This is a genomic window from Paenibacillus sp. 1_12 (assembly GCF_900114475.1).
In the GTDB taxonomy this organism is placed as follows: Bacteria; Bacillota; Bacilli; order Paenibacillales; family NBRC-103111; genus Paenibacillus_S.
In genome coordinates, this window is sequence record NZ_FOTE01000002.1 from 519,043 (window position 1) to 634,385 (window position 115,343).

At 44.7% G+C, this 115,343-nt stretch carries 87 protein-coding genes (2 of these 87 only partly in view); 19 read left to right on the top strand and 68 right to left on the bottom strand.

Going from position 1 to position 115,343, the window contains the following annotated elements; all coding sequences use genetic code 11:
• From BM210_RS06350 to BM210_RS06420, 15 genes are all read right to left on the bottom strand, one after another.
• Window positions 1-387, bottom strand: partial view of an AraC family transcriptional regulator gene (locus BM210_RS06350; protein ID WP_091165734.1) — the 5' end (the start) only. 507 nt of this gene lie to the left of the window's left edge; only the first 387 of its 894 coding nucleotides appear in the window; its start codon is at window positions 385-387; its stop codon lies beyond the left edge, outside the window.
• A 255-nt stretch (window positions 388-642) separates the two neighbouring features.
• Window positions 643-2,211 carry an extracellular solute-binding protein gene (locus tag BM210_RS06355; protein WP_091165737.1) on the bottom strand — a complete coding sequence of 523 codons (1,569 nt, stop codon included), beginning with the start codon at window positions 2,209-2,211 and terminating at the stop codon, window positions 643-645.
• A 31-nt stretch (window positions 2,212-2,242) separates the two neighbouring features.
• A complete protein-coding gene (locus tag BM210_RS06360) occupies window positions 2,243-3,115 on the bottom strand; it encodes a carbohydrate ABC transporter permease (RefSeq protein WP_091165740.1) in 873 nt (290 codons plus the stop codon).
• A gap of 13 nt (window positions 3,116-3,128) precedes the next feature.
• Entirely contained in the window at window positions 3,129-4,103 is a 975-nt protein-coding gene (locus BM210_RS06365; protein WP_091165743.1) for an ABC transporter permease, read from the bottom strand.
• Window positions 4,104-4,281: 178 nt separating this feature from the next.
• Window positions 4,282-6,531 carry a helix-turn-helix domain-containing protein gene (locus BM210_RS06370; RefSeq protein ID WP_091165746.1) on the bottom strand — a complete coding sequence of 750 codons (2,250 nt, stop codon included), beginning with the start codon at window positions 6,529-6,531 and terminating at the stop codon, window positions 4,282-4,284.
• A 162-nt stretch (window positions 6,532-6,693) separates the two neighbouring features.
• Window positions 6,694-7,683, bottom strand: a complete 990-nt coding sequence (locus BM210_RS06375; RefSeq protein ID WP_091165748.1) for a Gfo/Idh/MocA family protein — start codon at window positions 7,681-7,683, stop codon at window positions 6,694-6,696.
• Window positions 7,684-7,882: 199 nt separating this feature from the next.
• Window positions 7,883-9,403 (bottom strand): hypothetical protein, encoded by a 1,521-nt coding sequence (locus tag BM210_RS06380; RefSeq protein ID WP_091165751.1) that lies wholly within the window; start codon window positions 9,401-9,403, stop codon window positions 7,883-7,885.
• 195 nt (window positions 9,404-9,598) lie between these two features.
• On the bottom strand, window positions 9,599-10,648 hold the full coding sequence (locus BM210_RS06385) for a metallophosphoesterase family protein (protein WP_091165754.1): 1,050 nt from the start codon (window positions 10,646-10,648) through the stop codon (window positions 9,599-9,601).
• A 112-nt stretch (window positions 10,649-10,760) separates the two neighbouring features.
• The gene (locus BM210_RS06390) at window positions 10,761-12,962 is read right to left on the bottom strand and encodes a PAS domain S-box protein (protein WP_091165757.1); all 2,202 of its coding nucleotides are present in this window, start codon (window positions 12,960-12,962) and stop codon (window positions 10,761-10,763) included.
• A gap of 124 nt (window positions 12,963-13,086) precedes the next feature.
• Window positions 13,087-15,246 carry an MMPL family transporter gene (locus BM210_RS06395; RefSeq protein ID WP_091165759.1) on the bottom strand — a complete coding sequence of 720 codons (2,160 nt, stop codon included), beginning with the start codon at window positions 15,244-15,246 and terminating at the stop codon, window positions 13,087-13,089.
• Window positions 15,247-15,332: 86 nt separating this feature from the next.
• Window positions 15,333-16,472, bottom strand: a complete 1,140-nt coding sequence (locus BM210_RS06400) for an NAD(P)/FAD-dependent oxidoreductase (RefSeq protein ID WP_091165762.1) — start codon at window positions 16,470-16,472, stop codon at window positions 15,333-15,335.
• Complete coding sequence (locus tag BM210_RS06405; RefSeq protein WP_091165764.1) at window positions 16,469-17,209, bottom strand: methyltransferase domain-containing protein; 741 nt, start codon at window positions 17,207-17,209, stop codon at window positions 16,469-16,471. Before BM210_RS06405 ends, BM210_RS06400 begins: the two co-directional genes overlap by 4 nt.
• Entirely contained in the window at window positions 17,202-18,353 is a 1,152-nt protein-coding gene (locus BM210_RS06410) for a type III polyketide synthase (RefSeq protein WP_091165766.1), read from the bottom strand. The genes BM210_RS06405 and BM210_RS06410 overlap by 8 nt, the downstream gene beginning before the upstream one ends.
• 282 nt (window positions 18,354-18,635) lie before the next feature.
• Window positions 18,636-19,154 carry a GyrI-like domain-containing protein gene (locus BM210_RS06415; RefSeq protein WP_091165768.1) on the bottom strand — a complete coding sequence of 173 codons (519 nt, stop codon included), beginning with the start codon at window positions 19,152-19,154 and terminating at the stop codon, window positions 18,636-18,638.
• Between the two features lie 60 nt (window positions 19,155-19,214).
• On the bottom strand, window positions 19,215-19,724 hold the full coding sequence (locus BM210_RS06420) for a GyrI-like domain-containing protein (protein WP_091165769.1): 510 nt from the start codon (window positions 19,722-19,724) through the stop codon (window positions 19,215-19,217).
• Window positions 19,725-19,993: 269 nt separating this feature from the next.
• On the opposite strand from BM210_RS06420, the gene BM210_RS06425 reads away from it, so the two are divergent.
• Complete coding sequence (locus BM210_RS06425; protein WP_091165772.1) at window positions 19,994-20,239, top strand: hypothetical protein; 246 nt, start codon at window positions 19,994-19,996, stop codon at window positions 20,237-20,239.
• Window positions 20,240-20,399: 160 nt separating this feature from the next.
• Here BM210_RS06425 and BM210_RS06430 read toward each other — a convergent pair whose 3' ends face one another.
• The gene (locus BM210_RS06430; RefSeq protein ID WP_091165773.1) at window positions 20,400-20,639 is read right to left on the bottom strand and encodes a hypothetical protein; all 240 of its coding nucleotides are present in this window, start codon (window positions 20,637-20,639) and stop codon (window positions 20,400-20,402) included.
• Between the two features lie 213 nt (window positions 20,640-20,852).
• Between BM210_RS06430 and BM210_RS06435 the strand changes: the two genes are divergently transcribed.
• The 5 genes from BM210_RS06435 to BM210_RS06455 all read left to right on the top strand — a co-directional run bounded on the left by BM210_RS06435 (window position 20,853) and on the right by BM210_RS06455 (window position 26,988).
• Complete coding sequence (locus tag BM210_RS06435) at window positions 20,853-22,922, top strand: bifunctional aldolase/short-chain dehydrogenase (RefSeq protein WP_091165776.1); 2,070 nt, start codon at window positions 20,853-20,855, stop codon at window positions 22,920-22,922.
• Between the two features lie 117 nt (window positions 22,923-23,039).
• Entirely contained in the window at window positions 23,040-23,417 is a 378-nt protein-coding gene (locus BM210_RS06440) for a sensory rhodopsin transducer (RefSeq protein ID WP_091165778.1), read from the top strand.
• Between the two features lie 18 nt (window positions 23,418-23,435).
• On the top strand, window positions 23,436-24,698 hold the full coding sequence (gene rhaA, locus BM210_RS06445; protein WP_091165780.1) for an L-rhamnose isomerase: 1,263 nt from the start codon (window positions 23,436-23,438) through the stop codon (window positions 24,696-24,698).
• 22 nt (window positions 24,699-24,720) lie between these two features.
• Window positions 24,721-26,196: a rhamnulokinase gene (locus BM210_RS06450; protein ID WP_091165781.1), complete on the top strand. Its 1,476-nt coding sequence runs from the start codon at window positions 24,721-24,723 to the stop codon at window positions 26,194-26,196.
• Between the two features lie 30 nt (window positions 26,197-26,226).
• Window positions 26,227-26,988 carry a DeoR/GlpR family DNA-binding transcription regulator gene (locus BM210_RS06455; protein ID WP_091165784.1) on the top strand — a complete coding sequence of 254 codons (762 nt, stop codon included), beginning with the start codon at window positions 26,227-26,229 and terminating at the stop codon, window positions 26,986-26,988.
• A gap of 997 nt (window positions 26,989-27,985) precedes the next feature.
• Here BM210_RS06455 and BM210_RS06465 read toward each other — a convergent pair.
• The 14 genes from BM210_RS06465 to BM210_RS06535 form a co-directional block, all read right to left on the bottom strand.
• Window positions 27,986-29,353, bottom strand: a complete 1,368-nt coding sequence (locus tag BM210_RS06465) for a hypothetical protein (protein WP_091165787.1) — start codon at window positions 29,351-29,353, stop codon at window positions 27,986-27,988.
• Window positions 29,354-30,082: 729 nt separating this feature from the next.
• The gene (locus BM210_RS06470) at window positions 30,083-31,243 is read right to left on the bottom strand and encodes a replication initiator protein A (RefSeq protein ID WP_091165789.1); all 1,161 of its coding nucleotides are present in this window, start codon (window positions 31,241-31,243) and stop codon (window positions 30,083-30,085) included.
• A gap of 107 nt (window positions 31,244-31,350) precedes the next feature.
• A complete protein-coding gene (locus tag BM210_RS06475; RefSeq protein WP_091165791.1) occupies window positions 31,351-32,193 on the bottom strand; it encodes a sugar phosphate isomerase/epimerase family protein in 843 nt (280 codons plus the stop codon).
• A 1-nt stretch (window position 32,194) separates the two neighbouring features.
• Complete coding sequence (locus BM210_RS06480; RefSeq protein ID WP_091165793.1) at window positions 32,195-33,286, bottom strand: Gfo/Idh/MocA family protein; 1,092 nt, start codon at window positions 33,284-33,286, stop codon at window positions 32,195-32,197.
• Window positions 33,287-33,360: 74 nt separating this feature from the next.
• Complete coding sequence (locus BM210_RS06485) at window positions 33,361-34,404, bottom strand: dienelactone hydrolase family protein (protein ID WP_177237662.1); 1,044 nt, start codon at window positions 34,402-34,404, stop codon at window positions 33,361-33,363.
• Window positions 34,405-34,409: 5 nt separating this feature from the next.
• A complete protein-coding gene (locus tag BM210_RS06490; RefSeq protein ID WP_091165798.1) occupies window positions 34,410-36,701 on the bottom strand; it encodes a helix-turn-helix domain-containing protein in 2,292 nt (763 codons plus the stop codon).
• Between the two features lie 139 nt (window positions 36,702-36,840).
• The gene (locus BM210_RS06495; RefSeq protein ID WP_091165801.1) at window positions 36,841-38,343 is read right to left on the bottom strand and encodes an extracellular solute-binding protein; all 1,503 of its coding nucleotides are present in this window, start codon (window positions 38,341-38,343) and stop codon (window positions 36,841-36,843) included.
• 136 nt (window positions 38,344-38,479) lie between these two features.
• Window positions 38,480-39,358: a carbohydrate ABC transporter permease gene (locus tag BM210_RS06500; protein ID WP_091165803.1), complete on the bottom strand. Its 879-nt coding sequence runs from the start codon at window positions 39,356-39,358 to the stop codon at window positions 38,480-38,482.
• 21 nt (window positions 39,359-39,379) lie between these two features.
• On the bottom strand, window positions 39,380-40,318 hold the full coding sequence (locus BM210_RS06505; RefSeq protein ID WP_256223328.1) for an ABC transporter permease: 939 nt from the start codon (window positions 40,316-40,318) through the stop codon (window positions 39,380-39,382).
• A gap of 46 nt (window positions 40,319-40,364) precedes the next feature.
• Window positions 40,365-41,654: a Gfo/Idh/MocA family protein gene (locus BM210_RS06510; RefSeq protein WP_091165806.1), complete on the bottom strand. Its 1,290-nt coding sequence runs from the start codon at window positions 41,652-41,654 to the stop codon at window positions 40,365-40,367.
• 367 nt (window positions 41,655-42,021) lie between these two features.
• The gene (locus BM210_RS06520) at window positions 42,022-43,203 is read right to left on the bottom strand and encodes a TolB-like translocation protein (RefSeq protein WP_091165810.1); all 1,182 of its coding nucleotides are present in this window, start codon (window positions 43,201-43,203) and stop codon (window positions 42,022-42,024) included.
• Between the two features lie 43 nt (window positions 43,204-43,246).
• Complete coding sequence (locus tag BM210_RS06525; protein ID WP_091165813.1) at window positions 43,247-44,122, bottom strand: carbohydrate ABC transporter permease; 876 nt, start codon at window positions 44,120-44,122, stop codon at window positions 43,247-43,249.
• 30 nt (window positions 44,123-44,152) lie between these two features.
• Window positions 44,153-45,088: an ABC transporter permease gene (locus BM210_RS06530; protein WP_256223273.1), complete on the bottom strand. Its 936-nt coding sequence runs from the start codon at window positions 45,086-45,088 to the stop codon at window positions 44,153-44,155.
• Between the two features lie 91 nt (window positions 45,089-45,179).
• The gene (locus BM210_RS06535; RefSeq protein ID WP_177237663.1) at window positions 45,180-46,829 is read right to left on the bottom strand and encodes an extracellular solute-binding protein; all 1,650 of its coding nucleotides are present in this window, start codon (window positions 46,827-46,829) and stop codon (window positions 45,180-45,182) included.
• A gap of 277 nt (window positions 46,830-47,106) precedes the next feature.
• Here BM210_RS06535 and BM210_RS06540 point away from each other — a divergent pair, with 277 nt between their 5' ends.
• The gene (locus tag BM210_RS06540; RefSeq protein ID WP_091165817.1) at window positions 47,107-47,907 is read left to right on the top strand and encodes a helix-turn-helix domain-containing protein; all 801 of its coding nucleotides are present in this window, start codon (window positions 47,107-47,109) and stop codon (window positions 47,905-47,907) included.
• A gap of 200 nt (window positions 47,908-48,107) precedes the next feature.
• Here BM210_RS06540 and BM210_RS06545 read toward each other — a convergent pair whose 3' ends face one another.
• Entirely contained in the window at window positions 48,108-49,559 is a 1,452-nt protein-coding gene (locus BM210_RS06545) for a sensor histidine kinase (RefSeq protein WP_091165819.1), read from the bottom strand.
• Window positions 49,537-50,271 (bottom strand): response regulator transcription factor, encoded by a 735-nt coding sequence (locus tag BM210_RS06550; protein ID WP_091165820.1) that lies wholly within the window; start codon window positions 50,269-50,271, stop codon window positions 49,537-49,539. Before BM210_RS06550 ends, BM210_RS06545 begins: the two co-directional genes overlap by 23 nt.
• A gap of 157 nt (window positions 50,272-50,428) precedes the next feature.
• Between BM210_RS06550 and BM210_RS06555 the strand changes: the two genes are divergently transcribed.
• Entirely contained in the window at window positions 50,429-51,136 is a 708-nt protein-coding gene (locus tag BM210_RS06555) for a hypothetical protein (protein WP_091165823.1), read from the top strand.
• 148 nt (window positions 51,137-51,284) lie between these two features.
• On the opposite strand, the gene BM210_RS06560 is transcribed toward BM210_RS06555, so the two are convergent.
• Entirely contained in the window at window positions 51,285-53,627 is a 2,343-nt protein-coding gene (locus tag BM210_RS06560) for an S-layer homology domain-containing protein (RefSeq protein ID WP_177237664.1), read from the bottom strand.
• 320 nt (window positions 53,628-53,947) lie between these two features.
• On the opposite strand from BM210_RS06560, the gene BM210_RS06565 reads away from it, so the two are divergent.
• Window positions 53,948-54,967, top strand: a complete 1,020-nt coding sequence (locus BM210_RS06565; RefSeq protein ID WP_091165827.1) for a LysM peptidoglycan-binding domain-containing protein — start codon at window positions 53,948-53,950, stop codon at window positions 54,965-54,967.
• Window positions 54,968-55,160: 193 nt separating this feature from the next.
• Here BM210_RS06565 and BM210_RS34670 read toward each other — a convergent pair whose 3' ends face one another.
• Both BM210_RS34670 and BM210_RS06570 read right to left on the bottom strand, forming a co-directional pair.
• Window positions 55,161-55,331 carry a hypothetical protein gene (locus tag BM210_RS34670; RefSeq protein WP_177237665.1) on the bottom strand — a complete coding sequence of 57 codons (171 nt, stop codon included), beginning with the start codon at window positions 55,329-55,331 and terminating at the stop codon, window positions 55,161-55,163.
• Between the two features lie 128 nt (window positions 55,332-55,459).
• On the bottom strand, window positions 55,460-56,518 hold the full coding sequence (locus tag BM210_RS06570; RefSeq protein WP_091165829.1) for a DctP family TRAP transporter solute-binding subunit: 1,059 nt from the start codon (window positions 56,516-56,518) through the stop codon (window positions 55,460-55,462).
• 216 nt (window positions 56,519-56,734) lie between these two features.
• Between BM210_RS06570 and BM210_RS06575 the strand changes: the two genes are divergently transcribed.
• From BM210_RS06575 to BM210_RS06595, 5 genes are all read left to right on the top strand, one after another.
• Window positions 56,735-58,381, top strand: coding sequence for an ATP-binding protein (locus BM210_RS06575; protein ID WP_091165831.1), 1,647 nt, complete (start codon window positions 56,735-56,737; stop codon window positions 58,379-58,381).
• A gap of 17 nt (window positions 58,382-58,398) precedes the next feature.
• Window positions 58,399-59,127, top strand: a complete 729-nt coding sequence (locus tag BM210_RS06580) for a response regulator (RefSeq protein WP_091165833.1) — start codon at window positions 58,399-58,401, stop codon at window positions 59,125-59,127.
• Between the two features lie 175 nt (window positions 59,128-59,302).
• Window positions 59,303-60,760 (top strand): NAD-dependent malic enzyme, encoded by a 1,458-nt coding sequence (locus BM210_RS06585; protein WP_091165835.1) that lies wholly within the window; start codon window positions 59,303-59,305, stop codon window positions 60,758-60,760.
• Between the two features lie 282 nt (window positions 60,761-61,042).
• Window positions 61,043-62,332 (top strand): dicarboxylate/amino acid:cation symporter, encoded by a 1,290-nt coding sequence (locus tag BM210_RS06590; RefSeq protein ID WP_091166165.1) that lies wholly within the window; start codon window positions 61,043-61,045, stop codon window positions 62,330-62,332.
• 187 nt (window positions 62,333-62,519) lie between these two features.
• On the top strand, window positions 62,520-62,942 hold the full coding sequence (locus tag BM210_RS06595) for a universal stress protein (protein ID WP_091165837.1): 423 nt from the start codon (window positions 62,520-62,522) through the stop codon (window positions 62,940-62,942).
• A gap of 90 nt (window positions 62,943-63,032) precedes the next feature.
• Here the strand turns inward: BM210_RS06595 and BM210_RS06600 are convergent, their stop codons facing one another.
• From BM210_RS06600 to BM210_RS06680, 17 genes are all read right to left on the bottom strand, one after another.
• Window positions 63,033-64,331 (bottom strand): ABC transporter substrate-binding protein, encoded by a 1,299-nt coding sequence (locus tag BM210_RS06600; protein ID WP_177237666.1) that lies wholly within the window; start codon window positions 64,329-64,331, stop codon window positions 63,033-63,035.
• The gene (locus BM210_RS06605; RefSeq protein WP_091165843.1) at window positions 64,318-65,112 is read right to left on the bottom strand and encodes a response regulator transcription factor; all 795 of its coding nucleotides are present in this window, start codon (window positions 65,110-65,112) and stop codon (window positions 64,318-64,320) included. Before BM210_RS06605 ends, BM210_RS06600 begins: the two co-directional genes overlap by 14 nt.
• A complete protein-coding gene (locus tag BM210_RS06610; RefSeq protein WP_091165845.1) occupies window positions 65,105-66,895 on the bottom strand; it encodes a cache domain-containing sensor histidine kinase in 1,791 nt (596 codons plus the stop codon). Before BM210_RS06610 ends, BM210_RS06605 begins: the two co-directional genes overlap by 8 nt.
• A 108-nt stretch (window positions 66,896-67,003) precedes the next feature.
• On the bottom strand, window positions 67,004-67,825 hold the full coding sequence (locus BM210_RS06615) for a carbohydrate ABC transporter permease (RefSeq protein ID WP_091165847.1): 822 nt from the start codon (window positions 67,823-67,825) through the stop codon (window positions 67,004-67,006).
• A 40-nt stretch (window positions 67,826-67,865) separates the two neighbouring features.
• On the bottom strand, window positions 67,866-68,816 hold the full coding sequence (locus BM210_RS06620; RefSeq protein WP_091165850.1) for a carbohydrate ABC transporter permease: 951 nt from the start codon (window positions 68,814-68,816) through the stop codon (window positions 67,866-67,868).
• A 79-nt stretch (window positions 68,817-68,895) separates the two neighbouring features.
• Window positions 68,896-70,227 (bottom strand): extracellular solute-binding protein, encoded by a 1,332-nt coding sequence (locus tag BM210_RS06625; protein ID WP_091165854.1) that lies wholly within the window; start codon window positions 70,225-70,227, stop codon window positions 68,896-68,898.
• A gap of 248 nt (window positions 70,228-70,475) precedes the next feature.
• Complete coding sequence (locus BM210_RS06630) at window positions 70,476-72,014, bottom strand: extracellular solute-binding protein (protein WP_091165856.1); 1,539 nt, start codon at window positions 72,012-72,014, stop codon at window positions 70,476-70,478.
• 33 nt (window positions 72,015-72,047) lie between these two features.
• The gene (yiaK, locus tag BM210_RS06635) at window positions 72,048-73,049 is read right to left on the bottom strand and encodes a 3-dehydro-L-gulonate 2-dehydrogenase (protein ID WP_218184895.1); all 1,002 of its coding nucleotides are present in this window, start codon (window positions 73,047-73,049) and stop codon (window positions 72,048-72,050) included.
• 36 nt (window positions 73,050-73,085) lie between these two features.
• Window positions 73,086-74,840: a glycoside hydrolase family 2 protein gene (locus tag BM210_RS06640; RefSeq protein WP_091165859.1), complete on the bottom strand. Its 1,755-nt coding sequence runs from the start codon at window positions 74,838-74,840 to the stop codon at window positions 73,086-73,088.
• Window positions 74,841-74,982: 142 nt separating this feature from the next.
• Entirely contained in the window at window positions 74,983-77,304 is a 2,322-nt protein-coding gene (locus BM210_RS06645; protein ID WP_091165861.1) for an AraC family transcriptional regulator, read from the bottom strand.
• A gap of 292 nt (window positions 77,305-77,596) precedes the next feature.
• Window positions 77,597-79,162, bottom strand: a complete 1,566-nt coding sequence (locus BM210_RS06650; protein WP_091165863.1) for an extracellular solute-binding protein — start codon at window positions 79,160-79,162, stop codon at window positions 77,597-77,599.
• A gap of 84 nt (window positions 79,163-79,246) precedes the next feature.
• On the bottom strand, window positions 79,247-80,383 hold the full coding sequence (locus BM210_RS06655; protein WP_091165866.1) for an enolase C-terminal domain-like protein: 1,137 nt from the start codon (window positions 80,381-80,383) through the stop codon (window positions 79,247-79,249).
• Window positions 80,384-80,492: 109 nt separating this feature from the next.
• Window positions 80,493-81,374 (bottom strand): carbohydrate ABC transporter permease, encoded by an 882-nt coding sequence (locus tag BM210_RS06660; protein ID WP_091165868.1) that lies wholly within the window; start codon window positions 81,372-81,374, stop codon window positions 80,493-80,495.
• Window positions 81,375-82,155: 781 nt separating this feature from the next.
• Entirely contained in the window at window positions 82,156-83,115 is a 960-nt protein-coding gene (locus tag BM210_RS06665; RefSeq protein WP_091165871.1) for an ABC transporter permease, read from the bottom strand.
• Between the two features lie 396 nt (window positions 83,116-83,511).
• The gene (locus BM210_RS06670) at window positions 83,512-84,384 is read right to left on the bottom strand and encodes a carbohydrate ABC transporter permease (RefSeq protein WP_091165873.1); all 873 of its coding nucleotides are present in this window, start codon (window positions 84,382-84,384) and stop codon (window positions 83,512-83,514) included.
• Window positions 84,385-84,406: 22 nt separating this feature from the next.
• Entirely contained in the window at window positions 84,407-85,306 is a 900-nt protein-coding gene (locus tag BM210_RS06675) for an ABC transporter permease (RefSeq protein WP_091165875.1), read from the bottom strand.
• Window positions 85,307-85,389: 83 nt separating this feature from the next.
• A complete protein-coding gene (locus BM210_RS06680) occupies window positions 85,390-86,928 on the bottom strand; it encodes an extracellular solute-binding protein (protein WP_091165877.1) in 1,539 nt (512 codons plus the stop codon).
• A 300-nt stretch (window positions 86,929-87,228) separates the two neighbouring features.
• Between BM210_RS06680 and BM210_RS06685 the strand changes: the two genes are divergently transcribed.
• Window positions 87,229-89,448, top strand: coding sequence for a helix-turn-helix transcriptional regulator (locus tag BM210_RS06685; RefSeq protein ID WP_091165879.1), 2,220 nt, complete (start codon window positions 87,229-87,231; stop codon window positions 89,446-89,448).
• A gap of 270 nt (window positions 89,449-89,718) precedes the next feature.
• Window positions 89,719-90,681, top strand: a complete 963-nt coding sequence (locus tag BM210_RS06690) for a polysaccharide deacetylase family protein (protein ID WP_091165882.1) — start codon at window positions 89,719-89,721, stop codon at window positions 90,679-90,681.
• Between the two features lie 73 nt (window positions 90,682-90,754).
• Here BM210_RS06690 and BM210_RS06695 read toward each other — a convergent pair whose 3' ends face one another.
• The 9 genes from BM210_RS06695 to BM210_RS06735 all read right to left on the bottom strand — a co-directional run bounded on the left by BM210_RS06695 (window position 90,755) and on the right by BM210_RS06735 (window position 100,338).
• Window positions 90,755-91,039: a ferredoxin family protein gene (locus BM210_RS06695; RefSeq protein WP_076229426.1), complete on the bottom strand. Its 285-nt coding sequence runs from the start codon at window positions 91,037-91,039 to the stop codon at window positions 90,755-90,757.
• The gene (locus tag BM210_RS06700) at window positions 91,036-92,346 is read right to left on the bottom strand and encodes an FAD-dependent oxidoreductase (protein ID WP_091165883.1); all 1,311 of its coding nucleotides are present in this window, start codon (window positions 92,344-92,346) and stop codon (window positions 91,036-91,038) included. Before BM210_RS06700 ends, BM210_RS06695 begins: the two co-directional genes overlap by 4 nt.
• 63 nt (window positions 92,347-92,409) lie before the next feature.
• The gene (locus BM210_RS06705; protein ID WP_091165886.1) at window positions 92,410-93,537 is read right to left on the bottom strand and encodes an electron transfer flavoprotein subunit alpha/FixB family protein; all 1,128 of its coding nucleotides are present in this window, start codon (window positions 93,535-93,537) and stop codon (window positions 92,410-92,412) included.
• A gap of 11 nt (window positions 93,538-93,548) precedes the next feature.
• Entirely contained in the window at window positions 93,549-94,382 is an 834-nt protein-coding gene (locus tag BM210_RS06710; RefSeq protein ID WP_091165889.1) for an electron transfer flavoprotein subunit beta/FixA family protein, read from the bottom strand.
• 378 nt (window positions 94,383-94,760) lie between these two features.
• Window positions 94,761-96,059, bottom strand: a complete 1,299-nt coding sequence (locus BM210_RS06715) for an alpha-glucosidase/alpha-galactosidase (RefSeq protein WP_091165891.1) — start codon at window positions 96,057-96,059, stop codon at window positions 94,761-94,763.
• A 43-nt stretch (window positions 96,060-96,102) separates the two neighbouring features.
• Complete coding sequence (locus tag BM210_RS06720) at window positions 96,103-97,095, bottom strand: PdxA family dehydrogenase (protein WP_091165894.1); 993 nt, start codon at window positions 97,093-97,095, stop codon at window positions 96,103-96,105.
• A 50-nt stretch (window positions 97,096-97,145) separates the two neighbouring features.
• Complete coding sequence (locus tag BM210_RS06725) at window positions 97,146-97,961, bottom strand: carbohydrate ABC transporter permease (RefSeq protein WP_091165897.1); 816 nt, start codon at window positions 97,959-97,961, stop codon at window positions 97,146-97,148.
• Window positions 97,958-98,887, bottom strand: a complete 930-nt coding sequence (locus BM210_RS06730) for a carbohydrate ABC transporter permease (RefSeq protein ID WP_256223278.1) — start codon at window positions 98,885-98,887, stop codon at window positions 97,958-97,960. Before BM210_RS06730 ends, BM210_RS06725 begins: the two co-directional genes overlap by 4 nt.
• 140 nt (window positions 98,888-99,027) lie before the next feature.
• Window positions 99,028-100,338: an ABC transporter substrate-binding protein gene (locus BM210_RS06735; protein WP_091165899.1), complete on the bottom strand. Its 1,311-nt coding sequence runs from the start codon at window positions 100,336-100,338 to the stop codon at window positions 99,028-99,030.
• 173 nt (window positions 100,339-100,511) lie between these two features.
• Between BM210_RS06735 and BM210_RS06740 the strand changes: the two genes are divergently transcribed.
• A complete protein-coding gene (locus BM210_RS06740) occupies window positions 100,512-102,269 on the top strand; it encodes a sensor histidine kinase (protein WP_091165902.1) in 1,758 nt (585 codons plus the stop codon).
• Window positions 102,266-103,777, top strand: coding sequence for a helix-turn-helix domain-containing protein (locus tag BM210_RS06745; protein WP_091165904.1), 1,512 nt, complete (start codon window positions 102,266-102,268; stop codon window positions 103,775-103,777). The genes BM210_RS06740 and BM210_RS06745 overlap by 4 nt, the downstream gene beginning before the upstream one ends.
• Before the next feature lie 142 nt (window positions 103,778-103,919).
• Here the strand turns inward: BM210_RS06745 and BM210_RS06750 are convergent, their stop codons facing one another.
• From BM210_RS06750 to BM210_RS06780, 7 genes are all read right to left on the bottom strand, one after another.
• Window positions 103,920-105,941: an alpha-L-arabinofuranosidase C-terminal domain-containing protein gene (locus tag BM210_RS06750; protein WP_091165906.1), complete on the bottom strand. Its 2,022-nt coding sequence runs from the start codon at window positions 105,939-105,941 to the stop codon at window positions 103,920-103,922.
• A gap of 19 nt (window positions 105,942-105,960) precedes the next feature.
• Entirely contained in the window at window positions 105,961-106,854 is an 894-nt protein-coding gene (locus tag BM210_RS06755; protein WP_091165908.1) for a carbohydrate ABC transporter permease, read from the bottom strand.
• Between the two features lie 19 nt (window positions 106,855-106,873).
• Window positions 106,874-107,839, bottom strand: a complete 966-nt coding sequence (locus BM210_RS06760; protein ID WP_091166171.1) for an ABC transporter permease — start codon at window positions 107,837-107,839, stop codon at window positions 106,874-106,876.
• 77 nt (window positions 107,840-107,916) lie between these two features.
• Window positions 107,917-109,518, bottom strand: coding sequence for an extracellular solute-binding protein (locus BM210_RS06765; protein WP_256223279.1), 1,602 nt, complete (start codon window positions 109,516-109,518; stop codon window positions 107,917-107,919).
• Window positions 109,519-109,727: 209 nt separating this feature from the next.
• Window positions 109,728-111,362, bottom strand: coding sequence for a response regulator transcription factor (locus BM210_RS06770; protein ID WP_091165909.1), 1,635 nt, complete (start codon window positions 111,360-111,362; stop codon window positions 109,728-109,730).
• A complete protein-coding gene (locus BM210_RS06775) occupies window positions 111,334-113,136 on the bottom strand; it encodes a sensor histidine kinase (RefSeq protein ID WP_091165912.1) in 1,803 nt (600 codons plus the stop codon). Before BM210_RS06775 ends, BM210_RS06770 begins: the two co-directional genes overlap by 29 nt.
• A gap of 162 nt (window positions 113,137-113,298) precedes the next feature.
• On the bottom strand, window positions 113,299-114,810 hold the full coding sequence (locus BM210_RS06780; protein WP_091165914.1) for a sulfatase family protein: 1,512 nt from the start codon (window positions 114,808-114,810) through the stop codon (window positions 113,299-113,301).
• Window positions 114,811-115,161: 351 nt separating this feature from the next.
• On the opposite strand from BM210_RS06780, the gene BM210_RS06785 reads away from it, so the two are divergent.
• Window positions 115,162-115,343 carry the 5' end (the start) of an AraC family transcriptional regulator gene (locus BM210_RS06785; RefSeq protein ID WP_177237668.1) on the top strand. Its footprint extends 655 nt past the window's final position, so 182 of the gene's 837 nt are visible here — the first part of the coding sequence; it begins with the start codon at window positions 115,162-115,164; its stop codon lies beyond the right edge, outside the window.

A 115,343-nucleotide genomic window follows, 5' to 3' on the forward strand; every position in this document is an offset into this window, starting at 1 on the left:
CAGACAGCGATGAAACCGTTCTCTTTTGTCCATAAAAGGATGTACATAAAAATAATCCATCGACTGCGAGATTCCAAGATCAAGCAGCCAGTTCCCTTGAATCAAATCCGACAAAAACAGGCAGTTGATAATCTCAAGCTCCTTTCCCGGCTGGATGCTGTAGGTGTGAACCTCACCCGGATTAATTATAAATACGTCACCTGCTCGAATTTCATAAAAATGACCTTCGAACACATGCTGGCCTTCGCCGCGAATCACATAAACCAACTCGACAAAATCGTGGCCGTGCAATGACGGAACATGCTCATGATCGTGATAAAACTTTTTGATCCAAAATGGAAAGGACTGTTCTTTAATATACTGGCTGATGTTCAGCTGGTTCTCCATGCAAATAACCTCCCAGGTCAAACAATGGATAACTCCTAAAGTAAGGTGGTCTTTCAATAAGCAGTTGCAGAGGGCTGGAAGTTCAATTCATTTTATGCTCGCTTTTACCTTTATAATACGGCAGGAACAAACTTCCATCATGGTCAATATAGACATTATTATAGCGTATTTGTACATTTTCTGTACTCAAATAAATAAGCCTATGGGTTCCCATAGGCTTATTCCGTACACAGCTACTACTTTTGGGTCATATGATTACTTTTTCATCTCCTGGAACGCCTTCTTCTGCTCCTCCAACACTTCGTTGCCACCGGTTTTCATGTAATCCACAACCAAATCATCATAGAGCTTGTCAAAATCGGCTGGCTTGGCGGTAACGGTTTTTACATAAATTTCGAGTCCCTTATCATTCAACGTCTGATTGTACTTAATTTGAGCTTCGATCGGTCGATCAAATCGTGCAGGCAATTGTCCGTCCTGGTCTCCAACCTTAATACTGTTCATCGTAAATTCCTTATATTTCGGATCAGCTGCATTGGCTTTTAATGTTTTCTCCGGATCTCCCATATCCTTGCCGTTAATCAACATACTGTAATCGAGATAGTTGTACATCACTTTTTTGGCATCATCTGTATCCATGATAACCGGAATCCCATCGTCACCCTTCTTATAAGTAACACCCTCTGTACCATTTTGAAGATCGAAGATCACCTTATAGTCTGACATCCAGTTTAAGAACTTAATAACCTCAACAGCCCTTTTACTCGATTTGGGAATTGCAATATGGGCAGACAACGGATGATAAATTTGCTTTACATGCTTGCCCTCGTAGTTGGTGAACGGATCGACCGGTAACAGTGTTGCTGTTGGCACATTTTTCTGCAGCGTAGAGTAATAGGCTTGATACACAGGTTCATTCGTGTTCGTGATGGCAAATCCTATGAGACCGTTAACCAGGTCCGCTTGAAATTTCTTGCCATCCTTATCCAGAGCAAAGTCCGGACTGATTAACCCCTCGTTGTACAGTTTGTTCAAAAACCTGTAGCCATCTTTATTACCCGGTTTCACTAAGTCAGGCATGGAGCTGTACTCTTCCTCGGTCATCTTTTTCCAGAAAGATCTCACCAGCGGGTCAAGATTGCCGTTGGACCTAATTCCGTAAGGGATGACCTTGCCTCCAGTACCTCCTGGATCCTTTTCTTTAAACGCTTTCAAAACCGCATAAAACTCGTCCGTTGTTTTGGGAGGCTGCATGCCGAGCTTATCGAGCCAATCCTTTCTGATGATAGGAGTTTGGGCCGCTATAATAATTCTTTTTGCCGGAATCGTGTACTGCTTGCCACTAAAAACTCCATAGTTTAGCAATTGCGGCCCAAGATATTTTTTTAAATTAGGTCCGTATTGGTTTATTAATTCCCCAAGGTCGGTTAATCCCCCCTGCTTAACCCAGTTTTGAACGGCGGGATCGCTGTAGGTAAATATCAGGTCCGGCGCTTCGTTGGCTGACATTAATACGTTAAGCTTCGGTACTTCCTCTGTCCGTGGAACGGTGACAAACTCCAGCTTGATATTATTAGGATCACCAAACTTCTCCTGCATATATTTGACAAAATAGCTTTCGGTAAGCGGTGGAGCTCCAGGCGGTGTGTTGCCGCGGTCAAACAGCTCAATTTTCAAAGTAACGGGAGCACCCTTCTTACCGTTGTCCGACGTTCCACCGCTTGCGCTTTCCCCACCCGAGCAGGCAGCCAACGTCCCGCCCAGCAGCGTAATTGCAAGCGTACTACCAAGTACTCGGTACGCAGATTTCTTCTTCAGTTTCATCGCATTCACTCCCAATTTGGATTATTTACCCTCAACCTTTTACCGCACCAATCATAATTCCGGAAATAAAATAGCGCTGCAGCCATGGATAGACCAACAAGATCGGAACGGTTGCGAACATAATGCTTGCTGCTTTCAAGCTTTCAGGAATAGGAGCCGTTGCACTCATTCCCTCCGTTGCCGTCGAGTCGCTCAGCTGATTGCTAATAACTAATTGATACAGCTTGAGCTGGATCGGATATAAATCCTGATTCGTAATATAGAACAGCGCATCAAAAAATCCATTCCATCTGCCTACGGCATAAAACAAGCTAAGCGTCGCAATAGCAGGCATGGATAAGGGCAGCACGATCCTTACCAGAATTCCAAAATGAGAGCATCCATCCATGCGCGCAGACTCTTCCAGCTCCTCGGGTATCGAGCTAAAAAATGATTTCAGGATAATTAAATAGAAAGCGTTAACCATTCCTGGAAGCACCAGTGCCCAGATGGAGTTGGTCAGCTTTAACGATTTAACAAGCAGGTATTCAGGAATTAACCCACCGCTGAAAAACATCGTAAACAAAATGATCAATAGAAAAAAATCTCTGCCCTTGAGCCTTGTCTTCGTCAGCGGATAGGCGGCGCAGATCGTCGTCACCATGCAAATAGCAGTAAAGAGAACGACCAAGATGATCGTAAACAACAGTGATTTAAACATCTTCACATCCTTGAGCACGGTTTGATAAGCCAAAGTGCTCCATTCCACCGGAAACAACGTAACTTTATTCGATAATATAGCCGCATTGGAGCTGAGCGAAATGGAAACCAAATGCAGGATCGGCACAAGGCACAGGAAGGATGCAATAGTCACGACAATAATGATGAATGTGTTGATAATGCGGTCATTGACGCTAGTTTTCATCAGAATTCCCCCTTTACCATATACCTTGGTCGGTTACTTTTTTGGAAATATAGTTCGATGAGAGCAAGAAAATTAACCCGATCACAGCCTGAAACAATCCGATAGCCGTTGCAATTGAGACTCGTGCCGATTGCACCCCGAGCTTGTAAACAAACGTGCTGATAACGTCCGATACATCGGTAACAAGCGGATTGGCCAAGACGTATGGCCGCTCAAAACCAATGCTGGCCATATGACCGATGTTAATGATTAACAGGATCATAATAGTCGGCTTGATGCCTGGCAGCGTAATATTCCATATTTTTCGCAGCCGTCCAGCCCCGTCCACCTCTGCAGCCTCATACAATTCCTTGTTGATTCCAGTCAGTGCAGCCAAGTAAATAATCGTGCCCCATCCCGCATTTTGCCAAACACCTGAGCCTACATAAGTAATTATCCAATATACGGGGTCTGTCAGAAACGGAATAACACCGATCCCGGACGCTTTCAGCAAATGATTGACCAGACCTGTATTGGTGGACAGAAGCTGGTAAACCATGCCGCCAATAATGACCCAGGAAATGAAATGCGGTAAATAAAGAATCGTTTGCGTACCCTTTTTAAACCATTTGATTTGAATTTCGTTTAACAACAGCGCCAATACAATGGGAGCCGGAAATGAAACAACCAGATCCAACAAATTGAGAAGAAACGTGTTACGCAGCACCTTATAAAAGTCCTTCATCAGGAAAATCTCACGGAAGGCATCCAATCCCACCCACTGGCTGCTCCAAATTCCCTGAAACATATTGTAGTCTTTAAAGGCAATCGTCACTCCATACATAGGAATATATTTAAATATCAAAAAATACAGCATCGGCACGAACAGCAGGGCATAAAGCTGCCAATCCTGGCCAATAGAAAACCTTCTTTTCAGCTTTACTGATGCTTGTGGTAAAGATTCCGAGCTAACTACGGTATCTCCTGCTGCAGATCTTTTGCTGGTCATAAGCGACCTCCTTTTCTGTGAACTGTAAGAACACATTAAAACAACAGTATGAAATGATCAATTTACAAGAATCGCCACTTAACGATTTGTTAGAGAACGCTTTCATTTATCCACTTAACCATTTGTATTCACTTAACAATTTCGAACAGTACAAGCAGCTACCCCTGACAGGCGGCCATTAATGTCCCTCAGCACGCTTTCGATAATCTCCAGGGGGCATTCCGAACAAATTCTTAAATGCTCTGTGAAACGAAATAACATGTACGTAGCCGACCTGCTCGGCAATATCCTGAACAGGCAAGGACGTATTCAGCAGCAGCTTTTGGGCTACCTCCAGCCGTATTCTAAGCATATAATCAATAAATTTTTCACCGAATTCCTCCTTGAACAGCTTGCTCAAATAGCGAGGATTCATTCCAAACCGTTCACTGATCTGGTTCAAGGACAAATTCGGATCAGCATAATGAAGCTCAATATATTCTCTTACCCGCCCAACGAGTATATAATTATTTTTGACAGACCGCAGGGAACATATTTTATTTTCCAGCACGGATAACAGAGCTCCCAACCGTTCACGCCATTCCTCCAGGGTTTCCGCGCCATTAGCTATGGCCTCAAACTCCGAATCATATTCATTATGCAGCAGAAGGTTCACCTCATCCGCCATTTCCAGCAGCTCTTTATGCAGATGATACATCATATAATTGGTAATGGTTTCAATATCCGTCTGTGAAAAACAACCTTTCTTCAGCTCCTGATAGAGCTGGGTTAAATGAAATTGCCATTGACCATCGCTCATCCGAAACGACTTTGCAATCGTTCGTGCCAATTGCAGATGCGGGAAAATTCTGCCTTTTGCTTTGGACTGCAGATCCCAGCTTCCTATCATCGCTCCTACGCCAAATACGGGCTTATACGATACATGCTCCTTTGCCACCGTGTAAGACTCGGTTATGTCACCAGGATGCTGGATCTCCGAACCAATCCCAACAGATACCGTAAAGCCCAGATTGCTTACAGTCCATGCCTGCACCTTTTTCATGACTTCACAAACTGCGGCCTGATTCAACTCCTGATCCATGTTAAGGTAAAAAATAACCGCCATCTGCTGCGGGTCAAACCATTCATTCCAAACGAATAATTGATCGTTGTGGGCAATTTCCTGGAGCACATTGCTAAGAACAAATTTAAGCAAATATTGGTCACTGTTATTATACGTATTTGTAAAATGCGAAAAACGGTCAATCTCCACAATAACAGCCGTCAATCGATGAAATTTCGCAGGCAGCTGTAGGTTCTCCATCTCTTGCTTCCACGACTTGTCAGACCATACCTTGTGACCCTCCAGCCAATCAAAGAGAAGCTGTCTTTTGCGAATGAGCAGATCATCCTTATGCAGCTGCTCATACTGTCCGGCTCTTTCCAATAAACCATCAATAGCATACTCGATATATTTCAATTCATCCTTCTCCGACAGCTTGACCAGTTCTCCGCTTTTACGTTTGGAATAGTTCTGAATACGACCTGCAATGGCTTGAATGGGTTTATAATTCCGGTGCGTCATATAGGTAAAACCAACAAGCCCCAATACAATTGCTATAAAACCAACAATGATCCAAAAATCATTAAACAAGGATAGCAATGAGAACCGTTTGTCACTTTGTGCCTGCACATACCCCCAACCCGTGTAATCTGATTTCGTAGACAACCGTTTTTGCTCTTCATAAACCGTAGTTGCATCCTGATGGTTACGGTTTGGATTAAACGGCTCCAGTTTCGAGGTTAACAGCTCAATCGGGCCTGCATCTTTGCGGACTAAATCCTTAATAAACCCGTTCAATGCCTGTACTCGGACATTAACGACGATGGCACCCTGTTTTTCACCGATATAGGGATAATATTTGATCAGCGATACGACGCGGTCTTCTCCAATGGATTCATGTACAAACTCATTAAAAAATCGGGGATCGCTCCACGTATTGGGATTTACAGCCGAATTATAGGCAGTAAGCAGGAAATCCCTATCACCAAATTGATCAAGGTTAGTTAACCCGCTTCTTGATAAAATCTTGCCGGAGTTGGCATTGTATACATAAATAGAATTGGCGAAGGGGAGGATCGAGGATAGCTCATCCATTTTTTGCGAGATGCGAAAATAGTCATACAGCGCTTTAGATTCCGTGATTGAAAAAAAATCCTTCAGTGTCTGGTTCGCAACGATTTCTTTGATTACGGTCCGTTCCGCGGATTTGAGATTTGCATCGATAGCTTGGGCAACCTTTGTTGTAATAGCCTCGTTCGTCATCACGATCTGCTTTTGGACAGAGTTGTTTAACACAGCAAAAAATGAAAAAATCAAGATCGATATGACGACAAAGAAAATAGGCGTGTAAGAAAGCAGCATACGATAATACAAATTCATCTTCATCACGTTCAGCCCCCTGTGTTTATTAGAACATTGAGACAATCTACGCTAATATTTAACTTATTTTACCATTTACATACATGTCCTACAATTACTCATCGAGTCCAAAGCTTTGAAATGCAAAAAATAACCTTCCCAAAGAGTCGGTTATTTTCATAGGATTCGTTATTTATCAGCTGGATAGGTCAAATTCCATTGCTTTCTGATCGTGTCTAATGTAGTCATCAGAGCGAGGGTTTCGTCCAAAGGCATGATTCTGCTTTCTGGCCGCTCTTCACGCAGGCAGGCCATCGCTTCTTCTGCTTCGAACATAAAACCATGGGCTTTCCGGTCATCTACAAACGTTTCCGGCTCTTCGCCCGTCACCTTCAGCGTGGCTGAGCGGGCCGCCAGAAATAAAGGAATATGAATGTGACCTTTCGTACCAAAAATGTACGCATCATTGACCAGACCGAGCTGAACGGAGCCATTCAGCGCTGCGTTCCGTCCTCCCTCGTATTCGAACAGCAGTGAAAACTGCTCATCCACTCCTGTTTCACCAATCCTTGCGCTGCTCATTATTTTATCCGGCTGTGCGCCGTATACCATGGATACGAAGGAAATAGGATAAATACCGGCATCGAGCAGCGTTCCACCGCCCAAAGCATGGTTCAGCAAGCGACTTTCCGGTTTCCAGCCCAAATTAAATCCAAAGTCGGCCTTAACCAGCCTGACCTCGCCGATTTTTCCCTCCTCCAGCCATTGTCTTACTTTGTTAATAGCGGGCAGGAAGCGTGTCCACATAGCTTCCATCAGGAAAATGCGATTCTCTTTGGCATAGGTGATCATTTCCTCGGCTTCCGCGGCATTCATGGTAAAAGGTTTTTCGCACAGCACTGCTTTACCAGCTCTTAGAAACGTAAGTGTATTATCCTTGTGCGCAGGATGCAGCGTACCCACATAGACAATATCCACATCCGAGTCCTCAGCCAGCTGCTCCAAGCTTCCATAAGCTCGCGGGATGTTGAATTCCTTGGCAAAATTTTCTGCCTTCTCCAGATTCCTACCCGCAACTGCAACCACCTCTGCTCCTGCTGCGAAAGCCAAGTCCTTAACAAATTGCTTGGATATATTGCCCGGACCCGCAATCCCCCATTTAATCGTTGTCGTTGACATTTATACGCTCACTCCTTACGTTCTCTAATGTATTTATTCAATTTTCTCACAAAAAAACGCTTTCATCAAATTAATAATTACTGGCGTTCTATCCACTCAAACAACCCTCTTCCAAAATTCTATGCTCGCTCTAGTTTTTGCCTTGTATCGTTATTGTATCAAACAATCTCGGCTCGAACTCATAATAAAAAGTCACAACCTATTGCAGCAATTCAACATCACTCCAGGTTCTGGAACGATTCTGTGTCCAATTCGTCAACGTATTGCTGTAATTGTTAATCGTATAAATATCGCCAGCGTTGTCTCTGTAATAGGAAAACCCTTCCTCTGGGGCTTTCGAGAATCGTCTCAGCTCCAGTGAAGGAGTCACCTCGTATAAGCCGTCTTTTTCAGTGTCAGAAAGTTCGCTGGTTAGGGGTCTTGAACCTGTTGAAGGATCGATTCCCAATTCGTTTGTGTAGGGCTTGCCGTACAGCCTTACAATCAAACGACCATCCGGTTCAACTGGATTTCTTGTAGGGCTGTTAAATCCGATCGGGGTGATGTCCTGCTCATTCCAGATTTCGTTGGCAAGGCGTATATTCCCCTTTGTGTCCATAAGCGCCAGCAAGCCGGAGCCGCGGAAGTAATAATTCCTAAAAGGCATACGATCTCGTGTAATCCAAACCGAGCCGTCCTTATTTGTGATGACATGCTCTGGCTTATAGGGGTAATTCGTAACCGGACGCAGTTTTCCATCTACAATCGCGAACAACTGATAGCGGCTGTTCGGCGGCGGTCCTATAACAGCTATCGGGAAATACGTGTACACGGCAAGCAGCTTTCGCTTGCTATCGATATCGAACAATGTACCTTCAATCTGAAGCCTTGTATCTCCCAGAATACCCTTTTCTTCATCACGCAGTTCCCCAAGCTGTAAGCCCTCGTAGGTAAGACGATCTCCCACACGTTCGATGATAACCTTCTTCCCCTCACCCGCTCTTGCTTGCGCCTCTTGATTGGCCTTATCACGAATCTGTTGGGCCTGCTCCAACTCAATCCATTCCGGTTTCGTCTGAAGCTTCTTATTGATTTTCAGCATTGCGTAGCTTTTATAATCTTTACCCAAAGCATCGACATACAGTGATTCAGCATCATCGTATACAATTTGCTGGATTACACGGTCCTGTCCACTCCATATAGACAGTCCTTCTTCGCTGCTAAATTGCAAATCCATCATTAGTCTTGTATGAGCGAACGTCCATGTTAGCGGCATATAGGTTACATCCCTGAATTCTAGAAACGGATATTCTTCCTGCTCGTTTTGAATCTGTGCGCCCCATAATTGAATGGGAGAAGTGGCTGCCTTTGCCGTATAAGAGCGGGTCAATGAGTTCGTCACCTTCCCGTTCTGTACGTACTTGATCTTCTCGAGAGCCGGATACATCCAGTAGGGACTCGTACAGCAGGTTCTATAAATCTTTAATCCCTCGGATTCGTTCCAATCGATATCTAACTCTAGCTCCTGCATCAAATCCCAGTTCAACGGTACATAGGTAATATCCTTGTACACCAGGAATGGATAATCCAGCTGCTTGTTGTTGATGATTTGCCCATTTACTTTCACTGGGAAATTTACTATGCTCACTTGAACGGTGCCTGTTTCTGCCTTAGCTGTAACTGACCATAGGCACAATAATAACAGTGCTCCCAGCCAGATCAGCATCGTTTTTTTAAACATGTGCGCTCGCCTCATTTATACATATATTTTTCCAATCGTGAGTTAGACGCAATAAGTGTAACAAAAGTTCTTACGGTCAAGTTTAAAAAGCTAGTGAAACTGATCCAGCTTCAGAATGTGCATGAAGAAGCCTCTAGCTCCACTGTCTGTGGAAAGCCGGAGGCTTCTAATGATAGGATGTTCCATCGGAAGGACTTATGCCTTTGCTTGCAGCGGCACCGTATAGTTGGCTGATTCAATCCAACTGCGGTCGGAAAATTCGCGCCCGCGGACAACAACCTGATTCTCGTATATCTGCACATACATGCCTTGAGCAACATTATCGTTTCCGGCGCTGCGTGTCTTACCAACGGAGGCATTATTAAACCAATGGAACGAGTTATCCGTATTGTAATGATTCTCCGTTGCAAAATTACGGTGTGTATGACCGGACAGAACAAAAACATTGCGATAAGGCTTAAGAATTGCACGGAATTCCTTGGCCCTGACCAACTGGTGGGTGCCACCATCCGTACCTGGAGCTGGCAGCGGCTGATGGATGAACACCATCACGGGTTTCCCGTCCTCATGCTGCTTCATCTGGTTTTCCAGCCAAGCTAGCTGAGCATCCGAATACCAGGCCCCTTCTCCATACTCCGGTTTATCACCGACATAAGCTTCCTGAGACAACAGTATGAAATGAATACCACCCATCCAGAAGTCGCTGTAGGGTTGATCCTTATATCCGAAAAATTTCATAAAACGCTCTTTGGCCATGGCATCGCTCTTGCCATTGGGCATGGTCTCCTTCGCAAACTCGCCTTGTTTATCTAACCAAATATCATAGTAATCATGATTTCCCATATTGGCATAGATAGGAGGCAGTTTGTAACCGTTAAATATTTTGCGCATCAGCTTGTAGTCTGTTTCCCGTCCCATATCCGTCAGATCCCCGCCCAACACGATACATTCCACAGGAGACTCAAAGTTCGTGACGTCTTTCAATGCGGCATGCAGCTTATCTGTCATCATGGAAATTCCATCGGAAATATGCAGATCGCTTAACAAAAAGAAGGACAGCAGCAGCTTATTCGACAAAGGGGTTTCTGTCAATTGGCTTGGTGTAGGTGTAGGTGCAGCAGTGGATTCAGACCCGGCATGCAGCGGCTTTTCCTGATCAAGCACATTTTTCCATATAGCACCGCCTCCCGCAAGAACAGCGATGAAGGCCAGCATTCTTTTTACAAATTGTCTTCTTGACATCATAAACTTCCACCACCTGTTCTCTGATCAGACGATAGCAGAAGTATAGCATATAAAGAATAAATATTTCTCAATTAATTTGAGATTTTTTGAAATTAGACTCCATTCCCCCTCACTAATATGCAATCGGAAGACTGACCTCAACTATTGTCCCCTCGTTTTCTTTACTGAATACTTCTATCCCTCCCTGATGATTTTCAATAATCTTTTTACTAACCATGAAACCAAGTCCGGTTCCTTTTTCTTTGGTTGTGTAAAATGGTTCTCCAAGTCTGGAAAGGATATGTTCGGGAATGCCATACCCTTGATCAATGAATCGAAGCAGCAGATTTTCTTTGTTTTTACTTTTTAATTGAATCACGATAGTGCCGCCTTTGGGCATAGCTTCTATAGCATTTTTCATGAAGTTAATGCAGACTTGCTTCAATTGATTCTCGTCACATAAAATATGAGTCGTCTCCAGTTCGAACTCGGTAACAATTTCCACATTGTTCATGATAGCTTGTGTCCCCAATAAGGTGGTCACTTGTCCGAGAAGCATACGAATATCTTTACGCTCATACTGGACGGATTGCGGCTTGGCAAGAATTAACAGCTCACTCAAAATCATTTCGATCCGTTCGATTTCAGAAGAGATGATGTCAAAATAAATTTGCTTCTGAAGTGATCCCGATTGCATGAACTGCACGAAACCTTTTATAGCCGTAATGGGATTACGGATCTCATGAGCAATACCCGCGGCCAATTGACCTGCAATCGACAATTTCTTGGAGTTGATTACAAGCTCTTCCGCTTGCTTCTGCGCAGTGATGTCTCGCAGGATAACAGCCCAGCCATGGATATGATCATGTTCATCCCGCATACCGAAGCTCGACAGCATCACGGGAATAATCGTACCGTCCTTTCTTCGTCTGACGGTTTCATATCCTTTTAGAGGCTCGTCCGATTTTATTACCTTCAGCTTCAAATCGATCTGCGGCAGTAAATCCAGCGGCATAATGGGCAGATTCAGAATAGAGAGGCCCACTATTTCTGAGGCTGACCATCCAAAAACATGTTCAAACGCATGGTTGATTCTCGATACATTTTCTTCCAGGTCTACAATAAGAATCGGGTCCACGTTATGATCTATAAAAGATTCCAGCTGATTTTTGGCTGCATTCAGTTCCTGAACTGCCCTTTTTCTTTCACTGATATCTCGATACATACTCATGACGCCGACAATGATTCCTTCTTCGTCACGTACAGGAGATAAGGTTCCGCTCACCTCGATGAGCGTTCCATCCTTTCGTTGTCGAATCGTTTCGAAGCCTATAACCGAATCTCCCGATTTAACTTGTTCTATATTCAATTTCATCGAATTTCTAAGAAACTCAGGCACGATAGTGCACACCATGTCTTCATACATAATTTCATCCAGTTTCCATTGAAACATACTCTCAAAGGCGGCATTCGCCTCTAGAATACGACCCTCGAAATCCATGACCAAAATGGGGTCCGCATTACTATGAAACAAGGATTCCAGTCTGGCTTGCGTTTTTCTCAAATCAAGTTCATCTTGCTTGCGCGCTGATATATCCCTTCCAACACTAAATAATTTAGTAATTTCCCCTTCTCTATTCCTAATAATTCTCAAACTCGACTCAATCCAAATATAGTGTCCATCTTTATGCCGTACTCTACAGGTAAAGGTATTGACCTCCGATTTTTGAAGAACGCCACTAAACGACAAGGAAGCAGCATCATGAGGATGCAAGTAAACTTTAGTTGTGGTACCTATTACTTCATCTGGTCGATAACCAAGTATGTTTTGGATAGCGGGAGAAACGTAACGGATAATGCCATCAGGTGTTCTGTAAGAAATGATGTCCGGTGAATTTTCTGAAATGATTTGATACAGCTCCTGACTTTCCTTCTGCTGTAATTCGTTATCAGCCCTCTTATGATCGGTAATATTGACAATCTGGGATATAAAAAATAAGGGTTTGCCTTCTTCATTCCTTACTAAGGACATTGCTAATAGTGCCCTTATAATAGACCCCTCTTTATGAATAAATTGCTTTTCTATCTGATACGATTCCCGTTTGCCTTCGATTAATTGGTTCTTAAGCTCAAGATGAAGTAAAAAATCTTCAGTATATGTAGTTTCCCGAAAACCAATTTGGGTAAGCTCTTCTTCCGAATATCCTAACATGGAGCATGCGGAAGCATTCGCTTTAAGAACAGTTCCATTCATTTCCAGGAGAGCCATACCAATCGGTGCGTGCTGAAATGCCTGAAAGAATAATTCATCCGCAAAACGATAGTCCTTGTTCATAGGTTCCTCCCCTTGTTACAAATCGAATAAGCTTTATGATAGCTTTCTAGCAGAGCGACCTGCTTTCCTGCATCGACAGCATTTTTTTATCGATTTGTGCTGCGGGCTATCACCTTTATACAGCCTATTTGAGCCATCTTGGTGACCACCAGTTCCATCTGCCGAGCAATTTCATCAAAGAAGGAACTACAATCATTCTAATAATGGTTGCATCTATAAAAATGGCTGCCGCGATGCCGATCCCCAGCTGCTGAACTCCCACAACCTCCGCGAATGCAAATGGCCCTGTCACCACAATCATGATTGCGGCTGCTGAAACTATGGTTCTGCTTGTTGACGCTAATCCAATGAGCACTGCTTGATCATTGTCTTGCGTCCTCTGATAGGCTTCATAAATTCGTGATACAAGGAACACTCCGTAATCCATACTGATACCGAAAGTCAGTCCAAATATAAATACGGGAATCATAATGGCGATACGGCTCGGCTCCATTCCCATGTTGCCCTCCTCAAAGATCCATACGAGGATGCCGAATGAGGCTCCCAGACTCAGGAGATTCATCACTAACGTTTTGAGTGGGATGAGCAGAGATCGGAACGCAAAGAATAATACCCAATAATTAGATAATAAAATAAACAGAAGCACATACCCAATATGCTGAAATATGGCATCGAAAACTTCCTGCTGGTACTTAGCCTCTCCACCCAGCACATAAGGTAAATCTGCGGATGTCGCAGCCTGCTCCCAATGTCTGAGCCAATCCATTGTTTGGTCTGACGACGGGCTTCCTCTTAGTGTCACGTAGAGCAGCATGTGGTTTTTATTTATAAATCGCTGCAGCACCGATTCGTATTTGCCCTCTGGCATTGACTGTTGAAGCCAGGCTTCCAACTGCCCGGGCTGCATCCCCAAAGTGGAATAAATGGAATCCACCCGCACTACACCTGGATCGTGTTCCAGCCTTTGGATGAACGCATAAGCCTTCATCCGCTCGGAATTGTTCAAGGCAAGGGATTTCCCTTGAAGGACAATAACAATAGGTGAGGTTGATGGATTCACAAATTGGGTTTGAAATGCTTCTGCTGCCTGACGGGATTTATAAATAGGAGGTAAAGATGAAGCGTCTGGTATAGCCAGCTTCAACCTGCTTAAAGGCAGGAAGCAGCCTATTAACAATAATGAAGCCAATAGGAGCATACGAACAGGTTTGTTCATCACAAAAAGTGACATTCTATACCAAATACTTGTTTTTCTATTTGCAGATAGGGCAGACAGCGGCAGCGTCTTGTGCTCTGATTGAATGGCAGGCCACAGGAACGACAGGATAGCTGGAAGTAACGTGAAGGCCAGACTTACTGAAACCGCTAATACTGTCATCGCTCCTACAGCAACCGAAGTGAAAATAGGAAGCGGAATCAACAAAGTTCCCATTAAACCCAAAAAAACGCTGGACGCTGAAAATAAGACAGCTTTTCCCGCTGTCTTCATGGCTGCGACCAGTGCATGCTCTGCAGCTTGTCTCTTTAATTCTTCCCGAAAGCGGCTGACCAGAATTAAGCTAAAATCAATACTTAGCGCAAGCCCGACCATGGGGATAACATTGAGCACGAAGTTAGAGAGTTCTATCTTTGTCCCTATCCAATACATCATCCCCATCGTACTCGCAACCGCAATCATTCCTATAACAATAGGGATGATTGCAGAAACAATACCTCGAAAAGCAAACCATAGAATCATAAAGGCAATGGGGATTCCAATCAGCTCTACTTGTCGCAAATCACGTTCACTGGCTCGGTTCACATCGGCCTGAACGACGGATTTCCCAGTCATTTTCACACTCATGTCATTATGATTCAGCAAGCGCCTTTGAATGTTATCCAATACAGGCTTCATTTCATGGGGCTTATAGGTAGAAACGAGAAGTGCATAGGCGTAATTGCCCTTCAGCATCCCTTGCGTCTGTAGAGGTGAGACGATTTTAGTTAAACCGTCAATTCCATGCAATTGAAACAAGGACAGTTCTATAAAATGCTGAAACTGCTCCAACGAGACAAGCTCTTTTTTTTCAAAAACAAGTACAATCGGGTCCTCGGGTATATGAAAATCAGCAGACAATAGATGCTGAACCTGTGTGAAGGCGCCGTTCGGGAGCAAACCGTGGTCCTGCAGAACGGTGGGCAGCTTGTTCGCATAAAAACCAAAAAAGAGCAGAACTAAAGTCCAGAACAATAGGATGACTTTCGGGTAGCGGTAAGAAATACGGGCAAGCCTGTGAACTCCCATAGTTACTCTCCTCACCGTTTTGCTTTGGCAAAAATCACTTGAAAGCGTTACTAAGTTTTACCGCAGCCGAACCAGCTAAGCATCGCTCAAGTTTCTTTTAATCGGGTTGCTCGTACCAATTCAAACGCCAATCCCGGCGCCAGGTGCCCTAACCTTGGCAGAAGTTGGGGTACAATCGGTAAGCCGAATAACCATTGAAGCAAGCGACCCCAACGCATGGGACTCTTGAATTCCCTGTGAATAGACCGCGTATATTCATACTGCCACCTTGCAAGCGAAATATCCCTGCGTAAATAGCGGTCCGCAAGGGTTGAGCATAATCGTGCTGAACGCAAGGCAATCGACATCCCATCCCCACATAATGGCGGTATCATGAGCGCGGCATCTCCCACATGCGGAATCACATCCCATGCCAAGGGTCTGCGATGTAAATCTACCGGCGCAACCGCTACTTGTGTACCTGGCACTGGTGTGGCTTGTGCTAATTTTTGATAAAGCTTTGGATTCCTGCGGGCTGCAGCATCGATCATGCCCAGGATCGTTTTTTCTGTTTTCCCAAAAGACTCCTGAGTCAAAAGTGCCGCAACATTCACAAGTCCGCCTTCAATAGGCGATATACCCATATACCCTCCAGGGAACAAATAAAGCTCGACAACAGGCTCTATATCGATTCCTGAATAATGGGATTTCACACCTGTATGTAAATGATTAACAGAACTTATCTGCGTAGAGCCAAGAATTCCTGAACGACGATTAGCTCCCCATGCTGCGATAACCGTGCGTACCTGAACCTGTATTGGCAACCCTTCCTGCTTCATCTCAATCCTATATCCATCCTCGTTCGGATACACGGATGTGACCGTTGTTGCTGTCTGCAGCGATGCGCCTGATCTTATTACCTCACTATGGAGTGTGGAATCCAGTAAATAGCGGCTTACTCCTATAGCGTGTCCGGGCAAAGGAATCTCCAGAATATCACCGCGACTGAAAATAAGTCTTATTTTGCTGATCAAGCTTGGTTGAAGCGACTTAACCGTATTCAATAACCCTAGTGCATTCAGTGTATGTTGTGATTCCGGTGAAAGGAATTCTCCGCAAACTTTGTGCCGGGGGAACAACTGACGATCGATCAGAACCGTATCCCAGCCTTGATCTGCTAATGACTTGGCCAGACTGCTGCCTGCGATTCCAGCGCCCAGCACGGCTGCATCGTATGTGTGATTCATCCCTGTTCAACTCCGATATTGGAATCAGATCTTGGTTTGTTCAAAACGACTACATACCGAAATAACGGTCTCCATGCATAAAACATCTCCGGGGTATTCAGCGCTTTCCCAAGATGCTGCCAATCTGCAGAACGAAAGCCTTTAGCCACAGATAAAGGTCCGTCGTTTAAAATATAACGGTTTTTAGAAAGCACACGTGTCGCAAGCCACACCGCGGCCCAAGGAATCCAATGTCGATGAATATCATTGATCACAACGCCTAATCGTGAAGCCTTCAACATCCTGTCTACTACCCTCGGGAGCTCATTCGCTGCAAAATGGTGCACAAATTGTGTTCCCGTGATGATATCTGCGCAAGCTTCCGGTATGGAAAATAAATCATCTCTTATCACCTTTACACGCGGCTCATGATGAAAGTACTGCCTTGCTTCTTCACACGCTTCTTCCGTAATGTCGATCAAAGTGATGGTGAGATCGATTTGGTTCGAGTCCGCCCAATGCAGAAGATGTCGGTTCACATCCCCCGAGCCTGACCCAATATCAAGGATGGATAACGTTCTCTGCTTTCCCTTTTCCAGCCATAGTCTCTTGACTCCATAGAGAGTGGGCACCGCCGCGCCGAAGATCCGATTAAGAAGCCGAAGATGCTGCAGGGCTTCTCGAAGCTCTGTTCCCCCTATAGAGAAATCATCCATCAATTCGGGTTCTTTGGCCCTCTGCCCTATTTTTTTAAACACGGACACCACCTGCAAGCTGCTCTTGTCTGATCACTGAAGGGAGATATTCGATCTTAATCATCTCCGCGGTCAGACCTGGGCCAAATGCCAAAGCAATACCGTTAGCGGGTCCGGAGCCCTTGCTTCTCAGCTCCTGCTTCATTTCGTTCAAGACAAATAACAGGGTTGCTGAGGATACATTGCCATAATCACGAAGTACGGTTCTGCTGGGCCGGGTCTGCTCATCTGTTAGCTTAAATATATTTTGAAGAGCATCAACGATACCTCGGCCTCCTGGATGAATAGCCCACAGCTCTGGATTCGGCTCTCCGTTTAACAAACGCTCAACCTCTGCGGGTATCCAGCTTGCGATCAGCTTAGGAATACTAGGAGAAAGATATAGATCAAAGCCGAAATTACCAACTTCCCAAACCATCTCATCGGCACAATTCGGCAGGAGTATAGAATGTCCATTTCCTAACTGAAACACATCCTTATGTTCAGGACCGGGGGAGCCTACGATGCAAGCCGATGCCCCATCTCCAAAAAAAGAAGCAGCAAACAGAGCTTCCCGCTCGCTTGAGGGTTGAATATGAAGCGTGCATAATTCAACACAAACAATTAACACTTTGGCTGATGGATTCCCCAAGAGGATCTGCCGTGACATTCCAATCGCCTTCAAGCCTGCTGCGCAGCCCAAAAAGTTAAGCGGCGTCCTATTCACATTAGAGGCCAGTCCCAACTGTTTGACCAAGACTGTATCCAAACCCGGAAGAAATTGCCCTGTGCAGCTGACTGTTACCAGATGTGTAACATCAGAGGCGTTCATGCATCCATCCAATAAAGCTTGTTTGGCAGCATTGAGCGCTAATGGAACCGATTCTCTTTTATAGGTTTTCATCCTATCGCCGGTTGAAGGAGCATCATGTATCGTGCTGCTGGGAAAGTAGCGGCAATCTGCTGCGTCTTCAAGCAGGTTAGGCTCACAGGTATAGCGGGATTCTACCCCGCACTGCTTGAATATTCTTTTTGCCCATCTGGCGGAATCGGAATAATCCTTGAGCGCTTCAGCTAATCTTTGCGCGGTTTCCACTTGATCAATCCGATATTCCGGTACAGCAGTACCTATACCCAGAATCGCAATGATTGGATCTGAGTGTTCCATGGTTACATCCATCCCCTCGCGAAATCTTCAATATCCACATACAATTGGACATGTATTCTGGCTTTAACCAAATGTATGCCTATCTAGCTATCCATATGACAATCGAACCTACTATGGTTTAACCAAAAAAGACCAGGCGGCCACAGCCACCTGATCTTGTATTAACATATACTTTTCTTGTCATTCCATACATCCTGTTAGTTATGATTCATAATTGAAAGTGACTCCTATGAAAGCATCTTCATCTTAGACAATAATTGCACCTGTTTGCTGAAATAATCGTTATAGAGAGCTTTTCTTTATCACCGGGTACAGCATCTTGAAATCGAATGTCTCGACGGTCGCATACGGAATTGTTAAACTGTTCAACGGTTCAAGCGGAACTGTCTCCATTCCCAATATGCCCTCACGCTTATCAAGCTTATAATCAGGTGATTCTTCAAGCCAAGCGAACAAGCTTTCATAAACGCGCCACATCTGCGCCTCATCTCCATGCACGTGGGCACATGCACATAGCCCTCCGCACACTTCCAGCGTCTCAATGCCATCAGGTACTTCACCAAACTCGCTAACTGCCAGTCCCACCCAGAGTGTATCGACTTCCTTGCCCCATTGCTCCTGTGGAATAAATACATATGCTGACGTAGTGGGTGTCAGTCTTGCATCATCCAACGGAACCTGCTCTATCAGCTTACTCCACGCGATCCGTGTCCCGCTATGATCCGGCGACATCCCCGTCCGCACCGCCAATGCTTTGAACGGCGCTACTTCTACCAATTCAACCGTTATCGTCTCCTGCATAATGCTCCCTCTCTCCTGTTTGCTTCAATGAATGGTTTCGTACCGCGTCCTCTAGCAAGATTATTTGTCGCGAATAGGAAAATACACATCTATTTCGGAGTTCGGGTCATCCTGTCGCGTGTATCTTTGATCGTAAAACTCGAATTCATATTTGCCGGTACGTGTACCTCCGTCGTATTCATATACGCTATTCGGCAGCCATTGTCCCCAAAAATGTTTGAACACATCCGTGATACCGTCAAGCGTACCACGATGTGTTATCACAAGATAGCGCGCGGACGGAACTTCGAAGCGCGTCATCCCTTCAGGGATATCACCATCCTGACGGATCTGCACAGCAGCCGTATACTTGAAAGGCGCGTCGGGTCCGTTGTTCGGTTCTTGCAGCATAAGCCCGTAACTGCGCCAGCCAAGCTGATCAGCAATTTCAGGTATCCGCTTGCCGAATCGACCCCATAACTGGGCAATAGTGTTCTCAGAGGGTGGCAAGGACGAGTCTAAAAGAATCGTTTCAGTGATGCCAATTACGGTGAAGGCAGGTTTCTCAATAAATTTGGTTTCAAGGATCATAATCTTCTAATCTCTCCTTATCATTTTCTTTTTTTTCCAATGCTATAAAACCGTGCCCGTCTACATGTTACATTTTTGCGGCTGCATGTTTGTAATTTCGTTCTTATTCGCTGTTCAGCTATACATTCCTCCTAATTTCATCCTTATTACCTAAATTTATTCATGTTTATGCTCCTCGACAATAAAAGCTAGATGATGACAGTAGCTTTCGAGTACATTTTTATTGGTTATTTGGTAAACTTTGAAAAAAGATTCATAGGAGGAACAAAATGATTCAACAGTTGACAGTCTACGCTATCGTGGTTTGTACTACAATCGGTACCATGTTGGTTCTTTGTATAGATGTGCTCAATAGGAGTCGCCCCATGAAGCTGTCAATCAAACGAGAGAGTGATATAGAAATTGAAAGTGAAAGTGATATTGAACAGTCCGATGTTAGTTACGAAAAAAACATAGCTTTTCCCTTCTATGTCGACTGCAGCCAAAGTTCTGATAATAACCGTATACAACTTTAATCATTCCTAATTTTCGTCACAAACAGCCCATCACCGATCAGGTTATGGGCTGTTTACTTTCTGATGGTCAAAAAATCAAATCAAGGGTAGCTCATCAGCTAACATTATCAGCAGCTGAACTATCCTTGATTCATTGTGTTCGTATTTTAACAACACACACTCAGAAGTCTTCCTGATCTTCCGTGATGTCACCTATAATTCCATTTTCCATTAAATAGTCTCTGATCGCCTTGGCGCTGTTTGGTCTTGGCCATCCATCCTCTAACAGTCGCTGTTCTGCCCAGAAGGATACGATTCCTTTAATTTCTCGTTTGAGTTCATCATCAGAAACATGAATAATACAATCATTTAATATGGATTTTACATTTACCTTCATATCGGTCTGGATTCTGATCTTCACACCATCACACCCTGTTTGTATGCCTATGCAACAGGATATGTACTTGCACCCGAATAGGTTTCACATTTTCCTTAAAGAACATAAAATTGCTGTTATCTTACTCTTATCTCTTTAAAATATTATTGTTTGTGTTTGATTTTCATATATTCAAAAACAAACAAATATGATAAGATGTAACCAAAATCAAATAAACATTCATTCGGAGGTATCAGCATGGTACAAAGTTTGTGGGAAGCTTCTAAAGCATCAGAGCAAGTCAGCGGTCTTGATCAACTGGTTTATCGTTCCAATCTGATTGGTACAGATCGTCGTGTATGTAATTATGGTGGAGGTAACACATCCAGCAAGACCATCGTTAAGGACTTCCGTGGTCGTGACGTAGAAGTTATGTATGTCAAAGGAAGTGGCTCTGACCTGGCTTCCATGAAAGCAGCTAATTTTACAGGCTTGCGCATGGAAGATATTCGTCCTTTGTTTGAAAAATCAGAAATGCCCGATGAAGAAATGGTCGCTTACCTCGCGAACTGTATGATTGACGCCAAGCACCCTCGCGCATCGATCGAAACCTTGCTTCACGCTTTTCTTCCATTTAAACACGTTGACCATACCCATCCCGATTCCATCATCAGCCTCTGCTGCGCCGACAACGGCAAGGAACTGGCAAGTGAGATTTTCGGTGACCGTTTCGTATGGGTCCCTTATATCCGTCCCGGCTTCACACTCTCCAAAATGATCGCAGAAGGTGTTCTGAACAATCCTAAGGCTGAGCTTGTACTCATGGAAAAACACGGCCTAGTCACTTGGGGCGAAACGTCTGAAGCAGCTTACGCCCAAACGATCAAGATCATTACTGAAGCGGAAAACTTTATCGAAGCACGTATTAAGGAAGAGCAGGTTTTTGGCGGCGTGAAGCATTCCGCATTGGCTGCAGATGTACGCAGAGCCGTGGCTGCACAAGTGATGCCGACGATCCGCGGTGCGGTCAGCGATGCCAAGAAGATGATTCTATCCTTCGACGATGCTGATGATGTGCTGCAATTCGTAGGTGGTTACAACTCCGCAGCGCTTTCCCAGGTTGGAGCAGCTTGCCCGGATCACCTTGTTCATACGAAGGTTGTCCCTCTGTTCATTGACTGGACGCCCAATGCGGACGATATCGATGGTTTAAAGGCGAAGCTTAAAGAAGGTGTCGCTGCCTATAAAGAAATGTACAAAGCCTATTTTGACCACAACAAAAATGATGGCGATGTGATGTTCGAAGCTGCGCCGCGTGTTATTCTGATCCCAGGTGTAGGTATGATCAACACCGGCAAAAGCTGGGCGATGTCACAGGTTAGCGGCGCTTTGTACCACCGGGCGATTGCCGTAATGAGAGGCGCTACCGCACTGGGTCAATTCGTATCGCTTAGCGCGAACGAATCCTACAATGTTGAATACTGGCCGCTTGAGCTTTACAAATTGTCACTCGCTCCGGCTGAAGCTGAATTTTCCCGTAAAATTGCTTTTATCACAGGCGGAGCAGGCGGAATCGGCAGCGAAACGGCACGTCGTCTTGTATCTGAAGGTGCACATGTCGTGTTGGCCGATCTTAACCTTGAGGGTGCTGAAAAGGTAGCCGCAGAAATCAATGCTAAATACGGTGAAAACCGCGCACTTGCTGTTAAAATGGATGTAACCAGCGAAGAAATGATTCAAGCTGCATATGCACAGACTTCCATTACTTATGGCGGCGTAGATATTATTGTTAATAATGCAGGTCTTGCCACTTCCAGCCCTTTCGATCAAACATCTTTGAAGGAATGGAATCTCAACATGAATGTGCTTGGAACCGGATATTTCCTTGTAGCGCGTGAAGCCTTCATCCTGATGAAAGAGCAAGCCATCGGTGGCAACATGGTATTCATCGCCTCCAAAAATTCCGTCTATGCCGGAAAAAGCGCATCTGCCTATAGCTCTGTAAAAGCACTTGAAGCTCATCTGGCACGTTGTATCGCGGCTGAAGGCGGAGAATTCGGTATTCGCGTCAATACGATCCTGCCGGATGCGATCCTGCAAGGCTCGGCGATCTGGAACGGAAGCTGGCGCACTGAGCGTGCCGCTGCCTATGGCATTGAGCCGGATCAATTGGAAGAGCATTACCGTAAGCGTACGACATTGCTCGTTAATATTTATCCGCGTGACATTGCCGAAGGAATCGCATTCTTCGCATCTTCTAAATCCGACAAAACAACCGGCTGCATGCTGACGATTGACGGCGGCGTTCCAGCTGCATTCACTCGTTAATCATTTATTGTGCAAGTACTATCCGGCGTATACAGGCGGCATTTTACATTCATATTTACCGTCATGTATACATCGGATAGATTCATAGAGGGTTTACAATAAAAAGGAGGCCATGACATGCCATCTGCTACAGGGGAAAAGCTATGGATTATTCCAGACGGTTACATTCCGGAGCTCAGCTCAGGTACGTTAACCAGCCACGAATCAATATGTGTATTGAACACCTCTTCAGAGGAAGCACTCATTAATATTACAATTTTCTTTGAGGATCGTGCTCCGCTTGAGGATATTCAAGAGGTTGTTGCGGGACGCCGGACCAAGCATATCCGTACGAGCACTTTGGCCACCAAAGAAGGCACGCCTATTCCACTGGGTGTTCCCTATGCAATTGAAGTTCAAAGTAATATTCCCATCATCGTACAATACAGCCGTCTGGATTCAACCCAGGCCGAAAACGCTCTCATGTCGGTCATCGCTTTTCCCATCAAATCATAGGGTAGAGGAGTATAACAAATGGACAAAAATGTTCAAGCCAATTATGAATTAGCGAAAGAGCTGTATGCAGCTCACGGCATCAATGTCGATCAGGTGTTAGAGCAGCTCGAAAAAGTCAAAATTTCCATGCATTGCTGGCAAGGCGACGATGTAAAAGGATTCCTGAATCGTGATCAGGATTTGACTGGCGGGATTTCTGTTACGGGCAATTATCCTGGGGCGGCGCAAAGCCCTGCCGAGCTTCGAGCGGATCTCGAGAAAGCGTTCTCTTTGATTCCAGGCAAGCATAAGGTGAATCTTCACGCGATTTATGCAGATACGGATGAGCGGGTTGAGCTTCATGAGCTTGAGCCAAAGCATTTTCAAAAATGGGTCGATTGGTGCAAAGAGCAAGGCTTAGGTCTGGACTTCAATCCGACTTGTTTTTCCCATGAGAAGTCCAAGGACGGATTTACACTAAGTCACTCCGACCCGGAAATACGTCAGTTCTGGATCGATCACTGCAAAACCTCAAGAAAAATCGGTGCCTATTTCGGCGAGCAATTGGGTCAAACGTGCGTAACGAATGTATGGGTTCCAGATGGCTACAAGGATGTTCCTGCAGACCGCATGGCGCCAAGACAACGTCTGAAATCGGCATTGGATGAAGTATTTGCTGAAGAGCTCAATCCGGCCTATAACCTGGATGCGGTTGAAAGCAAGCTGTTCGGTCTCGGATCGGAAGCTTATGTAGTCGGTTCCCATGAGTTCTATATGGGTTATGGCATTCAGAACAATAAACTGATCTGTCTGGATGCAGGCCACTTCCATCCAACGGAGGTCATCTCCAACAAGCTGTCATCCCTTGCCTTATTCACCGATGGCATTCTGCTGCACGTGAGCCGTCCCATGAGATGGGATAGCGATCACGTCGTAACGCTGGATGATGAGTTAATCGAAATCGGCAGAGAATTAGTGCGTGGCAATCTGCTCGAAAAAACACATATTGGCCTCGATTTCTTCGATGCGAGCATTAACCGTGTAGCCGCTTGGGTCATCGGCACGCGCAACACGATCAAAGCCCTGCTTCGTGCGATGCTTGATCCCGTGGAAGCTTTGAAGAAAGCGGAGCTTGAAGGCGACTATACCACTCGTCTGGCGTTGACAGAAGAGTTCAAGTCCTATCCTTTCGGCGCTATCTGGGATTACTATTGTGCATCCAAGGGCGTTCCGGTACGTGAAGAATGGCTTGCAGAAGTGAAATCCTATGAGCAGGATGTACTGCTCAAACGCGGAAACTAATTAACGAATAAGGGTGATACCTTTGGGAAACATAATCGCTTTTGATCTAGGGGCAAGCAGCGGCAGAGCGCTGCTTGGCCGCTTGACGGATGGCAAGATCGAAATCACGGAGCTTCATCGGTTTTCCAATGACCCTGTGCAGGTTGGAGACCGCCTGCATTGGGATATTTTACGGCTATACCACGAAATCAAGCAAGGATTGCTGATCGCCAAAAACCAGGGAATCGAAGTGCAAAGTATTGGCATTGATTCCTGGGCCGTTGACTTCGGATTTATCGGCAGCAACGGAGAGCTGGTCGGTAATCCTTATCATTATAGAGATCGACATACAGATGATATCATGGAGAAATTGTTTGCACAGATCCCTGCCTCGGTTATTTTTGGGACAACGGGTATTCAATTTTTGCAGTTTAATACGATATTTCAATTGTTTGCGCTCAAGCAGGCAAACTCTTCTTGGCTTAAAGAGGATAACCGGTTTTTGATGATTCCGGATTTGCTGAGGTATTTTCTAACCGGTGAAATGCACAACGAATTTTCGAATGCTACAACGACTCAACTGTTTAATCCGGTCCATGGTGACTGGGATACAGAACTGCTTAGACAGCTGGATTTCCCTAAGTCATGGTTCGGTGATGTGCTGCAGCCGGGAAGTAAAGCTGGTATGCTGCAAGCGTCCGTATGCGAAGAGCTGGGCATGTCCTCGATTCCTGTTTATGCAGTAGCCGAGCACGATACGGGTTCGGCCGTCGCGGCTGTTCCTGCAACAGATCGATCGTTTGCTTACTTGAGCTGCGGCACCTGGTCATTGATGGGAACTGAGATCCAAAAGCCGGTCATCAACGAAATGGCACAGAAGCTCAATTTTACCAATGAAGGCGGAGTAGAAGGCACCTATCGCCTGCTCAAAAATATTATGGGCTTGTGGATTTTGCAGGAATGCCGCCGCGAATGGGAAAAAGCAGGAAAATCGTATTCGTTCCCCGAATTGGTACAGTTGGCAGGAGCTGCTGATGGCTTCAAAGTGTTCATAGATCCCGATGACGCCTTGTTCCTGGCGCCTGGAGATATGCCTTCAAGGATAACTCAATATTGCCGTCAGACCGGACAGCAAGCGCCTGAAACGGTCGGTGAGATCGTACGTTGCATTCTAGAAAGTCTTTCTTTAAAATATCGTTATGTGTTCGAGATGACAGAACGTCTGTCAGGACAAAGGTTCAACGGCTTGCATATGGTCGGTGGAGGCATTCAAAATACGCTGCTCTGCCAATGGTCGGCAAATGCGATTGGCAAGCCTGTATGGGCAGGTCCATCCGAAGGCAGCGCTATTGGGAACTTGGCCGTTCAATGGATTGCCCAAGGCGTATTCCAAGATATTTGGGAAGCACGCCAGGTGATCCGTGATTCTTTCCCTATTGTCACTTATCAACCTGAAGAACAAGAGCTGTGGGCCGATGCCTACGTGCAATTTCTGAAGCTGATTCGAATAACTGAATAGAATAACATTGTACGTGAAAAGAGGGTAAGCATGCTGGTTGCGGAGCGTTATGAGAAGATTGTAAGTTTGGTTAACGAAAGAGGCGGCATCAGGGTTTCCGAGCTGAGCGAGCTATGTCAGGTTACGGAGGAGACGATTCGCCGGGATTTGGACCGCTTGGAGCAAGCTGGACGTCTGCGCCGCTCGCATGGCGGAGCAGTTAGTGTCAAGGATAGCCAGCAGCCGGAGATCCCCTATGCAGAACGGGAAATCACCTATGCCGAAGAGAAGAAACGGATTGCCCAGGAAGCGATCAAACAGATCGACCCGAAGGATCGGATTCTTCTTGATGCCAGTTCAACGGCCTGGTATATGGCTGCCGACCTGCCTGATCTGCCTCTCACCGTTCTTACCAATGCAATCAAGGTCGCAACGGAGCTGAGCAGTAAGGAAAAGATCGAAGTCATATCAACAGGCGGCATATTGGCACAGCGTTCCTTATCCTTTGTAGGGCCATTGGCTGAACGTTCGCTGGATGCCTACCATGTCAATAAAGTATTCCTATCCTGCAAAGGTGTTCATCTAGACCGCGGTATCAGCGAGTCCAATGAACTGCAAGCCCGCATCAAGCAAAAGATGATCGGGATGGCGGATGAGGTGATTTTATTGGCTGATTCCAGTAAATTCGGCGTGCAGGCGTTCACGCATGTTGCCGATTTGTCCGAGGTTGATGTTATTATTACCGATAGTCGCATAGCCAAAGAAACATTGGAGCGGCTCCAGGAGCTTGGGATTACCGTTATTACTGTATAGGATTAAGATGATCCTCGATTTAGTGAAGGTAAAACAGCCAGTCCTGTAAGGCAAATGGTTCGATGGTTTGACGAGCCCTATGCTGCACCACCAAGCATACAAGCTCAAATGCTCATTTAAGAAGCCTAAGGCTCACAGTCGATGTGAGAACCTTAGGCTTCTTTTCTTTCGGGAGCAGGGTCCGCTTTCTGCCTCGGTTGTATTTTCTTTTGTTCATCTTTTTAAAACGCTTTTATTAAAAATCTGTATTTCCTCACTATGGAAAATATAGGGGGATACGCGATTATCCACAAATCGTTGGAACTGTAAGCATCCTCTCTGATGAACATCGAGTTCCAGTACAAGAACTGTTCTTTGGGCTGCTTCGCGACAATCCATTCCACAATCTCGTCACCTTGACGAAGCCATGGGCTGGTTTGCTGATCTTTTACCATTAATGCTAAATGAGTCAAACAAAACCCTAATAGAAATGAGAATAATCCTCCAAATCATTTATCTATTAATAATTAGTATCTATTAAATCAAGTACCTATTAGAAAAGATATCAACAATAGCAAACCCAGTTCACACAAAGGTGCTTGTGCAGCCTGTGAATAACTTTTCAGACAAGCTGTCCACTTTTGTGTATAAATTCAGACTTTATGAAAAATCGGTTATAGATTGAGAGATTTACACTTCATCCCTGTTAATTAACAAACTCAACCTTATATTTATCTTCTTATCCCCTGCCTTTCGAATGATCCACAAAAACTGTCTAAATAAATAACAATCGATAGCGTACTATTTCGGATATACCAACAGAGGTGTATGTTTTTAGTCTGAATTTATAACTTCATATTAAAAGACGAGGGCAACCAGCCGCTGAATCAGCGATGCCTGCTGCCCTTTTATGACTAATTATCCAAAAATTCACCTTGCTGCTGCTTGGACACTGCTTTTCTGAACGAGGGTATATCATTATCTGGCTAGACAAACAGCCCCCTGAAATTACAGGGAGCTACTCGGTAACTTTTCCATTCATATTGGATTCAAGCTCAAGTAAGAAATCCTCCAGGTAAAAAGCCTCTTCGTGATGAGAGCTTTCCGTGAATAGGTGTCCGTTCATGCTCTTCAAAGAAATAGCCGTATTCGGCTGTTTGCCATACCGTTCTTGAAGCTCAGAGACCGCTCTGCTGCAGACCTTCGCAAATTCACGAATGGAGAACTTGTCCTTAATCGCACGGAAGAACTGGAGCGGCCTTGCTTCCGCATACACGCCCTCCTCCTCAAAAGCATCTAAGTAGCCGTAAGCTCCGGTTTCCTTCACAACCTCCATATAGGCAACGAAGGAACGATCCTCGAGCTCTACGGTAAGCATACTGACCAGATCAATCTCATGGAGACCGTAACGTATAATCAGTTCGCGAATCCTTGCGGCTGCAAAACGAAGTACCTTCATGCTAGCGTGATGCAACAATTGAACCAAATTCAGGAACACATTACCATTGCCAAGCTGCTCTACCTCAGAAATTCGATTGAAGCTAAACAGCTGACGTAGGCGTGATACGGTTTGGGAGTAGGGAACTTTGGCTTTCGGAACCATTCGATAATGTGCACCTGGCACATGCTGAACGACGAAGGTCGGATTGAGAACCCAATGAACAGCCCAACGGCCCAGCGCATCTTTTTCAACTGAACATTCTAGAAATAGCCGCTGCCCATTGATCTCCAAGGCGGATAGTGATTGCAATAATTCGCGAATTTGCGCGGGGCGTGATTTATGAGTCAGTGTGTACAGCCACGAATGGCGTCCGAGCAGCTCTTTATCTCTATGCTTCAGCTTTTCACCATTTTTGTTCACGATATACAAATACAGCTTTTGAGCGGCGATTGGCAAATCAGTAAATGCTGCAGTAAATACCAGAGGGTGAAATAATACAAAACGACGCGTATCGCGTTTATAGGACTCCAACTTCCACTCGTCTATGATCCCGCTGCGAGAAACGGAAAGAATACCAAGTGCAATGAGCTTGTGAGCTTCAGCATAAAACTGCTCCTTCGTACAGCTCTCCTCGTACTCTTCAGCCATCAGTTGATAGAGACGATGCAGTGGACATCCTGCCAGCGTCCCCTCCGTGTTAAAACGTCGCGAGATCGTCATCATGAAACGAATGGTCGTGCCTGTCACATGAAATTTGCGAAGGGGATGGCTGTTCTTGCGGAACATGACCACTGAATCGCTCGCATACGATTTTTCCAGATCAAATAAATCTGAGAGAAAGGTATGATCTACCGAGACGGGATAAGTACTGCCCAAGTTCTTATTGTCAAGCTGCAAATAACTCGTGCTGCGGTTTACGACTGACTTTCTCTTGGCGTCTCCCATTCTCGGTAAAACCTCCTTCCTTAGATTTGTAGGCAATTTTGAAAAAAAACTTTACAGGGTATAAGCAATTCATTACAATATACGGACAATCCCTTAAAAGACAAAATTTAAGCAGACCTGCAATCACGCCGTTTTTTTGCGGATTGAGGCTGAGTGAGGTTGCTGACTGCTGGTAACAGCTGCAACCGGTATGGATTTATCGACAATAAGAGTATCCAGTACAATCTGGAGCTTGGAAAGTAAAGTTTGGCGACTTTACTTCCCAGCGAAACCTCCGTTAGCAGCGGAGGTTTTTTTGCGATCCCAAACCGACAAGATCGTTATACAATATTCCGGTATTTTCGACCATACCATTTAAGTTTAAGATCGGTCAATCATAGTACAGAGGTGTTTCACTTCGTAGTGGAGAGGTGTTTGTTTTCGTAGTAGAGAGGTGGTTCGTATGAGAGCGGTCGTTGCTTTCGTAGTGCAGAGTGGTTTCATTTCGTAGTACAGAGGTGGTTCGTAGTACAGAGTGGTTTTATTTCGTAGTACAGAGGTGTTTAACTCGTAGTACAGAGGTGTTTCGTAGTACAGAGGTGTTTTCTTCGTAGTAGAGAGGTGGGAAAAAGATGAAGAAAAATGTACTTTTTTTCATTTTTTCGTAGTACAGAGGTGTTACCTTTCGTAGTGGAGAGGTGTTTGGATTAGCAATAAAAAAAGCCCCTTCTGATGAAGAGGCTCTTCGAGTTAAATAAGCAAACGTTCCTCGATCGTATCGGTCGCTTTTTGCAGCCATTCGCTGGGCTCGAATATGACTTTGACGGGTACCCGTCCTTTTTTGACGATTTCATAATTGCGGATTACATCAAAATTTTGCAGCTCATCAAACGAGTTTTTCAGCATCACATAGGCCTTGTAATTATCATTCGTGTTTAGACCCAAATGATTAATCAAAGCTTCCACCTCAAGGACAAACTCCCGATCCTTCGTTTTGTTAACGACAATCAGATACAAGTTTTTTGAAGTTGGTGTAGCCAGATCATTAAACAGCGAAATACTGATTGATACCACGTTGCCTGCCAGAAGATTTTTGTACAAGTCATCACTGAGCCTTATAAAGACGGTATTCGTGTCCCGATCGATATCCACATCTTGAAAAGGGTTATGAATCTTGGTTCTTCTGCGCTTCTTGGCTTCAGCATCATAAAATTCTTCCATCACAATAGAAGTTTTTCCGAGATTGTCCAGACTCGTATGCAGCGTATCATATTCACCGCCGTTAATATCCGCATTCACATTATGCAGCAGCTCTTTAAATGCGAATTCAAACTCCTTGGCTTTCCCCTTCTGCTCCCACATCTTAAAAACACCAAATAAATTACGCGCATCATAAGGCAGCAGCAGGGTGCCATTGCTATTTTGATAGAACAAGTTTCTGAAGCCGGTTTTGTTCAATTCGAGAATTCCCTTTTGGTTCCGTCTCAGCTTAAGTGTGGACTCATTCGGAGTCGTCGAGGAAATAAAAGGATGATCAATAAAATTCCGTTCTACGCTATGGCTAAACTGGCGATTCTGCTCCTGTTTTCTCTGAATGGCTTTTTCTAGAATCAATATCTGCATTTCCAAATATTCCTGTTGTTCAAAAAGTTCTTCAGTCGGCGTACTATGGTTTTCAAGATTCATTAGGATTTTTTGAGAAATGTCATTTCGGGTTTCAACTATTTTCCCCGAGATCCTCTTGAGTTCATATATTTTCTTATTGATAAGTGACGAGCTATATCCGTTAATCTCTTCATCAAGCTGGCCCATAATCATTTTTTCGTCAGATGATACTGACTTGAGCTGCTTCTTTAGGTCAATCAGCTTTGGCGCATATTTCTCAAGCACGTTAATAATCGCTTTACTCAATTCAAATTCACCAGCCTTTTAAATTGCTCATCTTATTGTAGTACGAGTTCATTAAATTAACAACAAGAAAGGCTCCAGCCAACAAATTACGTCAGCGGAGCCTGCAACTAACATTCATATTTCTTGATAAGACCCTTCAAATGGTAGCGCATCAGTATCGTCTGTTCAACCGCATTCATGCCGGCTGCATCTTCCTCAGGGCCATTCCAAAATTCCATAGCTATGATGCCCTGCCAACGAAGCCCTCTTAGCCTTTTAATAATGATATCAAAATCAATTTCTCCATGCTCGAAAGGACATTTCGGCCAACCGACTGCCGCTTGTCTTGCATGCATGTGCCCCGTATACTTCAACAGGCTCATCGTTTCCTCCTGGTCGTATCCGTTTATCTGAAAGTGCAGAAAGTCCAGTGTATATTTCAGGCCTTCTACGATTTGAGCCATTTCCATAGCTTGGGTGGGCACATTCAGCAGCGAGGCTCTGCTTGGCTCAACATGAAAGGAAATGCCATGCTCGGCTGCAATAACTACCATTTGTCTAAGTGTGTCAGCCGCATTTTCGAATGAACGTTCAAAGCCCAATTCCTGATTTAACGTTCCGGCTGAACCCATGATGCTTCGAAAACCGGCCAGCTGAGCATAAGTACATATCCTGGCGAAATTATCCAACATTTTCCCTCTGATTAGGGTATCCGGTTGACTGTTATCCACGCTGACCCCATCAACAGTTACCGTACCCAGGAAATATTCAGCCAGCTTGAGATCGTATTTCACAGAAAGCTCTCTGACAAGCAGTGCTTGTCTCTTCGGATTACTAAGTACATCAGACTGTTTGATCGTTCCAACCGAATCCACATCAATATAGGCATATCCCAGTTTTTTAATGAATGCAAAAATTTCATCTGGTGTGCCGGCACCGTAATTTCTGGAGTGGCAGCTTAGCCCAATCATCCTAATTCCCTCCAAGTTCAGGGGATGAATCCAGCCTGATCTGCAGCCCGTTGTTTTTCATCGACAATTGAAGCGCGTCCAGTATCTTCATGACCCTTAAGCTTCTCTCACCGTTACTAATATTGGATTCTTTCCCTTCGCGAATACAATCAAAAAAATGCTCGTACATCGCAGCATGGGTTCTTCCGCATGAGATCATCGGTTTGGACTCCATCAGCTGCCCATCCTTATGCTGCGTATAGATACGAATGCAATCATCGGATCGCTCTTTATAGCACTTGTTGACATCATACCGGATTAAGCCTGTATCCCCTTGAATACTAACCTCATATTCGGCTGGAGCCACTGCCGATCTCATTGCCTTATATATAAAGCTGCTTCCATTATCAAATTGAATTAACGCCAGGGAGCAATCATCCACTTCGCCAGCTTCTCTCAGCTCGAGAGGAATCGATAGATTATCATATTTATAATAGCCAAGACCTGTTACGGATATCGGTTTCGGATCATTCAAGAAGTATAGCGCCCATTCCACATTGTGGGAAGCGCTTTCCATACTGATACCATCCCCACCGATTGTTTTACGTTTTTGATGGTCATTGCTCCTGGAAGACGCACGCGTAATGCTTACGTTGAATACCTCTCCCAGCTCTTTATTATCAATCATTCGTTTAAACATGAACATCTGATTTTGCAGCATGCCGTTGGAGCCGACGATAAATACTTTTCCGCTTTGTCTGGCAGCTTCCAGCACCTCGCGCATTTCCTGTTCATTCAAGGTTGCCGGTTTTTCGAGATATACATGTTTTCCAGCCTTTATTGCATCAATGGCAATAGCTGCGTGAGTAAACGTAGGTGTACAGATGGAAACGGCATTGATCTCTTTCAGCGAAAGCAGATCTTTATAATCCTCAAAGCTATGTGGGATATCAAATTTGCCGGCAGCTTTATCTGCCAGTCCCGGCATGGCATCTGCTGCGGCATAGATCTGTACATCTGGATCATTCACGGAAAGGATCGATGGAATATGCCTCTCTACGGTAACTCTGCCCATTCCGATAATCCCCAGACGGATTTGTTGTTCTTTTTGCATGGCAAGCCCTCCTTGGTAGTCTGTTCGATGAAGCGAACCGAGAATATATTGAATTTGAAATTCCTATTGAATGGTTATTGGGCAGACAAATGCCTATGAAGCCAATCGTAAGCTTTGGCACCCGAAATCTCGTGTTTTCCCGGATGAATGTCCTCTTCAAGCTGTTCTTCTGCATCTAGAACGTGATAGATCGATTTTAAATGGTTAAGCGCTTTAATAGTTCCTGCAATCGGAAATCCGAGATCGAATTCACCGGATTCAATAAGCAAAGGCCGCGGAGCGATTAGTCCCCAAATATCCGGCATTTCTGCAATATTCAACATATCCGGTATGTAATTATCGGAGCAATGAGGCTTGGCCAATATACTATCGCCGTAGGTATTGGTGTATCCGCTAATGACGGCTGCTTGAATTCGTTCATCAATTGCCGCTGTCAATGCCATAACTAGACCGCCACCGGAGAAGCCCATACAACCGATTCTTTGTGGAGCGACCTCATTCAAAGATAATAAATAATCGATACAGCACATCATTTCATGTACTCGATAACCGGCTAACGTTTTGCCAGCCATAAGCAGATTCGTGGACAATCTGAAACAGGAATTAGCATTCGGTTCCTTATCCTGATCCTGCAATAATCTTCGGTCCCCTAAGCCCAGTAACTCAGGCACGATCACGATAAACCCGCGTTTGACCAGTTCAATGGGGTAATCTTTATAAATACCGACCTCGTCTTCCCTGTCGCTTCCGTCGGGCATCAGCCCAATAAGCTGCTTGTACCCATAGCCGTGACCCGGACAAGCAACAATTGCGGGAACTGTACCCTCTCCAGCTTGAGGTGTTACGTGTTTCGGGATAAGTACATAACAGGGCATTGTCAAATAACGATCCGTTGTAAGTTCGATATGCTCACGAATATATTCGCCACAGTCTACCCGCTCCAAGCTTACAGGATTCAGCGGAACCGTGCCTCGCTGCGGCAGCACGAGCGCCTGAATCAATCTTTCTTTTAAAGCCGCTCTCCATTCACTCCATTCCGCCTGTGTATGGGCTTTAAATGTGTGTCTATACGTCTGACTAGCATAAAGCTGTTCAAGAAATTCATCGGGATTCCACATCAACATCAGCCTCCATTTTCACTAAGCGACACTTCCCTGTATTGTCCAGGTGTCATGCCGGTCGTTTTCTTAAAATAACGGATAAAATTTTGAGGATTGTTATACTGCAGCTTCCGCGCCATATCGGCAATTTTCATCTCGGTTTCGGTCAACCATTTCTTGGCAACATCCATCCGATACGTAAGCAAGTAATCACTAAAATTGATATTCATGCTTTTCTTGAGTGCACGCCGGATGTAGCTGGAATGGTAATTAAGCCGTGAAGCGCATTCCTCCAGCGTCAGCTCACGATCGTATTCACTCTGAATGATTCTTACAACTTCATTGGATATTTTATGGTAAGGTGCTTCTTTACTCTGGTCCATCGTTAAAATAATCGGTTCAATAATTTGCTGCATCAGCCACTGCTCGATTTCCTGAACGGTATTAAGACGTTTCAACTGCAGGTACAACGGGATTGCATTCGTATCCAGAGTGGAGATAGCTGCATCCTGCTGCTCCGGAATATACATCAGATCCATCAGCAGCTTCATAAGCCAGTTCTGCATCTGATTATGAGTAAGCTCACGATTTGACAATATCTGCAGAAATTCCTTCAATAATACATGGGCGCGTTTATCATCGGCGAACTTGACCGCTTCGACTAACTGCTTCTCTAGATGCTCTGGGAAAAATACCATTTGTGTCTCCGGTTCCTCATTTTCAATAAACAGAATCGTTTCGGTATCCTTCGTAATCCGGTATTTCAACGCATCCAAACCTTCTGCATAGGCCTTGGACGTCTGATCGTAGGCTTTAAAAGGCCTACTGATACCGGCACTGATAGGAAGATCAAGAAATTTCAAAACATTTTCCTGGACCTGATTGATCGTTGCATACATAAAATCCTTGAAGTCATCCGGTGAAGCGTGATTGCCTCTAATAACGGTCACTTGTGATTGATCGATGACAACGGGATTTAAACGATGCTCGGCTGCTACCGTTTCTTCCACAATGTTGCTGACCGCAAATAAAAGCAGATCACGGTCGGTCTCGCTGTAGCGAGTTGTCTCCAGGGTATCAATTTGTATGGCTACCACCGCCAGCCAGCGAAATTGCTGAGTGTAGCCAAAAAGCTGCAGCTGCTCCTCAATCTCTTTGGCCTGAAGCTGACCTTGAACTAGCTTGAAAATCATAAATGGCTGTAATTGATGTCTCAGCATTTGAACATGACTGGTCATATGTATATTATTCTGAGACATGGTCTCCATTCGACGTTCGATTACTTTGAATTCATCCTGCGGCTCCTGAGTATCCGCGGGTTCTCCAGCAACTGCCGTCTTCTGATACAAGCTGCGTAGCGGAGAATACATCTTATTGGCTCCTTGCAGTGAAAGTACAATAATCAGAATAAGAATGACTAAACAAGCCCATATCGTTGCCCATCCGATCGCTTGAGACTCACGTGTAATACTGTCAAGCGAAACGATTGATAAATAAGTCCAACCGTTGTATGACGATTTACGGAAGGTAAAGCCGTACTCCTCATTACCGATTTGTCCGATACGGTATCCGCTTTGTTCCGGAGCCTGAAGCATATTCTGCAGCAGCAGCGAATCACGCAGGCCTTTATCCACATCAGGCAACAGATCGGTCGCCAATATATTTCCTTGCTCATCAACAACCATCAAAGAGCCAAGCTCACTGCTTTTGGGAAGTACCTTGAATAGCTCTTGGTTAGACATTTGGGTCACCAAAAATGCGGTAGGCTTCACAGAATAGCTGGGAAATCGTTTGACCAAGTAAATATTCGTTTGCGCTGTTGCTCCATCCTTACTTACTGTAGGTTCAGTCAACCATTTAAAAGGTCGATCAATTCCTGTCAACAAAGCAAGCCTGCCAGCGTCCGTGAATTCATCCAGCTTGGCATAGCCCTTATTACTAATGCTCCAATTCTGATCGATACTGACTAATTGAATATCACGGATACCCAACTCATAGATCTGAATACGCTGCAAGGTTTCCATCACCTTATCGACAAGGGGGAAATCTCTGGCCTGAATGCGCATTTGAAAAATATCACTGACTGGCTGAGTATTGACCAGCTGAAAGATGGAGAAGTCAATAATTTTCAACGTGTTTTCAAGCTGGATTTGGGTTTGATGCAATAGCTGATCATTGCCCTGCAGCACTTTTCTTTCAATAATGCTGGAGGATTTCATATACGAAAAAATACCTAATACCATAACGGGAATGGCACCAAGCAGCAAGCATAGCATAAATAGTTTTACGTGATAGCGCGATAACTTCAGCTTCATGACGATCTCACTTTCCTTATGTCAATTCAAACGTTCAATCTGCTTCCATTATCGCATTAACCTGGATGAAATCCTATAATCATTAGCGCTACTTTTGAAGAAAAGAAGAGGAACCTGATGGTTCCTCCCTAAAAATCATTTATTTTTTGCTAATCTTGTCATATTCTGTCTTGTATTCAGCCATAACTTGATCGCCGCCAATTTTTTGCCAGTTGGCTACGGCTTGCTCAAAGCCCTTTTCATCGATCTCGCCAATAATGAATTTAGTTCTTGCGTCGGATATTACCTGATCCAACTGTTTGCCTTTTTCCATATAAGTTTTGGAAAGAAGTGGAAGAGCTGGATTCGGTACAGCGAATTTCTCATTGTCGGCAATAAGCTTGTTAAACTTGGTTACTGCCGGATCGACATTGCCCTGTAGAGCCTTGCTTCCGTCAAATACCATCAATTGAAACAGCGTATTATACACTTCATCCGTATAGACCTTCTCGTCGATACGAATAGCTTTTCCATTTTCTAACTTGTAGTGCTTGCCTTCGATTCCCCAATTCATCAGGGTCTGAACTTTTTCATCGCCCAATTTATCAATGAATGTAAGAACTTGTTTCAGCTCTGCTTCTGTTTTTACACTTGTCTTCGGAATCATAAATACGCTGTTGTAGCCGGTTCCCGCCTGAACCTTGACGCCGTTTGGTCCGCTTACATTAGCAATGGTATCCAGCTTGGCATTAGGATTCGCTTTGAACAAATCGGTAAACCGTGCATTCAAATCATCATAAGCTCCGATGTAGACTCCTGCTTTACCTTGATTCATCAGTACGGTACGATCCTTTACAACTGGAAAATCACTATTCATCACTTTATCTTTGAACATTTGCTGAATCAATTTCAGACCATCCATATAAGGCTTGGTCATAAAATCTGGCGTCATCTTGCCGTCATTATAAGCCCACAAATTAGGTGTTCCCATAGCAGCAAGCAAATGAAGAATTAATGAGCTGTTGGAGTCAAAAGAGATACCGAACGTATCATTCTTGCCGTTTTTATCAGGATCATTATACGTGAACGCTTTAAACACATTGAGCAGTTCATCGATGGTTTTGGGCTCCTGCAGCCCCAGATTGTCCAACCAGTCCTTACGGATAATAATTCCGTTTCGAGCAATGGCCCGCCAGCGGTAAATTCCGTATACCTTGCCTTCAATAGAAATATTGGATAAACGTGCTTCATCCATCGTCTTCAGATTGGGATAATCCTTCAGATAGGGCCCCAGCTCCCAGAACAAACCTGCCTTGGCAGCTTCAATAATCGCCGGATTTCGGTCGTCCTTCACGAGAAGCAGCTTCGGCAAATCTCCTGCAACAGCAATCGAGGCCGTTACTTTCTCACTGTAGCTGGCGCTTGGTACCCAGGTTACGTTAAGCTTGGTGTTGGTATATTCCTGAAGCAGCTTCATCGGCTCGCTGTCCATTTTTGGCGGCTCAGCCGTTAAATATTGGTTCATCATCGTAATTTCCACGGGACCGGTTGCTGCAGCCGCTCCTGGTTTTGTCTCTGTGCCATTTGCACAAGCAGAAGTAATGGCTAATGATAAAGCTCCTGCAGCCAACAGGCCTTGCTTGACTAAACGTTTCGTTTGCATGAATAAGTTCGCCTCCTAATATGGTAACGCTTATAGTAGATTTGCATTCTAATGATTAAGGAACTATGTATGCAGAGGATTACGTTCACAATTAAGGCACCCAAGCAAATTATACACTGGCTGCTTCAAAAAGCGACTAGCCCTTGACGGAGCCGAGCATAACGCCTTTCGCAAAATGCTTTTGCAGAAAAGGATATACAATCAAAATCGGTACCGTCGAAACGACGATAACAGCCATCTTGATGACCTCGCCAGGCGGCGCTACGTAATCACTGCCCATTTCCTTTGAATCCCCAATCCCGCCCTGCGACAAAATAACAATTTGCCGGAGCCATACTTGAATTGGCCATTTTGAACTGTCATTAATGTACAAAATCGCACTGAAAAATGTATTCCAATGGCCAACCGCATAAAATAACGAGAAGGTAGCCATAGCGGGCAATGAAAGCGGTAGTACGATACGCACCAAAATTTGAAAATCGTTGCAGCCATCAATCTTGGCGGCTTCTTCCAGTCCATCCGGCAGCTGCTGAAAGAAGTTTCTCAATATAATAAGATTAAAAGCGCTGATTGCGCCAGGGATCAACAATGACCAGTAGCTGTTCAGCAAGCCAAACGATTTGACGACCAGGAAGGTTGGAATCATGCCTCCGCTGAACAGCATCGTGAACAGTACGAGCAGCATTATCGGACCACGACCCATAAATTCATTTCTCGCCAATGGATAAGCCGTCAATGTGGTGAACAACAAATTGATCAATGTGCCTGCAACCGTAATAAAGATTGTGACGCCAAGGCTCCACATGATCGTGTTCGTCGAAAAAATATACCGGTAGCCATCGAGTGAAAATTTAGTTGGAAACAGCACGATCCCGCGCTGCATCAGCTCCTCTGAAGCAGTTAGTGAACCTGATAGTACAAACAGGAAGGGCACGATGGCAAACAAAGCGAAAACAATTAGAAGCACGGAATTAACAATATCAAATACGCGTGATCCCAATGAAGGATGAATCATGAAAGCAGCCTCCTTTCCAATTTAGTATACACCTTGCTCGCCAATTTTCTTGGCTGCTTTATTAGCGGCAACTACCAGACATAAGCCTACTAGTGATTTAAACAGACCGACAGCGGTGCTGAAGCTAAACTGCCCTTGCTGGACACCATTGACGTACACATAAGTGTCGAATACTTCGCCCACTTCTCGGTTCGTCGAATTCAGCATCAGAAAAACCTGCTCGAAGCCTGTATCCAGAAAGCTGCCGAGTCTTAAAATGAACAAAATGACGATGGTGCTGCGAATAGCAGGAAGGGTTATGTGCCACAGCTGCTTCATCCGGCCTGCACCGTCCATTTTGGCAGCTTCATACAATGTAGGGTCAACTCCTGACAGTGCAGCCAGAAAGATAATAGTACCCCAACCGGATTCCTTCCAGATAACTTCCAGAATGATCATCGGCCTAAACCAGTCGTTGGACATTAGAAAATTAATTTTACCAAAACCCGCATTGACGAGCATATTCGTAAAAATCCCGCCTTCGGACGAGAAAAAAGTGTACACCATACCGACAACGACAACCCACGATACAAAATGGGGAATGTACACTGCGGTCTGAATGTATCGCTTGAACCATTCCACGCGCAGCTCATTCAGCATCAATGCGATTAATATCGGGATCGGAAAGAAAAAGACAATATTATAAATCGCCAGCACAAAAGTGTTTTTGAGCAGCAGCCAGAACACCGGATCATGGAAAAAACGGTCAAAATGCTTAAAGCCAACCCAAGGACTGTTCCAAAAGCCCCGATAAGGCAGGTAATCCTTAAATGAAATCATGACCCCCCACATCGGTAAATATTTAAATATGGCAAAATACAGCAAGCCAGGTGCAACCATCATATACAAATAACGACCTTTGATGAGTCGGCTCCAGAACAAGTTTGTCTTGCGGCCCAAACCGTTGGCTGTTCCGTTCATCACTTGTGATTTCAAATCCAACGCCCTCCTTTCTGATAGTTACTACTTAAGATGGGGCAAGCACATCCGCGATGCGAATAGGACGATTCTCCTTGACGGATCTCCAAACTGCTTCTCCTGTACCAACCGAATAGGCACCATCTATCGAACCGGATAAAATATCATACGGTCGCTTCGGATCGGGACCGAGAAAAATGTCCTCCAGAAGCGTAGGGTCTCCACCTCCATGTCCACCTTGCCTATGAACGACATGAATCGTTTCTTTAGAGCCAAACAATGGGAAGTAATCGATCGTTTGCACAGGTACTGGAAACGGAACCCTGCCGGAGGAATGATATTCCATCGATTCTATACGGCCTTTTGTACCATTAATCGCAAGCCGATAGCCTTCATAAGGCAGTGAGAAGTTGACTGAATAAGTGAGCAGCGCACCGCCATTATATTTGACGTTAACGGAATAAGTATCCTCGATATCAATTTGTGAATCGTAGATACAGGCATCCGACCGGTATTCGCTGTAGGGAGCTTGAGCATCTGCGGCGCCGACAGCTCCGATATGGTCATCCGTTACATGAACCTCCTTGCCCCGTGACGACCAACGCATGTAATAATCGCAGTCGGGCTTGACCTCACAGGTGGAACAATGGCGTCCGTCCTCTTTCTTCGGATTCAACTCACCTTCGGGTCCATAATAATTGAGAGCGCCGAACGCAAATACCTCTACCGGCTGCTGCCCTGTCCACCAATTGACCAAATCAAAGTGATGCGAGCTTTTGTGAATGGATAATCCCCCCGAATGCTCCCTGACCCGATTCCACCGTTTGAAATAGCTGGCTCCATGGTACGTATCGATATACCAGTTCAGATCGACAGATGTCACTCGGCCTATCTTTCCTTCCAGCACCAATTCTTTGATCCGGCTGTGAATAGGCGCATAGCGGTAATTAAAGGCAACCGTTACCTTACCCTTGCTCACGGACTCCGCATCCATAATACGTCGGCAATCAGCACCGGTTGTCGCCATAGGCTTTTCGGACAGCACATCCAGATCATGCTCCAGCGCCTTCAGAATATAGGTGACATGCGTATCATCACGTCCCGTCACAATAATGACATCAGGCTTCGTTTCTGCGATCATTTTATCAAAAGCATCGGCTCCGAATTCCGGCACATCGGCTAGCTCCGGGTATTTGCTCTTACATACCTCAAACCTTCTAGAATCAATATCGAGCAGCCCAACGATATCTGCTTGATTGGAAAATGTCGAAAGCATCGGTCCAATAAACATCTTCAGGCTTCGATTACTAACACCGCAAATTGCATACTTTTTTTTCATTCAGCACCTCTATCTTAATAGTCACTTCATCATAATAGCCGCTTGCCTGTGCTACCAGAGTCTTTTGGTTGGATTCGATTATATCGGACCCTGTCGGTGAAGCTGTCTTCATTATTAAGAATAACCCGATAAATAGATACAATCCGGAAAGCGACAATTGCCAATCTTCCTGTATTCCCTTATGTATAGCCGTTATTTGAGCGCTTATAATCTTTAATGCCCACTTTTATAATCTTTATAGATCATGCCGATCCGCTGCTGTTAGAAGCTGTTGAACCAACAAAAAGAGCAGCCATCAACGGCTGCCCTTCGCATATTGTTAGATTCGTACATGAAAAAAATGTTTCACGTGCTGCTGCAGAATTCATCAAAATACGCCCGTGACCTCCACGGTATAAATATGACGGCTCCCTTCATGTGTGGAATCGAACGAAAGCGCTGTTCCGGCTCGGTTCCATCTGGGGTGCAGGTCGCAGCGATAATCTCCGGTTACATTCGGGTATGAATAAAACGAGCCAAGCGTCACGCCTTTCCTGTTAACCAAATCATACAAATACAAATGACGGTAGCTGTCCTCGTCGGGGTAGCTATCATACAGCATAAGGGTCCGGTCAGGCGAATAAGAGCAATGGCCGTCTTTCAAAAAGAATAGGTCATCCAATAGCGTGACCTGATCTGTTTTATCCTTCAATTCATACAACTGAACGCCTGCTGTCGAGCCTTCCAATCCACTTGAATAGATAACCAGATGCTGCGGGTCGCGCCAATGATAGTGGGAAGCGTAGGCATAATCGGAAAGCAGGAATAGGTCAGAACCATCATGGTCAGCCGTAAGTATTGCCGTTTTCCAGCCTTTACCGTCTACAGGAAAATTCCTCACCAGACATACAAACCGCGTTCCATCCGTATTAAAATTGATGTGATTGATCATGATCTTCTGATCTTCACCTGCGAAATAATGATTCGTAAAATCCCAAATCTCCTGTAAAGACAACACCAGCTCACTAGTACCTGTAGCCAGCTCAATAAGGAAAATCCCGTCATTCTCAGGATGCGGCATATCAGCGAACGGATCGGGAGTGCCCTCGTAGCCATAGCCTGGGCGAAAATCATACATACGGCTGAAATTGACACTAAGCGCGTATTTTCCTGTCGGATCGACATTCACTACTGGCCGCTCCAGAATTCGCTGCTCTCTCGTGTGAACATGCATCACAACGCCTTTGATCCCATCATCCGTTTGCTGGTTAAAAATGATTTCGTCGTTAGGTGCAAGCGGATGCCACTGCAGCATCGTCCCCTGCTGAAAATTCCACGCTGTTGTTTCTGCAAGCGGGATTTGCTGTCCGGTCGCTACCTCAATCATCCCCAGTTCGGCAATATCTGTCTTGACCTGCAAACGATCCCAGAATTTCACTTTTGTATATAAATGGTAACGATCATCTCCGCTCCAGGACGGATTGTCATAATAACCGTAAAAATAATGCCCTTCCCCATCCGTTAATTTGTTTACAGCCACCGTCAAATTGTTTATTTTCTCTATCTCCATTGTAAAGCCTCCGTCTCCTCTAGTTCCCAGCACTCAGCGCTGGCTATTCCTTTAATGCTCCAATTAATACACCTTTTACAAAAAAGCGCTGCACAAACGGAAATACAAGCAGCAGAGGTGCAATCGCAGCAACCATCACGGCGAATTTCAGCGTAAGCGCCACCAGTACACGACCATCGCTGACGTCACCCATCATCTCCGTGTTTTGGTCCAATATCAGAATTTCTCTTAAATAAACCTGCAGCGGAAACAGATCACGCTGACGCAAATAAATAAGCGCATTAAAATAAGCGTTCCAATGCCCTGAGCCATAAAATAAGGCAATAACCGCAATAATCGGCTTTGATAAGGGCAAAGCGACTTTTCTGAAAAAAGTAAGCTCAGACGCACCATCGACCTCGGCTGCATCACGCAGCTCCTGGGGAATATTCATTTCAAAAAAAGTTTTTGTAATCAGCAGGTTCCAGGTCGTCACAGCCCCTGTTACAATAAGAGCCAGACGCGTATCGAGCAAGCCGAGTGATTTGACAATCAAATAAGTAGGAATCATGCCTCCGTTGAAAAACAAGGTGATGACGATAAAGAACATGATTACTCTTCTTCCGGTCAACTCCTGACGCGATAATGCATAAGCAGCCAATAAAGTGACGGTTACATTCAAAGCCGTTCCACCAACGGTGTACAAGATGCTGTTATAATAACCGAGCCAGATTGTACCTGTGGACAACAGCAGCTTATAAGCCCCCAGCGTAAATCCGACCGGAATGATCAGCATCGGATTGGCTATGACCTGAGCCGGATCACTGAAGGAGGCTGAAATAATGTACAGAAACGGATATATAAACAGGATAGCGGTCAGTGCCAACAGCGCATAAATCACGATATCGACTCCACTTGTTTTCTTCGATATACGACTCATCTTTCATCCACCCGCTTTCAAAAAATTCGGTTACCATAGAGAATAGCCGCTGAGTCGCCGGGCCAACCGATTGCACACAATAATAAATACGAACGTCAGAAAGGAATTGAACAAACCTACTGAGGATGCGAAGCTGTATTGCTGCTGCACCAAACCGGCACGGTACACATAAGTGCTCAGCACATCTGCTGTTTCATAGGTAGCGGAGCTGTACAGCAAAAATACTTTCTCAAAACCTACGTCCATCACACGCCCCAAATCGAGCAGCAAAATCGTAATAATGGTCGGCTTGATGCCGGGAAGAGAAATATGCCAGATTTTACCTAAGCGACTCGCACCATCCATTTCTGCAGCTTCATACAAGCTGGGACTGATTCCCGTTAACGAGGCGTAATAGATGATCGAGCTCCAACCGACGGTCTGCCATACGCCTGACGACACATAAATCGTCCGAAACCAGCTCGGCTCACGTAAAAAGTCAATCCGGGTGCCGCCAAAAAACTCGATGATCCCGTTAACAAATCCTGTTGAGGGCGACAAGAAGTTAACGATCAAGCCGGCTACAACCACCGTTGAAATAAAGTGGGGCAAATAGCTGAACGATTGGATCACGTTACGAAATTTCGAATTTCTCACCTCATGCAGCAGCAAGGCGAATACAATTGGAATCGTAAACCCAAATAATATTGTGTACAACCCAATCAGCAGCGTATTTCGAATTAAACGATAAAAGTAGATTGAATCAAAGAAAGCTTGAAAATGCTTGAATCCTACCCAAGGACTGCTCATCATTCCCTTGAACGGATTGTAATCCTGAAAGGCGATTAGCGTGCCGTACATTGGCGCGTAATGAAATAATAAATAATAGATCGCAGCGGGTGCGAGAAACAGGTACAACACCATATTCCGTTTCATTTTACTACGCAGCCACATCCCGGATTTTCGCTGTACTGCGGTATTTGCCAAGTTCGTTGCACCTCCTTGGTTAACAGGGCCGTTAGGAAGGAGACAATCCTTCCTGCGTTTCGCCTGAGCCACCCTTACTTCTGACTTACGCTTATTTCAGTGCGGCAGTAAACCGTGTATAAGCCTTGCTGTACAGTTCAGCCAGCTTATCTGAACCGATCTTTTTGAGGCCTGCCTGGAAGACGTCGTATTCACTGAAAGGCTTCTTACCACGTATGAATGCATTCATATTTTCATCAATATACGTATTAATATCTCTTTGTAGCGTTTGCACCTCGTTCAGCTCGTCTTGAGTAAAGTGAAGCGCAGGTACCTTCTTCTTGCCGGCATACTGTACAGCCAGTGCGTTGCCTTTCTTTCCTTCATCACTTAACGTAGCCAGATAATGCTCTGGAATTTGCGAGGAAGGCCAGCCGCTGACAAAACCAACATACGTATTTAGGTATCCAAGGATATCGAGCTTCGGATCGTTCATGACCTTATCCGTGTAGGTCGGAACGCCATCCTTTAACGTATACGTATCGCCTTCCGCACCGAAGTACAGCAGGGTAGCTCCTTCCTTCGAGTAAAAGTAATCCATCAGCTTTGTCAGCTCGACTGCGTTTTTCGTGGTGCTTGATATGGAAACGCCGCGACCGGGATCGATTTCATTATGTTTGCCGAGAATATTACGCTCCCCTGTAGGTCCTTTCGGAGCCGCTAATGCGGTAAAGCCCGGAGTTTTGCCTGCACCCTGCAGCATTTTGTTATATTTGGTCAAATAGCCTGCATTGGAACCATAGATGAAGCCGGACTGCTCGTTCATGATTCTGCCGTCACGCACATCCCCTTTCATCTTTTCGTATTCAGGGTCCAGCAGGCCTTCGCTATACAGCTTGTTCAGATACTGCAGGGCATCCTTATAGCGTGAGTCGGTTGGCCCGTATTTAATTTTGCCGTCCTCGATAAAGAAATCGTCCGTGCTGTTCGGCCCCCTGCTCCCGACACCAAATGCCCAGATGATCGGGTTCGGATTGTCAGTAAACGGAATTTCATCTGCTTTGCCATTTCCGTTCGGGTCCTTTTCTTTAAACGCTTTCAATACTTGATACAATTCATCTGTCGTATCCGGCGCTTTCATCCCCACCTTTTGCAGCCAGTCACCCCGAATCATATAGCCTGCAAATGCCTGCGTACGAGGGTCAAGCAGCAATCTCGGAAAAAAATAAATATGTCCGTCAGGTGATGTGATTTGGCCTTTAACCGCAGGGGTACTGTCCAGAATTTTCTGGAGATTGGGCGCATTTTTCTTGATCAAATCCTCCAACGGCTGAAGCGCGCCTTGACGACCATACTGATCAGCCAGCAGCGGATCAATGTGTCCGATAATATCGGGAATTTTTCCAGAAGCCATGATCAATCCCAGCTGCTGCTTGAACTCATCTGCAGCCGGGGCTGCTGTCGTTTCCCACTTTACAGAAATATTTGTTTTCTTCGCAATTTCCTTCCACAGTATCTGATCACTGTAGCTGCTGACGCCGGTTGAGCCTGGTGATGGTATAAAATCAGTCCAGCCTGTAACCGTTAACGGTTTATCCGAAATCATCGTGCCGGCTTGCGGTGCAGCGGTACTATCTCCAGGCTTCGCAGCAGGTGGATTGGCGGCTGGTGTTGCGGTATTGCTGCTTGTGCATCCTGCCAACACAGTAGTAGTTGTCAACAACAGGGTAACGACTAAAAGCGCAAACTTTTTAGTAGACATGTTCATCCTCCTCAAAATGATAAAGCAATCCTCTACTGACCCCTTACTGCAGATTCCTCATGATGGCGTTTACATGAAGTGCTCTGTATCACTTCCCTTTGCACATGTAGATGTGTTTGAATAAAAGTTTGTATAATCACGCCGTTTCATCTTGACGCTGTCGTTTCTTGATACTTAGATTATATATGGTTTCTCTTTATCCCACTATTGACAATCAGATCAAATACTTGTATATTTCGCTCATAATCTATATTTGGCAGGAGGCAGCTCAAAGGATATGGAAAAGAATGATAGCATTCTGGTTCTGAATATTTCGGAGCCTTACGAGGAAGTGAATTTCTATAACCGTGGCCCGAATTGGAGTATGGCCGAGCATCATCACAGCTACTACCAATTTATTTTTGTGATTGACGGGCTCCTGCTGTTCACCATTGGAGGAGAGGAATATACATTAAAGCGGGGGCAGATTTGCGTGACCCCTCCATTCCAACCGCATTCATTAAGATCGACAACTGGCTATTACCAGTTTGGGACCAATTTGCAAACGGAGAAGGATAGTAAAGGGATGATCGGGCTGCTGGATGCGTACCTTCCGGATTTCGTTATCTTGGATTACAGCGATTTTCTCGATGTTCTGCCAGTGCTGGAGAAGGAATGCAGAGGGTTTACCAAGCTGTCAAAAATCAAAATAGCCAATATTTTGGACAGTGTCATAGTGGCCTGTGTGGAAATGATCATGAACGGAACCGAAATCAATTTTAAAAATCATTTACTAACGTTTCTCAACAAAAATTTAAACCAAAAAATCAAACTGAGCGATGTTGCCAAGGAGCTGGCCATCAGTCAATCACATTTGGAGCGGCTGGTGCGAAAGGAATTTGGCTGCGGCGTGATCGATCTCTACAATCAGCTTAGAATCAATAAGGCCTGCTCTTTCTTGAGCGCTTCCTACTACACGATTGAGAACATTTCCGAGCTGCTTGGCTTTTATGATCCCTCACACTTTTCGCATTTTTTTAAGCAAAAAATAAAAATGAGTCCCACCGAATATCGAAAGCATAAAAATTGGGCCAAATAACGATCAATGCTGAGAGAGGAAAGAAACAATCCTGACTGCAGCTAACAGGTAATCCAACTTGAGCCCAGCCCACCTAAGATCAAAAAAACCTTCAACCTCACTATCAAAGTGGCGCTGAAGGCTCGCTGATACTATATGGACTGCGATTCAAATAACAGCAGCTGCGTACAAGATGGAAAGCTCCAACAAGGCAACAGTAGTTAGGAAACTGCTGTTGGAAAATCGAGCGTAAACACAGCCCCTCCTTCCTCCCGATTATTAGCTCTGATAAGTCCGCCACAGCGCTCTACAATTGCGCGGGAGATGGCGAGCCCAAGTCCATTTTCCCCTCCCTTGCCTTTTACAAAACGATGAAACAGATAAGGGAGCAGGTCCTCCGGTATTCCTGCTCCATCATCGAGAACAGAAATCTTAACCCTATCCTGATGGATCGCGGCATGTATACATATGTCTTTGTTCGCATATCTCGTTGCATTCGTGAGCACATTCAACAGAGCTTGTAGTAGCTTATCCCGATCAGCAGCAATCGTCATTTTATCGGTTTTACCTTCCCCATACACGATGCGCATGGTTAATCCTTTTTGGACCAGCATCGGAGTGATGCGTTCAATCGTCTCCGTCAGCATATCCTGTACACTAACCTTTGCCGACTGGAATATATTCTCTTCACTATCCAGCTTGGCTAGCAGTGTCATTTCCGTAATAATGTTTTTTAACCTGCCGCTCTCGCTGAGAATAATGTCCAAGCCTTTGCGGACACTCTCCCCTTCAAAAATGCCGTCACGAATGCCTTCCGCATATCCCGATATAGACATGAGCGGAGTTTTGAGCTCGTGAGACGCATTTTGAAAAAATTGCTTCTGTACCCGGCTGTACCTCTCCAGTTCTTCAGCCAGATCATACACAGTATGGGCAACAACACCGAGCTCGCCCCCGGCTCTGATTAGCTGAACCTCTGAAAAACGGCGTTCCTTCACTTTCTTCAATTCTTCCCGTAATCTCATCAGCGGCTTAATCAGCTTCTTCGTAATAAATAAGCTCAACAGGAACATAAGTGCGCCACCAACACCCAATACAATAAGCAGCCTGCCGAAAAGCGCTTGTTCAATAGCTGTGATTTTACTCACTGGTGTTATGAGCGTCAAGGTTCCCTGGGGAATGGCGTTTACGGTAGTAATGAAGCGTCCGTCTCTTCCATCCCATATATTTTGCAGGTTTGAAGCCGTTGTAAGTTCCTGCAGAGCAGGAGCATCAATAGCGGTAGCTCTCCCTATTTTCATCGAACTGATCGAACTGACTGAGTTAAGAGGACTAACAGGACTAACCGGAGCAACCGGAATCACGCCAGATACAATATTCCCCATATTATCTGTGATGATGGCATCAATACCCGTGACAGGAACAGCAGCTAGGGAAGTGATGCCTGTGGACGTCCTTGGCATTGTGCCAACTTGTATCGTATCTGCCATGGTCATCTGAAAGGCTTCTTGCTCCAGTGTAGCTTTCATCAGCCCTCCCATTGCTTGCATATCTTCTTTCTGTGCTCCTATAAAGTGATCCAGTAGTACAAAGTGAATACTTATTGCAGTTACGGTCAGCACGAGGAAAAGCAGGAGGCCGAAAGCCAAATTAATTTGATGAACCAGTTTCATACTTGAACTCACCTCCATCTGTTCTTAGGCGGTAGCCATGTCCCCAAACCGATTCGACAGGCAATTGGCCGATTTTTTTGCGCAAGCGTTTGATCAAATGATCCACAGCCCGCTCGCTACCAAAATAATCATCTCCCCATACCATGGTTAGCAGCTCGTCTCTCGTAAAGGCGCGATTCGGATGCTCGACGAGCACCTTAAGAAGCGCAAACTCCTTCAGCGTCATCTCTACCTCTTCCCCCTGCCAAAATGCGCGCCTTTCTTCCAACATCAGTTGAAGTCGGCCAACGATGATCTGCGGAAGCTCAGCAGCATTTTTACTGTCATCATCCATATTTTTTAACTTGTGTCCTCGTTGAAGCTGCCGTTTGATGCGGGCCACCAGTTCACGCGGACTAAAAGGCTTGACCAAATAATCGTCGCTTCCAAGCTCCAGACCGAGGATGATATCGACTTCAGTGTCACGAGCGGAAATCATAATGATCGGCACCTCCGCTTCATTTCGAATCTTCCTGCAAAATTCGTATCCGTCCATCCCCGGCAGCATGATATCTAGTACCCACATATCCGGTGGGTTCGTTCTCCATAACGTCCACGCCTCCTCGGCAGTCTCCAATCCAATGGTTTGATAATTTTCCTTTTGTAAATACGCTTCTACCAGATTACGTATATGATGATCATCGTCTACAACGGCAATCAAATAGTTGTTCATTTGTATGACCTCCTATCCAGTCTCTTCTTAATTATACTAAGATTTCGATGGATATAGGGAGAATGCCATTGTTTTTCCACAATTTAACCAATCTTCTGCCACACTTAAATTCTAAACTAGAACTTGTAAGACAAAACAAACCAAGGAGTGTTGAATCTTGAATCACAAACTGATTGTTCAAAAAATTGCCCTGTCCACCCTGCTGTTGTCTGTTGCTGCCAGTCCTATCTATGCGAGTGCTGCCAGTGAGTCTGCGGCAACCCTCTCCTCATCAACGATTTCCATATCCCAGATTAAAGCCATTCCCGCTATAGCTAGCCATAAGCTAGTTGATCCTCTGGATCTGGCTGCAACCTATGCACCGGACACTGTTAGTGAATGGCAAACAACCTTAGCCCAATATGAAGGGGCGCTTCAGAAAAGTGGAGTCTTCAGTACAATGGCTACCCCAGTTGCCAGTGTCGGAACCCTCTCCGATGATAATACGTTTCAGGTGACTAGCGCTTCCAGCACTAAGTTAATTCCCATGAGCAGGCTTGTAGAGGTTATGGTCCAAGGCGATCCTGCAGAATTACCGAATCCAGCTGATATTAAATTCGAAACAATCACATCTGTTGCCTCTATTCCAGCAATCAGCTATGACTTGGATCAAGTCGAAGTCGGGAATGCTACTGTATCCCCAAGTGAGGAAGTCGGGAAAGTCTTAAACCTTGCTACCGTTACAGCAGATAACACTTTATTCAAAGGCAGAATTGATCTGGAACAAGCGGCTCAATCGAAGGACGCTGAAGCGATCCGACAATCACTTAGCAAGCTGATGAAGCTTTACAAGGAACAAATTGTTAAATGGGAAACTGCTAAATAATTATTGTTAGAGGAATATGCCCATAAACACTAGTCATTCAGTGTTATGGGCATATGATTTTTTAGGCGCAAGGACCTGATAAGTGGACTATCAATTGGCTGAGGTTTGTTTCAGTACGAATTGTGTTACGGTTAAACCTTACCTGAATTTAGTAGTATCTATTTCCCAGCTCTGTCGCCTTCTCCAGATAACGATAGAACGCAGCAGCAGCCTGTGCGCGGGTGACTTCCTGTTTGGGCTTGAAGCTTCCCTCGGAAAGCGACATGATCCCAAGTCCAACGACTAGAGCCGCTTCGCCGCGATTCTTGAGCAAATCCGCATCGCCGAATTTGTCACTAAAAATATTAGCGTATGCTGTCAGCTTCTTGTAACCAAGTGCACCGACTATCAGCTCGGCCATGTCTTCCCTGTTCATGATCGCCTGCGGATTGAAGTCCTTGCCGCGCTGAATGAGTCCGCGGTCAACCGCATTTTCCACGTAGGCAAAGAGCGGAGATTCATTTTTCACATCTTTGAAGGATGCTGCGCGATCCGCACCATAATAGAGGCCCGAGCGTCCGCCATTCATTGCAATAACGAGCATTTTAACCAATTCTCCACGCGTTATGGAAGCATCCGGATTCACTTTTCCGTCTGTAACATCCAATGCCTGGTAGTCAAGCATGATTTGGAGCTCCCTTTGTGCATAATGCCCTTCGATATCCGTGACATGTACTTTCTCCAAGCTCATTACTTCACCGCTTGAGCTATTTCTCCATTGACCGGTTACCGCATCAAGAAAATAGTTTTCGCCGATATATTTAGGCTGCAGCACATAAACCAGCTTGGCCTCTTTATCGCTCGTATCAGAGCCTGGCGGCAGCTCCCCTGCAGCCATCATGACGCGGATTTTCTCGATAGGCATAATGCCAAACCCTTGATTCGGCAGCACATAATTAAGCTTGATCGTATTCGTAGACAATAGCAGTTCCTTTGCCTTGCTTAGATCAATAACTTCCGGCTTCTGTTTAGGGTAAGCAATATTGGAAAAGTTAAATTGATAATTCGTGATGTCTCCCGTCGCCTTATCCACAGCTATATGCACGTTTTCATAATTCACATACACACCATCTATCATTCTCTTGAAAGATAGATCCCAGGCGGTTATCATTTTCTTCTGTTCAGTCGGTATATAGTCCAAATTAGCCAACGCTGCTGTGTCCACCACTAGCTGATCGGTGTACGCAGGTAACTGTTGTTTGATAAAATCGATAGCCTTCGCTTTTGCCTCTTCTAAAGTCACCTTCGGTTCAACCGGCTTTTGCTCTCCAAATGGGATATCATTATTGCGACTATAGTTCATGATTTCACCGGTTTTGTTATTGACACTAGCCCAAATATTAGTACCCCTTCTTGCCGTTGAGTCATCCTTGGCATCATTCCAACGAAGATTCCAGATGGACTGTACTTCTCCCGTAATCGGATTGGTTGACTCGTTATATGAAGCCTCCTCCAGCTTGATTCCTTCTGGAAGCTTAAAGGTGGAGCTTACTTTTTCCAATGCTTGCTCCTTGGTCAGGTTGAGATTACTGGTAGGCGACTCGCTTAATGGCGCATTTGTCAATGGCTTTTCAAGCTCCTGGCTGAAGTTCGAATTGAGTCCTTGCTTCCACACTTCTCCTGTTGCTGCATTCAGTACGGGATGCTCCATTGTATAAGCAACAATTGGTTTTCTCTCACCTTTAACATCGTTCAGCATCAAATAATTCAGCTTTGGATTGAGCTTGTCTCTGAATGCTTTGGCGGCCGCTTCATCACTAATCGGTGTCGCCTGCTCGAAGGTCGAAGCTTCATCCCAATTAAAGCTGTATTGTGTAACGACACCATCCCCATTTACCTGAATATTAATGCCATTCTGAGGGAAGGGCACACCATTATGCGTACGGTCATATCGGATTGAATATTGGAAAGAGCCATTCAGCGGAGCCTTGAGCGACTGTTCCAGACTATCATTATACTGCAGCTGCGAGGACTCATTAGCGTTCAGCCTAGCCACCCACTCGTTGGCAATTCCCTTTGCTCCCTTAAAGTCCACTTTCGGAGGATAACTCGGTTTATAATCCAGATCATTGCTGTAAAAATAATATTCCAGCAGCTTGCCGTTCATCCCATGAATAGTAATGTTGATATTGCCGACATTTTTACCTTCAACGAGCTTTCGAAAGCTTATATTCCAGCTAACCCCTCTACCATTGTAGCTATTGGAGCTTAAATTGACGGAATCAACCGTATACCCGTCCGGTATCGTTACATACGATTTGGCCAGCTCAATGGCTTGATCCTTTGAAACTTTGGCATCCCCGGGAGTAACCGCAGATCCGCCGAGCGGTACAGCAATTGGTTTTGAGCTAAAGGCTGCAGGGATCGCTTCATCTGCCATAGCCAGTGGAATATTGGAAAACAATAACACGGTTGCAAGCGCCGCCGTACTTGCGTTTTTGCGTATTCTCATATTCATTCCTCCTAAAAGTGCATTTCCATTAAATGCTTAATTCTAAGACGGTAAATAGACAGAAAAGGTTGCTGCAAGGAACAGAAATATTTATGGCCATATAAACAAAAAACGGTTCAATCGCAAATGCAGCGAGCAGAATCGTTTTTGGCCATGTTTTCATGGAAGCCACATCAACTGGCGAAATCACGGCTAAATATGCGTAAGTGATGCTATTGCGTCCCTACAGCAAAATTTTTGCCATTTATGACGAACCGATTATGACATCTGCCCATACAATAAGGGCAAATGACTATATTATCATAAGCGGAGGTAACACTATGGATGATCGTGCTTTTGAATTGGGAGGTTTCAGTGGTTTTGGAGGAGGATTTGGGCACACACCCTTATTTAACCCTTTTTTTCGTCAGCAGTCTGTACCATTCTTCTTTCTTTCACCTTCTTTCTTTCCCTCTTACAGAGGAGAAGATGATCGGGACGGCAACTATTATGCTCAGCATCAATGCCAAGAAGGAGAAAATATGGAGAATGTTGCACAGATGTACAATGTTCCCCAACCAATTCTTGAAGCCATGAACCCACATATTCAAAACCCTAACGATATTGCCCCGGGAAGTACTGCTTACATTCCACGTTTGGATAAAATGAATTGTCATACCATGTATATGCAGCAGGAAGTACCAGCAAATGCAGCGAATACAACCTCATTCAGGGACCCGGAGCATCAAACGATGCCCTACCCAGGAATTCCACAAATGTACGCGCATGGGCAGTATCCGCATCCCAATTATCCACAATCCCACACGCAGCAGTTCTTTGGGGTACATCCTCAAGCTGGAGGATATTATGGTCCTCATGGAGTCGGATTTCAAGCGGGTGGTCATTTGGGTGGTCATGGTGTTGGTGTTCATGCTGGCAGTAACTTTGGCAGTCAAGGCGTTGGTGTTCATGCCGGAGGCCATCTGGGTGGCTATGGTACAGGTATTCATGCAGGAAGTCATTTTGGAAGCCAAGGCGTTGGTGTTCAAGCAGGCGGTCATTTGGGCGATCATGGTGCTGGTATTCATGCAGGTACTCACTTTGGTCATGGCGTTAACGGTCATGGAGTGGGTGTTCATACGGGTGGTCATCTGGGCAATTATGGTGCTGGTATTCATGCGGGCACACATTTTGGAGGTCATGGAGTGGGTGTTCATGCTGGCGGTCATTGGGGCAACCATGAGGCAGGTGTTCATGCAGACAGTCAATTCGGCAGTCATGGCGTTGGTGGTCATGTGGGCGGTCATATGGGTGGGCATTCAGGCGGTCATGCTGGACATGATAAAGAGCATTCCCGATAACAAATAATCAATACCGAGAGCTTTAATATGAATCTCATGGACAAAAGCACCACGGCTAAAAGAGAAATCATCGAATCGAGACCGTAATCATAGATGTCAGAGGAACCGGGCAGACCGAATAGCCATTATTCGGCTGCCCTTTTCGTTCTAGTACCGCTAACAGTAGGAAAGACGCGATGCTCGACTACCGGGTTTACTCGTTGTCAAAATCACCGTTTTTCATTTTTTCTTTTATTAATTCCAGCGTTCTCAAGCTGCCTAATAGATAATGTTGTTTTTCCTTCGTTTCAACCATGCTAACGGGTGTATCATTGATACGCTGAATTTTTTCCTCAAGCCAAGCTACAAAAATTTCCTTATTCATCCTATATGCCTCCGGATTTGATGTGTTTTATTTTACACTACTATATCACGCTTATTTCACAACTTCATCTACCTTTTCCTTGCTATCTACAGATAATGCCACAATCACTTCTGTTCTTTGGGCTGCTTCTATGGGCCATACTTCTGCTGAAGCCTGCGAATTTCCTTAATTAAATCCCGTCCGATCGTGGTTTCATATTGTACATAGACCGGTTCCCAAGCACGCCTCCATTCAGCCCTTTCATTCGGATTCAGAGTATAGATCTGTATATGCGATTCCTTCTTTATTTCCTCAAACTGCTTTTCATTGAGTTGAAAGGCCATTTTGTTTCCCCATAACGTTGCCTCCGTCATCGCTTCGCGAAGTGCCGCTTGCAGATCAGGTGAAAGCTTTTGCCAAAAAGATCTATTCATCAATACAGCGTAACCGAGGTAGCCGTGATCACTAAGCGTCATGTACTGCTGGACCTGAAAAAAACGCTTGGAGTATATATTGGAAATGGAGTTTTCTCCCCCGTCCACGGTCCCATTTTCCATCGCTTTGTAGACGTCGTTAAACGGCATTTGCGTTGTTTTTACATCAAACAGACGAAATTCGGCATCGAGTAATTTGCTTCGCATCGTTCGGAAGTGTAGTCCTTTAAAATCGGCCGGATGCACAAGTGGTCCTTTATTGCTCGTAATCTGCTTAAATCCATTGCCCCAATAGGCCATGCCAACCATATTAACCTGTTCAAGCCGGTCAAATAAGATGCGTCCGATTGTACCGTTAAAAGCTTCTTGCACGGCTTCATGGCTCAAAAAAGCATAGGGCAAATCAAGCGCCATCCATCCTGGCTCTAGCACGGACAAATTTGGGAAGGACGGTGCGATCATTTGGATATGACCATCCTGCAAAGCTTTAATCTCATCAATCTCCGTATATAGGACGCTATTCGGGTATACTTCGATCTTGACCCGATCATGCGTCTTTTCTTTGACCAGCCGGGCAAACTCCTGCGCAGCCAGACCTTTAGGTGTATTTTCGGCTACGACATGACTGAATTTAATCACAATTTGCCGATCAAATCCGACCTGTTCGTCATCATAAACAGCGGGACCCGCAAATAGAGTCGGGTAAAAACCGATAAGCCAAGCGGCCGTCAAACCTAATACTACAATAACTACGATTCCTGTTGCCGATCTCATGCTTGTACCTGCTTTCCTGCTCAACGTAAGGAAGCTTTAAAAGTCCGATGAATAAGCTTCGCAGCGCGTCTTCCTCTTCTCTCTCTATTGTATTCATTGGTATACAAAAATCAAATCATTCTGAATATATAAGGCCCGTGCTATATTCTTGCTAAGGCCTTTAAAAACATTTATTGTATGAGAATAGTTAATATGTGATCGAAGGGTGAGTGGACGATGCTGCAGCGTTTGAAAATTAACTGGAAAATCGCATTTCTTTCGTTCGGCATCGTGGTCTTCTCATTGTTAATCGGCGGGACAATTCTGGTTGGCTCGATTATTAGCCTTAAAGAAGACGAGCTGGGGCGACGTCTGCTTGTCACGGCCCGTACAGTTGCACAAATGCCCGAGATAACGAATGGCCTATCTACTCCCCAGCCAAATGCTATGCCCATTCAGGCAGCGGCAGAGCGCATACGGATCATCAACGATGTTACCTACATCGTAGTTATGGAGATGAACCGAAAGCGGCTGACGCATCCGGTCGAGAGCAATATCGGAACCTTTTCCAAGGGAACCGATGAAGGGCCTGCCTTTGCCGAGCATACCTATATTGCGAAGGCAAAAGGAGAGCTGGGCACCGCACTCCGGGCCTTCGTGCCCGTTATGAACGCAGAGCACACACAGGTTGGCGTTGTGCTCGTGGGCCAGCTGCTGCCGAGTGTGGGCCAGGTGCTGTTGGAGCTAAGCGGACAAGCATATCTGATTCTGCTCATTTCCCTGGTGTTCGGTATTTGGGGTTCCTGGCTGCTGGCTCAACATATTAAAAAACAAATGTTCGAGCTGGAGCCACATGAAATCGCTAAGCTTTTAACCGAACGAACGGCAACCTTTCACGCCATGCATGAAGGGGTAATTGCCATCGATAAACATGAACGCATCACCATTTGCAATGATCCAGCCAAACAAATGCTCAACATCCAAGGCGAAGTCATCGGCCGGATGATTCGTGAAGTCGTTCCTGACACCAGGCTTCCGGAAATATTGGTTCTGAACCAGCCTATATATAATAAAGAGCTTCAGATCGGAAACGCCGTTATTATGAGTAATCGTGTGCCGATTACTGTAAAGGGACAAACGGTCGGCGCTGTGGCTATATTCCGGGACCGAACCGAAGTTACCCAAATGGCGGAGGAGTTAACAGGAGTTCGCACTTTTGTTGATGCGTTGCGTGTCCAAAATCACGAATACATGAATAAGCTGCACACCATAGGTGGCCTAATTCAACTCGGCAGTATGGACAAAGCTTTGGATTATATATTCGAGGTTACGGAGCAGCAGGTTGAACTGACACAATATTTGACTCAGCGGATCAATAACGACAGCTTGACAGGCTTGCTGCTGGGCAAAATCAGCCGCGGTAAGGAGCTTGGCATTACGCTCACCATAGATCGCCAGAGTCATCTGGCATATTTTCCAGAACGGATTGATGATCACGATTTCGTCGTACTCATCGGCAATCTGATTGAAAACGCATTTGATGCGCTGGGGACCATCAGAGCTGACAAGCGGATTTTTATCAGCATAGAGCAGGATGATACGGTTCTGTCTATTTTAGTTGAGGATAACGGCTGCGGCATCGACGCCGCTATCCAGGAAAAGATTTTTGAACAAGGGTTCACGACCAAAGGGTCGGGAGGCAGAGGAATTGGCCTTTATTTAATTGCAAGCATCGTTCGTAAAGGAGGCGGCAGTATCGTAGTCGACTCGAAACCGAATGAAGGTACCTCTATCTTTATTTCTTTTCCCATGGTATTGTCTCAGGAAACGACATCAGCGGCTGATAATTCAGGATCTGTACAAACAAGCAAGCACAATAAGTAAAAGGAGGTGCCTATACGATGAGCCAAAGGATCATGAATGTGCTGCTTATTGAGGATGACTTAATGGTGCAGGAAGTCAATCGACAGTTCGTGGAACGCGTGGAGGGATTCCGTATTGCAGGTGTAGCCGGATCAGGTGTGGATGGAATCGAACAGCTTCGTTCACTGCAGCCGGACCTTGTGATCCTTGATATATTCATGCCCCTGCAGGATGGAATCGAGACCCTTGCACAAATTCGTAAGGAGCAGCTGTGCGTGGATGTGATTGTCATCAGTGCTGCCAACGATCAACGAACGATTCAACGCATGCTGCAAAATGGAGCTGTGGACTACATCATCAAACCGTTTAAATTTGAAAGGGTGCAGCAAGCGTTGGAGCATTACCGAGCGATGAAGGAACAATTGGAGGGCGAGACGACTGTATCTCAGAGTGAGCTCGACCATATGCTGTTCGGAGCCACTGGACGTGGCGTCAGCGCTGCCGACCCCATACAGAGCGATGAGACGACTGCCGCTCAGCTTCCAAAGGGACTGCAAGCCGTAACGATGCGGCAGATTGTTCTGTTTTTGAATGACAGACCTCGACCCTTATCCGCTGAAGAGGTCGCTGAGGGTGTGGGGATTGCCCGTGTCACTGCCCGTCGGTATCTCGAATATTTGGAAAAGAGCGGCAGGGTCCATCTGGATCTACAATATGGGTTGGGCCGCCCAGTCAACAAATATATCATATCCGGTGTGAAACGATAGACCGTCAAACCATATACGATTTAAACCAAGAGCAGAAGGATGCCCCACGGGCTGTCCACTGCTCTTTTTTGTGACCAAAAAGACCAAAATCACCAATATGGTCAAATGATTCACAAATCATTTTGTAAGCGATATCATAAAGCCACAACAACAACAGAGGAAGTGATTTCAGCTTATGTCTATACCTTCAGGGGCAACCACAAGCATTATTTTACGGCTAGAGATGAACAAGGAAACTGCCTCCTTTGGCCAGATTGCTACTGCCATCAGCGACGCCGGAGGTGACATTATTGCCATCGATGTCAACCGTTCGGATAAAACAACAACCATCCGTGATATTACAGTCAATGTGTACGATCAAAAACATACAGAGCTCATCGTGCAAGCGGTTGGCGGTGTTGCAGGCGTCAAGGTTGTCCATGTTTCCGATCAAACCTTTCTGCTGCACATCGGTGGCAAGATCGAAATGACTCCTAAGACACCAATTAAAAACCGTGACGATTTGTCCCGCGTCTATACACCAGGCGTAGCTAAAATATGCATGGCCATCCACGAGAAAAAATCCCGTGCCCACTCACTGACGATTAAGCGCAACACGATTGCAGTTGTATCTGACGGTTCTGCTGTACTCGGCTTGGGCAATATTGGACCAGAAGCAGCGATGCCTGTTATGGAAGGTAAAGCCGTCCTGTTTAAACAATTTGCCGGCGTCGACGCATTCCCTATCTGTCTGGATACACAGGATACAGAAGAAATCATCCAGATCGTGAAAGCGATTGCACCTACATTCGGTGGCATTAATCTAGAGGATATCTCATCCCCGCGCTGTTTTGAAATCGAACAGCGTCTGATTGAAGAACTTGATATTCCTGTATTTCACGATGATCAGCATGGCACCGCAGTCGTTCTGCTGGCAGGGCTGCTTAATGCCGTCAAGCTTATAGGCAAACGGTTGGAGGATTGCAAGGTCGTCATCTGCGGCATCGGAGCTGCAGGAACTGCCTGTTCCAAAATGCTGCTGGCGGCCGGTGTTCGAAATATTATCGGTGTTGACCGCGCAGGGGCTATCGTTCATGGTGAGGTTTATGAGAATGACGCTTGGCAGTGGTATGCGGAGCATACCAATCCCGAACGGCTTAGCGGGTCTTTGTCAGAAGTCATCCGCGGGGCGGATGTATTCATTGGTGTATCAGGGCCAGGGGTTCTCAAGGTCGGGGATATACAGCGCATGGCAGCTGATCCCATCATCTTCGCAATGGCGAATCCTACGCCGGAAATTTTACCGGAGGAGGCTGAGCCTTACGTCAGAATTATGGCCACAGGGCGTTCCGACTATCCGAACCAGATCAATAATGTGCTGTGCTTTCCCGGTATTTTCCGAGGAGTGCTGGATTGTCGGGCTTCTCGCGTGACGGAAGAAATGAAGCTGGCGGCGGCGAAAGCGATTGCCTCGGTTGTCACTGATGAGGAACTGAACGAATATTACATTATTCCAAGTGTGTTCAATCAAACCGTCGTCGAGCGAGTTCGTGATGCTGTCATTCAAGCCGCTTATGAAAGCGGTGTAGCTCGCAAAACCGTCCGTCCTGACTCTACAACAACGACCAAACCATATCAACTAACCAATTCATGAACTAACGATCTATATAAGATGAACCAAAGAAGCATACAGCCCAAGCGGAGAAAGCGGACCCTTCTGGAGAAACGAAGTGTTCGCCTTTGCAGACGGATTCTTACCCCTATAGGGCTAAGAATACAAAGAATCTGGCTGCAACAGCGATTGGAAGAAGGGTCTGCTTTCGCAGCGTCTCCCTGCTGTCCGGATATTTGGTTCAACTTATATAGTTAATAAGCAGCAATAAAGTTTCCAATTTTGTACAGGTATACATCCCAAATGAGAAGCGAGGCGATTCCCATGAGAATTAATTTTAAAAATCTAACGGTCCAGGTTTTATTTGCCATCGTAATTGGTATACTAATCGGGCAATTTTTCCCCGCCACAGGCGTTGAATTGAAAGTACTTGGAGATATTTTTGTCAAAATGATAAAAATGGTCATTGCCCCTATCGTATTTTTCACGATCGTCATCGGTTTTGCCAATATGGGCGATATGAAAAAAATAGGCCGCATTGGCGGCAAGGCCTTACTTTACTTTGAGCTTATTACAACCTTCGCGATGGCAATCGGCATCGCAGTGATGTACATGGTTAGCCCAGGATCTGGGATGGATATCAGTAAAGTCGGAAAAAGCGCTGCAGAGGTCGCTAAGTATACGAAGCAGGCTGCGGAAACTCCGCACGGATTTATGGATTTTCTCGTTAGTGTCATTCCGGACAGTGCAGTTGGCGCATTAGTTAAAGGCGAGATGCTTCCTGTATTGTTCTTCGCGGTTCTGTTCGGCTTGTCAATGGCCGGATTAGGTGAAAAAGCGAAGCCAGTAACCGTATTTTTTGAAAAAATGAATGAAATCTTTTTCCGGCTTGTCAGCCTGATCATGCGCTTCTCTCCTATTGCTGCTGGAGGTGCTATGGCTTACACGATCGGTAAATTCGGCCTCGGTTCCCTGTTCTCGTTAGGCAAAATGATGGGTTCGGTTTACATCACCATGTTCCTGTTTATCGTGATCGTTTTGGGGACGATCGCCCGAATCTATGGCTTTAGCTTATTCAATCTATTGAAATTTATTAAAGAGGAAATTTTGCTGGTACTCGGTACCTCCTCTTCTGAATCAGCCCTCCCGCGTTTGATGCAGCGTCTGGAACAATACGGCTGCTCCAAATCGGTAGTTGGTCTTGTTGTTCCAACAGGATACTCCTTCAACCTTGATGGAACTTCCATTTACTTATCCATGGCTGCATTGTTTATTGCACAAGCTTATGGAATCGAACTAACCTGGGTTCAAATTTTGACAGTACTTGGCGTCTTGATGCTGACCTCCAAAGGCGCAGCAGGTGTTACCGGCTCCGGCTTCATTACTTTGGCTGCTACCCTGGCCGCTGTACCGGGTAATGTGATTCCCATTGAAGGTATGGCTCTGCTGCTGGGTGTTGACCGCTTCATGTCGGAAGCCCGCGCGATCACGAATCTGATCGGCAACAGTGTAGCAACGGTTGTTATTGCCAAAAGCGAAAATCAATTTACAAGTCCGAAAGCTGCTGTCCCTTCTCTATCCAAAGACACAGATTATGTACCTGAAGCGAGTTAATTAAGGTAGTAATCCATCCGTCCTTTTTCTTAAAAAGCAGAGCAGCCACTCTATCTTCCTTATAAGAAGAAGGGTGGCTGTTTTCAAAGCACGCTTTTGATATTTTCGATCTACTGTGATTATGATCACATCGACTTCCATATCATCATGTTACTATGGACACATCAACTACTAAGGAGTGATTTCGATGATCTATTCAAAAATTGTTGTTGCCTATGACGGCTCTGAAATTTCCGAAAAAGCTCTGGATTCGGCGATCAAGCTTGCTAAACTGAATCATTTCTCGAACCTGGAAATCATTCATGTCATCCATATTCCCAAATATGTTGTAGGAGAAGCGGTTTACATTCCACCTGTAGAAATCAATACCGATTATTCTGATCATATCGTTGCCCAAATTCAACAATCACTGTTGAACCTCACCAATACACATATTGAAATTCGACAAGGCAGTCCCGCACAAACCATTCTTGATTACGCCGAAGAAGTGAGCGCTGATCTTATTGTTATTGGAAGCAGAGGTCTTAATGCGATTAGTGAGTTTATTCTCGGCAGTGTGAGTCATAACGTCGTGCAGCATGCCAAAATTCCAGTATTGGTTGTTAAATAAGAAGCACTCCAGGGTGCTTCTTATTACTTATTACTTTGACCGAGATGTAAATCCTCTTATTGTTCATCATACTTTGGCGTGTGATTGGGGCTATCGAATCTGCTTCAATAAATCCTCTATTTCTTTGCGCGACATCGATTGCGCACCGGCCATAGTGACCACGGCATCCAACAACAATTCGGACCTGCGGGGATCAATTTCCTGATCATAATACCCAAAATAGTTACTGGGGTCCTTTTCGATAAATTGAACATATTCGTAGATAGAGGGCTTCATATGGTCTGGGGATAGCGGAATCCCCTTAAGAGTTGAGAGCTGGCCGCTGGTCTCGACGAACTTCTTCCTTTCCTCTATGCTCAGCATGTAGGTAAGGACCTCAAAGGCAGCCTGCTGGTTACTGTTTTTGGAAATCGCCCAGCCATTGGAGGAGCCGCCGTAATAAACCGTGGGATCCCCCTTCCCGTTCACCGTTGGAAAGCGGAAATAACCGATATCCGGATGGCTCAGCATTTCCTCGGCAGCCCAATCACCTTGCAGATACATCGCCGCTTCGCCTTTCAAAAACATGCTTTCCGCCGTCTGCCTATCCACTCCGAGAAAACCAGGTACAAACATTTTTTTCTTTATCAATTCACGGAATAACAACGCAGCTTCAATAAAACTGGGATCGGTAAAATCACCCGCTCTTTTAGTCGTGTATTGAAAAGGCGACGACCCTCCCAGTCGATTGGACAAATACGCATACCAATTTAACAAGGGCCATCTATCTTTACCGGAAACCGTAAATGGCGTAATCCCTTTGCTTAACAGACGCTCTGCGTCAGCCATTAATTCGTCCCAAGTGTCTGGAGGCTTAATCCCGTATTGAGCAAATAGACGTTTATTATACCAAAACACAACATGAGTCGTGGTATGAGGCAGCCCGTAAAGCCTTTCATAATAGGTGGCATTTTGCAGCGATTCCGGATAAAACTGCTTCTTGTACGCGGGGTTTTGCTCCATCAGGTCCGTTAAATCAGCTGCAATCTGCGAGTCCACTATATACTTAAACGATTCCCCTGTCCAATAATAAAACAAATCCGGCATTTTCCCCGATATTGTAGCGACTCTAAGCTTTGCTTTATAGGTCTCTCCCTCATAAAAATACGGTACGATCTGTATATGAGGATGTGTCTGATTGAAGGTCTGAATGCTTTCTTTTAGAACCTCCTGCCGTCGATCATTGGTTTCCTGGTTCCAAAACGTAATTTTAACGGGTGCCGTGGGAGCGGGAAGCTCTGCCTGTAGAGTTTCGGGAGCGGACGAAACGCAGCCTTTAATGAAGAGGGCCAGCAGACCAAAGACCACCAGTATGGCTAATCCCAATAACATAAGCTTACGCGTTCTCATCACGGTCGCTCCCGCTCTTCTCATGAATTTTTTTTCTATCGTTGCGGTATTCCTTTGGAGTCAAGTCCTCCGCTTCACGAAATACTTTCACAAAATATTTGGACGAGCTGAATCCCGTATGCTCGGCAATTTCATATATTTTCATATCCGTCCCCAGCAAAAGCTCCTTGGCTTTCGCGAGACGCTGACGGGTAAGGTAGTCACTAAAGGTTTGTCCGGTTTCTTCTTTGAAAAGTACGGATACATAGCTGGCATTCAAGTGGATATGCTCAGCAACGTCCCGAATCCCCAGAGAAGGGTTCGACAGCTCCGTTGAAATAAAAATCAGCGCTTTGCGGATCGAATCGTTGTATACCTGCGGCATAGTAAGAGCAGAATCACTGTGTGATTGTTTCCACAGCTTTCTGGTTTCAAATGCTGCTTCAACAGCTGCAATCAGGCTTTGGTATTCAACGGGCTTTAAGATGTAGTTAACTGCACCCAGTGCCATTGCTTTTCTCGCATATTCGAACTCAGCAAAGCCAGTAAGCAGGATGGAAGTCGTCTCCAACCCCTCATTCTTGAGCCTCTCAAGCAGCTGAATTCCATTTAAACCAGGCATCCGTATATCCGTAATCAACAAATCGACGTGATGAAGTTTTCTGTATTGAAAAGCCTCCAGACCATTTTCAACCGTTTGCAAAACTACCTTTCCCTGTGACCAGGACTGCAGAGCTTTTAAAACACCATTTCGGGTAGGCAGTTCGTCCTCAGCTATAAGAATACATGGTAATTCAGACATGGCGTTCAACTCCGTAAGGAAGATAAAGATCTAATATTGTGCCTCGTTCGGGATTGCTTTGTATATGAATTCCGTATTCTTGACCATAATACAGCTTGATGCGCCGCTGTACATTTAACAGCCCCATACCTGTGGAAGAAGAAGAGGACATCGTGGTATCCGGCTGGTGATGAACTTCCAATCGCTTTGTCAGCGCTGCAAGAGTTTCTTTATCCATGCCTACTCCATCATCCTTCACTTGAATGCCTAACAAAGATTTACCATTCTTCTCAACGTTTCGGATCGATACCAGCAGTGAGGAAGATCCGACCTTCGGCTCAATCCCGTGCTGGATAGCGTTTTCAACGAGTGGTTGAATCAACAGCTTGGGCAGCTTGATATCGTGGGAAAGCGGATCGATATGGAATTGCCAATGCAAGCGTTGTCCGATTCGGTATTTCATAATTTCCATGTAGCGCTGGCAGTGCTCGATTTCAGCATTAAGGCTAACCCAATCATCGTTGCTCCCTGCAATTGTATATCGAAACAGCTTGGATAAGGCAATGACAGTTTGAGCCCCTTCTTCCTCCTGCTTCTCTATTAATGTCCAATATAACGATTCCAGCGTATTAAATAAAAAATGCGGATGGATTTGCGCCTGCAGCATTTTGATTTCAGCCTGATTGTTCAGACGTTCTTTCTCGTATACCGTTTGCACAAGCTGATGAAGCTCTCTGACCAGATTATTATACGAAATGTTCAGCTCATTCATTTCAAAGTTGAAATACACCTCAGCATTTTGCTGTGGCAGGGCAAACACTGGGATACGCATTTTATTTCTGAGCCTGCGGATCGGCTTCGTTATGATACTGGACATCATCCACAGAAGCAGCAGGCACAGCACAGCACCGACAACAAGCGCCCACAACAAAGCCTGCTGTAAAACCAAAAGTCCTTCGGTTATCGTATCCAGAGGGACGAGCATAAGTATAGACCAATTGGTCTCCGTTGATTGACGTATAATTTTCAAGTAATCGGTACCTTGTATTTGAATAATCGAATGTGCTCCTTGCGCAGTCGTACTTGTCAAGGTATCCAGATTTACCGAATCCAGCAATGACGGAGAGCTGGAGGCCACGAGCTGAGAATGCCGATCAAACAAATGCATCGTGCTTCCCTTGACGGTAGGAAATTCAGTGTTAAAAAAATCAAGCAGCGAGTCCGTAATCCGGAAGACAACGTATCCTCCCCTGCCCAAGTAATCGTCCTCCAACCGGATTTGTCTTACGGCAAAAAGGTGTCCGCTTTCCTTGCGCTGCATTTCCGCCCATATCAGCTGGCCTTCTTTGATATTGGCAAAAGTAGCCGTTTCCAAACCGATACGTTCCGAAATATTTTGATTTTCCAGCGGATATAAGGGTTCATCCCCCGCATACAGCTCAATGCCTTGAATCAGCCAGGATAAAGCCATTAAATTATTCAAAATCGGGCGGACCGACAGCTTCTGATCGATCGTAAGAACCTCTCCCGTCTTCGCTTTATATAATAATTGCTGGATTCGGGCATCCGTTACCAACTGCAGACTGAGCGAATCAACCTGAGCAAGAACCGCATCGAGTCGGGCGCTCGCCTGCTTGGCCGTTTCGCCTACATACGATTCCGCATTGCGGATCAACAGATCCGAAATAGAGCGATACACCAGCGCGCCAGCAACGGAAAGCACGACGACCATAACCAGTAGAAAGCCGAGTAAAATTTGCACCCTGGTTCTGTTCAATTGGAGATTTGCTATTATTCTGTACATGCCCTACACATCCTTTGACCCTTAGCAAAAAGAACCATATCCTATATTACACTATAGGTATGGTCCATATGCAACATCTTAAATTGGATAGGTTTGGTCCGCGGTACGTCAGCCTTTTACAGCCCCAGCGGATAAACCTTTGACTACCTTTTCTTGAGCAACAAAATAAGCGATTAGAAGCGGCAAGGAACCGAGTGTAAGTGCAGCCATAATTCCCGGAATATTAACCGAGAATTCACCATAAAAGGCGCGAAGTCCAAGCGGCAGTGTCATCTTGGCTGGTGTAGTTATAAGAATAAGGCCAAATACGAACTCATTCCATATATGAATAAAATTATAAATTCCGATCGTTGCCAAAGCCGGGGACAGCAACGGGAGAATGATTTTCCAAAATAATTGGGACTGGGTCGTTCCGTCCATAATGGCCGCTTCATCCAGCTCTCGGGGAATCTCTCGAATAAACTGCGCCAATATGATGATAGAAATCGGCAGACTAAAGGAGATATAAGGTCCTGCCAGCGCCCATAACGAATCGTACAATCCGATTTCTTTGGTAAGTATATATACCGGAATCAGCGTAGTGTGCACGGGGATCATCATTCCGGCAAGAAATAAATAATAAATCGGGCGGTTGAGCTTGAACCTCATGCGAGAGAGTGGAAAGCTAACCATGGCTGCCAGCAGAATAACAGCAGCTACGCAAAAAATCGAAATCATCAGGCTGTTCAGAAAGTAACGATCTATCCCGAGTTTAAACACAAGACCATAGTTTTCAAGCACAAAGTTGGTCCATAGAGAAGCGGGATTCTGAAAAAAATAAGACTGCGTTTTCAATGAGGTGGCTATCATATAAATAAACGGATAACCCGTAAAAACCAGTAAAATGAGTGCAATAAGATAAAGCCCTGCACGCTTTATCATGAAAAGCATTGTGATCATCCCCTTCTTTATGCTAGGTTATCCCCGATTATTAGGCTGTTTTATCGCGGGATCTGTCGGCCGCCAGGATGATTAGTGCAACCACAAATGCGATGGCAAACATCGTAAATGAAATGGAACTGGCATAACCCATATTGAATTTGGAAAACGCCTGCTTGTACATATACGTGGCCATGAGCTCCGTACTACTGGAGGGTCCGCCTGCCGTCATGACAAAAATTAAATCAAAATATTTTAAAGAACCGATTACGGATAACACCGAGGATGTGATAATTGTCGGCTTAATTAAAGGAAGCGTAATGCTCCAAAACTTTTTCCAACCGCTGCATCCATCGATTTCAGCAGCTTCATAAATTTCATCGGGTATTCCCGAAATGGCTGCACGGAATAAAATCATATAAAACGGAGTAAACTGCCAGCAGATCGTCACGATTACCGCAATAAAGGCGGTTTTCGGATCACCAAGCCAGCCATTCTGCCATGAGCTAAGCCCGACAACCTCCAGCAGCTTGTTGACAATACCAAACATCGGATCGTAGATGAACGTCCACAAAATTCCGACTGCCACGGTAGACATCAGCAATGGCAGGAAGTATACAGTACGAAATACACGCATGCCTCTAAGCGGTGCGAATAAGATAAGCGCCATGATGAGCCCAAGTGGAATTTGTGTGACCACGGAAGCGATAACCAGCAGCATATTATTAGAAATCGTCATCCAAAAGACTTTATCCGCCAACAATGTCCCGTAATTAGTAAAAGCTATAAATGTTTTTTCAGCTTGAATACCGTTCCAATTAAACAAGCTATAATAGAAGGTGGCAAAGATCGGATAAACTACATAGACCAGATAGATGAGCAGCGTCGGACCGATAAACCTTAGCAAAAACAGACTGGTTCGAATTTTATTTTGCCGACGTATATGCTCAGCCGAAGTAGCGCTGCTCCCTGTCGGAGTCGCTAGTGGATTACTATTGTTCATTGGAAGCTCCTTTCTCTTCTGGTGTCATATCTGGAAGGGGAGGGTTCCCTCCCCCATATCAGTTAAACAATCATAAGATTTATTTTTTCAATACTTCTTTGGCTTTGGCTTCCATTTCTTTAGCTGCCGCAGCTGGTGTCATGGAGTTTCCGAAAATATTTTGCGTTGTATCCTTGTGCAGCTCAGCTAACTCAGCAGGCAAGGTTTGATCGTAGAACGTTTGCATGGAGGTTGCTTTGCTCAGCATATCATTTAATTCTTTAGCGAAAGGATCGGAGTAAGTAACTCCTTTAACTGCCGAGATGGTGCTTGCCTGATCAGCCATTTGTTGTGCAAGCTCTTTGGAAGTCAATGCTTTGACCAATTCAATCGCTTCGGCAGGATATTTACTCTTGGCTGCTACGGAGAATACAGGGGAGACGCCTCCTACCAAGTCAGTAACTTTACCTTTTCCTCCAGTAATTGCAGGGAACAGGAACATGCCTACTTTTTTCTCGAAATCTGGCGATTCCGCACGAATATTATTAATGTATGAAGACGTTTGCATTTCCATTGCTGCCTTACCTGTATACATCAGCTGACGGGAATTACCTGTGTCGTACTGAATACCGTTAAAACCAGGGTTAAAAGCACCACGTTTAACCAAATCCTGAATCATTTCTCCGGCCTTGACATAAGTTTCGTCTTCAAACGTACGACCTTTTCTTTCAAAGGCTTCGTTGAAAATTTCCGATCCGCCCAAACGGTTTGCAAAGTACATCAGGTAGAAAGCTGCAGGCCATTTGGTTTGGTTGGCAAGCGCGATAGGAATGATGTTCTCTTTTTTCAGCTTATCCACGATAGTGAGAAACTCATCATAGGTTTGTGGAGGCGTCAGATTGTATTTAGCAAAAATTTCTTTATTGTAATAAAAGGGAACGACTGACATCGCAAGTGGTGCGCCATATACCTTTTTATCAAAGGTAGCTACATCCAGACCTGCAGGCAAAAACGCATTACTGTCGATTTTACCCGTTAAATCCAACACTTGATTAGCGCTTGCAAATTGCTTCAACCAACCGCCGCCCCAAGAGTGAAATACATCCGGCGGGTTTCCTCCGCCCATAGCTACAGACAGTTTCGTTTTATAAGGATCGTTAGGAATTTGAACCGCTTCCACTTCCACGCCTGGATGATCCTTCATAAATTTCTGAACAGTTGCTTCAATGAGCTCTTTCCGTTTTCCTGTATCAATATACCAGAACGACAGCTTCTTCTTCTCTCCGGCAGGAGCTGCAGGAGCTGCAGCAGCTGGTTGAGCCGGTTTAGCTTCCGGTGTCGCCGGAGCTGCAGTTGTTGCAGGTTTTGTGCCACTGCAGGCCGAGATGATAAACAATACGCCCACGCAAAGCATCGTAATCCACTTTTTCATTTTTTGTACCCCTTTCAATCATTTAATTTGTTTACGCTTTCATAATATCATCGATCCCTATACTTAAAAAAGGTACTCTGATATGCAAAAATGCCAATTTGATTGGAAATGTAAGCGTTATTAAATCCAACAACAAAAACCCCTCCGACCGACAGCTTCAATTTGTCGTCAATCGTGAGAAGTTTTTAATACCGTCTTTTGGGCAATTTCCACCAGAACCGATCGAACGCTGCCCAGCTATCTTGAGCTTACTTAAGTGCCTTCCTTTTGTTGTATTCTATGTTGATTTCATCGGTAATCCGGGTATAGGTCGGATCCTTCTTGAGCATATCTACGAACGTACTCCATTCTTCCAACGAAATTTTCCCGATAATGACTTGTACCTTCGTATCGGCAATTTTCTTCGTGTAGTCGGCTCCCACTTTAAGCTCTGTATCGGAAACGAGACCTATCGCGGGGTCACCTGTTGAAAACTTTGCTTTTTGTTCAGCGATTTTCATGTTGCGCTGGTACATTTCTTTGGGCATACCTGCCGCATACTGCCACAAATCCAGCACTGGCGTACTGAACATTTTACCCCATGAAGCTGTTCCTATGCTGTCTGCTACTGCTTTATCATTAGCGACTTTCAGGCCATCAACAACGGTGTAATGAACATTCTTAATCCCGTACAGCGCCAAATCCATGCCTTCGCCACCGGAGCCGAAATCAATAAATTTTAAGATGGCTTTCATTTTCTCCTCAGACACGGTTTTTGGGACAGCCAATACGCCATTAAAGCCCGTATTTTGCGTTACATATGGCTTGTCTCCGGCTCTGGACGCCAAGGAAAGCATCGGCGTCCACTCAACCGACGGATCCTTCTTCCATTGATCCATCGTATATCTGAACAGTGCTTCCGGTGTTTCCGAGGTCAATCCAGCCCTGCCGCTTGTTGCGATCTCCCAAAACTGATTTTCTTTCATCACGGGAAATTCCAGCGGTATTAATCCATTTTTGTACAGCTTGTTCAAGTAAACGAGGGCATCTTTTGTTTCATGCTCAAGCGTCATATTTATCAGCTTGCCGTCCCTTTCCTTCCATTTACCAACGGTTCCCGTAAATACTTCTTCTATCACACGCCAATCTCTCATCGTATATCCAACCGTATCTGGTTTACCGTCAGGAGCCTGTTCTTTAAAAGCCTTCAGCACCGTATACAGCTCATCCATATCGGTAGGCATCTGAAGTCCCACTTTATTCAACCAATCCTTGCGAATGGAGACAAAGCCGCCTCCATCCATAGGACGTCCTGCCGGAACCGCATAAGTTTTACCATCAATCTTCGTATGGTCCCAGATCCTTGAATCCAAAGCCATCAGGTTTGGATAGCTTTTGACATAGGGCGTTAAGTCCCAGAACGCACCCTGTTTCACCATTTGAAGAAATAAAGGGGTCGTAATGTTCGGGATTTTTATCAAATCGGCAATATCACCGGTAGCCAGAGCTACATTGACTCGATCTGAGTAATCTCCGCCAGGCACCCAGGTTACCGTAAGCTTCGTATGCGTTCTTTTCTCAAATTCCTTCAGTACCGGATTGTCCAGTGATGGTGGCTGAGCTATGGTGTAGTCCGCCATGATTTTGATATCGATCGGCTTACCTGGAGCATGGGCTTCTTCCATGACATGGTCCATAGGAATAGCTGAAGGTGTGGAGCAACCAGCGGCAATAGCGACAATGACCACCCATGTGGATAGAATGAGCAGGGTCCGTTTGGGGCGTGTCGCCGTATCACTGAACTTCATTGAGAATCCTCTCCCATACGATGAACTCTAAACTTATAAACGGGTGACGTGTTGCCAAATGGATGGTTCCACCGGGATTCCATTTTCCAGATTATACTGTCGTCTTTGGAGTGTATCTTCACCTGGATATCGAACCGTACCGTTTTCTTCCAAAGGCTCTGCTTCTTGTAAATCACGAATGGCCTCGTTGATCCGTTCATTAATGAAATCAAGGTTAGAAAGTGAACGGGTATCAAAAGCTATAAACATTTGCGACACGCTATGTTCAGCTGGCAGCTTGCCAATCTCATGAGTGGTATGGCCGTCCGCAAACAGAGCAGCCATCAAATCGAGTACTAATGATAAACCCGAACCTTTCCAAAAACCGATGGGAAGCGGACGCCCCGAATCTAAAATTGCAGATGGATCTTTGGTCAGATTCCCTGCCTTATCATATCCGCCGTCAACAGGAAGCTGCGAACCCAGCAGTTTCTTCGTATTCAGCTGCCCATAAGAGAATTGGGAAACAGCCATGTCCAATACAATAGGACCTTCTGCCCGTGGAACTGCAAATACAATCGGATTGTTGCCAAGTTTTCTCTCGATTGAACCCCAAGGGGGCAAATTCGGCATCGTGTTGGTCCAGCAAATCCCTGCGCAACCCGCTTCCACAGCCTGCCAGCCGTAGCTTCCGCCACGCATCCAATGATTCGTATTCCTGAGAGCTATACAGCCGATTCCTTGCTGCTTGGCTATAGCAATGGCCCGTTCCATACACAGCTTGGCATTGAGGTTGCCTGGCCCAAGATTTCCATCCCACCTTTCCATGGCCCCAAAGCTATGGATGCATTCAGGTACAGCATGGATATCTACATAACCCTTGTCAATGAATTCAATAAATGATGGGAATCGGTTCAACCCATGGGAATATACACCATCGAGACTGGCCTCTGCAAACAACGCTGCACATCGCTGCGCTCGTAATTCAGTGAATCCCTTATTAAGCAGTACAGCTGTAAATTGATCTTTCATCTCAGAAAAAGGAACCCTCAGCACGATAAAAAAACCTCCTTTTCATCTGTGTATGCTTTTTCATCTTTTTCCTTCATTAATCTGTTTTATCACATCCAATGCAACCTTCGGTTTACGATCATAAGTCAACAATCCGTTAATTTCCTGCTCGACATCGGTCAACTGTGTATAACAAAAACCTTGAACGACCGGAGATTGCAGCAAGGGCTGCGTAACCGCTGTATAACGCTCGATAAAATCCTCATCGCTTTGAGCTGCTGAATATCCCCAGCCTTCCCAATCGCTTTTCTTAAACGAGACGCCGCCATATTCCGATACATGAATCGGAGCCCCTTCATAAGGATAGTCAGGTACATGAATCCAGCGGTTGGCTGGCTTCGATTGAACCGCATTTTCGACGGTACGGTATCTTTCTTCGAGCACTTCCCGTTTACTTTCGTAATCATGTATCGTGCAAATATCGGATTTAATATGCTCCCAACCATCATTAGAAATTACAAGCCGGGTGTCATCCAGCGATTTGGTTAAATGATACAGACCAAGCGCGTGCTGCTGCTGAAGCTTGTCCACCAAAATATTCGGTACACCCCAGCTTTCGTTCAGCGGCACCCAAGCCACGATGCAGGGATGATTGTAATCACGTTCTATGGCCTCTTGCCATTCCGAAGTGATGCGCCGCACATAACTTTCCGAATACGCCGCGGCATTGGCCATTTCCCCCCACACGAGCAGTCCCAAACGGTCACACCAATACAGGTAACGCGGGTCTTCGATTTTCTGATGCTTACGTGCTCCATTGAAGCCCATCGCTTTGGTCAATTCAACATCCTGTTTGATCGCATCATCTGTTGGTGGCGTCATAATACCATCTGGAAAATAACCTTGATCCAGCACAAGCTTCATATAATAAAAACGGTTATTCAAGCACACCTTGCCATCCTCTATAGAAATTTTGCGCATGCCAAAGTAACTGTTTACCTCATCAATAACTTGATCACCTTCAAGCAGGAGGAATTGGACATCATATAAATTCGGTTTGTCTGGCGACCACCAGCGTCCCCTACCGTGATCATTAAAATCGTTCAGTCCTATACGCCGCATCAGCTCCGGCTCTGTTACTTTGACGATCTCTTCGGTTACCGGAGCTCCCTTAAAGGATATCACCGTCTTCAACCAAAGATTATCACTTAAGCGTCCTTCAATAAAGACTCTGATCTTAATCTCATTCGAATCGATATAAGGGGTAAGCTTTACCTTGTTCAGATACGTCTCTGCTACAGGCTCTATCCAAACGGTTTGCCAAATGCCTGTAGTGCGTGTATACCAAATGTCTGCAGATTTCTTCACCCAATATTGTTTGCCTTTGGGAAGGGTGTGATCCTGGCTGTAGTCTTGTGCTTTCACGACGATCGTATTCTCACCACTCTGCAATTGTTCGGTAATATCGACTGAAAAAGGCGTATGCCCACCTTCATGAACCTTCACCAACTGGCCGTTAATCCAGACCCAAGACATATAATCAACAGCACCAAAATGCAATACTATCCTTTTGCTGACATGGGCCTCAGATACATTAAATCGTTTGCGATACCATACGATATCATGAAAACCCGTATCCCCGATTCCGCTCAAGCTGCTTTGGAAGCAAAAAGGAATTTGTATCTTTTGGCTAAAATCGTGCGATACATACCACTTTTCCTGGTTGCCCACTTGATCGTCATCAAATTCAAATTCCCACTCTCCGTTCAAATTAAGCCACTCAGCCCGCTCAAATTGTGGACGCGGATAGTCTTGCCTATACGGCTGTACCGTCATATGAATCACCCTTTATCTTTTATTGTTAATACATAATATACATTGCGATATTGCAATACTACATGATAAAGATCGAAATGTAAACAGTCAGACAACGGCCATTTTTCAACCGTCGCACTTGGCTGCTGTTAAGGTTTCACGGTTATCCTTGTGAATGCTTCTCGCGATATTGTCTTGGAGTCATCCCTTCGCTTTTCTTGAACATACGAATGAGATAAGAAGGCTGATATTGCAATTGCTCTGCAATTTCACTGATTTTCATATCGGTCTTGCACAGCAGTTCCTTACATTTCTCAATCCGCAAACGAATAATCGTATCGATAAAGTTCGTGCCGTGGATTTGCCGGAATGCTTTACTAAGCTTGGAGGAGCTCATCTGCAATTGGTCAGCATACATTTCCAGCGATACGTCCATCAGGATCTCCTCTTGAATTTGCAACAGCAGCTTATCAATCGTTTCCCGCAAATTACCGTCATAGGTCATGGACAATGTTTTGATAAAGGGGTGGATCAGCTTGTGCTGAAACCAGTCTACGATCTGGTCCGGCTCGGATAAATGCATCAGCTGCTCATACAGATGAACGCCTTCGTACAATGCATACAAATTTACATCATGCTTAATAATCGTGTCATGGAGGGTGCCCAGCAGCTTCATCATCCCTTGATGCACCATCAATTCGGTACTATTGTCACCCTGCAGCTCCAGCATAAACTGACGAATTAATCGGACAGCTTCCTCCTCAAGCCCAATACTGACGGCATGCACAATTTCTCTTTCCAGTTCGGAAGGAAAATGCTTGGGGCTGTTAGGTTCCATCATAAATTGATTCATATCCAGCATCTGATTGGACGTATGCAGGTCGCGGAAACGCAGCGCTTTTCGCGTCTGCTCCAGAACATTCGGCATGTCCACTAGAGAATCAGATATTTTACTTGTGACAATTGTCACCTTCATTCGCAGCATGTTATTGACCGCCACGATATAATCATGGGCAAGCTTATTGAGTATAGCCTTGATTTCCTCATTCGTTATGCTTCGATCGAGAACAAAAAATACACCTACAGATAAATCCTGGAAATTAATGACATGCACCATGTTCAGCTTCTCGGAGCACAGCTCCAAAATAATGTTGGAAGCGGCAAACGTAATCAGCTGCGAATCCCGCTCGGAGAACTTGCCACCCAGCTCAGAGATACCGTGCAGCTGCGAAACCATAACTGCAAATCTTTTATTCTGTGCGTCCCAATCGAGCTGCTTCATCTTGTCAATAAGCTCCAGCTCTGTATGCGTATATAAATTGCCTTGCAAAAATTGCAGCAGGAAGCTTTCCCTTAAGGCCGGTATGGATTCCTTGATTTGCATAGAGAGGGTCTGCTGCTCCACCAGGTGCTGATTCCATTGATTTTCAATGTAAGTCACTTCATCCTTAATGTCTGACCTTGTATGCCTGGAAGATTCGAACAAGCTTTTCAAACGATAGATCGGGTCGTAAATTTTGTTGGATGCGAACCAAGATAGTAGCAGGCCGACCGTCAGGCCGAATAGGCTGATCCAGAGAATCAATCTCGACAACGAGGTTACAGGAGCAATGATTTGTGATAAGGGGGTGGCTGAGACAAACGTCCATTTGCCGCCGAGCTTTGAAATTTTACCATAGGATACGGTGTAGCTTTGATCTTGCCAATCAAATTTAAAGGTGTTATCGCGCAGGTCCTCCTGAGCAATCTGGTTCTTTACCGCATCCTCAAGTGTGAGCTCCTTCAAAGCTCCGTTGGTGTGGGGAGTCGTCAAATAATCGCCGTTTTCATTAATAAGAAAAGCAACGCCTTCCCCGGAAGCCAATTTTTGCACCATCGTGTTTAACTTGACTTGATCCAAATAAATAATAAAAGCGCCATAGGAATCATACATTTGACCACCGGGAAGCTTTACAACAATAGCCTTGTATAGTGTGTCAGGAATACCTGGCTTCCTTAACGAATAGTTCCAATAGATGGTACGTTCTTTTTCCAGTAAGGCTCTTAATAGCTTCTCATCCTCCTCCGACTGAATAGTTTGAAATCCAAACTCGTCTCCTATGAGCTTATTGGCATCGCGTAAATAAAGGTTCACACCACCAATTAAGGAATTCGATTCCCTCATTAATGTAAACGATCTCATTAAATCGTTCGTTTTTTGAAATTCCATAATAAAATCCATCTGCTTAAGCGTCTCATCCATATTTCGGTCAAAAGCGAGTCTGACTACCGCATGCTCCAAATTGGATAAATAATCCTCCATGTGCTGGATCGACTGGCTAAGCTGATTCTGATGAGCTTTGTTGACTTCCATGCCAATGCGGTCCGTTCCGATATAGTAAAGAATGACACTGATCAATGCGATGGGGATGCAGGTAATCAGCAGTACAATACTTAAATTTTTCCAATAAATCGACCCTCTATTTATGCTCTTTGGCCTGCTCATCGGGATATTTCACATCCTTTACTTTATGGGCCCAATCGCCGCTCATCAACCGCAGCATCAGCAATTAATTGCGTATGTATAATATACATTGTATATTTTGTATATCAAATAATCAATAAAAGGTTCTACAGATCTAAGACAAATTGACAACGCAAAAAACTGCTGTATCCAATCAGATTCAGCAGTTCGGTAATCAAGTATCCCCCACCCATCCGGTTCCGAAAATGTTGAGTTTACAGCAAAGAGGCAAGGGACCTCCCTTACCTCCGCACAAATCAAATTCGATTACAGTTTATTTTTGAGCCATCCGATTTTTGTATTCTGCGTTGATTTCTTCTGTGATTTTGGTGTAGTTGGGATCTTTCTTAAGGCTGTCTACATATTTATCCCACTCCTCCAATGTAATCTTGCCGATAATCGTTTGTGTTTTCATATCAGCAATTTTTTTCGTGTAGTCAGCACCCATTTTAAGTTCAGTGTCGGAAACGAGACCGATAGCCGGGTCTGCCGTGGAAATTTTCGCTTTTTCTTCAGCCAGCTTAATATTGCGTTGATAAATCTCTTTCGGCATACCGGCTGCATACTGCCACAGATCCAGCACAGGTGTGCTGAACATTTTACCCCAGGAAGCAGTTCCTACACTGTCGGCTACAGCCTTATCATTGGCAATTTTTTGACCGTCTACAATGGTGTAATGAACATCCTTGATTCCGTACAGCGTCAAATCCAGGCCTTCGCCGCCAGAACCATAATCAACGAATTTCAAAATCGCCTTCATTTTTTCTTCAGGTACGGTTTTGGGAATTGCTAATACGCCATTAAAGCCAGAGGCTTGCGGTACATAAGCTTTGCCACCTGCTTTTGGAGCCAGCGAAAGCATCGGTGTCCATTCCACCTTCGGGTCCTTCTTCCATTGATCCATCGTGTATCTGAACAGAGCCTCCGGTGTTTCTGAGGTCAGTCCCGCTCTGCCGCTTGTAGCCAGCTCCCAGTACTGATTTTCTTTCAATACAGGGAAGTCCTGCGGGATTAAACCATCCTTATACAATTTATTCACATAAATTAGAGCTTCCTTCATTTCCGGCTCCAGCGTCATGTTGACGAGCTTGCCGTCCTTCTCTTTCCATTTGCCGACAGTTCCAGTGAACACTTCTTCAAATACACCGGAGCCGCCGCGCATGGTAAAGCCAGTTGTGTCTTTTTTACCATCAGGTGCGTTATCCTTGAAGGCTTTCAATACGGTATACAGCTCATCTAAATTAGTCGGCATTTTCAAACTTAGTTTGTCCAGCCAATCCTTACGAATCGAGAAAAATCCCCCGCCATTCAATGGGCGCCCCGCAGGTACGGCAAACGATTTCCCATCGATTTTGGTGTTATTCCATATTTTCTGATCAATGGCCATAAGGTTTGGATAGTTTTTGACGTATGGCGTCAAGTCCCAGAATGCACCTTGTTTGACCATTTGACGGAACAAGGGAGTCGTAATGTTCGGAATTTTAATTAAATCGGCAATATCGCCAGCGGCCAGTGCCACATTCACGCGGTCCGCATAATCTCCACCTGGCACCCAGGTCACGGTCAGCTTCGTATTCGTTCTTTTTTCAAATTCCTTCTGTACGGCATTGTCTGGGGATGGAGGCTGCGCGATCGTGTAATCCGCCATAACTTTGATTTCGGTAAGCTTTGCTGGGGCTGGGGCTTTAGGCTCTTCCTTGCCGGCAGTACCTGGCGCAGGTGCAGGTGCTGCAGAAGGAGCAGGTGACGAACAAGCTGCGGCAAATGAAGAGAATACGACCATCGTGGATATGAATAACAATATCCGTTTTTTGAGTAACTTGGTTGTTTGTACTTTCATTGCAAATCATCCCCTTAATATTGGTTTGGCTTGTTGGAGTTATCTGTTGTGGATAACTTATTTACTCCAAAACGGAAATCGCGCTTATACGGCCCAACCGCTGTCGCGAAGCTTGCTTTCATAATGAGCAGTGTCGATATGCAAGCCGAATCCTGGTGTAGAAGGTACAGAAATTTTGCCTTCTTGAATCGTGTAGCCGGAAGTATCAATACCTGGAATTTGCGCCTCATCCCACTCCACGAACATAAAGCCTTCAATAGCTGGATATACCTGTGCCGAAGCAAAGTTGCCATAGAAGCCGCCATAGTTGTGAGGAGCCGCTTTCACACCGCTTTTGGCCAGTCGCTTCGCCAGCTTCAGCCAATTGACGATGCCATAATCCTTCAAATCGTATTGGATCGCATCGATCAAGCCTTGCTCTGCCCATTCCACAATCGGTCCCGCCGCCAAGCCTTCACCGTCCGTGATCATCACATCGATCTTTTCCTCAGCTAACCAAGCCTTCAAATCGCGATACAGCCGATCATCTTCGTGGAACGCTTCCTCCATCCACAGCAGGTTGGATGATGCCGTTTCTTTCAAAACATGCTTCGTCAGATTCAGGTTATAGCCGTTATTCGCATCGATCGATATGTTGCATGCCGGACCGACTACCTCACGGATGCCGTTCACAATGGCGATATCCCGCTTCGTGCCTTCCATCAAGTCCATATGCATTGCACCACGGCCGACCTTGATTTTAAATCCGCGAAATCCTTCGTTATAGCCCTGCATCGCTTCCTCCTGCAGCAGCTTCACCGCGTCCGCCTCGTTGCTCAGGTGCAGATCATCAAAATACAAGGACGTATCATAGCAAGCCACGCTCAGAGGTGTCGATTGGCCGCTCAGCAGCTGATAAACCGGAATGCCTCTTACATTCGCTAACCAGTCGAACAGCGGGAATTGGATGCTTTGAAAACGGTCCTTGATCCATTGATCCTCACAAAAAATCTCGCTAATCGGTGTCCCGATAAATGCTGCTGCTGCTTCACGAGAGACACGGGACCAGCTATACCCCGCGATGCCGCCAATCGTAATACGTACCAAAGGAAAGCTGACTTCTTTACCATGTACCCCCAATCTTGCATTGCAGCCTGCCAATCTGCGGCGTTCACCTTTCATTAGTACCTGCTCGATTGACTCAATACGCCATGTGTTGTCCAGATCGGAAAAGTTTTTCATCTTCATTTGCTCCCTTGTCATTTGTATTTATATTGTTGTTGGTTTGTTTGTCGGATAAGGGTGAGCAGCGCTGCCGGTGTAGAATGAAACAACGACGAGCCATCTTCACTTAACCTTTGACAGAACCTAACATAACACCCTTGGTAAAATGCTTTTGCAAAAACGGATACACCATCAGTATTGGCAAGGTTGAGATCACGACGGCAGCCATTTTGATCGTTTGCGTAGGCAGCTGCTTGTCTGACGACATTTCCACAGCTGACGCTCCGCCCATTGCGGTATCAGAATCGATCAGCATATTGCGCAGTACAATTTGCAGCGGCACCTTCGTAAAATCGTTAATATACAACACGGCACTAAAGAAGGTGTTCCAGTAAGCCACTGCGTAAAATAATCCAAACGCGGCAAGCGATGCAGCCGAAAGCGGCAAAATGATTTTGAAGAAAATGCTCAAGTCATTACAGCCGTCAATCATTGCGGCTTCCTCCAACTCCACAGGAATACTGTCGAAGAAGCTTTTCATCAAAATGACATACCAGCCGCTGGTCAATACTGGAATTATCAGCGCCCATATGCTGTTGATCAAACCCAAATCACGTACGAGTAAGTACAGTGGGATGATTCCCGGATTAAACAGGATCGAGAACATGACCATGAACATCATGAGCTTTCTGCCTTTTAGTCTTTTACGGGAAAGACCAAATGAAAAGGCCGAGGTTACCATCAGGCTCAGCAGTGTGCCCACAGTTGCCAGAAAAGCGCTGACGCCCGTTGCCCGAATAAAGGCGGATGTAGACATTAAGTATTCATACGAGCCAAGGCTCCACTTACTCGGAAATAACACAAACCCGTATTTTTCGATATACTCTCTTGGCTCCGTGAAGGAAACCACGAAAACGTAATACAACGGGAACAAAGTAATGATGCCGATCATAACCAGCAGCACAAGGTTTGCCATACTAAACAGGCGGTCGCCTAAGCTTTCTCTCATGAGGGGTGGCTCCTTTCTAAAATAAGATGATTTACGGATTAAGGATTAGGGATAAAATGCGGAGAATAGGTCGTCGCTGCGCGTCCGAAGTGTTCCTCCGATTGCTGTTGTTCCCGGATTTTATCATTGTATAAGAGATGTATCGGTGAAAATCCGGGAACAAAGGCACCGCTTCGCTATCTCCAGAACACCACGGACGCTCCGCTTCGTATTCACCACATTTTGCGGCCCCTTAGGCCGGAAAGCGCAGCTTCCTTTATACATTTCGCTGAAATTAAAGGGCATTTATTCAATGGATTAGCATTGAATATTCATTTTCTGGCTCTACGCGATCATTAGTTCTCGACGGAGTACGAGCAATGATCCTTGAAAAACCTCGGAGCCTTTTATACTTAAGCCTATTTATTAAGGGGTATGTCTATTTCCTTGTGCGAATTTCGCAACTGCGAAATTCTACTGAGTATAGCTCTTACTTATTACTTCTCCCTTGGTCAGGATCACTTAATTTAGAGACTTAATTTAGAGCACTTAGTTTAGAGCACTTCGTTTAGATACATTACGATTAGTAAATGTATCAAGCCCTCAACAACTCCCTTTGTTTGGAGTGTGTTCAAAAAGAACAGCGGAGGAGAAGGGGTGTGCTGTAGGAGCGTAGCGTTCGCCTTTGAAATCGTGAATATACCGCTTAACCTATATTCATAATTCGCGATTTCAACAGCGACCGGAGGCGTACCCCTTCTCCATAGCGATCCCCTTTTTGAACACGCTCCAACACTCCACCTCAGTAAACTCCTTCCTCTCCAAACCGCTTAGCCAGCCAGTTGGCACATACAACAAGCGTCAAGCCGATCACCGATTTGAATAATCCGACAGCTGTGGTATAGCTGAATTGGCCTTGCTGAATGCCGTTACGATATACATAAGTTTCAAAAACATCAGCAACATTCGATACTGCTCCATTCGCCATCAGGAATACCTGCTCAAATCCAACATCCATAATATGACCCAAGCGGAGGATTAACAAAATAATAATGACGTTGCGAATGCCCGGCAGGGTTACATGCCACATTTGCCGAATCCGATTGGCCCCGTCGATCTTGGCTGCTTCATACAGCTGCGAATCGATACCTGTTATGGCTGCGAGGAAAATGATCGTTCCCCAGCCGGTGTCCTTCCATATGTTTTGACCAGTTAAAAGTCCCCAGAACAAGTTTTCGCTGGTCAAAAAAGCAATTTTGGAAAGTCCCATATACTCCATAATCAGGTTGATAATGCCGTTCGTCTGTGATAAGAGCAGGAACGTAATTCCTGCAATAATGACCCACGAGAGAAAATGCGGCAGGTACACCACAGATTGAATCACCCGCTTAAAGTATTTGTTGCTCACTTCATTCATACAAAGAGATAACACAATGGGCAAAGGAAAGAAGAAAACGAGACTCAAGAGACTAATCATCATCGTATTGCGAAAGAGTAAGTAAAAGCTCGGGTTCGTGAAAAATCGGATGAAATGCTCGACACCGACCCAAGCGCTTTTGAATATTCCCATATAAGGTGAATAGTCCTGGAAGGCGATGATGATGCCCCACATCGGGTAATATTTAAAAACAAGGAAATACAGTACTCCCGGCAGAACCAAGAGATATAAATACTTATCCCTTTTCAGTTCGGCCCACAGCGAGGTTTTGCTTTTACTTTTTGTTAACGCTTGCGAAATTGACTTTGTCGCTTGGATATCCATGATGCCTTCCTCCTTAAAGTGTTCGTAAAATCTGACCTCGCAAGCATTCCAACCCACGCAGATCCTGCAGTGTGCATTGTGTTACCAAATGGTAGGTGTCGTTGGAATCCTTGTGAATCAATCGTATGCCCTAACCTTAGGATAGATCATGCTGCAAGCGCAATAATAACAAATTATTACTATGCCTATTAAAAATTTCCGCCCATAGTCTTTTTTTGAAATGTTAAGGAAACCAATCATAGGGCTGTGAAGACAACCATAGATACGCCCGGCAGCCTCTACTCTACGAAAAGATATTTAGCCTTGCCCATACTGATTATTATTGAGGGAACACAATAAAAAAAGAGATCCCTAGAAAGTCCATTTGGACTCTAGGAGATCTCTTTGAATTTACATTTATCCTTTAATCGAACCTAGCATCATCCCTTTAGTAAAATGCTTCTGAAGGAACGGATATACAAGCAATATGGGTACGGTAGAAACAACGATCATTGCCAATTTGACCGTTACCCCAATACGTGGGGCGTCTTCACTAAGAGAAGCGGCGACCGCGTCCGAGGTAAGTACCAAGAGCAGCTGCCTCAGCAGCACTTGTAACGTAAAGTTATTCGGATTCGAGATATACATAACCGCCTGAAAGAACATATTCCACTGCGCAACAGCATAAAAAAGGGTAAGTGTAGCAAGAATCGGCATGGAGACAGGCACCATAATACGAAATAAAATACCAAAATCATTACATCCATCAATCCGGGCAGAGTCCTCAAGCTCTTCGGGCAATGTTCGGAAAAAGCTGATTAAGATGATGATATTAAAAGCGTTGATGGCGTTAGGTATAATAAGCGACCACAATGTGTTCATCAGACCGAGACTTTTGACAATCAAATAAGAAGGAATAATGCCTCCATGAAACATCATGGTGAAAAATACAATAAATATCATGACTTGCGAGCCTTTGAGCCTTTTCTTCGATAACGGATATCCAAGCATAACCGATAACACCATACTGATGAAGGTACCAATCACCGTGATGAAAATCGTATTTTGAAATACCTTGATAAAGTTAGGCGTATTGAAAATGGTCTGGAAAGCAATACCTGTGATTTCCTTCGGCCACAGCATAATTGCGCCTTCATGCACAAGATGTGGTGCGGTTAACGAGCTAACGAGCACGCTCCAGAATGGAAAGACCATCAAAGCAGCCAGTAAAGCCAAACCAATATAGTTGCAAACATCAAAGGCAAGGCTGGCGGGGCGAATTCGTTTCATGACTTGGTTCTCCCCTCCTCTGTTAAAATAAATAATGTTCACTCGTCTTTCTCGAAATATAATTGGCTCCGAGTATGAGCACAAATCCGACCGCCGATTTAAAAATTCCGATAGCAGTCGCATAACTGAAATTACCCTGCAGCACTCCTGCTTGATATACATAGGTGTCGAATACTTCCGCGACCTCTTTCACAAGCGGATTGCCCATAATGTACAACTGGTCAAAGGATATGTTCAATACTTGTCCAAGCCTTAAGATTAATAAAATGACAATCGTATTCATTAGGCAAGGTATCGTAATATGGAGCGTTTGCTGCCAACGGTTTGCACCGTCCACCTTCGCGGATTCATATAATTCAGGACTGATCCCCGCAAGCGCAGCGAGAAATAGAATCGTTCCCCAGCCGGCATCTTTCCATATGTTTTGCAGCGTAATAATACCCCAGAATAAGGATTTATCCATTAATAATTGAACCTTCGGGAATCCCATCGCATGAACAATCTCAGTCAAAAACCCCTCTGAGTTCATTAACGATATCGACAAAGCGCAAATCACGATCCAAGAAACAAAATGCGGTAAATACATGACGGTTTGAATCGTCTTTTTGAATAGGGCTGTTCTCACTTCATTTAACAATAGTGCGAGTATGATCGGAGCCGGGAAAAAAAATACGATATTCAACATACTAATAACGAGCGTATTACGCATAATCATCCAAAAATCGGGATGCTTGAACAGACGGACGAAATGGTCGCCACCAACCCACTCACTGTTCATAACACCCTGAAAGGGGTCATATTCCTGAAATGCGATCACAATTCCCCACATTGGAAAATAATGGAATACAATGAAATAAAGCATTCCTGGCAGTGCCATCAGGTATAAGTATTTATCAGCTTTCCATAATTTGGTTAGTGTCATATCTAGCTGCAGCACCCGCTTTCTTTCGACGTTCGGTCGGACAACTCTAGATTAGCTATTGTCCGCCGACGTCTATCATTCTTTTATTTCTTCATAACCTCCGCGATTTCAGCAGCAACCTTGTCTCCTTCATAACGGTCATACCATTGCTTTACAACGGAATCCCAATCGCTGACTTTGCTTGCTCCCATAATCGTCTTGACGGTGTTATCCTGAATAAATTTTTCAGCCTCAGTTGCATATTTGGCATACGTTTGCGAGAATAACAGCTGCGTTTCATCGGTTACGAGAAACGGTTCATTCATTTTATGACCGGAAACAACGAGGTTCTGCGCCTCTTTGGTGTTTTGCGGGAATATGTAAAGCTCGTCGGTCGATTGGATCGGCAGTGTAAAGCTAAAGGTACGAGGCATATCCCGTTCGAACATTTTCGTATCCTGCTCGATCTTCCCATCAGCCGTTTTCTTGTAATGCATGCCTTCTACCCCATAGTTCCAGAAGATGCCGCCTTCTTCACTAGCTCCAAAATCCAGCCATTCCATAATTTTCTTCATCTTTTGCGGGTCATCGGCTGCCTTTTTCGAGATGAAGATTCCTCCTCTATCCACACGTGCCGTAACTCCACGTTCTCCATTAGGTCCTTTGATCGCTTCGAATGGGATTAGCTTGGCTTTTGGATCTGTTTTTTGAAAATTGGTTTCAAAATCGTAAATGCGTGTTGTAAAGTTGAACATGATGCCCGCCTGACCTTTACGAACCAGCTTTGAATCCGATGTAGGCCCGTCAGTAACAGCAAAATCGGGGTCAATCAGCCCTTCGGCAAACGCTTTGTTCATCCACGTTAAATATTCCTTAAAGTTTGTTGTGGCAAACCTCGGCACCACTTTATCTCCCTGCTTGGTCCAAGCATTTTTAATACCGAAAGCTTGGGTAATTCCTGTGGTCCCTCGAATCGAAATGCCTGCAGCCGTGTTTCCGAGCTGTAGACCATACGTATCGTTCTTGCCGTTTTTATCGGGATCATTTTTGGTAAACGCCTTAGCCGTCTCATACAATTCATCCAACGTTGTCGGCACCTTCATACCGAGATTGTCCAGCCAGTCCTTGCGGATTAGCGGGATATCCTGTGATGCGATCGGATTGCGGACACTGCTCAAACCATAAATATTTCCTTGATATTTGGTTAGAAACAACGGTTTTTCTTTCTTTAAATTAGGATATTCATCAATATATTTGTCCAATGGAACCACAACACCGGATTTAATAAGCTTTACCATGAAGTCATCGATATCCGTCCAGGCGAACGCATCCGGGACATCTCCAGAGGCTATCATAACCTTCAGCTTTTCTTTGTAAATATCCGGAGCTGCTGCTGTGAGGTTCATTCGAATCCCCAGCTTGTCCTCCAGATATTTGAGTGAAGGATTATCCTCTCTGGCGATACTTGGCGTATTCCAGCCAATATAATAGGCCATATTTAATTTCACTGGACCTTCTGCTACCGGTGCTGCCTTACTTCCCTGCGCTGCCGGCTGTGGATTCGAGCAAGCTGTCGCGGACAGTGCCATAACCGTACTCAAGCTGATTAGCGTACCCATTTTCCAGCCTCTAAACGATTTCATTGTGACGCCCCCTTAAATGTGTCTATTAATAGAATGAAGCATTCATGGGTCATGCTTCCATGGTCGTGCTGCATGTCCCTATTGTGTATCCTCGAAACTATTCATGCAATTTACAAATAGCGAAAATGCGATTTTTATGAATATGGTACGTTTACCTTTTTAATTAAACCAGCCATTTGCTTGAATTGGTAAGCGAATAATAGGTAGATTGTCCGTTATTTGACGGGCATTGACTTCAAATAAACAAAACATTCATGATATAATTAATTATTATTAACTGCAAGGAATGTGGAGGACAGCATGTCGAAAAAGTTGCAAAATGCGGTGACACATATTCTTCTCACTTCCCTCAGTATTGTGCTGATTGGTCTGATTATCTTTAATTTGGCCTCCGATATTATCCGCAAGGAAATTGAACAGGTTCAATTGATATCCTTGCAGCAAACACGCGATGGATTTGAGAATTATATTAAGCAATTAAATCAGGCTGCGATACAAATGGAAAAAGTCCCTGATTTTGAAAAATGGATTGATAATCCTTCAGCCCATAAGCTCAATCAATTTGATAGGATCGCTTTTACTCAACTGCTCGTTCGCGTCCAAGCCTCCATCAGTTATCTCGATAACGTATTATTGTTCGATCCGGAAGCCAAGGTGCACTACTCTTCCCAGCCGACGATGGACGAGGTGCATCAAGATTATACTTCATTACTGGAGGAATTTTCAGGAATGAATGTAGATCATGCCTTTTTGACCAAAGTTATTAACGGTTCTTCTACCTATGTATATATAAGAAGGCTGCCGGTTTTTAGGGGTGATCCCTCATCACTCCTTTTATTCCATGTCAATTCCAAATTATTTTATGATTATTTAGGTATCACCAACAAGGACGAAGCGAACAGAGCAACCTCTTTTATTATGGATCAAAATGGTTTGCCGATCGGCAAGGGCACTTTTGCCGGTATTGAAGAAATTACGCATACTCTCGCTCAAGATCGGGAGCTAACGGCGTTACATGCTGACGAATCCCATACTTTGTATAAAGATGGATTATTGATAACCTGTGTTTCTTCTTCAGTGACGGGTTGGATTTTTGGCATAGTGGTACCTGACGAACAATTTCTAAGCAAAATAAATTCGTTCCGCAACATCACACTCCTCATATTAATCATTGCTGTTGCCTTATCCATACTTGCTGTCTTTATAAGCAATCATTGGTTTTTCCGAGGGTGGAGCAAGCTGGTCAGATTAATTGACGAGCCCTTCGGGTCGAAGCTTTCTGCGAAGCCAAGTAATGAATTTGAGCGAATATATTCCCATGTTTCGCAACTAAAACATCGACTTCATGAAATCATTCCCGAAGCCAAAGATGCTTATCTGCGAAAAGTGCTTGAAAACGGGGTCAGGATTAAGGAGGATTGGGTCGAAAAGCTGGATTTACAGCTGCATGAGGAAGCCGACTACTGCGGATTTGCCATTGAAATCGATTATTACAATCAGCTCAAGGAAACGTATTCCGAATGGGATCTCTTTTATTTTGAATACGGAATTGCCTGTGTGGTTCGTGAGGTGCTGACAGACCAGGGTATGGCGGTGAAGCTGAATGATGGCAAATTGATCGGAATCGCCGGATCCTCCGAACAAGGGGAAACGCCCTTTCGCGAGCAATTAAACGGGTGGATGTTAACGATCCATGAGTTTATCTCCGAGCACTTTCCTATTACCGTTACCATTGGAGTCAGTCAACCACGTAAAGGAACGAAATGTTTGCACATTTCCGCATCGGAAGCAATGGAAATTCTAAAACAAAAATTTTCGTTGGGAACGAATAAAGTGCTGTATTACGAGGATCTATCCACAGTTCAAGGCTTAAGCTTTTCTTTTGATGAGTCGCGCAGAATTGAGCAGGATTTAATTCATAGCATCCGATCACGGAACATGGATGAAGCCTTGCTTGCCCTCAATAGATTACGTATATTGGCACCTGAAGGGGAATATCAGAAACTGCAGCATTTGCTGCTTGATTTGACGCTGTCCGTGTACAGGGAGATCGGCGCAGCGCTTACCGAGCCCTTGGAATCCCCCTCTTTAAGTGAACTGCTCAGGTTTACGACAATGGATGAATGGCTGGACTGGCTGCAGCACCATTGTGCAGAGCATTTGATTCAGAGACTGACTGATGAATATCATACCCAGATGAAACAAGCGGCGAATCATTTAAGAGATTATATAAGCGAACACATTTTGCAGGATATTCGACTGGAGGATTGCTGCAAAGCACTCGGTATCCCTGTCTCGGTAGCCAAACAGGCGATTAAAGAGCTTTATGAAACGACATACGCTGAGCTGCTGTTGAATCTGCGTATTGAAAAAAGCAAGCAGTGGCTGCTTGAAACGGATTTCAGCGTAGATGAAATCGCTAAACGTCTCTATTACAGTAATGCTCAGAGCTTTACTCGTACGTTTAAAAAAGCTACTGGTGTACCTCCCGGTCAATATCGGAAGCTTTACCACATTTAATGGAATAAGCTGACAGCTACGTCTTCATTGCATACAATAAGGCCGTTCACAGTCAAATGGACTGGAGAACGGCCTTGTCTGGTTTAAGTCGCTTCCCTTAATGTGTTTAAAATCGCTATTTTTTGACGACATTAAATTTATCCTTGATGCATTACCAGCTCTAAGAAGCGCATACTCCAGATACAAAAAATAAATACTTGCGAATCCACTGAAAACCTTTACATATGAATGTAGTTTGGTATGATCGGATAAAGGGAGTGACAAACCGAAATGAAACGTAACCATCATATCATCACTTGTATGCTCGTCCTTGTCATGATGACAGAGTTGACCGGCTGTTTCTTCAATGCTTCAGAACCATCCACCACATCCATACCGTCTATACCTTCTATTCCTTCCCAACCTTCCGTGGCTGCTGCATCTATTACGGCTCCGACAGTCTTGGACGTTCCTTCAACTGAGAACGCTTTACCCGAGCTAAAACAGACTATAACTCAAGCCGAGCCCGAACCGTCGGATTATATGCTCGAAATCAAAGGGAAGTCCAACCAGCTGACCCCAAAAGCATTAAAAAGCATGACCTTGTGGCGAGAGAATATTATAGCTCTAGCTCAAAAGCATCGCGATAGTATCTATATAAATGGGCCTGACCGGAATAAGGTTGCTTTGACCTTTGATGATGGTCCAGATCCTGTCAATACGCCAGCGATTATCGATTCCTTGAAGAAATATAAAGTAAAAGGAAGTTTCTTTTTTGTGGGGGAAATGGTCAAAAGCTATCCAGAGGTTGTCCGCCATGCCTACGATAATGGAAATTTGGTGTTAAACCACAGTTACAAGCATGATAATTTAACTCAAAAAAGTCAAAATCAAATTCAAGCCGATCTCAACCAGACCGATAAGGCCATTGAGGATATCATTGGGAAGAAGCCTGCTTTGATGCGTTCCCCATATGGAGAAACCGATGAAAAAGTAGTAGCCGCAGCAACTGATACAGGCCACAAGATCGTTTTATGGTCCATTGATACGTTGGATTGGTCCCAGCGGGAAAGTCAAAATATTACAAAAAATGTAATCGATAATATTAGAAATGGCGACATCATTCTCATGCATTCGACTTCAAGGACAAGTGAAACCGCGAAGGCTGTGCCGATCATTATTGAAGAGCTGCAAAAACGAAATTACGATATTGTTGATCTTGCAACGTTGTTGAATGTGCAGGCTTATCAATAATAAAAAACGAGCCCCATGCATGAAACTGCTTAGGCTCGTTTCGTATGCAATTCATTTAGTGATCCTCAGAATGTCACCCATACTTATACGTAATACCGTAACCGCCTTTGGGATATACCCAAGCGATATTATCGGATGGACATGCAATCCGACAGGTACCGCATTCGATGCAGTTTTCAAAGGCTACAGTTGTAATCTTCAGCTTCTTCTCCCACTCGTAGACATCAGACGGACAAAAATAATTGCAATCCTTAGTCTTGCAGCTCAAACAGGTTTCTGTTTCTTTAATGACCAAATGGGACTCTGTATCGCATTTATAACGGATCGTAAACAGTTTTTCAGAAACGTTGCAGCTCATCCGTTCATCGCCCTCCACCCTTTATAGCCTAGTTTCATCAGATTCATGGTGCCGCCGGCTGCTCCTTTAATTAAATTCACCGCCATTTTTTGTTTATCCGCTTTAGGGATGCCGTCAACTAAAAACATATTATAAGCCGCTTCATTTAATGCCCGAGGCAGCTTATCAAATAACAGCTCCGGGTCCTGCTCTTTGAGAAATTGATGCATGCCTTTGTACTTTTTCAAATCCTTGTGAACAAAAGAACTGCGGACTTTTTGATCATAAGCGTTCAACGAAGCAGCTGAGAAATCGCCTCTAGCTTTAGCTTCAATAATCGCCTCACCTGCCAAACGTCCTGAAGTCATCGCCAGATTCGTACCTTCCCGGTTCACAAAGTTGACGAGCTGAGCCGCGTCTCCACATACACACCAGCCGTTTCCAGAAAGTGGAGGAATGGAATGAAAACCTCCTTCGGGGATTAAGTGGCCCGAATATTCCTTGGTTTCACCGCCCTGAATTAATTTACGAATCATCGGATGCTGCTTCACTGCATCAAGGATGGCATAAGGCTTAACTTTTTTGTCCCGCAAATGATTGACCATGACCCCAACGCCTAACGAAATCGTTTCCTTGTTCGTATACAAGAACCCCACCCCCGCCATGCCAAGCGAAGTCTCGCCCATAAATTCAATGGTCACGCCTTCGTCACCCTCAAGTCCAAAGCGATCCTCAATCTTTTCCTTGGGTAAGGAGATGATCTCTTTAACCGCGAGCGAAACCTCATCGGGTTCCCATTCCTTGTGAATACCCATCGCCTTGCCGAGCAAAGAATTAACGCCGTCCGCTATGACTACGACATCAGCATACAAATTGCCGTCTTCCCGATCTGTTTTGACACCGACTACCCGATCCCCTTCACGAATGACATCAAGGGCAACCGTTTCATAAACGGGCAAGGCCCCTGCAGCAACCGCTTTGTCTGCGAACCATTGGTCGAATTTGACACGCAGTCCGGTAAAGCAGTTATAAGGCTCCGAATATTTTTCATTGCGATGCCCAAAGGTAACCATCGATTCTTTACCCATCATCCAAATCCGCTGCTCAACAATATACCGCTCCATGGGGAAATTACGTTCCTTCCAAAACTCCGGTACCAGCTCTTCGATTTGCTTGCGATACAATACGCCGCCAAAAAGGTTTTTCGCGCCAGGAAATTCACCACGCTCAAGCAGTACGACAGACAGGCCGGCCCGAGACATCGTTAGAGCAGCAGCGGCCCCTGCAGGCCCACCCCCAACAATGATAGCATCAAATTTTTCGTTCAAAGCAATCCGCTCCCCACAATAATAGTTCATTCAACTATACGTGCATGACGAAAAGTGAATACCTTACACCGATTTCGCCAAAGGCTCCTGCTGCGAAGGCTTCTGTGATGCTAACTCTGTAACCGGTATTTGAATGCCGAACAAGCTTTTACGTTTTTTGACTTCTTCCGTAATGGCCGGAACGATCTTGAACAAATCCCCCACGATCCCATAATGCGCAAATTGGAAAATCGCAGCCTTTTCATCTCTGTTGATCGCGATAACAATGTCCGAATTGCCCATACCTACTGTATGCTGAACAGCCCCCGAGATCCCGATGGCAAAATAAAGCTTTGGCCGAACGGTTGATCCTGTCTGCCCAACTTGATGTTCGTGCTTGATCCATCCTGCATCTACAGCTGCACGAGAAGCGCCAACTACCCCACCTAATGCATCAGCCAACTCCTTCAGCATCGCAAAAGGCTCAGGCCCCCCCAAACCACGACCACCGGATACGATAATATCCGCTTCCTCCAAATTCAGATTCCCCGTGTCCCTTATAAAATCGATCACCTGTGCGGCAATCTCCTCTTCAGGCATCAGGCTGTCGATTCTGATAATCTCCGCCTCGCGTGTCTCATCCCGAGGCAGAGCCTGGAATACACCAGCACGTGCTGTTGCCATTTGCGGACGATACTGCTTACATAAAATAGTTGCCATCATCTTCTCGGAAAAGGCTGGTCGACTAGCCAGCAGCAGCCGCGAGGGAGGCGGTTCCACGTCCAACTCCGTTGTGTCCGCAGTAAGTCCTGTCGGCAGATGGGTCGCAATCGCTCCTGCCAAGTCACGTCCTGTTCCTGTTGCTCCGAACAGTACGATCTCCGGCTTCACATCATCGATCAGCTTCAGGCAGATACGGCTGTAAGGCCGTGTCCGATATACACCAAGCTCAGGTGCTTCACACAAATAAACCTTGTCAGCCCCATAATAGGCAGCTTCCTTCGCCAGATGCTCAACCTCATTGCCGATGACTAGGGCCAATAAAGGAACCTCCAGCTTGGCTGCAAGCTTTCGACCTTCACCCAGCAGCTGCCAGGACACCTTCTTGGCTTCTCCATCCCTTTGCTCAATCACAATTAATACCCCACGATACGCCGACCAATCCGGCATAGCCGCCGCTTCCTGCGCATCATTTTTTTGTTCATTTGACATGTTTCCGCCTCCTAAGTCCAGCCTAATCGGCTGGGTAAGTCCCGCTCCCACAATTGGTCAAGCAGCTGCCCCGCAGTTGCCTCTGGTGAATCGCCTGTGATCATCTTGGAGTTGACGGCTTTTACTTCAGGCACCCATGTCTTGGATACGATGGTTGGCGAACCTTTTAATCCAATCATCGATCGCTCCAGATCTGGAAAATCGGCTGTCGTCCATACCACCGGCTTGTACCTGGCGGCCCGAATCATCCCTGGCATAGCCGCCCTGCGCACCTTATTCAATTCCTTCAAAGCTGTAATGAGCACCGGCATACTCGTCTGGACCACTTCAATGCCATCTTCGAGTAATCGGTGTGCGGTGAGTCTGCGCTTTTCCGTATCTACCTCCACCACTTTACTGACATAGGTCAGCTGCTCCAAGTCGAGTCGGCAAGCTACGCCCGGTCCGACCTGTCCTGTATCCCCATCAAGTGTCTGTTTTCCGCAAAATACAAGATCTATGGCCCCCCATGTTTCCGCTACCTTTTGAAGTGTTTTGGCTATGACGTATGAGGTGGCAAGTGTATCAGCGCCTGCAAAACCTCGATCTGTCACCAGTACGGCCTCATCCGCGCCTAATGAAATACATTGTTTTAAGCTTTTTTCCGCAGGGGGCGGCCCCATGGTGACAACAGTTACCCTCGCCCCAAGCTCATCCTTGATCCGCAAGGCTTCTTCCAGGCCATGCAAATCATAAAAATTAACAATACTTGGCACCCCTTGACGTATTAACGTATTGTTCTTCGGGTCAATTCGAATCTCACGGCTGTCGGGAACCTGCTTGATACATACAACAACGTGCAGCATACGGCGTCCTCCTAACATGGATCGGCATTTAAGCCATAAATGAGCAACCTGAATCGACTTTCACCATGGTCCCAATCCTGCTGTCCTTGTAATCACGGTCAGATTGTGAAACATGTCACTTACTTAATCATATGAAATCGCTTGCAATAACTAGTACTCTTTTACAGTTTATGCAAGCATACCGTATGAATGATACAAAATTTAATCACATCCCTTTACATTATTCTGAATATTATGTTAATTCTGTGTATTCTGATAAATTCCTCTTTTTGTAGCGAAAAGAAATCGATAACGAAGCTATTAATTTCCCCTATTCCTTTGCAAATAAATAAAGGCCCGCGATATACGCGGACCGACACTTCATATTGTGAATAACCTTTACACAAACTTAGGAAGCCAATTGCCATGAGCTTCAATTAGATCATCGCACATAGCTACGATATCATCGATCGATAGTTCCGCAGCCGTATGCGGGTCAAGCAATGCGGCGTGGTAAATATGCTCTTTCTTTCCTGTAGCCGCAGCTTCCAAGGTTAAAAGCTGCGTATTTATATTGGTGCGATTCAATGCAGCAAGCTGTTGAGGCAGATCCCCAATATACGTTGGTGTCACACCGCTTGAATCTACTAGGCAAGGAACTTCAACAACTACTTCCTTAGGAAGATTAGTGATTAAACCGGTATTCATCACATTGCCGCCGATTTTGAACGGGTTGTTGGTTTCCATAGCCTCAAACATAAAAGATGCATATTCATGAGAGCGGGTATGTCCCAGATTTTTGTTATTCACCAATTCATCACGCATGGTTGCCCATCTTTTGATTTGGCGTTCACAACGGCGTGGGTACTCATCCAACGGAATATTAAAACGCTCAATCAATTCAGGATAATTTTTCTTAATAAAGTACGGATGATATTCGGCATTATGCTCGGAGGATTCCGTAACGTAATAGCCAAAGCGGAACATCATTTCGTAACGGACCATATCATCGTGCTGTTCCTTTTGTTTCTCACGGGCACGACGCTTGATTTCGGGATATAAATCCACTCCGTTTTTGGTTACTTCAAGCAACCAAGCCATATGATTAATACCGGCTATTTTAGTTTGAACGCCTTCGCTTTCCATATCCAAGGCCTCGAATAAAAATGGGATGCATCGTTGAACACTGTGACACAAACCGACAGTTTTTACTCCACCGGAAGTCAACATGGCATTGGTCAATACAGCCATTGGATTCGTATAGTTCAGGAACATTGCATTCGGACACACTTCATTAATATCTTTAGCAAAATCGAGCATGACCGGAATGGTGCGGAGATTACGAAAAATACCTCCAATCCCTAAGGTATCGCCTATCGTTTGACGCAAGCCGTATTTCTTCGGTATTTCAAAATCTGTAATGGTACATGGATCATAGCCGCCAACTTGTATCGCATTGACAACATATTTGGCTCCACGAAGCGCATCTTTACGGTTGGTATACGCTTTAACTGTGCAGGTGCTTCCAAGCGTCACTTTTAAATTATTTAACATATTTTCTGAATCCTTGAGGCGTTCTTCATTAATATCGTATAAGGCTAATTCAAAGCCTTGCAGCGCAGGTGTCATCATGCAGTCACCCAACACATTTTTTGCAAATACAGAACTGCCTGCACCTAGAAAAGTAATTTTTGACATGAACCTTGCCTCCCAATTGTATGGTTTGAAAATGTTGTGCAAATCAGAATCCTGCTAATCTCACAGCCAGCTTCATTGCCTGTTCTGTAGCACCAGGGTCAGAGATGCCTTGTCCTGCAATATCAAAGGCAGTACCGTGCGCAGGTGTTGTGAGGACAACTGGAAGTCCTCCGCTGACCGTGACACCTTTATTAAAGCCGAGCAGCTTCATACCGGTCTGAGCCTGATCGTGATACATACTAACCAAGCAATCGAATGGCTTTGTTTTTAACCTTAAAAAGATAGTGTCAGCCGGATAAGGGCCTTCTACGTTAATCCCTTGCTCCTGAGCATTCAAAATAGCGGGTCTAATTTCGTCAATTTCTTCGGTGCCTAACAGACCTCCATCACCGGCATGCGGATTAAGGGCGGCAACGACAATTCTGGGGTTGTCAAAGCCTACGTTGGTTAAAGTATCCTGAGCGAAACGAATGATACGGGAAACGCGTTCTTTCGTAACCAGGCTGCTAACTTGCTTGATCGGCACATGGGATGTGATTCGCGTAAACCAAAGATCACCCATCACGTTAATTTCACTAAAGCCTTCCTTGCATTCAAGAAGTGAAGCAAAAAAATGCAGCTCATCTTGAAAATGAAATCCACCACTATGCAAAGCTTCTTTATTGATAGGCGCATAAACGACACCATCCAGCTTTTTTTGCTGTGCAAGCTTCAACGCATACGTCAAGGTTTCACCGGTTGCCTGACCGGATTCCGCCGATAATTGGCCCAGAGCATACGTATCCGGATGCAAATTGTGTAGATCAATGAAATAAACCTGATCATCGTTCACTATTTCATCTACGCTAGCAATTTTTTGATAGGGAACAGATAATCCTGCTACGGATTGACCTTGCTGAAAAACACGTTCATCACCAACCACCACCCACGTCGCGATTTGACGAATTTCTTCAGATTGGAGAGTTTTGGCAACCAGTTCAGATCCAATGCCTGTTGCATCTCCCAATGTTATGCCCATTACCGGTTTCTTCTTCATGCTTTAATCCCTCTTCTCTACTCATGTTTTTCAAATTGAATGTGTATCTATTATCCTTTGATAGCCCCCGAGGTCATACCTGAGATGAAGTATCTTTGCAAAAACAGGTATACAGAAATGCTGGGAAAAGCAGCTAATAAGGAACCGGCTGCTACCCAACCGATGTTGGAATTGTTTTCACCGAAAAATGTGGATAAAGCAACGGTGATTGTTCTGTATTCTAATTTCTGTAGAAAAAATACTGAGAACTGATAATCATTCCAGATCGAAACGCCATTCATGATAATAACCGTCGCTGTAATCGGCATTAATACCGGTAAAATAACCCGAAAAAATAATCCAATTCTTGAAGCTCCATCTATCATAGCAGCTTCGTCGAGCTCTCTTGGGATCGTACTAATAAAGCCTGTAAACAAAAAGATAGCCATAGATAAATGAAAAGTAACATGAAGAACCACGATCCCTATGTACGTGTTCATGGCCCCGATTTCTACAAACATTTTATACAAAGGAACAAGGATCGTAAGCGGTGGAACGATAAGGGCACTCACAAAAAATCCATACATCCATTTGTTTAGCTTGCTTTGATTACGGGCAAGCGGGTAAGCAGCTGTCGAACCCAATATGATGATCAGTGCCATAGATAGTAGGGTGATGATTGCCGTATTCATAAATGCCCTATCCAGACCTGCAAGCTGCCATGAATGAATAAAATTATCCCAATATAAATAACCTGGCATGATCCATTTGGAGCTAGTATCCAAAGTATCTTTAAACGAGGTTGTGATGAGCACATAAAAAGGGACGATATGCATGAGGCCTATTAAAGCACCTATGATAGTATATAAGACGCCTATTCGCTTCATGAGGAAACCTCCTTTTTACGTAAAAGATACAAAGAGGTCAAACCAATAACAGAAATAAGTAAAAACATGAAATTACCTAATGCTGCAGCATAACCGGCATCCTGATGAGCGAAATATAATTGATAAATCATCGTTGATAATGAAGCGGATGCATAGCCTGGTCCCCCATTGGTTAAAGCCGTTATAACATCAAACAGCTTCAAGCCGCCAATCAAGTTAAGAACAATATTAATCGTAATAGCTGGTGCAAGAAGCGGAAGCGTAATATTGCGGAATTTAGATAATCCCGAAGCGCCATCCATCTCCGCTGCCTCATAGTAATCCTTGGAAATGGACTGAAGACCGGCTAAGAAAATAATCATGGCAACGCCCAAAAATTGGTACGTGTTAACGAGTGTAATGATCCATACGTTAAGCTGAGTGTCAGCGAGTAAATTTATCGGTTTATCGCGAAACAATAAAATGATGTCGTTAAGTGCTCCTCCATTATACTGAAAGAAGAAATACCATATATAACCCATCACAAGAGGACTGACGATAACTGGAAGATATACGATCGTACGAATGATTGTCTTACCACGGATATGGTAGTTTAACAATAGGGCATAGGCTAACCCGATGGCATTTTGTAAAATCGTGCTTCCAATACCATAAATCAGCGTATTCATAATCACGGTACCTATTCTATGGTCCGAAAGCATTCTTTTATAATTATCCCAACCAATGTACCTGTACAACTGCGAGTAACCGTCCCAATTCGTGAAAGAAATCTTAATCCCTTGAAAAAATGGATAATAAATGAATAATACAAACAGCAGAAGCGCAGGTAAGTACATCAGATTTATTGAAGATGGAGAAGTTATCCAGCGACGTAAACGACTTTTAGTAGTATTTCTCACACCTGTTTTACGAACCATGGTCTCCACGTGGAATCGCTCCTTAATTAAAATAAGACAATGATTTGGAACATTTTTAACGATCTCGAACCACGCCTGTTGATCCTTCTACTGGACCATCAAAGCCCGTCAGTGGATAATCAAAAGGCGTGTGATCGAGCCTATATGGTTTAATTTTTGCGTAAACGTTCTACTTCCTGTTTCATATTAGCTGAATATTCTTTTGGTGTAATGCGTCCCGCAAGCAGCTCAGTTCCTGATTTAGACATTACGCTCCACATGCCATTAGGTAAATAAACGCGGTCAAAATAAGGGAACACTCGAATATCGGCATATTTCTCATAGTACTCGGTCAAGTCGTGCTTCGACTCTATGCCTTTCAAACCGGGTTGCAGCTTCGTAACATTGGCAATTTTGGTCATATTCTCGGGCTTAGCAAAAAAAGCGAGCAGCTTCAAGGATTCAGGCTTGTTCTTGGAGTCTTTCCATACCCCCATGGTAGCCCGTTCTCCTCCCGAAAAATTCGGTTTATCATCAGCTGACATCGATGGAATCGGCATCAAGCCAACTTTCATCTCAGGCTTCAATTTATTCACAGCATCTAAGAAAGATGGAGCCAGCAATACAAATGCTACCTTTTCTGCAGCAAAAGCAGCCGGAATCTCGCTCCGCTTAGCTGTTAAAAAATCTTCATTAATCAGTCCACGGTTTTTAATATCCAACAATTTTTCCGGAAGCAGATTCCAATTATTCCAATCGAAGGTGTTTTTCAACAACGCTTCTGCAGAATTTTTTTCAGGACTGATCAGCAAGGAGTTTGCAAAATAATCAAAGTAAGTGCCAATCGTACTTTCATCAATACCTGAAAAGAAAAACGGTGTCGTTTTGCCTCCGCTCTCTTTTTTTATTTTCTCAGCGGCCGTTATTAACTCATCGAAGGTTTTTGGTGGTTCTATATTGAATTTTTTGAGCATTTCAACATTGTACATAATGCCGTCCTTGGCTTCACTTAGCGGTAAAGCATATACCTTGCCTGCTTTATCGGTTACGACATTTTTGATCGTATCGGTCAATTGTTTGGCCCAAGGCTCTTCCTTCAGGTCTTGCAGGTACTCTCCATAGCGGATTTGAGCCCATCCATGCGTATCAAATACATCGGGCAGATCATTAGCCGCCATCTTAACTTTCATGTTATTTTCGTAAGCAGATCCAGGGAACTGAATATTCACAGCGATATCCGGGTTCGCTTTTGAGAAATCATTAATAATTTGGCGATACACTTCTTGTACCGGCTGATCTGCGACATTACTCAACATAGATAACGTTTTCTTAGGGGCACTGCTGCTATTGCTAGTTTCCTTTCCACTTGAAGGAGCTGATGCAGGAGCTGCAGTAGATGCTTCGGGGCGCTGGGAACAACCGCTTATAGCTATAGCTGATGCTAGGGTCAACGCCAAAGATGCATTCCATTTTTTCAACATGTATACCCACCTCTATATCTTATTATTTACTTCACACAAGCATCTTACCATGACTGTAAGGGGTTACATATGAGTTGAATCTACGATTTTAGGCGCTCATAATTAATCTTGCAACCCTATTCGATTTAAAGTATAATCGACCTCAAAATTAATAACTACAGGAGGAGTCTCGCTTGAATAAGCCAAAAATCTCGATTCGAGTGAAACTGATTCTATTATACTCGTTAACTATTCTAATTCCTGTTATTATTATCGCTTTTGTTATGCCAGCCTATTATGTGAAAATTATCACGACAGAAACCGAAAAGCTCACAAACGAAACCTTGGTCGGCCTGACCGGAAACATCCAAACTTATTTGGATGACTTGGAACGAGTAACGATCGCTCCATATACGAATAACGAAGTGATGTTCTCTCTCAAGCTAAAAGCCAGGGGCTTGTATAGTAAGGTTGATGATTATACGAAGTATAAAGCTGATTACACTTTGTATCATACCCTCCCAAGCTTGCTTGTCAATTTGCGTAAGGATATACTAGGCACACTACTGGTATCCACCGATGGTTCTGTTTACTATAATGATAGCAGCTCACAGCTCACTGAAACTCGCAACGATTATCCCTACACGGAGCAAGATTGGTATCATGAAGCAGTTGCAGCTAACGGAAGAGTAGCGTTTGTCAACGTCCATCCACAAGATTATTTAAAGCTAACGACTGTCCCTGAAGTATTTTCGGTAGCCCGGCTCATCAAAGATCCCGACTCCAAGCAGACCCTTGCCGTTATTATGGCTGATGCGGATACCATCATTTTAGATAAGATCGTAAGGCAATTTTCGTTTAATGTGAATTCAATTGTTACCATAACCGACAAGGATCATAGGCTGATCTACACGAATACTTCCTTACCTCAGGAGGTTTTGAATCAATTTCAGAAAAACCCGTCCGATATCGTATATAAACAGCATGATTATGTACCCGTATCGAGGGAAATACCAACCAGCTCTTGGAAAATTACCGTTTGGTTATATAAAGCTGATCTTGCTTCAAAGGTCCATTGGATGCATTTAACGGGAGCTGCTTTTGCAGCGGGTGGAGTTGTGCTTACCTTCTTCTTGTTTTTTGCTTATTCCAGAACTCTATTAACACCATTCAAAGAAATGATCAGTGTCATGCGCCAGGTTCAGCTTGGTAATATGAACAAACGGTTTTCCGTTCGAGGCCAAGATGAGATTGCACAGTTGGGGAATGTTCTCAACCGAATGATCAGTCAATTGGATGAATTAATTACAAACGAGTATCTGAACAAACTCAAACTAAGGAATGCTGAATTTCGTGCACTTCAGTCACAAATTCACCCACATTTCCTTTATAACACCTTAAATGCATTTGTTGGCTTAAACCGGAAAGGAGAGCATGCGCTTCTAGAACGTGCCATATTATCGTTAAGCGGAATGCTCCGTTACTTTTTAACCTCCCATGATACCTGCAGCTTAGAAGAGGAATTTTCCAGTATTCGGAAATACGGAGAACTTATGAGCATGCGCTTTAGTGACCGTTTAGAGATAATCATCACCTTAGATCCCGAATTGGCACCTATTCGTATTCCCAAGCTGCTGCTTCAGCCATTAGTGGAAAACGCTATCATCCACGGTGTTGAACCTTGTGAGGATCCTTGTAGGGTTGAGGTAAGTGCTGAAAGACTTCCCGATATCCATAACAAGGAAACCGTTGTCATCCGTATTGCAGATAATGGAGTAGGTTTCGACACATCTGTGCAAATTGATGATCAGCATATTGGTTTAAGCAATGTAAAAGAAAGATTGGCGCTCGCTTTTCCGGATAAGCATGAATTTCAACTGGATAGCAGCGTTGGACACGGTACTACCCTAACTATCACTATATCTCTAAATAATGAGGAGCAGGCAACATGAATATTGTGATTGCTGATGATGAACAATTGGCACGGGAAGCCTTGTCAATTAGCCTGTTGGACATATGCCCGGAGTTGCATATCCATGAAGCACGCAACGGCAAGGAGCTTATAGAAGTTGTTAAACGAATCAAGCCCGAGGCGGCTTTTGTTGACATCCGAATGCCTGGCAAAACCGGCTTGGAAGCTATCCAAGAAGCAGGCCCGTTAGTACCTGATACCCAGTGGATCATAGTGACAGGATTTGCCGACTTTCAATATGCTAAAGAGGCCATTCGACTAAAAGCTATTGATTATTTGCTTAAGCCGGTTGATATTCAGGATTTACGGGTACTAATGACAAAAATACAGCAAACTGCCTTGCTACAAATGAATGATAAGAATAAGCTATTTGAGTCGGACATGCTGTCCTTATTTCATGGTTTAATCCTTAATTGGGAAGAAAATGAAACGGAAAATAAACCATTCAGTCGGATTCGATGTCAGATCATTGTTATGGATAGCTGCTATTCTGAAGCGGAAAAATCAGCGGCAATCAAGCTGCTTTTCAGTACCATTTGGGCTGCGATACCCCGGTTTTTTCACAATGATTTGGAGCTGGCCACTTTAATATTACCCAGTGGAGATTGGGCTGTGGTGGGGAGATACACAACTTCACAAGGCGCAGAGCAATTGGAACAACTATTCTCTTCCCATTCCGAGCTTGTACAACAGGTTGAGGAGCCGGGGCTTGCATTTACATTGGTGATGTCTGATGAATGTGATTCTTATGCTAACCTGCTCAGTGAGGTCACAACGCTTCAAAAGCTTTCTTATCTCCGCTGTTCTATAGGTATCTCATCCAATTGGACTAAAGCGGATTTATTGGAAGTTGCGTCACAGCATGTGATTACTCAGCTATGCCGGACTATAATCAAAGCTGTAGAGGAATACCAAAGAGAACATTATGTAAGCTATATGGATACGATTGAGCAATTTATTAACAACTATTCATCACAGCGTGATTCGATCTCCATAGAAACCTCATTGGCCTTATCGCGTTTTGTAAATTGCTCCATCCATGCTCCTGTTCTGACTCCAACTAAAGAATTGGAATGGTTCCAATCACTTAAAAACCTTGGTGAAAATCTTCTGGACAAAAAATTAAGACAAGTAGATACCAAGCCTGATCTGGTGATCAGGACCATTGCTTATATAGAAAAGCACTATGCAGGAGATTTAACGTTAGGTCGTACTGCAGAAGAGTTTAGTGTTACACCCAATCATTTAAGCAGTCTATTTCATAAACGAACAGGCACCACCTTTATGCAATATGTTACTAAACTTAGGATGTTGAAAGCGAAGGAGCTGCTGTCTGATCCGACGGTTCAGGTACAGCAAGCTGCTGAGCAGGTTGGCTATTTCAGTACAAGACATTTTACAAAGCTGTTTAAAGAATTTGTTGGATGTTATCCGTCTGAATACAAGAAAAATTACAAAAAAGTAGAATCGGATAATCTCATCGGATAACCATTCACACCACCATGACCAAGCAGTTCGTATAACGGTAGTATCTGGGATATGTTGGTTAAGATGAAGATCAAAATAAAGCAGACTGCGGGTAACCCCCTCAGTCTGCTTTCATATACTGCTTCCATTTGGTATTCGTAAATCAGCTGTGTTCAGGATCCCTAAACTCAAAGGCATATACAGTATGAGGCCTTAAATCATAAGACCCCTCTGTTGTTTGCCAATCCCAGCCTTCTCGCTGGCAGATGATGTTCTCCTGATCATTCACCGTGTTGATCCAGTCTATATCGTCACCCGTTATGAACTTTACGGAGGCTGTGGTCTCTGTGTTGAGGCCGGTAATATCCAGCTTCAGGCTAACTGGATTTAGACTGCGATTGGTTACAAATATGGTTAACGTCGATCCGGATTTGTTACTACACGATACGACATCAAGAACAGGCAGATTGTTTAATGAAAGTTTACCTGATCCTCCAGTTACATGAAAGGTATCACATACCAGAGCATGATCGACTATACAGTGGATATCACTATTCGCGTACAGCTCCATGACATAATACGTCGGTGTACCGTACACACTCAAGGCTTTACCGCTCCAACCAGCTAACTTGCCTTTGGTTTGGTCCGCATAGTGATCACCCACACGAATGCAGCCTCCCAGCCAACCGTTAACCAAATCGGAGAAGTGTGCCATTTCCACGATATGGCTTTTTCTTATAAATTCGTTCAAATTCGCTGCATTGGCAACAGCGGCCTCCAGCGTGTGCTCGTTGGGCAAGCCCTTGCGGTTTGTATTCGGAAAATACATCGTATTGTACTCGGTAATGGTCAGCTTGACATGTCCGTACTCCGGGTGCCCTGTAAGTAGAGCTTCCGTTTCCTCAATAATAGACCTCGAAACCTCAGGAAAGCTGACCATTGCTGCGAAGCGTTCCTCCTTCGGGGTGCTTCGATCCATACCGAATCGACCCAATCCATGATAGATATGAATGGTCAGATAATCCATGTGAGCGCCAGCAATGTCCAGAACCGTTTGGTTCCACTTCAAATTGTCATCACCGTTGCCCATCAGAAGAATGCTAGGGTCGACCCCTTTCATGGCTTTGCAAAAATCGAGATAGCGATATCCGAACTCTTCTGCTGTGCAGGTTCCAACCTGCCAGGGTCCATACAGCTCATTTCCTATTTCCCAATATTTTACATTATATGGATTGAGATTCCCGTTCGCCGCACGCATGGCTCCCATAGGCGTATTTGCATCACCATTGCAGTATTCAACCCATTCGGCAGCTTCCTTTGGCGTGCCTGATCCTGCGTTCACACAGATCAGCGGCTCCACATTTAATTCGCGGCAAAACCGGATAAACTCATCCGTGCCAAAATATTTGGAAGTCCACCCACCCCATGCTTCATTAATCATATTAGGCCGATTATACATCGGTCCGACAGCATCCTTCCAATGGTATGCGCTAATATAATTACCAGCAATCCGCATCATCCCGGCATTCAACCGCTGGGTCAGCTCGACAACCTCAGGCTTGACATTGCCTACTGCATTCTCAGGAAGAATTGAAATGTGATCAAGCCACAGCATACCCGTGGATACATGATCCATCCATCGTTCGTGCTCCTGCGGGACGTATAGGCGGAACTCGGCCTGAGGGCAATCCGGTCCTGTGACCTGAAGCTGACATTCATACTCTAGCCAATTATGGCTGGTCAATTCGATGCGGTTTTCGCTTATTATATTCCCGGTCGTCTTGTCGACAATCTCAATTCGAACGTAATGGATATCCAGTGAGGCTCTCGCATACAGCTTTACATGATAGCTGATACCTCCTTTAAGGCTGACAGCCTGAGATAGGCCGGCATCACAATCATCGTCGCTTAGTATGCGGATGCGTTGACTGTGACCTGAATGCCCTGACGCTGCGGGCTCCAGCGTGTAAAGTGTATTTTTCCCGTTCGTAAATGGCTGCCAGCAGCCGGAAATTCCATTATTCATTAGAGCATGCTCTTCGAAATCCATATTTTTGAGCGGATAGGCCAACATGGCGTCCATATGATCTCGGATATCCTCCAAAAAATGAGCAAATATAAATGGATTTATCGAATGTGGTTGTACACTTTTACTGTTTACTTGTATAGTCGCTTGTCGTGACATCTTGATTTCATCCTTTCTCTTATCCTTTAACAGATCCGATCATGACCCCTTTAATGAAAAACCGCTGCACAAAAGGGTAAACGATCAGAACAGGCAAACTGGAAACAATAATAACGGCGTATTTCACACCTTCACCTAACATAATTCGCTCTCTTAGACCAAAGGAAGCATCTCCACCCATCATATCCGAAGCGTTCAAAATCAGAATATCGCGAATAATCAGCTGAAGCGGGTGCAAATCATGATTGCGCAAATAAATAAGTCCATTGAAAAAGGCATTCCAGTGCCCCACTCCATAAAATAAGGTAAGCACCGCAATAATAGGCATGGATAAAGGAATAATAATATAAAGCAAAAGCCTGAAATTGGAGCATCCGTCGATCCATGCTGATTCTTGAACCTCAATTGGAATCGTACTTTGAAAATAGGTTCGCATAATGATCATGTTATACGTGGCAATGGCATTCGGTATAACCATAGCCCACAACGTATTAACCATCCCCAAATTTTTAACAACGAGATAAGTCGGGATCAGTCCACCACTGAAAAACATCGTAAATACAAAGAAAAACATGATTAAATGGCGTCCTGGAAGATCTGCTCGCGACAACGGGTATGCGGCTAAGAGCGTTAAGGTTATGTTGATCGTTGTCCCAATCAGCGCATATTTAACTGAATTCATAAAGCCCTTCCAAATGTCCTGATTTTCCAGAACCTTTTTATAAGCATCCAATGTCAGTTCCTTTGGTAACAGCCACATCTCTCCGTTAAGTACCGATTCTGGATTACTGAAGGAGGCGCTTAACACAAAGATCAACGGGTACAACACACCAACCAGTACAATTGAAGCAATAACATATAAGAGGCCATCAAACAGAATATCGTTCAAGCTTCTTCTGCGGATCAGGTCCATTACGATTGTCCCCCTTGGTTCACCATAAACTTGTCTCGCTCTTTTTGCGGGCAACAGCGTTGACCACCACAAGCAGGGTAAAATTGATCAGGGAGTTGAACAATCCAATAGCTGCCGTGTAGCTAAACTCACCTTTCTGAATGCCTTCCTTAAATATAAATGTAGCGATCACTTCGCTGGAGCTTAAGTTCAAATCATGCTGCATCAATAGCACCTTTTCAAAACCGACATCCATGATATGCCCAATACTTAAAATAAACATAATCACGATGGTTGGCATGATTCCAGGAATTGAAATACTAAGTATGCGACGAAATCGGGATGCGCCATCAAGCATAGCAGCCTCGTAAAGCGATGGATCAATTCCTGCCAGTGCAGCGATAAAAATGATTGAATTCCATCCCATATTTTGCCAAATGCCAGACGTTACAAATAAGGTTTTGAACCATTCGGGAACGAGCAGAAACGATATTGGCTCCTTTCCTATCGCGACCAGCAGTTGATTAATCAACCCATAGGAAGGTGCAAGAAACACCTGCAGCATGCCGACAATAACGACTACAGAAATAAAATGGGGAATATACGTCACATTTTGCAGCCATTTTTTGAAGTCGACATGCTTGATTTCATTAACCAAAATTGCTAAGGCAATAGGAATCGGAAAACCCAACAGCAGGGTATACAAACTAATGGACACCGTGTTCCAAATTAAGCGCCAAAAATAATAAGAAGAAAAAAACCTTTCAAACTGCTTCAACCCCACCCATTCACTGCCCATGATGCCTTTGGCCGCAACGTAATCCTTGAACGCGATCTGTAATCCGTAGATGGGCACATATTGAAAGGTAATATACCAGGCTAGAGGTAAAAGCAGCATGAGGTACAAATCGTACCTGACAAGCATCCGTTTGAATAAAGAGTTTTTATTTTTCCAGACAGATGTGGGTTTTGACGCAGGAACTGAGGAGGGTGAAGAACCAGCCATACGCTCACATCCTTTGCAGAAAATTAAATGTGGGAAAGTCGGATACAAAGCCATTGCCTTGTACCCCTGAACCGTTATTATTTTTTATTGATCGCATCATAAGCCTGCTGGTACAGCTTCTCCAATTCATCAACCTTCAGCTTCTTGAGTGTAGCCAAATACTCATCCCACTTGTCAAAGCCCGTACTTCCCGTGATGAATTTAGCATTTGATTCTGCTACATATCGGTCCAAATCGCCCTTAAGCTTCTCAACGCTTTCACGTGTGGCATCCTCGAAGAGTGGCGGACCGAGGACAACCTTCGGAATAAAGGGTTTGAGCATGTTGGCGGCTTCCTGCACTTGCGGTGGATTAATACCTGACGAGTTCTTGTCATTGATCCACTGTGGTGCGCCTCCACCTGGATAAATCGTAAATTGACCAATGGCTACGGATGATCCGCGCTTGTCATTCAATATGTCATCCGTATACTCGACCGATCCATCCGTTTTTTTGACAAACGTTTGACCTTCCATTCCATAACGGAAAAAGATAGAACCTTCATCGCCATAAAAATGATCCACCCAACGCATCGTGGCTTCTGGATACTTGTTCACATTCGTAATAGCAAATACACCGTAGCTTCTAGCTATAGGAGAGATAGCCGATACAAGCTGGTCACCCTTGGGGCCTTTGAACGGAACCATTCCCGTGTAGCTGTTGGCTACACTTGAGAAAGGGCCTGTTTCCTGAATATAGAACATGCCTGTATTGCCAGAGTTAATTTTACTGATGTATTTGGCATAATTTTGTGTGAATATTTCGTTGTCCAACAGTTTTTCTTCGTACAGCTTGCGCAAAAATTGCAGCATCTGCTTATTCTCTTCATCGGCCAGCCAAATGTGCACCTTATCATTCTTCACATTGATGCTGTATGACATTTGACGCTCAAGGCCCCATGAGCCAGAAACGGCATTAATTAAATCCGCGATGGAGCTTGCAGCTAATGGTATTTCGTCGGGCTTGCCATTTCCATTAGGATCTTTATCTCGAAATGCTTTCAGCACTTCAATCAGTTCATCGCTGGTAGTCGGCGATTTCATATTCAGCTTTTGCAGCCATTCCTTGTTGATCCAAGGCTTTAAGCCAAGACGGGCTGATTCCAGCGTAACTATGTCAGATAAAGCATAAATATGGCCATCAGGAGCTGTAAGCGCCTTCTTTACTTCCGGATTTTGATCAAACAGTTTTTTGATGTTAGGTGCATACTTGTCAATCAAACCTTCCATTGGGATGAGTAGGCCCGCTTTTCCGTTTTTCAAAGCGTCCACTGTCGTTAAATCCGAGCGGATAAAGGCGTCGGGAAGCTCATTAGTTGCGATTAGCAGATTGCGTTTCTCTGCGAACCCTTGGTCGCCAGCATCCTCAAATTCAACCTTTACATTGGTCATTTTCTCGTACTCCTTCCACACGAGCATGTCCTTCCACGGGCCATTCTGAGCCGATCTGCGGCCGAACATCTTTAAGGTAATCGGTTCCTTGACGATTGGAAATCCAATGGCGTTGACTTGACCTGCTGCTCCCTTGTTCGCATCTTTCTTCCCGGAGGTATCAGCTGTGTTGTCGGAACAACCTATTACCGCCCCTCCCATTATAAAGACGGACATTAACGCGGCAGCTGCCTTTGCTTGATTTTTCAAATAAAACCCTCCCCTATATATGCTTGATGAAAACGCTTTAATATCTCAACTGATGTTTATTATAGGTTAAAAACCATTCAGGAAAACTACAAAATGATATACGAAAACTAATCGATTTTATAAAACTACACTACATTGACCTTCCCCATAGGCTCCAAACTCTACAAAAATGAACCTCCCGCTCAGAGAGGTTCTTCACAATTGACCTGTTATTTCTTCTTACGGGTTTCGAATGATTTGGCATACTCCATCGGAGTCATTCCTACGATATCCTTAAATACTTTAAAAAAATAATTGTAGCTCGAAAATCCTACCTTGCCATATATGTCTTTAATCCGCTCATCCCCATGTTCAATTAAGCCTTGGCTCATATGAATGCGGTGTTGATTCAAATAATCGGTAAAAGTCGTTTGCGTTTCTTCTTTAAATAACCTGCTTAAATATGAAGGTGTGATCCCTGCCTTCTCAGCAACCTCTTCAAGAGAAAGCGGATGTTTATAAAACTCATTCACATATTTGATCGCTTGCTGTACGTATTTGGAGTAGGTTCCTACATAACGGCTCTCCTGCAGGATGTCGGTCAAGTTAAAGTAGGCACCCTGAATCCAGCTCTGAATTTCCTCCAAATTGTTATATTGATTAAGCTGCTCCCGCGAGAGAAATTCGCCACCAAACAGACTTTTTTGCTCAATACCGGTTTTCCTAGCTACTTTATTCAGTATGCTGACTAATTCACTCACAATCATTTGAATGGAGCCTGGACTCGTTGAAGTTCTTTGTATTTGTTCGAAAATATCTTTTAAAATGCCAGCTGTTTGTTCTTTATCCGTTCTTTCAAGCGCGCTCAGCAGGTCTTTCTCCTGCGTAATATTGATCGTCATGAGCGATACACTTTTATTTGAATTTCGTGTAGAATCATAAGGTCGGCATCCATATATATCCATCAGGTTTTGTTCCATAGCAGCGCATGCTGAATGATAATACTTCCGGATATCGGAATGCTGAACACAGATGGGGCTATAGCCGAACGCTGCTTTCACATTCAAATACATATTAACCGTTTTCCCCAATCGCTCAATACTATCGTGCAGCTCGGAGATAGCCAGACTTTCACTGTGCTGTTGGCCTACACTTAGCAATAACAAAAACTTGCCTTGGTCAATATGGCTTCCAATTCCCAGACGCTCAGGCCCAAGCGCTTGCTGCGATAAATTGAGAATGGAGCGAATATATTGATGCTTGTCCGTATCCGAGTAGCCTTCGGTAATAACGGAAAAGTTAACAATTTGCATGATCACCACGAGGATTTGTTTACCGGTAGCTTTAAGGCTTTGGTATAGCGAATCCAGCCCTGCACTCCTTTCATTATCTCCAAGCACCCAGTCCTTGAGCTGGTTTTGCGCAAGTCGAATTCCATTCTGGCTCCACACCTGTGAAGCTGATGGTGGTTGATCATGTAAGCCTGACTCAATAGTACTTCGCGCTTTGTTCAAGAGCTCAATCAAATCCGCTGCCTGAATTCTGCTTTTCAACAAATAATCGATGGCCCCATGCTTCATCGTATCTCTGACATATTCGTATTTATCATAACTACTTAGTACAATAATTTGAATGTTCCTGTATTTATCATATACGTATTTGGTCAGCTCAACTCCGTCCATCATCGGCATGTGGATATCTAGAATGAGTATCTGCGGCTTCAATGCTTCAATTAAACGCAGAGCCGCGGCTCCATTATTGGCTTCTCCACATAGGGTGAAACCTTGATTTTCCCAATCAAATAACGATCTTAAATGATTACGCACAAGCATCTCGTCATCCACTAGCAGTACTTTGATTAACACCAGCCTCTCCCCTCCCGATGTGTGGCATACAGATTTGAACCTTGGTGTAGAGCTGAGGCTCACTCTCTACTTTCAACCCGTAAGCACTACCAAAATATAACTGCAGCCGCTCATGTACGTTGCTGATTCCAATTCCGCTAAATGAGGTAGTGCGCTCCCCTCCTTGGGCACGCAGCAGCTGTTGTATTTGCTCCTCTGTCATCCCGACTCCGTTATCCGTTACTTCAATTATGACCAGATCGCCCTCACGGTACATTTTGATTACAATGATACCATTGTAAGGAAGTGATTGGACACCATGAAAAATGGCATTTTCTACGATGGGCTGAAGCACCATTTTAATTGTCATACAATCCATCAGCTCGGGATCGGTTTGATAGATGACCTGAAATCGATCCATATATTTGTAGGACTGAATGGTTATATAGCTTTTGACGTAGTCCAATTCTTCTCCAAGCGTGACAAATGGATGTGAATTCCCGACGATTCCCCTTAAGAGATCGATTAAAGAGCCTGTAATCTCTTCGATGTTACGCGAATTTTGAAGCTGAGCCATATATCGAATGGTGTTTAGCGTATTATATAAAAAGTGAGGACTGATTTGAGCCTGCAGCGCCGTAAATTCCAACTCCCGTTTCTGGCGCTCCTTAATAGAAATGTCGTCAAGCAAATACTTTAAACGCTCGATCATACTGTTAAATACGACGCTTAGCTGACCTACCTCGTCCTGAGTTTGAATGGAGGTTACACTATTCAGTTTGCCATCCCGAACCGTACGCATCGCATTACGGAGCTTATTCAAATTTTTGGTAATTTGTGCGGCAAGCACGTTGGACAACAGGATTACAATAAGAAATACGATGGCGGAAACCTCGACGATTTGTGTCCGAAGCCTTAAGGAATCCTTCAACAATGAAGTATTTTTTATCATTCCTATGGTCAACCAGCCGGTAAAATCGGATTTGTAATTGACGACTAGATAGGAATTGCCCTCATAATCAACCTCACTCATCGTTTCCTTGCCAGCATCGGCGGACAATACCTGCTCGAAGTTCGTTTCGGAAATATTGTTGGCCATCAATTCGGAGTTCGATTTGTATACGAAATCGCCGTTATCCTCAATGACATATACATAGCTGTCGTCCAGCGGCTTAATATGATAAACCTGCTTCACGATATCGTAATTGATTTCAATAATGGATGCACCAATCGTTTTACCGGAATATCGGATAGCTCGACCAACAATAACGGCATCGTTATCGCCTCCTTTGGTTCGCTGCATAAAGACACGCTGCGAGCTGGAATCGATGATCTGCTGGACTAACCCTCGAGATTCGGCAACGAATTGATCCGTCAAAGGTGCTCCCGCCCTATAAAACTTGCCGTTCAAGCCAATAACGGAAATACGATTGATATACGATTTATATGTAATAAATGAAGCAAGAAAATCCTCCACCTGTTTATTTTCCAGAAACCATTCATAAGATATCGGATAATGTTCACTCATGAGCGGATCAATGACATTAGCTCTGCTGGATACAATAACCGTATTAATATTGTCCATATCGATCAGCATTAATTTCAAGCTTTCATCGGCATGCCGGATGATATCTGTTATGTAAATAATTGCATTTTTTTTGATGGTATTGAAGGAATGGTAGTAGATAATGCTGGTCACTGCAGCAAGGGACAATAATGCGACAAGACTAAAAGCAATGAAAATTTTGGAGCGGATGCTTCTGAGCGGAGATAGATGCCAGCCTGCTCTTTTCATCTTATGAGCACCTGCCTTTCCGGATGTGTCCGCTTACATTCTCTTAAAGTGAACTCATTATGACACAATATTCAGTAAAATGGTATGGTCTCTTCTTTACTTGTTATAAGGTAAAAAAGATTGTTCCGCTTAAAGGGAACAACCTTTTAATCCTTCTGACTCCTAAGCGTGCCAGATCCGTGGCATGGGCAGCGGTTCTTTTCCAAGCTCTGCCCATATATATTTCAAGAGCAGCTCTGTCTTCAATTCGAGGAAATTGCTGTCGTCCCACAGGTTATTAAGTTCTCCAGGGTCTTCTTGCAGATCAAAGATTTCGCCATAGGTCTGATTATAGTAAACCGTAATTTTGTATCGTTGATCTACGTACGTTTTTTGATGAATCGTTGTCGGCTCATGGCGGAATTCACAGATGGCGTGATCCCGCGCCTGCTCGGTCTTGCCGCACCATACTTCGCTTTGATCCACACCAGTCATACTGTGGGGGATTGTGATTCTTGCCATACTTAAAAATGTCGGAGCGAGATCAACAAGCGATTGAATCGCTGGAGATACAACGCCTGTCGGTACATGGTCTGGATAGCGGACGATAAAAGGAATTTTGATGAGATCCTCATAGTGAAAGCCACCCTTGTATTGCAATCCATGCTGCCCGAAGAAGTGACCATGGTCTGTAGTAAACACCACAATGGTGTTATCCGTTAGCCCCAGCTCATCAAGCTTATCCAAGATGCGTCCGATGTATTTGTCCATACAACTGATCATACCGTAATAAGTCGCTACAAGCTTTTTACGTTCACTCTCGGAGAGTCGATTATGGGAATGATAGCCATGGATACCATAGCCGGTTTCCTGTAAATGTGAGAAGTCCGGATTCGGCTCCTGCGTCAATCCAAAATGCGGCGGGTTGCGATCATGCTCGCCAGGTGTCACGGTTGGAATGGTTAGCTGTTCTGGGTCGTACATCGTATCCCATGGCTCCGGTACGAGATAGTCAGGATGTGGATCAAAAAAGCTAGCCCACAGAAAAAAGCTGTCCCCATCCCGGCTATAATCCTCCAGTAGCTGATTGGTTCGTTCGGCTATCCAAGTGTTGTAATGAAATTGCTCAGGAATTGGCCATTTATGCAGTACGGACGGGTCCATCGTTCCGGTCGGTGAGAGGAAATAATCGCGCCAATTGCTGCAGCCCTTTTGCTCCATCCAGATTGCATAATGCTGCCCCACATGCGCTTCATTCGTATGATTGCGCGCCAGCTCCACGTGATCAAAGCCGTAAAAAGGTCCATTGAAGCTTTTCCAATGCTCCAGATCCTGTAAAATAGGGTACGACTCCACGGAAGGATATGCCTCCGTACTTTTTAGCGGTTGAAAATGAGCTTTCCCAATGAGCCCCGTTCGGTAACCGGCCTGTTTAAAATCTTCTCCAACGGTATGCCTGTCCTCCAAAAGCTTCGTTCCCAGCGTCCAAGCTCCGTGTTGGCTCGGATACATTCCTGTAACAATGGATGCCCTTGTCGGTGTACACGTAGGATTCGGGCAATACGCCTTGGAAAAGGTTGTTCCCTCTCTAACTAATCTGTCCAGGTTGGGGGTGGAAATCTCAGGGTTAAAAGCGCCTATCGTATTCCAATGCTGTTGATCACTTGTAATTAGCAAAATGTTGGGCTTACTCACTGAACATTCCTCCTCAAATAAATCGATTTAAGATGAACTAAAACCTCGTGACAGCTAAGAGAAGCTGCGAAAGCAGACCCTTCTTCCAATCACTGTTGCAGCCAGATTCTTTCTATTCTCATCCTATAGGGGCAAGAATCCGTCTGCAAAGGCGAACACTTCGTTTCTCCAGAAAGGTCCACTTTCTCCGCTAGGGCTGTATGTTTCTTTTGTTCATCTTATTATTATTCCTTATTGGATAGTATAAATTGCTTTCCATTTTGTTGAAATGCAAATATGTTGGACTTGTCAATTTGTTGTCTTCGATTTATTCTAAAGACAGGACATATACGTAGGGAGCTGACAAAGGACATGCAGGAGTATGCCCATGAATTTGCCGAACATTGGTACTCCCTTCCCACACCTATGCAGGCGGCAGGTGGAAGCTGGATTGTCCGGGCCGGACATAACAAAGCGAAGCCGCATTATGGTGTCGGACCGAAAAGCATTCAGCAATACGGATTTCATTTCATTAAGTCCGGGATGGTTCAGGT

Coding starts and splice junctions, on each gene's coding strand:
- BM210_RS06705 (WP_091165886.1), bottom strand. CDS start 93,537: ATGTCAAATGAACAAAAAAATGATGCGCAGGAAGCGGCGGCTATGCCG.
- BM210_RS06625 (WP_091165854.1), bottom strand. CDS start 70,227: ATGAAAAAGTGGATTACGATGCTTTGCGTGGGCGTATTGTTTATCATC.
- BM210_RS06415 (WP_091165768.1), bottom strand. CDS start 19,154: ATGCAGGAGACGATAACGGTTGAATTGGTAGAAGTAGCGCCGTTCAAA.
- BM210_RS06615 (WP_091165847.1), bottom strand. CDS start 67,825: ATGCTTTTCATGATAAAGCGTGCAGGGCTTTATCTTATTGCACTCATT.
- BM210_RS06645 (WP_091165861.1), bottom strand. CDS start 77,304: ATGAGCAGGCCAAAGAGCATAAATAGAGGGTCGATTTATTGGAAAAAT.
- BM210_RS06650 (WP_091165863.1), bottom strand. CDS start 79,162: ATGAAAGTACAAACAACCAAGTTACTCAAAAAACGGATATTGTTATTC.
- BM210_RS06385 (WP_091165754.1), bottom strand. CDS start 10,648: ATGATGTCAAGAAGACAATTTGTAAAAAGAATGCTGGCCTTCATCGCT.
- BM210_RS06435 (WP_091165776.1), top strand. CDS start 20,853: ATGGTACAAAGTTTGTGGGAAGCTTCTAAAGCATCAGAGCAAGTCAGC.
- BM210_RS06600 (WP_177237666.1), bottom strand. CDS start 64,331: ATGAGAACGCGTAAGCTTATGTTATTGGGATTAGCCATACTGGTGGTC.
- BM210_RS06605 (WP_091165843.1), bottom strand. CDS start 65,112: ATGTCTGAATTACCATGTATTCTTATAGCTGAGGACGAACTGCCTACC.
- BM210_RS06620 (WP_091165850.1), bottom strand. CDS start 68,816: ATGAACAATAGTAATCCACTAGCGACTCCGACAGGGAGCAGCGCTACT.
- BM210_RS06420 (WP_091165769.1), bottom strand. CDS start 19,724: ATGATCCTTGAAACCAAATTTATTGAGAAACCTGCCTTCACCGTAATT.
- BM210_RS06355 (WP_091165737.1), bottom strand. CDS start 2,211: ATGAAACTGAAGAAGAAATCTGCGTACCGAGTACTTGGTAGTACGCTT.
- BM210_RS06525 (WP_091165813.1), bottom strand. CDS start 44,122: ATGAGTCGTATATCGAAGAAAACAAGTGGAGTCGATATCGTGATTTAT.
- BM210_RS06455 (WP_091165784.1), top strand. CDS start 26,227: ATGCTGGTTGCGGAGCGTTATGAGAAGATTGTAAGTTTGGTTAACGAA.
- BM210_RS06675 (WP_091165875.1), bottom strand. CDS start 85,306: ATGACACTAACCAAATTATGGAAAGCTGATAAATACTTATACCTGATG.
- BM210_RS06500 (WP_091165803.1), bottom strand. CDS start 39,358: ATGATTCATCCTTCATTGGGATCACGCGTATTTGATATTGTTAATTCC.
- BM210_RS06565 (WP_091165827.1), top strand. CDS start 53,948: ATGGATGATCGTGCTTTTGAATTGGGAGGTTTCAGTGGTTTTGGAGGA.
- BM210_RS06495 (WP_091165801.1), bottom strand. CDS start 38,343: ATGCAAACGAAACGTTTAGTCAAGCAAGGCCTGTTGGCTGCAGGAGCT.
- BM210_RS06560 (WP_177237664.1), bottom strand. CDS start 53,627: ATGAGAATACGCAAAAACGCAAGTACGGCGGCGCTTGCAACCGTGTTA.
- BM210_RS06590 (WP_091166165.1), top strand. CDS start 61,043: ATGAGAATTAATTTTAAAAATCTAACGGTCCAGGTTTTATTTGCCATC.
- BM210_RS06535 (WP_177237663.1), bottom strand. CDS start 46,829: ATGTCTACTAAAAAGTTTGCGCTTTTAGTCGTTACCCTGTTGTTGACA.
- BM210_RS06715 (WP_091165891.1), bottom strand. CDS start 96,059: ATGTCAAAAATTACTTTTCTAGGTGCAGGCAGTTCTGTATTTGCAAAA.
- BM210_RS06380 (WP_091165751.1), bottom strand. CDS start 9,403: ATGTTTAAAAAAACGATGCTGATCTGGCTGGGAGCACTGTTATTATTG.
- BM210_RS06490 (WP_091165798.1), bottom strand. CDS start 36,701: ATGAAGCTGAAGTTATCGCGCTATCACGTAAAACTATTTATGCTATGC.
- BM210_RS06750 (WP_091165906.1), bottom strand. CDS start 105,941: ATGTCACGACAAGCGACTATACAAGTAAACAGTAAAAGTGTACAACCA.
- BM210_RS06365 (WP_091165743.1), bottom strand. CDS start 4,103: ATGACCAGCAAAAGATCTGCAGCAGGAGATACCGTAGTTAGCTCGGAA.
- BM210_RS06760 (WP_091166171.1), bottom strand. CDS start 107,839: ATGGCTGGTTCTTCACCCTCCTCAGTTCCTGCGTCAAAACCCACATCT.
- BM210_RS06465 (WP_091165787.1), bottom strand. CDS start 29,353: ATGGGAGACGCCAAGAGAAAGTCAGTCGTAAACCGCAGCACGAGTTAT.
- BM210_RS06545 (WP_091165819.1), bottom strand. CDS start 49,559: ATGAAACTGGTTCATCAAATTAATTTGGCTTTCGGCCTCCTGCTTTTC.
- BM210_RS06655 (WP_091165866.1), bottom strand. CDS start 80,383: ATGAAAAACTTTTCCGATCTGGACAACACATGGCGTATTGAGTCAATC.
- BM210_RS06610 (WP_091165845.1), bottom strand. CDS start 66,895: ATGTACAGAATAATAGCAAATCTCCAATTGAACAGAACCAGGGTGCAA.
- BM210_RS06725 (WP_091165897.1), bottom strand. CDS start 97,961: ATGAAGCGAATAGGCGTCTTATATACTATCATAGGTGCTTTAATAGGC.
- BM210_RS06630 (WP_091165856.1), bottom strand. CDS start 72,014: ATGAAGTTCAGTGATACGGCGACACGCCCCAAACGGACCCTGCTCATT.
- BM210_RS06510 (WP_091165806.1), bottom strand. CDS start 41,654: ATGAAAAAAAAGTATGCAATTTGCGGTGTTAGTAATCGAAGCCTGAAG.
- BM210_RS06690 (WP_091165882.1), top strand. CDS start 89,719: ATGAAACGTAACCATCATATCATCACTTGTATGCTCGTCCTTGTCATG.
- BM210_RS06735 (WP_091165899.1), bottom strand. CDS start 100,338: ATGTTGAAAAAATGGAATGCATCTTTGGCGTTGACCCTAGCATCAGCT.
- BM210_RS06775 (WP_091165912.1), bottom strand. CDS start 113,136: ATGAAAAGAGCAGGCTGGCATCTATCTCCGCTCAGAAGCATCCGCTCC.
- BM210_RS06410 (WP_091165766.1), bottom strand. CDS start 18,353: ATGGAACACTCAGATCCAATCATTGCGATTCTGGGTATAGGTACTGCT.
- rhaA (WP_091165780.1), top strand. CDS start 23,436: ATGGACAAAAATGTTCAAGCCAATTATGAATTAGCGAAAGAGCTGTAT.
- BM210_RS06400 (WP_091165762.1), bottom strand. CDS start 16,472: ATGAATCACACATACGATGCAGCCGTGCTGGGCGCTGGAATCGCAGGC.
- BM210_RS06375 (WP_091165748.1), bottom strand. CDS start 7,683: ATGTCAACGACAACGATTAAATGGGGGATTGCGGGTCCGGGCAATATA.
- BM210_RS06390 (WP_091165757.1), bottom strand. CDS start 12,962: ATGAACAAGGACTATCGTTTTGCGGATGAATTATTCTTTCAGGCATTT.
- BM210_RS06710 (WP_091165889.1), bottom strand. CDS start 94,382: ATGCTGCACGTTGTTGTATGTATCAAGCAGGTTCCCGACAGCCGTGAG.
- BM210_RS06505 (WP_256223328.1), bottom strand. CDS start 40,318: ATGAACGGAACAGCCAACGGTTTGGGCCGCAAGACAAACTTGTTCTGG.
- BM210_RS06360 (WP_091165740.1), bottom strand. CDS start 3,115: ATGAAAACTAGCGTCAATGACCGCATTATCAACACATTCATCATTATT.
- BM210_RS06485 (WP_177237662.1), bottom strand. CDS start 34,404: ATGTGGAATCCCGATGAATTTCTTGAACAGCTTTATGCTAGTCAGACG.
- BM210_RS06755 (WP_091165908.1), bottom strand. CDS start 106,854: ATGGACCTGATCCGCAGAAGAAGCTTGAACGATATTCTGTTTGATGGC.
- BM210_RS06665 (WP_091165871.1), bottom strand. CDS start 83,115: ATGGATATCCAAGCGACAAAGTCAATTTCGCAAGCGTTAACAAAAAGT.
- BM210_RS06685 (WP_091165879.1), top strand. CDS start 87,229: ATGTCGAAAAAGTTGCAAAATGCGGTGACACATATTCTTCTCACTTCC.
- BM210_RS06580 (WP_091165833.1), top strand. CDS start 58,399: ATGAGCCAAAGGATCATGAATGTGCTGCTTATTGAGGATGACTTAATG.
- BM210_RS06440 (WP_091165778.1), top strand. CDS start 23,040: ATGCCATCTGCTACAGGGGAAAAGCTATGGATTATTCCAGACGGTTAC.
- BM210_RS06660 (WP_091165868.1), bottom strand. CDS start 81,374: ATGAGAGAAAGCTTAGGCGACCGCCTGTTTAGTATGGCAAACCTTGTG.
- BM210_RS06550 (WP_091165820.1), bottom strand. CDS start 50,271: ATGAACAACTATTTGATTGCCGTTGTAGACGATGATCATCATATACGT.
- BM210_RS06575 (WP_091165831.1), top strand. CDS start 56,735: ATGCTGCAGCGTTTGAAAATTAACTGGAAAATCGCATTTCTTTCGTTC.
- BM210_RS06695 (WP_076229426.1), bottom strand. CDS start 91,039: ATGAGCTGCAACGTTTCTGAAAAACTGTTTACGATCCGTTATAAATGC.
- BM210_RS06475 (WP_091165791.1), bottom strand. CDS start 32,193: ATGATTGGGCTAAGCTGCCACTCCAGAAATTACGGTGCCGGCACACCA.
- BM210_RS06395 (WP_091165759.1), bottom strand. CDS start 15,246: ATGGGAGTTCACAGGCTTGCCCGTATTTCTTACCGCTACCCGAAAGTC.
- BM210_RS06480 (WP_091165793.1), bottom strand. CDS start 33,286: ATGCAAAAAGAACAACAAATCCGTCTGGGGATTATCGGAATGGGCAGA.
- BM210_RS06595 (WP_091165837.1), top strand. CDS start 62,520: ATGATCTATTCAAAAATTGTTGTTGCCTATGACGGCTCTGAAATTTCC.
- BM210_RS06370 (WP_091165746.1), bottom strand. CDS start 6,531: ATGAAGATGAATTTGTATTATCGTATGCTGCTTTCTTACACGCCTATT.
- BM210_RS06745 (WP_091165904.1), top strand. CDS start 102,266: ATGAATATTGTGATTGCTGATGATGAACAATTGGCACGGGAAGCCTTG.
- BM210_RS06585 (WP_091165835.1), top strand. CDS start 59,303: ATGTCTATACCTTCAGGGGCAACCACAAGCATTATTTTACGGCTAGAG.
- BM210_RS34670 (WP_177237665.1), bottom strand. CDS start 55,331: ATGAATAAGGAAATTTTTGTAGCTTGGCTTGAGGAAAAAATTCAGCGT.
- BM210_RS06520 (WP_091165810.1), bottom strand. CDS start 43,203: ATGGAGATAGAGAAAATAAACAATTTGACGGTGGCTGTAAACAAATTA.
- BM210_RS06540 (WP_091165817.1), top strand. CDS start 47,107: ATGGAAAAGAATGATAGCATTCTGGTTCTGAATATTTCGGAGCCTTAC.
- BM210_RS06680 (WP_091165877.1), bottom strand. CDS start 86,928: ATGAAATCGTTTAGAGGCTGGAAAATGGGTACGCTAATCAGCTTGAGT.
- BM210_RS06670 (WP_091165873.1), bottom strand. CDS start 84,384: ATGAAACGAATTCGCCCCGCCAGCCTTGCCTTTGATGTTTGCAACTAT.
- BM210_RS06720 (WP_091165894.1), bottom strand. CDS start 97,095: ATGAAGAAGAAACCGGTAATGGGCATAACATTGGGAGATGCAACAGGC.
- BM210_RS06570 (WP_091165829.1), bottom strand. CDS start 56,518: ATGAGATCGGCAACAGGAATCGTAGTTATTGTAGTATTAGGTTTGACG.
- BM210_RS06640 (WP_091165859.1), bottom strand. CDS start 74,840: ATGACGGTACAGCCGTATAGGCAAGACTATCCGCGTCCACAATTTGAG.
- BM210_RS06425 (WP_091165772.1), top strand. CDS start 19,994: ATGATTCAACAGTTGACAGTCTACGCTATCGTGGTTTGTACTACAATC.